Source organism: Salinarimonas ramus (assembly GCF_014645695.1).
GTDB lineage: Bacteria > Pseudomonadota > Alphaproteobacteria > Rhizobiales > Beijerinckiaceae > Salinarimonas > Salinarimonas ramus.
In genome coordinates, this window is sequence record NZ_BMMF01000002.1 from 221,857 (window position 1) to 336,077 (window position 114,221).

At 70.7% G+C, this 114,221-nt stretch carries 95 protein-coding genes and 1 tRNA gene (2 of these 96 only partly in view); 31 read left to right on the forward strand and 65 right to left on the reverse strand.

From position 1 onward, the window contains the following. Positions 1–1,114, reverse strand: partial view of an ABC transporter substrate-binding protein gene (locus tag IEX89_RS03410; protein WP_188909598.1) — the 5' portion only. The gene continues 164 nt to the left of window position 1, outside the view; 1,114 of the gene's 1,278 nt are visible here — the first part of the coding sequence; it begins with the start codon at positions 1,112–1,114; the stop codon falls past the left edge of the window. 295 nt (positions 1,115–1,409) lie between these two features. Here IEX89_RS03410 and IEX89_RS03415 point away from each other — a divergent pair, with 295 nt between their 5' ends. Continuing rightward, a complete protein-coding gene (locus IEX89_RS03415; protein ID WP_188909600.1) occupies positions 1,410–2,519 on the forward strand; it encodes a substrate-binding domain-containing protein in 1,110 nt (369 codons plus the stop codon). A 4-nt stretch (positions 2,520–2,523) separates the two neighbouring features. Here the strand turns inward: IEX89_RS03415 and IEX89_RS03420 are convergent, their stop codons facing one another. From IEX89_RS03420 to IEX89_RS03440, 5 genes are all read right to left on the reverse strand, one after another. Beyond that, entirely contained in the window at positions 2,524–7,323 is a 4,800-nt protein-coding gene (locus IEX89_RS03420) for a DUF3320 domain-containing protein (protein ID WP_188909602.1), read from the reverse strand. A gap of 120 nt (positions 7,324–7,443) precedes the next feature. Beyond that, complete coding sequence (der, locus tag IEX89_RS03425) at positions 7,444–8,871, reverse strand: ribosome biogenesis GTPase Der (protein ID WP_188909604.1); 1,428 nt, start codon at positions 8,869–8,871, stop codon at positions 7,444–7,446. A 25-nt stretch (positions 8,872–8,896) separates the two neighbouring features. Beyond that, a complete protein-coding gene (locus IEX89_RS03430; protein WP_188909606.1) occupies positions 8,897–9,556 on the reverse strand; it encodes a tetratricopeptide repeat protein in 660 nt (219 codons plus the stop codon). A gap of 104 nt (positions 9,557–9,660) precedes the next feature. Further along, positions 9,661–10,629 carry a hypothetical protein gene (locus IEX89_RS03435; protein ID WP_188909607.1) on the reverse strand — a complete coding sequence of 323 codons (969 nt, stop codon included), beginning with the start codon at positions 10,627–10,629 and terminating at the stop codon, positions 9,661–9,663. Between the two features lie 28 nt (positions 10,630–10,657). After that, positions 10,658–11,815: an MFS transporter gene (locus IEX89_RS03440; RefSeq protein WP_188909610.1), complete on the reverse strand. Its 1,158-nt coding sequence runs from the start codon at positions 11,813–11,815 to the stop codon at positions 10,658–10,660. A 266-nt stretch (positions 11,816–12,081) separates the two neighbouring features. On the opposite strand from IEX89_RS03440, the gene IEX89_RS03445 reads away from it, so the two are divergent. Beyond that, positions 12,082–13,125, forward strand: coding sequence for a hypothetical protein (locus IEX89_RS03445; RefSeq protein ID WP_188909612.1), 1,044 nt, complete (start codon positions 12,082–12,084; stop codon positions 13,123–13,125). A 27-nt stretch (positions 13,126–13,152) separates the two neighbouring features. Here IEX89_RS03445 and IEX89_RS03450 read toward each other — a convergent pair whose 3' ends face one another. The 16 genes from IEX89_RS03450 to gshB form a co-directional block, all read right to left on the reverse strand. Then, positions 13,153–14,184: a glycosyltransferase family 4 protein gene (locus IEX89_RS03450; RefSeq protein WP_280513904.1), complete on the reverse strand. Its 1,032-nt coding sequence runs from the start codon at positions 14,182–14,184 to the stop codon at positions 13,153–13,155. Then, positions 14,184–15,113: a UDP-2,3-diacylglucosamine diphosphatase gene (locus IEX89_RS03455; protein WP_188910065.1), complete on the reverse strand. Its 930-nt coding sequence runs from the start codon at positions 15,111–15,113 to the stop codon at positions 14,184–14,186. The genes IEX89_RS03450 and IEX89_RS03455 overlap by 1 nt, the downstream gene beginning before the upstream one ends. Positions 15,114–15,302: 189 nt before the next feature. Continuing rightward, entirely contained in the window at positions 15,303–15,782 is a 480-nt protein-coding gene (locus IEX89_RS03460; protein WP_188909614.1) for a GNAT family N-acetyltransferase, read from the reverse strand. After that, the gene (locus tag IEX89_RS03465) at positions 15,779–16,621 is read right to left on the reverse strand and encodes an alpha/beta hydrolase (protein WP_188909616.1); all 843 of its coding nucleotides are present in this window, start codon (positions 16,619–16,621) and stop codon (positions 15,779–15,781) included. Before IEX89_RS03465 ends, IEX89_RS03460 begins: the two co-directional genes overlap by 4 nt. A 73-nt stretch (positions 16,622–16,694) precedes the next feature. Then, positions 16,695–18,089, reverse strand: a complete 1,395-nt coding sequence (locus tag IEX89_RS03470; RefSeq protein WP_188909617.1) for an NAD(P)(+) transhydrogenase (Re/Si-specific) subunit beta — start codon at positions 18,087–18,089, stop codon at positions 16,695–16,697. A gap of 4 nt (positions 18,090–18,093) precedes the next feature. Continuing rightward, positions 18,094–18,549, reverse strand: a complete 456-nt coding sequence (locus tag IEX89_RS03475) for a proton-translocating transhydrogenase family protein (RefSeq protein WP_188909619.1) — start codon at positions 18,547–18,549, stop codon at positions 18,094–18,096. A 33-nt stretch (positions 18,550–18,582) separates the two neighbouring features. Further along, on the reverse strand, positions 18,583–19,725 hold the full coding sequence (locus tag IEX89_RS03480) for a Re/Si-specific NAD(P)(+) transhydrogenase subunit alpha (RefSeq protein WP_188909621.1): 1,143 nt from the start codon (positions 19,723–19,725) through the stop codon (positions 18,583–18,585). Between the two features lie 77 nt (positions 19,726–19,802). Then, a complete protein-coding gene (locus IEX89_RS03485) occupies positions 19,803–20,105 on the reverse strand; it encodes an aa3-type cytochrome c oxidase subunit IV (RefSeq protein WP_373290547.1) in 303 nt (100 codons plus the stop codon). A 110-nt stretch (positions 20,106–20,215) separates the two neighbouring features. Then, on the reverse strand, positions 20,216–21,070 hold the full coding sequence (locus IEX89_RS03490) for a beta-keto acid cleavage family enzyme (RefSeq protein ID WP_188909623.1): 855 nt from the start codon (positions 21,068–21,070) through the stop codon (positions 20,216–20,218). A gap of 108 nt (positions 21,071–21,178) precedes the next feature. Beyond that, positions 21,179–21,622 (reverse strand): gamma-glutamylcyclotransferase family protein, encoded by a 444-nt coding sequence (locus tag IEX89_RS03495; RefSeq protein ID WP_188909625.1) that lies wholly within the window; start codon positions 21,620–21,622, stop codon positions 21,179–21,181. Between the two features lie 16 nt (positions 21,623–21,638). Beyond that, positions 21,639–23,642, reverse strand: a complete 2,004-nt coding sequence (locus IEX89_RS03500; RefSeq protein WP_188909628.1) for an acetyl-CoA carboxylase biotin carboxylase subunit — start codon at positions 23,640–23,642, stop codon at positions 21,639–21,641. A 124-nt stretch (positions 23,643–23,766) separates the two neighbouring features. Then, positions 23,767–24,252 carry a hypothetical protein gene (locus IEX89_RS03505; RefSeq protein WP_188909630.1) on the reverse strand — a complete coding sequence of 162 codons (486 nt, stop codon included), beginning with the start codon at positions 24,250–24,252 and terminating at the stop codon, positions 23,767–23,769. A 336-nt stretch (positions 24,253–24,588) separates the two neighbouring features. Then, positions 24,589–25,359, reverse strand: a complete 771-nt coding sequence (gene truA / locus IEX89_RS03510) for a tRNA pseudouridine(38-40) synthase TruA (protein WP_188909632.1) — start codon at positions 25,357–25,359, stop codon at positions 24,589–24,591. A 4-nt stretch (positions 25,360–25,363) separates the two neighbouring features. Further along, positions 25,364–26,308 (reverse strand): methionyl-tRNA formyltransferase, encoded by a 945-nt coding sequence (fmt, locus tag IEX89_RS03515; RefSeq protein WP_188909634.1) that lies wholly within the window; start codon positions 26,306–26,308, stop codon positions 25,364–25,366. Positions 26,309–26,327: 19 nt separating this feature from the next. Next, positions 26,328–26,888, reverse strand: a complete 561-nt coding sequence (gene def / locus IEX89_RS03520; protein ID WP_188909637.1) for a peptide deformylase — start codon at positions 26,886–26,888, stop codon at positions 26,328–26,330. An 87-nt stretch (positions 26,889–26,975) separates the two neighbouring features. Next, complete coding sequence (gene gshB / locus IEX89_RS03525; protein WP_188909639.1) at positions 26,976–27,920, reverse strand: glutathione synthase; 945 nt, start codon at positions 27,918–27,920, stop codon at positions 26,976–26,978. Positions 27,921–28,129: 209 nt separating this feature from the next. On the opposite strand from gshB, the gene IEX89_RS03530 reads away from it, so the two are divergent. Together IEX89_RS03530 and IEX89_RS03535 are read left to right on the forward strand one after the other, a co-directional pair. Next, complete coding sequence (locus IEX89_RS03530; protein ID WP_188909641.1) at positions 28,130–28,642, forward strand: BA14K family protein; 513 nt, start codon at positions 28,130–28,132, stop codon at positions 28,640–28,642. Between the two features lie 156 nt (positions 28,643–28,798). After that, positions 28,799–29,671, forward strand: coding sequence for a branched-chain amino acid aminotransferase (locus IEX89_RS03535; protein ID WP_188909643.1), 873 nt, complete (start codon positions 28,799–28,801; stop codon positions 29,669–29,671). A 1,105-nt stretch (positions 29,672–30,776) separates the two neighbouring features. Here IEX89_RS03535 and IEX89_RS03545 read toward each other — a convergent pair. From IEX89_RS03545 to IEX89_RS03555, 3 genes are all read right to left on the reverse strand, one after another. Then, complete coding sequence (locus IEX89_RS03545; protein ID WP_188909647.1) at positions 30,777–31,814, reverse strand: cysteine synthase A; 1,038 nt, start codon at positions 31,812–31,814, stop codon at positions 30,777–30,779. Between the two features lie 103 nt (positions 31,815–31,917). Next, positions 31,918–33,618 carry a PAS domain S-box protein gene (locus IEX89_RS03550; RefSeq protein ID WP_188909649.1) on the reverse strand — a complete coding sequence of 567 codons (1,701 nt, stop codon included), beginning with the start codon at positions 33,616–33,618 and terminating at the stop codon, positions 31,918–31,920. 174 nt (positions 33,619–33,792) lie between these two features. Beyond that, positions 33,793–35,139 carry a TadE/TadG family type IV pilus assembly protein gene (locus tag IEX89_RS03555; RefSeq protein WP_188909651.1) on the reverse strand — a complete coding sequence of 449 codons (1,347 nt, stop codon included), beginning with the start codon at positions 35,137–35,139 and terminating at the stop codon, positions 33,793–33,795. 283 nt (positions 35,140–35,422) lie between these two features. On the opposite strand from IEX89_RS03555, the gene IEX89_RS03560 reads away from it, so the two are divergent. Together IEX89_RS03560 and IEX89_RS03565 are read left to right on the forward strand one after the other, a co-directional pair. Then, positions 35,423–39,379, forward strand: coding sequence for a sensor domain-containing protein (locus IEX89_RS03560; protein WP_188909653.1), 3,957 nt, complete (start codon positions 35,423–35,425; stop codon positions 39,377–39,379). A 170-nt stretch (positions 39,380–39,549) separates the two neighbouring features. After that, positions 39,550–40,008, forward strand: coding sequence for a hypothetical protein (locus IEX89_RS03565; RefSeq protein ID WP_188909655.1), 459 nt, complete (start codon positions 39,550–39,552; stop codon positions 40,006–40,008). An 18-nt stretch (positions 40,009–40,026) separates the two neighbouring features. Here the strand turns inward: IEX89_RS03565 and ppx are convergent, their stop codons facing one another. From ppx to IEX89_RS03590, 5 genes are all read right to left on the reverse strand, one after another. Further along, positions 40,027–41,577 (reverse strand): exopolyphosphatase, encoded by a 1,551-nt coding sequence (gene ppx / locus IEX89_RS03570; protein ID WP_188909657.1) that lies wholly within the window; start codon positions 41,575–41,577, stop codon positions 40,027–40,029. A 56-nt stretch (positions 41,578–41,633) separates the two neighbouring features. Beyond that, entirely contained in the window at positions 41,634–43,811 is a 2,178-nt protein-coding gene (locus IEX89_RS03575; protein ID WP_244645091.1) for an RNA degradosome polyphosphate kinase, read from the reverse strand. 152 nt (positions 43,812–43,963) lie between these two features. After that, positions 43,964–44,575 (reverse strand): hypothetical protein, encoded by a 612-nt coding sequence (locus IEX89_RS03580; RefSeq protein WP_188909661.1) that lies wholly within the window; start codon positions 44,573–44,575, stop codon positions 43,964–43,966. A 75-nt stretch (positions 44,576–44,650) separates the two neighbouring features. After that, positions 44,651–45,379: an HdaA/DnaA family protein gene (locus tag IEX89_RS03585; RefSeq protein ID WP_188909663.1), complete on the reverse strand. Its 729-nt coding sequence runs from the start codon at positions 45,377–45,379 to the stop codon at positions 44,651–44,653. Continuing rightward, on the reverse strand, positions 45,372–46,493 hold the full coding sequence (locus IEX89_RS03590; RefSeq protein WP_188909665.1) for an AI-2E family transporter: 1,122 nt from the start codon (positions 46,491–46,493) through the stop codon (positions 45,372–45,374). The genes IEX89_RS03585 and IEX89_RS03590 overlap by 8 nt, the downstream gene beginning before the upstream one ends. A 193-nt stretch (positions 46,494–46,686) precedes the next feature. Here IEX89_RS03590 and IEX89_RS03595 point away from each other — a divergent pair, with 193 nt between their 5' ends. After that, positions 46,687–47,880, forward strand: a complete 1,194-nt coding sequence (locus IEX89_RS03595) for an MFS transporter (RefSeq protein ID WP_188909667.1) — start codon at positions 46,687–46,689, stop codon at positions 47,878–47,880. Between the two features lie 62 nt (positions 47,881–47,942). On the opposite strand, the gene IEX89_RS03600 is transcribed toward IEX89_RS03595, so the two are convergent. Then, positions 47,943–48,290, reverse strand: a complete 348-nt coding sequence (locus IEX89_RS03600; protein WP_188909669.1) for a cupin domain-containing protein — start codon at positions 48,288–48,290, stop codon at positions 47,943–47,945. Positions 48,291–48,474: 184 nt separating this feature from the next. Next, on the reverse strand, positions 48,475–49,728 hold the full coding sequence (locus IEX89_RS03605; RefSeq protein ID WP_188909671.1) for a L,D-transpeptidase family protein: 1,254 nt from the start codon (positions 49,726–49,728) through the stop codon (positions 48,475–48,477). Positions 49,729–50,138: 410 nt separating this feature from the next. On the opposite strand from IEX89_RS03605, the gene uvrA reads away from it, so the two are divergent. Both uvrA and IEX89_RS03615 read left to right on the forward strand, forming a co-directional pair. After that, positions 50,139–53,198, forward strand: a complete 3,060-nt coding sequence (gene uvrA, locus IEX89_RS03610) for an excinuclease ABC subunit UvrA (protein WP_188909674.1) — start codon at positions 50,139–50,141, stop codon at positions 53,196–53,198. Positions 53,199–53,500: 302 nt separating this feature from the next. Then, complete coding sequence (locus tag IEX89_RS03615) at positions 53,501–53,716, forward strand: hypothetical protein (RefSeq protein WP_188909676.1); 216 nt, start codon at positions 53,501–53,503, stop codon at positions 53,714–53,716. A gap of 81 nt (positions 53,717–53,797) precedes the next feature. Here IEX89_RS03615 and IEX89_RS03620 read toward each other — a convergent pair whose 3' ends face one another. The 6 genes from IEX89_RS03620 to IEX89_RS03645 all read right to left on the reverse strand — a co-directional run bounded on the left by IEX89_RS03620 (position 53,798) and on the right by IEX89_RS03645 (position 60,698). Next, positions 53,798–55,036, reverse strand: a complete 1,239-nt coding sequence (locus IEX89_RS03620) for a Zn-dependent hydrolase (RefSeq protein WP_188909678.1) — start codon at positions 55,034–55,036, stop codon at positions 53,798–53,800. Positions 55,037–55,218: 182 nt separating this feature from the next. Further along, complete coding sequence (hydA, locus tag IEX89_RS03625; protein ID WP_188909680.1) at positions 55,219–56,679, reverse strand: dihydropyrimidinase; 1,461 nt, start codon at positions 56,677–56,679, stop codon at positions 55,219–55,221. Positions 56,680–56,781: 102 nt separating this feature from the next. After that, a complete protein-coding gene (locus tag IEX89_RS03630) occupies positions 56,782–57,741 on the reverse strand; it encodes an ABC transporter substrate-binding protein (RefSeq protein ID WP_188910069.1) in 960 nt (319 codons plus the stop codon). Between the two features lie 93 nt (positions 57,742–57,834). After that, entirely contained in the window at positions 57,835–58,749 is a 915-nt protein-coding gene (locus tag IEX89_RS03635) for an ABC transporter permease (RefSeq protein ID WP_244645092.1), read from the reverse strand. Between the two features lie 65 nt (positions 58,750–58,814). Beyond that, positions 58,815–59,741 (reverse strand): ABC transporter permease, encoded by a 927-nt coding sequence (locus IEX89_RS03640; protein ID WP_188909682.1) that lies wholly within the window; start codon positions 59,739–59,741, stop codon positions 58,815–58,817. A 105-nt stretch (positions 59,742–59,846) separates the two neighbouring features. Next, entirely contained in the window at positions 59,847–60,698 is an 852-nt protein-coding gene (locus IEX89_RS03645; protein WP_373290548.1) for an ABC transporter ATP-binding protein, read from the reverse strand. A 485-nt stretch (positions 60,699–61,183) separates the two neighbouring features. Here IEX89_RS03645 and rutR point away from each other — a divergent pair, with 485 nt between their 5' ends. Beyond that, complete coding sequence (rutR, locus tag IEX89_RS03650) at positions 61,184–61,849, forward strand: HTH-type transcriptional regulator RutR (RefSeq protein ID WP_188909684.1); 666 nt, start codon at positions 61,184–61,186, stop codon at positions 61,847–61,849. A 22-nt stretch (positions 61,850–61,871) separates the two neighbouring features. Here rutR and preA read toward each other — a convergent pair whose 3' ends face one another. Further along, positions 61,872–63,212, reverse strand: a complete 1,341-nt coding sequence (gene preA, locus IEX89_RS03655; RefSeq protein WP_188909687.1) for an NAD-dependent dihydropyrimidine dehydrogenase subunit PreA — start codon at positions 63,210–63,212, stop codon at positions 61,872–61,874. Between the two features lie 14 nt (positions 63,213–63,226). Next, positions 63,227–64,585: an NAD(P)-dependent oxidoreductase gene (locus IEX89_RS03660; RefSeq protein ID WP_188909689.1), complete on the reverse strand. Its 1,359-nt coding sequence runs from the start codon at positions 64,583–64,585 to the stop codon at positions 63,227–63,229. Between the two features lie 285 nt (positions 64,586–64,870). Between IEX89_RS03660 and IEX89_RS03665 the strand changes: the two genes are divergently transcribed. Both IEX89_RS03665 and IEX89_RS03670 read left to right on the forward strand, forming a co-directional pair. Further along, positions 64,871–66,334 carry a DegQ family serine endoprotease gene (locus IEX89_RS03665; protein ID WP_188909691.1) on the forward strand — a complete coding sequence of 488 codons (1,464 nt, stop codon included), beginning with the start codon at positions 64,871–64,873 and terminating at the stop codon, positions 66,332–66,334. Positions 66,335–66,486: 152 nt separating this feature from the next. Continuing rightward, positions 66,487–68,292 (forward strand): IlvD/Edd family dehydratase, encoded by a 1,806-nt coding sequence (locus IEX89_RS03670; RefSeq protein ID WP_188909693.1) that lies wholly within the window; start codon positions 66,487–66,489, stop codon positions 68,290–68,292. Between the two features lie 40 nt (positions 68,293–68,332). Here the strand turns inward: IEX89_RS03670 and ispG are convergent, their stop codons facing one another. Further along, positions 68,333–69,604: a flavodoxin-dependent (E)-4-hydroxy-3-methylbut-2-enyl-diphosphate synthase gene (gene ispG / locus IEX89_RS03675; protein ID WP_188909695.1), complete on the reverse strand. Its 1,272-nt coding sequence runs from the start codon at positions 69,602–69,604 to the stop codon at positions 68,333–68,335. Positions 69,605–69,834: 230 nt separating this feature from the next. Here ispG and IEX89_RS03680 point away from each other — a divergent pair, with 230 nt between their 5' ends. After that, positions 69,835–70,821: an ABC transporter substrate-binding protein gene (locus tag IEX89_RS03680; RefSeq protein WP_188909697.1), complete on the forward strand. Its 987-nt coding sequence runs from the start codon at positions 69,835–69,837 to the stop codon at positions 70,819–70,821. 6 nt (positions 70,822–70,827) lie between these two features. Next, complete coding sequence (locus IEX89_RS03685; protein ID WP_188909699.1) at positions 70,828–72,582, forward strand: ABC transporter permease; 1,755 nt, start codon at positions 70,828–70,830, stop codon at positions 72,580–72,582. Positions 72,583–72,600: 18 nt separating this feature from the next. On the opposite strand, the gene IEX89_RS03690 is transcribed toward IEX89_RS03685, so the two are convergent. Beyond that, entirely contained in the window at positions 72,601–73,869 is a 1,269-nt protein-coding gene (locus IEX89_RS03690; protein ID WP_188909701.1) for a glycoside hydrolase family 108 protein, read from the reverse strand. A 60-nt stretch (positions 73,870–73,929) separates the two neighbouring features. Continuing rightward, entirely contained in the window at positions 73,930–74,352 is a 423-nt protein-coding gene (locus tag IEX89_RS03695) for a rhodanese-like domain-containing protein (protein WP_188909703.1), read from the reverse strand. Positions 74,353–74,442: 90 nt separating this feature from the next. Here IEX89_RS03695 and ftrA point away from each other — a divergent pair, with 90 nt between their 5' ends. From ftrA to IEX89_RS03710, 3 genes are all read left to right on the forward strand, one after another. After that, positions 74,443–75,444, forward strand: a complete 1,002-nt coding sequence (gene ftrA / locus IEX89_RS03700) for a transcriptional regulator FtrA (RefSeq protein WP_188909705.1) — start codon at positions 74,443–74,445, stop codon at positions 75,442–75,444. 94 nt (positions 75,445–75,538) lie between these two features. Continuing rightward, on the forward strand, positions 75,539–76,243 hold the full coding sequence (locus IEX89_RS03705) for a DUF3047 domain-containing protein (protein ID WP_244645094.1): 705 nt from the start codon (positions 75,539–75,541) through the stop codon (positions 76,241–76,243). A gap of 68 nt (positions 76,244–76,311) precedes the next feature. After that, positions 76,312–76,548 (forward strand): type II toxin-antitoxin system ParD family antitoxin, encoded by a 237-nt coding sequence (locus IEX89_RS03710; RefSeq protein WP_188909709.1) that lies wholly within the window; start codon positions 76,312–76,314, stop codon positions 76,546–76,548. Positions 76,549–76,654: 106 nt separating this feature from the next. Here the strand turns inward: IEX89_RS03710 and rpoD are convergent, their stop codons facing one another. Beyond that, positions 76,655–78,739 (reverse strand): RNA polymerase sigma factor RpoD, encoded by a 2,085-nt coding sequence (gene rpoD / locus IEX89_RS03715; RefSeq protein ID WP_188909711.1) that lies wholly within the window; start codon positions 78,737–78,739, stop codon positions 76,655–76,657. Between the two features lie 209 nt (positions 78,740–78,948). Further along, positions 78,949–80,865, reverse strand: coding sequence for a DNA primase (gene dnaG, locus IEX89_RS03720; protein WP_188909713.1), 1,917 nt, complete (start codon positions 80,863–80,865; stop codon positions 78,949–78,951). A gap of 149 nt (positions 80,866–81,014) precedes the next feature. Between dnaG and IEX89_RS03725 the strand changes: the two genes are divergently transcribed. Further along, complete coding sequence (locus IEX89_RS03725; protein WP_188909715.1) at positions 81,015–82,910, forward strand: ABC transporter ATP-binding protein; 1,896 nt, start codon at positions 81,015–81,017, stop codon at positions 82,908–82,910. Between the two features lie 25 nt (positions 82,911–82,935). Here the strand turns inward: IEX89_RS03725 and IEX89_RS03730 are convergent, their stop codons facing one another. Together IEX89_RS03730 and IEX89_RS03735 are read right to left on the reverse strand one after the other, a co-directional pair. After that, positions 82,936–83,232 carry a DUF6522 family protein gene (locus IEX89_RS03730; protein WP_188909716.1) on the reverse strand — a complete coding sequence of 99 codons (297 nt, stop codon included), beginning with the start codon at positions 83,230–83,232 and terminating at the stop codon, positions 82,936–82,938. A 31-nt stretch (positions 83,233–83,263) separates the two neighbouring features. After that, a complete protein-coding gene (locus tag IEX89_RS03735; RefSeq protein ID WP_188909718.1) occupies positions 83,264–83,593 on the reverse strand; it encodes a hypothetical protein in 330 nt (109 codons plus the stop codon). Positions 83,594–83,651: 58 nt separating this feature from the next. Between IEX89_RS03735 and arfB the strand changes: the two genes are divergently transcribed. Both arfB and pcaF read left to right on the forward strand, forming a co-directional pair. Then, the gene (arfB, locus tag IEX89_RS03740; protein ID WP_188909720.1) at positions 83,652–84,071 is read left to right on the forward strand and encodes an alternative ribosome rescue aminoacyl-tRNA hydrolase ArfB; all 420 of its coding nucleotides are present in this window, start codon (positions 83,652–83,654) and stop codon (positions 84,069–84,071) included. A gap of 126 nt (positions 84,072–84,197) precedes the next feature. Beyond that, complete coding sequence (gene pcaF / locus IEX89_RS03745; protein WP_188909722.1) at positions 84,198–85,400, forward strand: 3-oxoadipyl-CoA thiolase; 1,203 nt, start codon at positions 84,198–84,200, stop codon at positions 85,398–85,400. A 64-nt stretch (positions 85,401–85,464) separates the two neighbouring features. On the opposite strand, the gene ssb is transcribed toward pcaF, so the two are convergent. From ssb to IEX89_RS03770, 5 genes are all read right to left on the reverse strand, one after another. Next, positions 85,465–86,007: a single-stranded DNA-binding protein gene (ssb, locus tag IEX89_RS03750; RefSeq protein ID WP_188909724.1), complete on the reverse strand. Its 543-nt coding sequence runs from the start codon at positions 86,005–86,007 to the stop codon at positions 85,465–85,467. Between the two features lie 133 nt (positions 86,008–86,140). Beyond that, complete coding sequence (locus IEX89_RS03755; protein WP_188909726.1) at positions 86,141–86,584, reverse strand: helix-turn-helix domain-containing protein; 444 nt, start codon at positions 86,582–86,584, stop codon at positions 86,141–86,143. Between the two features lie 14 nt (positions 86,585–86,598). Beyond that, positions 86,599–86,925: a DUF4258 domain-containing protein gene (locus IEX89_RS24715; protein WP_188909728.1), complete on the reverse strand. Its 327-nt coding sequence runs from the start codon at positions 86,923–86,925 to the stop codon at positions 86,599–86,601. Between the two features lie 111 nt (positions 86,926–87,036). After that, complete coding sequence (locus tag IEX89_RS03765) at positions 87,037–87,582, reverse strand: adenine phosphoribosyltransferase (RefSeq protein ID WP_188910075.1); 546 nt, start codon at positions 87,580–87,582, stop codon at positions 87,037–87,039. 34 nt (positions 87,583–87,616) lie between these two features. Beyond that, positions 87,617–88,492: an S-methyl-5'-thioadenosine phosphorylase gene (locus IEX89_RS03770; RefSeq protein WP_188909730.1), complete on the reverse strand. Its 876-nt coding sequence runs from the start codon at positions 88,490–88,492 to the stop codon at positions 87,617–87,619. Between the two features lie 180 nt (positions 88,493–88,672). On the opposite strand from IEX89_RS03770, the gene IEX89_RS03775 reads away from it, so the two are divergent. Next, positions 88,673–89,203, forward strand: a complete 531-nt coding sequence (locus tag IEX89_RS03775; RefSeq protein ID WP_188909732.1) for a P-loop nucleotide/nucleoside kinase family protein — start codon at positions 88,673–88,675, stop codon at positions 89,201–89,203. Between the two features lie 65 nt (positions 89,204–89,268). Here IEX89_RS03775 and IEX89_RS03780 read toward each other — a convergent pair whose 3' ends face one another. The 4 genes from IEX89_RS03780 to IEX89_RS03795 all read right to left on the reverse strand — a co-directional run bounded on the left by IEX89_RS03780 (position 89,269) and on the right by IEX89_RS03795 (position 93,031). Next, positions 89,269–90,153, reverse strand: a complete 885-nt coding sequence (locus tag IEX89_RS03780) for a cytochrome c1 (protein ID WP_188909734.1) — start codon at positions 90,151–90,153, stop codon at positions 89,269–89,271. Positions 90,154–90,193: 40 nt separating this feature from the next. Then, complete coding sequence (locus tag IEX89_RS03785; RefSeq protein ID WP_188909736.1) at positions 90,194–91,477, reverse strand: cytochrome b; 1,284 nt, start codon at positions 91,475–91,477, stop codon at positions 90,194–90,196. 97 nt (positions 91,478–91,574) lie between these two features. Next, positions 91,575–92,114, reverse strand: a complete 540-nt coding sequence (gene petA / locus IEX89_RS03790; RefSeq protein WP_188909738.1) for a ubiquinol-cytochrome c reductase iron-sulfur subunit — start codon at positions 92,112–92,114, stop codon at positions 91,575–91,577. 305 nt (positions 92,115–92,419) lie between these two features. Continuing rightward, entirely contained in the window at positions 92,420–93,031 is a 612-nt protein-coding gene (locus IEX89_RS03795; RefSeq protein ID WP_188909740.1) for a 2-hydroxychromene-2-carboxylate isomerase, read from the reverse strand. Positions 93,032–93,232: 201 nt separating this feature from the next. Here IEX89_RS03795 and IEX89_RS03800 point away from each other — a divergent pair, with 201 nt between their 5' ends. Then, positions 93,233–94,465 carry an argininosuccinate synthase gene (locus tag IEX89_RS03800; protein ID WP_188909742.1) on the forward strand — a complete coding sequence of 411 codons (1,233 nt, stop codon included), beginning with the start codon at positions 93,233–93,235 and terminating at the stop codon, positions 94,463–94,465. A 19-nt stretch (positions 94,466–94,484) separates the two neighbouring features. Here IEX89_RS03800 and IEX89_RS03805 read toward each other — a convergent pair whose 3' ends face one another. After that, positions 94,485–95,138, reverse strand: a complete 654-nt coding sequence (locus IEX89_RS03805; RefSeq protein WP_188909744.1) for a phosphoribosyltransferase — start codon at positions 95,136–95,138, stop codon at positions 94,485–94,487. Between the two features lie 161 nt (positions 95,139–95,299). Here IEX89_RS03805 and IEX89_RS03810 point away from each other — a divergent pair, with 161 nt between their 5' ends. After that, complete coding sequence (locus IEX89_RS03810) at positions 95,300–96,481, forward strand: efflux RND transporter periplasmic adaptor subunit (protein ID WP_188909746.1); 1,182 nt, start codon at positions 95,300–95,302, stop codon at positions 96,479–96,481. Next, positions 96,478–99,618 (forward strand): efflux RND transporter permease subunit, encoded by a 3,141-nt coding sequence (locus IEX89_RS03815; RefSeq protein ID WP_188909748.1) that lies wholly within the window; start codon positions 96,478–96,480, stop codon positions 99,616–99,618. Before IEX89_RS03810 ends, IEX89_RS03815 begins: the two co-directional genes overlap by 4 nt. A 203-nt stretch (positions 99,619–99,821) precedes the next feature. Here IEX89_RS03815 and argH read toward each other — a convergent pair whose 3' ends face one another. Further along, complete coding sequence (gene argH / locus IEX89_RS03820; protein ID WP_188909750.1) at positions 99,822–101,222, reverse strand: argininosuccinate lyase; 1,401 nt, start codon at positions 101,220–101,222, stop codon at positions 99,822–99,824. Positions 101,223–101,250: 28 nt separating this feature from the next. Between argH and tlpA the strand changes: the two genes are divergently transcribed. Together tlpA and IEX89_RS03830 are read left to right on the forward strand one after the other, a co-directional pair. Next, on the forward strand, positions 101,251–101,913 hold the full coding sequence (tlpA, locus tag IEX89_RS03825) for a thiol:disulfide interchange protein TlpA (RefSeq protein WP_188909752.1): 663 nt from the start codon (positions 101,251–101,253) through the stop codon (positions 101,911–101,913). Positions 101,914–102,034: 121 nt separating this feature from the next. Then, positions 102,035–103,777: an NAD+ synthase gene (locus IEX89_RS03830; RefSeq protein ID WP_188909754.1), complete on the forward strand. Its 1,743-nt coding sequence runs from the start codon at positions 102,035–102,037 to the stop codon at positions 103,775–103,777. 9 nt (positions 103,778–103,786) lie between these two features. On the opposite strand, the gene IEX89_RS03835 is transcribed toward IEX89_RS03830, so the two are convergent. After that, positions 103,787–104,767 carry a nucleotidyltransferase domain-containing protein gene (locus tag IEX89_RS03835; protein WP_188909756.1) on the reverse strand — a complete coding sequence of 327 codons (981 nt, stop codon included), beginning with the start codon at positions 104,765–104,767 and terminating at the stop codon, positions 103,787–103,789. After that, positions 104,745–105,341 (reverse strand): 3'-5' exonuclease family protein, encoded by a 597-nt coding sequence (locus IEX89_RS03840; protein WP_188909759.1) that lies wholly within the window; start codon positions 105,339–105,341, stop codon positions 104,745–104,747. Before IEX89_RS03840 ends, IEX89_RS03835 begins: the two co-directional genes overlap by 23 nt. Before the next feature lie 215 nt (positions 105,342–105,556). On the opposite strand from IEX89_RS03840, the gene IEX89_RS03845 reads away from it, so the two are divergent. The 4 genes from IEX89_RS03845 (at position 105,557) to IEX89_RS03860 (ending at position 110,428) form a co-directional block, all read left to right on the forward strand. Then, on the forward strand, positions 105,557–107,173 hold the full coding sequence (locus IEX89_RS03845; protein ID WP_244645080.1) for an ATP-binding protein: 1,617 nt from the start codon (positions 105,557–105,559) through the stop codon (positions 107,171–107,173). Between the two features lie 91 nt (positions 107,174–107,264). Next, a tRNA-His gene (locus IEX89_RS03850) sits at positions 107,265–107,341 on the forward strand. A 133-nt stretch (positions 107,342–107,474) separates the two neighbouring features. Then, positions 107,475–108,542, forward strand: coding sequence for a tartrate dehydrogenase (locus tag IEX89_RS03855; RefSeq protein ID WP_188909763.1), 1,068 nt, complete (start codon positions 107,475–107,477; stop codon positions 108,540–108,542). Between the two features lie 194 nt (positions 108,543–108,736). Next, a complete protein-coding gene (locus IEX89_RS03860) occupies positions 108,737–110,428 on the forward strand; it encodes a methyl-accepting chemotaxis protein (RefSeq protein ID WP_188909765.1) in 1,692 nt (563 codons plus the stop codon). A gap of 48 nt (positions 110,429–110,476) precedes the next feature. Here the strand turns inward: IEX89_RS03860 and IEX89_RS03865 are convergent, their stop codons facing one another. The 4 genes from IEX89_RS03865 to IEX89_RS03880 are packed head-to-tail and all read right to left on the reverse strand — an operon-like array spanning position 110,477 to position 113,609. Beyond that, entirely contained in the window at positions 110,477–110,836 is a 360-nt protein-coding gene (locus IEX89_RS03865) for a nitrile hydratase accessory protein (RefSeq protein ID WP_188909767.1), read from the reverse strand. After that, complete coding sequence (gene nthB, locus IEX89_RS03870) at positions 110,826–111,488, reverse strand: nitrile hydratase subunit beta (protein WP_188909769.1); 663 nt, start codon at positions 111,486–111,488, stop codon at positions 110,826–110,828. The genes IEX89_RS03865 and nthB overlap by 11 nt, the downstream gene beginning before the upstream one ends. Further along, on the reverse strand, positions 111,485–112,129 hold the full coding sequence (gene nthA / locus IEX89_RS03875) for a nitrile hydratase subunit alpha (protein WP_188909771.1): 645 nt from the start codon (positions 112,127–112,129) through the stop codon (positions 111,485–111,487). The genes nthB and nthA overlap by 4 nt, the downstream gene beginning before the upstream one ends. A gap of 46 nt (positions 112,130–112,175) precedes the next feature. Continuing rightward, entirely contained in the window at positions 112,176–113,609 is a 1,434-nt protein-coding gene (locus tag IEX89_RS03880) for a GGDEF domain-containing protein (RefSeq protein ID WP_188909777.1), read from the reverse strand. Between the two features lie 207 nt (positions 113,610–113,816). On the opposite strand from IEX89_RS03880, the gene IEX89_RS03885 reads away from it, so the two are divergent. Then, positions 113,817–114,131 carry a hypothetical protein gene (locus tag IEX89_RS03885; RefSeq protein WP_188909779.1) on the forward strand — a complete coding sequence of 105 codons (315 nt, stop codon included), beginning with the start codon at positions 113,817–113,819 and terminating at the stop codon, positions 114,129–114,131. Between the two features lie 40 nt (positions 114,132–114,171). Here IEX89_RS03885 and IEX89_RS03890 read toward each other — a convergent pair whose 3' ends face one another. Beyond that, positions 114,172–114,221, reverse strand: the final stretch of a protein-coding gene (locus tag IEX89_RS03890; RefSeq protein ID WP_188909781.1) for a YHS domain-containing (seleno)protein. Its footprint extends 424 nt past the window's final position; 50 of the gene's 474 nt are visible here — the last part of the coding sequence; the start codon falls outside the window, past its right edge — the gene reads right to left on this strand; the stop codon is at positions 114,172–114,174.

Here is a 114,221-nt window from a genome sequence, read left to right on the forward strand (position 1 = left end):
TGACGAACGTGTCGTAGAGGTCGCCGAAGAACGGCACCGCCTCGAGCACCTCGGGGTCCTCGTAGAGGCCCGCGATCGTCGGGTTGTAGGCGCCCACGATGGCGCGGCGCTTCTGCTCCTCGTAGGAGGTCAGGTAGCGCACGAGATCCGCCGCGACCTCGGGATTGGCCGAGTAGCGCGACACCGCCAGCTGCCAGCCGCCGAGCGTGCCGGTGTTCTTGCCTTCCTCGCCGCCCTTGGGCAGCGCGACGACGCCGACATTGCCGCTGATCGGGCTGTCGGGGGCGTTGGCGAGCGCCCAGACGTAGGGCCAGTTGCGCATGAACACGGCGTTGCCGGACTGGAACACGCCGCGCGCCTCCTCCTCGGCGTAGTTCAGCACGCCCTCCGGGGAGATGTCGCCGATCCAGGTGCCGGCGAGCGCCAGCGCCTCGATGGCCTGCGGGTTGTTCACCGTGACCTCGCCCTCGGGGTTCACCACGGAGCCGCCGTTGTGCGCGTCGATCCACTCGAGTGCGTTGCAGGTCAGGCCCTCGTAGGCGCGACCCTGGAAGACGTAGCCCCAGAGCTGGTCGTTGCCCTCGGCGCGCTCCGCCTCCATGACGGCGCGGGCGGTGTCGGTCATCTCCTGCCAGGTGGTCGGCGCCTCGAAGCCGTGCTTCTCCAGGAGATCGCTGCGGTAGTAGAGCAGGCCGGCATCGGTGAACCACGGCATGGCGACGAGGCGCCCGTCGATCGTGTTGTTCTCGACGATGGCGGGGAAGTGCTCGTCCTGCTGACCGTCCATATGCTCGGCCAGATCGATGAAGTGCTCGCCCAGGATGCCGGGCCAGATCACGTCGATCTGGAAGACGTCGATGTCGGCCGCACCGGCCGCGAGCAGCTGCTGGTAGAGCGCCAGACGCTCCGTCGAGGAGTTCGGCGTCGAGACGACGGTGACCGAGTTGCCGGTCTGCTCGGCCCACGCCTCCGCGCCCTCGCGGCAGATGTCGAGCTCCTGCCCGAGCGCGCCGCAGGAGATCGAGACCGAGACGCCCTGCGCCTGGGCGCCGCCGGCGGCGAGCGCCGTGGTCAGCGCGAGCGCCGAAGCGCCGATCAGAGTGCGGAAATTCATGGCTCTACGTCCTCCCTCAGGTTTCGGTCCGCGCCACGCGGCACCGAAGGTGAAGCCGACGCTCCGTGCGCTCCGTATCCGCATCGCCGGTGGTCCCGGACCTCCCCGACGCGCGCCCGTTGCGCTTCCAAAGCGCTTTGGGAAAGGCCTAGAACGACGTAGGGCGAGCTGTCAAGGAAGCATCGCGTCATTTTCCATTTTGCACTGCAACAAGACTAGGTGACGTACCGTAACACCTTGCATGATACTTCTCAATCGCGCAAAATGCCTGTTCAAAGCGCTTTGGACAGGCGGAATGAACCTCAGAGAATTAGCCGCGCATCTAGGCCTTTCGCAGACCACGGTGTCCCGCGCGCTCAACGGCTACCCGGACGTGGCCGAAGCGACGCGACGCCAGGTCATGGATGCGGCGCGGCAATTCAACTACCGACCCAACCCTGCGGCGCGGCGTCTCGCCACGGGGCGGGCGGGCACCGTCGCCATCCTCTTCCCCGTCGAGCGCAACCTCCTCGTCGATCCGCACTTCTTCGAGCTGCTCGCCGGGCTCGCGGACATGATCGCGCGTACCGAGATGGAGCTGTCGCTGCGGGCGACGCCCCCGGACCAGGAGCTCGACAATTACAGGCGCCTCGTCAACGCGGGACGGGTCGACGGGTTCGTTCTCTCCTCCCCGACGTTGCAGGATCCGCGCATTCCCGAGCTCGCCGCGCTCGGCGCGCCCTTCGTCGTGCACGGGCGCACCGAGGTCGCCCTGCCCTACGCCTATCTCGACATCGACAACGAGGACGCGTTCGCCCGCGCGACGGCGCTCCTCCTCGATCTCGGGCACGTGGACATCGCCCTCCTCAACGGAGACCCGGCGCTCGGTTTCGCCGTCGATCGCGAGCGGGGCTTCCGGGCGGCGCTGGCGGAGCGGGGCCTCGCGCCCTTCGAAGGGCGCGTACGCAACGCGCCGATGACGGAGGAGACCGGCTATCGCAGCGCCCGCGCGCTGCTGGAGCGGCCCGAGCGGCCGACCGCGATCCTCGCGTCGAGCGTCCTGCTGGCGCTCGGCGTCTATCGCGCGGCGCGCGATCTCGGGCTCGCCATCGGGCGCGACGTCTCCGTCATCGCCCACGACGACGCCCTGCCCTACCTCAAGGCGGAGACCTTCGACCCGCCGCTCGCGACGACGCTGTCTCCCATCCGACACGCGGGCTATCGCCTGGGCGAGATGCTCATCGACCGCATCGCCGGCGTCGATCCGCAGAACCTGCAGGAAATTCTCACCTGCGATCTCGTCTTCCGCGCCTCGGTCGCGCCGCTGCGCGGCGAGGACGGTCCCCGCCGCGGCCCGACGTCCGCCGCGTCGCGCTCGCGCACGAAGGACGACCCGCGCTCGAGCGACCGCCGCCCGGCTCGTTGAGCGCTCAGGCGAGCCGCACGCCGCCGCCCTCGGCGACGACCCGCCCGGCCGCGACCTCCCGCTCGACGATCTCGCCGATGCGCGCCCGAAGGTCCGCCCCGGTCCGCTGAAAGCCGAGGAGACGCGCGCTCGCCACCACGATCTCGTCGCGGCTCATCGCGCCGTTGTCGGCGAGCGCCCGCGCGAGCGCGGCGGCGATCTCGACGGGGGCGATCATGCCCGCGGCCTTCAGCCCGGCCGGCGCCTGCGAGCGGTCGCGCAAGACGGGCGCGCGGGCCTGGTCGCGCGTCATCCAGAAGCCGTCGCTCTCCACGAGCGCGTCCTCCCCGCCGCCCTGCAGCGCGAGGGTACGCGCGACGGCGTCGACGATGCGCTGGCCGGCGCGCGAGGCACCGAAGGCGGAGGCGTAGCGCCGCGTCAGCTCCTCGGCGTGGATCGGTCCCTCGACGGCGACGATCTCGCGCAGGACGCGCAGCGCCTGCGCGTGCGTCGCCTCGTGCGGCTCGCGACCGGCCGGCGCGCGCGGGCTCGCGACGCGGTAGGGCTCGCCGATGGCGGGCGGCGGCGCGAAGGCCTCCTCCTGGATCACGCCGTCGATCTCGAGCACCGGCTTGAGCATCGGCGCACGCTCGGCCTCGGCACTCTCGAGCGCGGCGCGCAGGCGCGCGAGCTCGGCCTCGCGACGATAATACCAGTCGGTGCCCCAGATCCGGTGGAAACGCCAACCCATGCCCTCCAGGATCTCCTGGCGAAGCCGGTCGCGCTCGCGCGCCCAGAGCGCGCCGTGATAGGCCGCGCCGTCGCATTCCACGGCGAGCATCCAGCGCCCCGGCCGCGCGGGGTGGCGCACCGCGAGATCGATGCGGAAGCCCGCGTGCCCCACCTGCGGATCGGCGACGTATCCCATGGCGCCGACGGCGCGCGCGACGTCCTCCTCGAAGCCGCTCTCCGGATCGAGACCGGTGGCGGACGCCGCGTCGAGCACGCCCGTCTCGGCGAAGGCGAGGAAGCGCTTGAGCGCGTCGGGCCCGCGTCCGCGCGCCCGGCCGAGATCGATGTCGCCGCTATCGAAGGAGACGAAGACCTCGCAGCGCAGCCGCGCGCGGGTGAAGAGCACGTTGAGCCGCCGCTCGCCGCCCTCGGAGGAGACCGGCCCGAAGGCCATGGAATCGAGCGGCTCGCCGGCGCGGCGAGGGCCGTAGCCGACGCTGATGAGGATCACGTCGCGCTCGTCGCCCTGGACGTTCTCCAGGTTCTTGACGAAGAGCGCCTCCTCGCCCTCCCGCTCGGCGATGTAGGCGTCGAGCGCGGGATCGGTGCGGCGCGCCTCGTCGAGGAGGAGCGAGACGAGGTCGCGCTGGGCGGTGGAGAAGGTGACGATGCCGAGCGAACGTTCCGGCCGCTCGGCGGCGTGCCGCGCCGCCGCCTCCACGACGGCGCGGGCCTCGATGGCGTTGGTGCGCGTGCCGCCGCGATCGTAGGCGCCGGCGACGCGGATCGCGACGAGCCCCTCCTCGCCCAGCGCCGCCTCCGGCGAAGGCGGCAGCACGAGATCGTTCTGGTAGAACAGCTCGTTCGAGACTGCGATCAGCGAGGGGTGGCGCGAGCGGTAGTGCCAGCGCAGCCGCGTACGCGGAAGGCCGCGGGCCTCGCAGAGCGTGAGGATCGATTCGAGCTCCGTCGCCTTCGCGGCGCCGGCGAGCGCGCCGGCGGGCTCCTCGGCGTCGTCTTCTTCCTCCCCGTCCGCGGTGCCGGCATCCGCCATCAGCCGGTCGAAGAAGCTGGTGGGCGGCAATTGCTTGGCGTCGCCCACGACGACGACGCGCGCGCCGCGGGCGAGGACGCCGAGCGCGTCCTCCGGGCGCACCTGGCTCGCCTCGTCGATGACGACGAGGTCGAAGGCGATGCGCCCGTGCGGCAGGTATTGCGCCACCGAGAGCGGGCTCATCAGGAAGATCGGCTTGATCCGCTGCAGCGCCGAGCCCGCGCGCGCGATGAGCCGGCGCAGCGCCATGTGGCCGCGCCGCTTGCCGACCTCGCCGCGGATGACACCCATCTCGCCCTGCCCGCCGCGGGGCATCGCGGCGGCATGGCGCGCGCGGATGAGCGCCGAGACCTCGCCGCGCCGCGCATGCTCGAGGCGCACGAACTCGCGCACGAGATCGCCCCGACGCAACCCCTCCAGCGCCGCGAGGCCCGGCCGCTCGGCGAGCGCACGCCGCCACAGCGCCTCCGCGCGAGCGTGGCGCAGCTCCTCCGCCGCATGCTCCGGCGCGAGACGCCCGTCCGCGAGGCGCCGCGCGAGATCGCCCGCGCCCGCCGCGGCGAGCGCGGTCTCGGCATCCGCCATCGACCGCCATTCCGAGAACCGGCTGGTCCCGTCGCGCCATGCGCCGAGGCGCTCGGCGAGGCGCGCCGCCGGGATCGCCTCGAGGCGCGCCGCGCCGAAGGCCCGCCCGAGATCGAGGCCGAGCGTCTCGACGATCGTCGTCAGCTCGGCGAGGCTGTCGCGCACGAGCGCGTCGATCTCGCGGGAGGCGCGGGCGAGCCGCTCGTCGCCCGCGAAGCCGCGCAGGCGCGGCCAGCTCCGGGCGAGATCGGCGCCGAGGATCTTCGCCGGGCCGCGCCGCCAGGCGACCAGCGCACGCAGGCTCGCCACGTCCGTGCGCCGCCCCGCCCAGAGCGGGCCGACGACGTCGCGCGCCTCCCGCCCGATCTCGTCGAGGGTCGCGAGGCGCTGACGCAAGGCGATCAGCCGATCGACGAGAGCGAGGCGCTTGCCCGGCTCGCGCGGCATCTCGCCGACGATCCAGGTCGAAAGCTCCGCAACGGACCGGCGATAGGCGCCGCCGAGCCGCGCGAAGAACGAGCCCGCACCCCGCGCGAGCGCCGCGCGGACGTCAGCCGTGCGCGCCTCCAGCGCCGCGGGCGCGAACAGCGCGATGTCCGCCTCGATGGCCGAGATCACCTCGCCGGCTTCCGCGAGGAGCGCGTCGCAGCGCGCGAGCGCAGCCTCGGGGAGGGCGACGATGCCGTCGCGCATGTCCGGGTCGCCCGGCGCCTGCGCCAGCGCCTCGAGCGCGCGGGCGAGGCCCGTCGTCTCGCCGAGCGTCCGCGGCGCCCCGGCGCCCAGCGCGGCGGCGTACGTCCCCGCGGCCTCGATCCGCTGCGGCAAGGCCTCGGCGAGCGCGGCGCAGGAGGGGACGAGCCGGTCGAGATCCAGCGGCTGGAGCGAGAGCCGCGTCGTGCCGCGCCAGGGATGGTCGTCCGCGCGGCCGTGGCGGGCGACGAGGTCCGCCAGGATCGCCGCGCGCGCGAGCATGGCCTCGTAGGCCTCGCCGGAGAGCGTCGCGAGCGTCTCGACGGCGAGGGCCGGCGGCGGCAGGCCGAGCCCGGCGGCGCGGGCGAGATCGCCGAGGACGCGGTGCGGCGTCGTCCCGGTCTCGCCGATCGGCGCGTGCAGATCGTGCGAGGCGGCGTTGAGCGCGTCCCGCACCTCCCGAAGCCGCTTTTCGCTGCGCGAGACGTCCGGCGCCGAGACGGAGCCGTCCAGCGTCTTGCCCAGCTCCTGCGCCACGAGCCGCTTGTTCGCGGCGCGCGAGTGAAGCTCCAGGCACAGAGGGCCGAGCCCCGCGCGCTCCAGACGCGCATGCACGACCTCGAGCGCCACCATCTTCTCCGCCACGAACAGAACGGTCAGCCCGTCATGGGCGGCAGCGGCGAGGATGTTGGCGATGGTCTGCGACTTGCCGGTCCCCGGCGGCCCCTGGACGACGAGGTTCCCCTCGCGCCGTGCCGCCTCGATGGCGAGGGTCTGGGAATGGTCGGCATCGACCACGTGGAGGAGGTCCGCAGGCGCGTACCGCCGATCGAGATCGCCCGGCCGGCTCTCCGTCGGCGGCAGCGCCTCGGGGAAACCGTCGACGAGGAGGCCCTGCAGCAGGGGATGGGACAGGATCGCGCGATCGGGCCAGCTGTCCGGCTCGAGATCGTGGAACATCAAGAGCTTGGCGAAGGAGAATAAACCGAGCTCGACGCCGCGGCGATCGACGCTCCAGCGCGGCTTCGCCGCGATCGCTTCCTCGACGGCGTCGAAATAATCCGACGCAACCCATTCCTCCGCTTCGGGAATCGGCGGCAGGGAGACGCCGAGCTCGCGCAGGCGCTCCGAGAGCGGGAGATTGAGCCCGATGTCCTCCTCGCGTGCCCGCAGCTCGTAGGTCGAGCGCCGCGCGTCGCGCACCAGCGAGACCGGCACGAGCAGGAGGGGCGCCTCGCGCAGCGTCTCCGAGCGCTCTTCCTCGTACCAGCGCAGGAAGCCGATCGCGAGATAGAGGATGTTGACGCCCTGCTCCTCCTCCAGCAGGCGCGCATCGCGGAAGAAGCGCAGGAGGCGCTTCTCCAGCGGCGCGGGCCCGAGCCTGGTCTGGAGCGTGTCAAGCCGCGCCGACGCCTCGTCCGAGGCGTCGAGCTCCGCCGTGACGAAGGTCATCGGCGTGCGGAAGGCGCCTCCGCCCTCCTGAGCCTTCTCCTGCTCGCCGTCGGGCTCGGGCTCGCCGGCTGCGGCGCGCGCCGCGAGCACCGGGTCCGGCGCGAAGCGATAGGGCCGCCCCTCGCGGACGAGGCGCGAGAACAGCGCGTCCGTATCCGCGACGAAGATCGCCAGCGTCGAGGGGCGCTTCGCCGCGCGGTTGACGTGGACGAGGCGGTTGCGCGTGCCGGTCTCGATGAGCCGCGTGCGCGCCTCTGCGAGCAGCGCCTCCAGCCGCCGCCCACCCGCACGTCCGCCGATCGCGTCGTCCATCCGCTCGCCCCCTCCAGCCGGCCGCATCGCTCGCACGCGTTATCGCCACCGACGCGCGAGTGTGCAAGCGCGCGCACGCCAGTGCCGCGCACAAGGATTTCTATGCAGCAGGCAGGCGGATCAACCCTTGTCGAACGGGTTCTTTCCCACGCGTAGCGAGTAGCGAATCGGCACGCCGGGAAGGTCGAAATTGTCGCGCAGGCTGTTGACCAGGTAGCGCGTGTAGCTCTTGGGCAGGGCGTGGAGCTGGTTTCCGAAGAAGGAGAAATGCGGCGGGCGGGCCTTCACCTGGGTGCAGTAGCGGATCTTGATGCGCCGGCCCGACACCGCCGGCGGCGGGTTGGCGGAGATCGCATCTCCCAGCCAACGATTGAGCTTGGCCGTCGAGATGCGCCGGTTCCAGGTGGCGTAGACCGAGAAAACGGCCTCCATCAGCTTGTCGATGCCGTTGCCGGCGAGCCCCGACAGCGGCACGACGGGGGCGTTCTTCACCTGCGGCAGGAGGCGCGTCGCCTTCTCGCGCAGCTCGCCCAGGAGCTTGGGCTGGTCGGCGACGAGGTCCCACTTGTTGAGCCCGATGACGACGGCGCGGCCCTCGCGCTCCACCAGGTCGACGATGGTGAGGTCCTGCTTCTCGAAGGGGATCGTCGCGTCCAGCAGCACCACGACCACCTCCGCGAAGCGCATGGCGCGAAGCCCGTCCGAGACGGAGAGCTTCTCGAGCTTCTCCTGCACGCGGGCGCGCCGGCGCATGCCGGCGGTGTCGATGAGCTTGACCGACTTGCCGCGCCATTCCCACGGCACGGTGATCGCGTCGCGGGTGATTCCGGCCTCCGGGCCCACCAGCAGGCGGTCCTCCCCGAGCATGCGGTTGATCAGCGTCGACTTGCCCGCGTTCGGCCGCCCGATGATGGCGATCTGCACCGGCTTGCCCACCGGCGTGGCATCCCCGTCCTCGTCGCTCTCCTCGTCCAGCGGGTCGAGCTCGACGGGCGCGGCGCCGCGGGCGAGATCGGCCTCCTCGGGATCCTCGAAGGCGTCGCCCGCCGCCTCGGGAGGCATGTGCGTGACGAGCGCGTCGTAGAGCTCGCCCAGCCCCTCGCCGTGCTCGGCGGAGAAGGCCACGGGCTCGCCGAGCCCCAGCTCCCAGGCGTCGTAGGCGCCCTGCATGCCCTCGCGGCCTTCGGCCTTGTTGGCTAGCAGGATCACGGGCTTGCCCGAGCGGCGCACCAGCTCCGCGAAGGGCTTGTCCGCCGGCAGCACGCCGGTGCGCGCGTCCATGACGAAGACGATGACGTGGGCGTCGCCGATGGCGCGCTCGGTCTGCGCGCGCATGCGCCCGGCCAGGCTGTCGGGGTCGGCCTCCTCGAGGCCGGCGGTGTCCACGATGCGAAAGCGCAGGTCCGCGAGCTTGCCCTCGGCCTCGCGCCGGTCGCGGGTCACGCCGGGGCGATCGTCGACGAGGGCGAGCCTCTTGCCGACGAGACGGTTGAACAGGGTCGACTTGCCCACGTTGGGGCGGCCGACGATGGCGACGACGAGCGACATGATCGGCCCCGCGAGAGCGGGCTCTCTAGTTCGCGCCGCCGAGCGGACCGGCGGCGACGAGGGCGGAATAGATGGCGAGACGCTGGCGCAGGGCGCCGGGCGTCTGGGGATCCACGGCGATCTGGTCGAACCACTCTCCGGCGGCATCGTAATCGCCGCGGTCGAGCGCGGCGAGGCCGAGCTGCTCGCGCGCGGTGTGCCGGAACGCGCCCTCCCCGGCCGCGAGGCTCTGCAGGACGGGGAGCGCCGTGTCCGGCGCGGAATCGATCTGGAGAAGCGCCGCGCGCAGGCGGGCCAGATCGCGCAGGACGGCGGGCGCGGAGGTGTCGGCGGCGATCGCCTCGTAGGCGGCGACGCCCGCGGCGGTATCCGTCTGCGCGGAGAGCGCCGCGAGGCGAAGGCGCGCCAGGATCGCGGTGGCGCCGGGCGCCTCCTCGACGAGCCCGTCGAGCACGGCGCGCGCCTCGTCGGTGCGGCCGTCGGCGGAGAGGCTCGAGGCCTCGTAGAGCGCGAGCGAGGCGGCCTCGGCGCGCTGGGTCTCGCGCGCCTCCCACCACGTGTAGCCGGCGACGCCCACGATCACGACGACGAGCACGCTGACGATCAGCGAGCCGAAGCGCTTCCACAGGGCCGCCATCTGTGCGCGGCGGTATTCCTCGTCGACCTCGCGGGTGAACTGATCCATCGCCTCACGGGCGCGCCCGAGCGCGCCTCCTCGCATCCATGATGAGCGGATGCGCCTATCACACGCCGCCCGGCGTGGCGAGCCTTATCGTGCCCCGACCCGCCTCACGCCGCCGCGGCGGCCAATCGCCGGAGCGGGGGCGCGAGATCCGCGCATTCGCGCACCAGGAAGGCGAGGAGCGCGCGCTCCGCCGGGGAGAGGCCGGGGCGGCGCTCGATGCGGCCGACGAGCCAGGTCAGCTCCTCGTCGTCGACGCGCTCGGGCGTGAGCCCCGAGACGCTCGCCTCGGCGCCCGCCTCCGGCGCGGCGTCGCGGCCGAAGATGCCGAAGGCGTTCGCCGCCATGGAGCCGAAGGTCGCGGCGATTCCCGAGCCGAGCGTCCGGCGCTGGTCGAGCCATTCCTCGCGGCGCATCACCTGCAACCGTGTCGGCGCATGACGTCCTGGCCCGGCGAGGAGGTGGTTGCCGATCGCGCGGGCGAAGAGGTCGGGGAAGCTCGCGTCGTTGGGCGCGTCCGCCGTCTCGTCGGCGATATCGAAGAGCACGTCCGCCTCCGTGCGGGTGACGTGGCCGAAGCCCTCCGAGGAGGCGACGAAGAGGACGCGGCGCAGCGCGTCGACGTCTGCGCGAGTCACGCGGCCGGGCTCGTGGCGCTGGCCCGTGATCGCCTCGCCCTCGCCGGTGAGAACGACGTCCTTGACGAGGTTGAGCGCGAAGCCGGCGAGCCGGTCGGGCACGCTACGGGAGAACTCCATCACCTTCAGCAGCGCCGCGAACTCGGTGGAGAGCGCCGGGCGCCCGTCGAGGCGGGCGATCAGCCAGGCGGCCTCGGCCTCGCCGAGATAGCCGCGCGGCTCGATCTGGTGGACGAGCAGGTCCGCCGCCGCCTCGCAGAAGAAGTCGCGCCATTCGCGGCAGCCGCGCTCGCCCACCGCGCGGGCGAGATCGAACAGCATCTCGCCCTCGGCGAGCGAGATCGCGTCGTCGTCGCCGTAGACGCGGCGGCGCAAGGCGCGCACGCCGTCGGGCGTGAGGGGGAGGTCGGCGAGATCGGTGAAGCCTGCCGCGGCCATGGGAGCGCTCCTGTCTTCGGGCAGGAGCCTACGACGGCGCGCTTACGCTTCCCTTAAGCGCGGCGCGCCGCGAGAGCGCGAGGCAGGCGAGGCCCGCGAGCGGCAGCGGCACCATGGCGAGGAAGACGAGCCCGCCGGCGTGCTCGTAGATCATCCCGCCCGCCACGGTGGCGCAGGCCATGCCGACGGCCTGCGCGGCCGCGAACAGCCCCTGCGCCTTGCCGCGTGCGCCGGGCGGCGCCATCGCGGTGAGGATCGCCATGGCGCCGAGATGCGTCGCGCCGAAGGAGAGGCCGTGCAGGCTCTGCAACGCGAAGGTCGCGAGCGGGCCGGGTTCGAGCGCCAGCCCGCCGAAGCGCACGATCGCGGCGAGCGCGCCGATCACCACGAGCGGCAGGCCTCGCCCGCGCCCGACGAAGCGCCCCGCCACGACGAAGAGCGCCACCTCCGCGACGACGCCGATCGCCCACAGCCAGCCGACCGTCGAGCCCGAGAACCCGATGGCGCGCCAATGGATCGAGCCGAAGGCGTAGACGCCCGCATGGCTCGCCTGCACGCAGGCGGCGCCGACGATGGCCAGCAGCAGCGCCGGCGGCAGGCGCGGGCGCGGGCCCTCGCGCGGGGGGAGGTCGCGCTCGCTGGCCAGCGGCGGGGTCGTCGTGGCGACGAGCGCGCCGAGGAAGCCGGCCGCGACGAGGCCGTAGACGACGAAATCGAGCGGCGCCACCTCGAGCACGTAGCCCATGGCGACCGAGCTCGCGAGGAAGGCGAGCGAGCCGAACACCCGCAGGCGGCCGTAGTCGAGGGCGCGGTTCTCGCGCACGGCGTCGGTGAGGACGAGGTCCGTCGCCGGCACGATGGAGGACTGGGCGAGCGCCGCCAGCACGACGACGCCCGCGATCGCCCAGGCGTTCGGCGCGGCGAGGAGGAGCGCGAAGGCGAGCCCCAGCGCCAGATGCGCGCTCGCGAGCAGCGCGCGCGGCGTGACGCCGCGATCCGTCGTCGCGACGAGCGGCGTCGAGGCGAGGACGCGCACGCACACCGGCAGGGCGACGACGAGGCCGATCGTGGTGGCGTCGAGTCCCCTGCCCTCCAGCCACACCGGCAGGAACGGCGCCTGGATGCCGACGCCGGCGAAGGCGACGGCGCTGAGCGCGCTCAGGCGGAGGCGGAGGGAAGCCTTCATGCGGGTATCGCGTGGCGAGTCGGAGCGACGGGAGATCGACCGGGGCGTGATAGCACGGCCTCGACGGGCGCGACCGCCCGCATTCGAGCGACCGGCATGAGGTTTCGTTCACCGCGAGAGGACGTCGCCCTCCCCACGCGCGACGACGGTAACGCGCTCCTAACTCGCGTCGGTCCATGAATGACCCAAACGAGCGCGCTTGCCGCAACGGACGCTTGGCATGCATGCTCCACCAAGACGATTCGAGCCCTCGAGGTGCGCTGCGCATGAGCTCGTCCAAAGCCCTCACGCCGATCGCCGAGGAAGATTACGAGGCGATCGAGCAGGCCGTGATGGAGACCCAGCGCGGCCGCTGGTTCCTCGCCGAGTACGCGCGGCGCAACCGTAACGCCGACACCACCGTGCTGCTCGGCGCCATCGAGCGGTTGGAGAAGGTCGTCTCCCGCGAGCGGGAGGCCGAGCGCATGGACCGCCTGCGCTTCGACCTCGTCGAGATGGCGCGCGCGATCACCTCGACGAAGCGCGAGATCGCCTCGATCCGCCCGAGCGAGGGCGCGCCCTCCGATCTCAACGTCGCCTCCGAGGCGCTCGACGGGATCGTGCGCACCACGGAGCGTGCCACCTCCGACATCCTCGAATCCGCCGAGCAGGTGCAGGAAGCCGCCTGGACCCTGCGCGAGGACGGGGCGCGCGAGGACCTCTGCGACCAGCTCGACCGCCGCGCGACGGACATCTACACCGCCTGCTCCTTCCAGGACCTCACCGCCCAGCGCACGAAGCGCATCATCGAGACGCTGCGCTTCCTGGAAGGCCGCATCAACGCGATGATGGACATCTGGGGGGCGACGCTCGACGACGAGGAGCCGGGCGACGCCGACGGCGCGCGCCACGAGGGGCTCGGCGCCAAGCTCGAGGTCTTCGACGGGCTCGGCCAGAGCGAGATCGACGACGTCATCGTCGCGAGTCGATTCGGCGCGCCGATGCCGGCGGAGATCGTCGATGCGACCCTGATCGAGGCGGAGCGCGAGGACGACGAAGACGCCGAGGAGGAGGCCGAGGCCGCGTTCGAGATCGACGTGGTCGCCGACCTCGATCCGGCGGAGCCCGCTCTCGCGGACGTCGCGGATCAGGCGGACGTCGCCTTCGTGGAAACGGAGACGACGCTCGACGTCGCGCTCGACATCGAGCCGCTGGAGGAAGACGAGGACCTCGAGCACGAGCCCGACGACGAGCCCGCACTCCTCACGGCGGACGCGTTCGCAGAGATCGACGCCCTTTCCACCCGCGAGAAGCTCGCCCGCTTCAGCTGAGGCGCGAACGACGCCGTTCGGCCGGCCTCACAGCCGATCGAGATCCACGACGGGATCGTCTCCCGCGGCGCTGCGGACGTTACCGAAGAATTGCCGGGCGCTCTCGTGCCAGGTGAAGGTCTCGCCGTAAGCCCTGCAGCGCGCACGGGGAATTTCGAGCGCGGCGAGAGCCGCCTCGCGCAGGTCGCGCGAGAGCACGCCGCAGCCGCTGTCGCCGACGACGTCGAGCGGCCCCGTCACCGGATAGGCCGCGATCGGCAGGCCGGAGGCCAGCGCCTCGAGCAGCACGATGCCGAACGTGTCGGTGAGGCTCGGGAAGACGAAGACGTCCGCCGAGGCGTAGACCTCCGCCAGCGCCTCCCCCGTCCGTGCGCCGAGGAAGCGCGCCTGCGGAAACCGGCGCTCCAGATCGGCCCGCGCCGGGCCGTCGCCGACGATCACCTTCGTGCCGGGAAGGTCTAGCTTCAAAAAGGCTTCGAGGTTCTTCTCCACGGCGACGCGGCCGACATAGAGGAAGATCGGCCCCGGCGCATCGAGGACGCGCGTGTCGCGCGGGCGGAAGAGCGTCGTGTCGACGCCGCGGCCCCAGCGCAGCACGTTGTTGAAGCCGCGCTTGACGAGCTCGGCCTCCAACGAATCCGTCGCCACCATGATGCCGCGCCCCGTATTGTGGAAGCGCCGGATCGCCCGATAGACCCAGCGCTCCGGCACCGGCGCGCGGGCGGAGACGTATTCCGGGAAGCGCGTGTGGTAGCTCGTCGTGTAGGCGAAATCGTTGGCGAGGCAGATCTTGCGCGTGGCGATGCCGATCGGCCCCTCGGTGGCGATGTGGATATGGGTCGGCGCCAGCTCCCGGATCTTGCGCGCCACGGCGCGCGGCCGGGCCAAAGCCAGACGGATCTCGGGATAGGTGGGCATCGGCAGCGAGCGGAAGTCGAGCGGTGTGAGCAGCACGATCTCGGCGTCGAAGGCGGAGGCGTGGGCGATCATCTGCTCGATGGACCGCACCACGCCGTTGATCTGCGGACGCCACGCGTCCGTCGCGACGAGGAGACGCATCAGGCGACGGCTCGCGATCCCGAGCTCACGGGGCCCGGTCTGGCGCTGCCCGGCATGACGGGGCTCGGCATGACGGGGCTGGGATTGGCGTCGCCGAGACGCGCGAGGCGCGCCGCGCGGGCGGCGTCGGGTACGGGGAGCGGCTCGGGCGCCTCGCTCGCGTCGAGCACCGCCATCTCCTCGACCCAGCGCACGAGCTCGAGCCGGCCGTCGTAATGCTCGACGATGGCCGTGCAGCTCTCCACCCAGTCGCCGCAATTGAGGTAGCGCATGCCGTCGATGTCGCGCTCCGCGGCGTGGTGGATGTGGCCGCACACGACGCCCGTGGCGCCCTGGCCGCGGGCCTCCTCGACGAGGAACTCCTCGAACTTGGAGATGAAGTTCACGGCGTTCTTCACCTTGAGCTTGGCCCAGGCGGAGAGCGACCAGTAGGTCAGCCCCAGCCGGCGGCGCACCATGTTCACGTAGGTGTTCGAGACCAGCGCCAGAGAATAGGCCCAGTCGCCCAGATGCGCCAGCCACTTGGCGTGCTTCATCACCATGTCGAACTGGTCGCCGTGGATGACGAGCAGCCGCTCGCCGGCGGCGGTCTCGTGGAGCGCCTTGTCGCAGACCTCGATGCCACCGAAATTGGCGCCGATATAGTCCCGCAGGAACTCGTCGTGGTTGCCCGGCACGTAGATCAGCCGCGCACCCTTGCGCACCTTGCGCAGGAGCTTCTGGACCACGTCGTTGTGGGATTGCGGCCAGAACCAGCCGTTCTTCAGCTTCCACCCGTCGATGATGTCGCCGACGAGATAGATCACGTCCGCATCGTAGCGGCGCAGGAAGCCGAGCAGCAGATCGGCCTGGCAATCGCGCGTGCCGAGGTGGAAATCCGACAGGAACAAGGTCCGGACGCGGATCGATTGATCGTCATCAGTCACTATTCCAGCTCCGCTCCAGCGGGTTTCGCCGACAAGAACCGATTCTCCATTGCACTTTGATGACGCCGGGCGGAAGAACAGCGGGATCGGGGGAATTCCTCCCCGCGCCCGCGCGGTTTCGACGCGCCGGGGCGGTGCCCGGCGCGGTCCGCGCGGCACGATCTCGACTGTACGACCCCGGCGCGTGCCGGCTCAGTCGAGCGACTTGACGAAGATCCGCAGGTAGTCGGAGAAGCCCGCCTTCAGGTAGGCGGCGCAGGCGCCCTCGTTGGCGGCGAGCGCGCCGATCGAGAGCCGCACGAGCCCCGCCTCACGGGTGAGGCGCTCGGCCTCGGCGAGAAGCGCGCGCCCCACGCCGCGCCCGCGCGCGTCCTCGACGACGATCAGGTCGGCCACCATGCCGTAGCGACGCACGTCCTCGCGGACGTAGGGATGCTCCTCGTCGATGACGAAGACGAGGAGGCCCACCGCGATGCCGTCCTCCTCGGCGAGGAGCATGCGGCCCTTGGTCCGCGCCACCCGATCGAGCGCCGCCGCATAGGCCGCCTCGGCGGCTTCGCGGGTGGTGAGCCGGTCGTCGACGAGTGTCGCCTCGAAGGCGTTGAGCTGGTCCACGAGACCGATGCAGGTCTCCCGATCGGCGGGACCGGCGGTGCGGATGGCGAGGGTCACGAGCGGTCCTCCTCCAGCAGCGCCGCCGCGCGGCCCGCTTCCACTGCGTCGAGCAGCGCGCGGACCTCCGCGAGTCCGCCGTTCTCGAGCAGACGCGTGTGGCCCTCGGCCTCGAAACCGCGGAACCGCTTGGGCTCGCCCGCGGCCTCGTAGAGCGCGCGGCCCTGCGCGAAGGGCGTCACGCGGTCCTGGGTGCCGTGCATGACGAGGAGCGGCTCGTCCACGGCGCCGATGCGCGCGGCGCTGTCGAACTGGTCGCGCATGAGGAGGCCGACGGGCACGAAGGGGTAGCGCAGGCGCGCCACGTCCGCCGCGGAGGTGAAGGGCGCGTCGAGCACCACGGCGCCGGCCTCGACCTCGGTGGCCAGCGCCACGGCGACGCCGGTGCCGAGCGATTCGCCGTAGAGCACGATGCGCTCCGCCGGCGCATGACGGGACGCGAAGGCATAGGCCGCGCGGGCATCCTCGATCAGGCCCTCCTCGGTCGGTGAGCCGGTCGAGCCCGAATAGCCGCGATAGGACGTGATCAGCACGCCCCGACCACCCTCGGCGAGCGCCGCCGCGCGGGGCGCGCGCTGGCGGATCGAGCCGGCATTGCCGTGGAAGTAGACGACGAGCGCGCGGCCGGGCTCCGGCGGGCGGAAATAGGCGCGGATGCGCTCGTCGTCGGCGGTCTCGAGCGTCACGTCCTCGAAGCCGGCGAGCCCCGCCTCGGCGGCGCTGGCGACGTTGTCGGGCGCCGGGTAGAGGAGCGAGCGCTGGGCGACGAACAGCACGCCGACGAAGGCGAGATAGGCGCCGCCGGCGAGGACGAGACCACGCGCGAGACGTCCGAGCACGGCGACGACCCTCTCGTCCTCGAGTCGCTCCGGGAACCGGGGAGGGACCGCTCTCCTCGGCTCCCGTCGCGCGTCACATCGACTTGACGATTTCGTCGACCATCTTCTTGGCGTCGCCGAAGAGCATCATCGTGTTGTCGCGGAAGAACAGCTCGTTCTCGACGCCGGCATAGCCCGAGCCCATGCCGCGCTTGAGGAAGAGCACCGTGCCCGCCTTCTCCACGTCGAGGATCGGCATGCCGTAGATGGGCGAGGCCTTGTCCGTCTTCGCGGCGGGGTTCGTCACGTCGTTGGCGCCGATGACGAAGGCCACGTCCGCCTGCGCGAACTCGCCGTTGATGTCCTCGAGCTCGAAGACCTCGTCGTAGGGCACCTGCGCCTCGGCCAGCAGCACGTTCATGTGCCCCGGCATGCGGCCCGCGACCGGGTGGATCGCGTACTTCACCTCCACGCCCTCCTTCTTGAGGAGGTCGGCCATCTCGCGCAGCGTGTGCTGGGCCTGGGCCACCGCCATGCCGTAGCCCGGCACGATGATGACCTTGGACGAGTTCTTCATGATGAAGGCCGCGTCCTCGGCCGAGCCCTGCTTCACCGGCCGGCTCTCGGCCTCGCCGACGGGCCCGCCCGACGTCTCGCCGCCGAAGCCGCCGAGGATGACGGAGACGAAGCTCCGGTTCATCCCCTTGCACATGATGTAGGACAGGATCGCGCCCGACGAGCCGACGAGCGCGCCCGTGATGATGAGCGCGAGGTTGCCCAGCGTGAAGCCGATGCCCGCGGCCGCCCAACCGGAATAGGAGTTGAGCATCGACACGACGACGGGCATGTCCGCGCCGCCGATGGGGATGATCAAGAGGACGCCGAGCGCCAGCGCGATCAGGCAGACGAGCCAGAAGGCGAGCGTCGACTCGGTGGCCATGAACACGCCGAGCAGGATCACGAGGGCGGCGGCGAGCGCGATGTTGATCATGTGCCGGGAGGGCAGCATGATCGGCTTGCCGGACATGCGCCCGTCGAGCTTCAGGAACGCGATGATCGAGCCCGTGAAGGTGATCGCGCCGATGGCGGCGCCGAGCCCCATCTCGAACAGGCTCGCGCCCTTGATCGCGCCCGGCGCGCCGATGGCGAAGGCCTGCGGCGCGTAGAGCGCGGCGGCCGCCACCAGCACGGCGGCGAGGCCGACGAGCGAGTGGAAGGCCGCGACGAGCTGCGGCATGGCCGTCATCGGCACGCGCTTGGCGATCAGCGCGCCGATGCCGCCGCCGATGGCGATGCCGAGGATCACCAGCAGCCAGCCGCCGAGCGCCGGCGGCGACGACACGAGCGTCGTGCCCACGGCGATGGCCATGCCGACCATGCCGTAGATGTTGCCCTGTCGCGACGTCGTCGGGTGCGAGAGGCCGCGCAGCGCCAGGATGAAGAGGACGCCGGAGACGAGGTAGAGCAGGTTCGCGAGATTGTCGCCCATCGCCTCAGCCCTTCTTCTTGTACATGGCGAGCATCCGCGCCGTGACGAGGAAGCCGCCGAAGATGTTCACGGAGGCGAGGACGAGGGCGATGAAGCCGAGCACGGTCGCCCCCCAGGCGGCCCCGGAACTCGCGACGTCCGCCACCTGCACGCCCACGGCGAGGAGCGCGCCCACCACGATCACGGACGAGATCGCGTTCGTCACGGACATCAGCGGCGTATGCAGCGCCGGCGTGACCGACCAGACCACGTAATAGCCGACGAAGATCGCGAGCACGAAGATCGCGAAGCGGAACACGGTGGGATCCACCGCTCCGCCCGTCGCGACGGACACGCCCGTCGCGACCATGTCGGTGGAGATCATGTCGGCATAGGACTGCGCCGCGTTCGCGGCCTCGCGCGCGGCCTCTGCGGCGGCCTGCGCCCGCTCGAGAGCCTGCTCGGGAGTGAGAGTGGCCATGGCTGTCCCCAATCTGTCGCGTCGCGCACGCCGTCAGGCGGCGGGCTGCGCCTGGAAGTTCGGATGGACGATCGCGCCGTCCTTGGTCAGAAGCGTCGCCTTGACGAGCTCGTCGTCCCAGTTCGGCGCCAGAGCCTTCTTCTCCTTGTCGATCATCGTCTCGAGGAAGGCGAGGAGGTTCTTCGCGTAGAGGCTCGACGCCGTCGCCGCGAGGCGGCCCGGGACGTTGAGGTAGCCGACGATCTTCACGCCGCCGTGGTCGGCGATCTCGCCGGGCTCGGAGACCTCGCAATTCCCGCCGCGCTCCACCGCGAGATCGACGACCACGGAGCCGGGCCGCATCGATTCGACCATCGCCTTCGTCACGAGCTTCGGCGCGGGCCGGCCCGGGATCAGGGCGGTCGTGATCACGATGTCCTGCTTGGCGATGTGGGCGGCGACGAGCTCGGCCTGCTTGGCCTTGTATTCCGCCGACATCTCCTTGGCGTAGCCGCCGGCGGTCTCGGCCTGCTTGAACTCCTCGTCCTCCACCGCGACGAACTTCGCGCCGAGCGATTCGACCTGCTCCTTGGCGGCGGGGCGGACGTCGGTGGCAGAGACGACGGCGCCCAGGCGCCGCGCCGTGGCGATGGCCTGGAGGCCGGCGACGCCGGCGCCCATGACGAAGACCTTGGCGGCCGGCACGGTGCCCGCCGCCGTCATCATCATCGGCATGGCGCGGCCGTAGACGGCGGCGCCGTCGATCACGGCGCGGTAGCCCGCGAGGTTCGCCTGGGAGGACAGCACGTCCATCACCTGCGCGCGGGTGATGCGGGGCATCAGCTCCATGGAAAAGGCGGCGAGCTTGCGCTCCGCCATGGCCTGGAGCGCGGCCTCGTTGCCGTAGGGGTCCATTGTCGCGATGACGATGGCGCCCTCCTTGACGGCCGCGAGGCGATCGCCCTCGGGACGGCGCACGAGGAGCACGACGTCGGCGTCTCCCGCCGCCGCGGCGGCGTCCGGCGCGATGGAGGCGCCGGCGGCCTCGAAATCGGCGTCCGGCAGGCCCGATTGCGCGCCCGCGCCCGATTGCACCACCACGGTCGCGCCGAACCCGACGAGCTTCTTGACCGTGTCCGGCGTGGCGGCCACGCGGGCCTCGTTGGCGTCCGTTTCCGTGAGGACGGCGATGCGCATGCCCCTCTCCCCCAAGTTTCGCTGACGTTCGTCGCTTCTGTTCGGGAGGGCGCGACCGTCGCGCCCGCGCGGCGTCCTCAGGCGAGGACGAAGGCCACGATCATCAGGCCGAAGACCACGGCCGGCGCCCGCCAGCCCACCTTCGGGAACAGCGCGCCGATCGCGCCGGCGACCATCGAGGCGACGACGCCGACGATCCCCGTGAACCAGGCTTCCTTCACGCCGCCGAGCGCCAGCGCCATGACCCAGCACCCGACGACGATCGACGTCAGCGTCGTGAAGACGATGAAGCCGTCGTAGGTCTGCTCGTGGGTCTTGCCGTCCATATCGGGGCTGTAGCCTTCGTCCGGCCTACGCTCGCTGTGCACCATGGTCGCCATGTTCCTGGTCATCCTTCCACGCAAACGACCTCGGCTTTAGCCGATGCGGAGGCGGGCCGCAATGCGTGAATGGCGAGCGTTCGCACGGGCATCACGCCTGCGACGTCGCGTCAGCGCCCCTCGATGCCCCACAGCGATCGCAGCGCGATGGCGTCGCCCAGCGTCAGCCCCGCGGCCGAGAGCGCGCGGGCCTGCGCGGCGACGACGGCGGCGTTGTCCTGCGCCGGCGAGCCGTCCGGCAGCGCGAGATTGTTCTCGAAGCCGCAGCGGACGTGCCCGCCGAGCAACCCCGCCAGCACGCCGCAGCCCGCCTCGCGCGGGCCGAAGGCGCAGACCATGAAGTCCCGGTACACGTCCGCGCAGCTCTCGATCATCGGCACGAGATCGGCCGGCCGCGCCTGCGTCGGCGGGTCGTAGCGCCCGCCCACGAACAGGACGGAGACCTGCCGCCCGTCCACCACGCGCGCGTGCGCCCAACGTGCGAGGCGGTCGGCGTCGGTGCGGTCGTAGGCGATGATCTGCGGCGCGATGCGCTCGTCCTCGCAGAAGGCGAGGAGGTCGGAGAGGCGCTTGGCGTCCGATTCGTTGGGCGCGATCTCGCGCAGGGCCACGGAGACGGCCTCGGGCTTCACCGCCTTGACCACGGCCACCTGCTCGTCGGGCGCGTACATGCCGATGGATTCGGTGGTGATCTGCACCACCATGCGAGGGCCCACCGCGTCGCGCACGGCGGCGATGGCCTCGCGGTAGCGGCCGGGATCGAGGCTGTGGCGCCCCTGCGCGTCGCGCACGTGCAGATGGATCATGGCCGCGCCGGCGCTCTGCGCCTCGCGCGCGACCTGGGCGCATTCCTCGGCGGTGATGGGGAGAGCGGGATGCTGGGCCTTCGTGCGCCGGCCGCCATTGGGAGCGACGGCGATGAAGGTCGGCGGATAGAGCCGTCCGCGTTGCTCGATGTCGCTCATGAAGCCTCCCGCATCCGTGTTTTTCCCGATTATGCGCGAAGCGGCGCCGCTCCGATAGGGCCGGCCGTGACGTTTCTCAGGATTTGTCCGCACAGAAGGGTGAGCAGGTCACCCACGTCGCCCAGGCGCGACGTCCGGGTGGAGCGCGCGGAGCGTCGCGATCCAGGCCGGCGGCAGAGCCGCCGCCTCGGCGGCCGCGACCACGGCTTCGAGGTAGCCCGGCGGCGGCGTGCCGCCCTCCCCCGCGCGCCCGACATAGACGATGGCGCGGCGCGCGCCCGCCTCGGTCACCACCGGCTGGACGACCTTGGAATAGAGGCCCGTGTGGACGCTCTCGTACCGATCGAGCGCGGCGACGTCGCGCAGCGCGAGATCCCAGAGCACGCCCCACACGGCGCCCCGCGGCGCGCGGGCGACGTTCGCCCAGCCCTCGCGCATGATCACGATGCGGTGGCGCATCAGGCGCGCTGGGCCGATGGGGCGCGAGGACGGGCAGCGCGCGGCCATCTGGGCGCGGTCCATGTTGGACCCGTAGGCGAAGTAGAGCGGCATGCGTTCGCCGATGCGCTCAGGCGAACTCGAGGATGACGGCGTCCACCGCCAGGCTGTCGCCCTCCTTGGCGTGCAACGCCTTGACCGTGCCGTCGCGCTCGGCGCGCAGCACGTTCTCCATCTTCATCGCCTCGACGATGGCGAGCGGCTCGCCCGCCTTCACCTCCTGGCCGACGGCCGCCATGAGCGCCTTGACGAGCCCCGGCATCGGGCACAGCAGCTGCTTGGAGGTGTCCGCGACCTTCTTCTCGGGCATCAGCTCGACGAACCGCGCCTCGGCCGCGGTGAAGGCCTTGGCGGCGGCGGAGGCGCCCTGGTGCTGCATGAAGACGCCGTTGACGATGGGGCGCACCTGCACGGCGATGGCGACGTCTCCCACGGTCCCTTCCCAGACCGGCCGGCCGGGGCGCCAGCCGCTCGCGACCGGATAGGACGCCCCGTCGGAAAAGCCGATGACGACCACGCCGTCGCGCCCCTCGTCGACGGTGACGTCGAAGCGCTGCTTGTCGAGCATGACGACGCGCTCGCGGGAGACGTGGAGCGTGCGGCCCATCATCTGGCCGGTCAGCGTGCGCTTGCGCTTGGCCTCGAGGTAGTCGATCCACGCCGCCACCGCCGCCATGCGCGTGGCCACGGCGCCGTCGGGCGCGGGCGCCACGAAGCCGTCGGGGAATTCCTCGGCGATGAAGGCCGTGGACAGCCGCCCCTCGCGCCAGCGCGGGTTCTGCATGATGGCGGTGAGGAAGGGAATGTTGTGGCGGATGCCGTCGATGGCGAAGGCGTCGAGCGCCCGCGCCTGGGCGTCGATCGCCGCCTCGCGGGTGGGGGCGTGGGTCACGAGCTTGGCGATCATCGGATCGTAATAGATCGAGATCTCGCCGCCCGCCTCGACGCCGGTGTCGTTGCGCACGGTGATCCCGTCGACGCTCCCCTCCTCCGGCGGACGGTAGATCGTCAGGCGGCCCGTGGAGGGCAGGAAGTTGCGCGTCGGGTCCTCGGCGTAGATGCGGCTCTCGATGGACCAGCCGTCGAGCTTCACGTCGTCCTGCGCGTAACGGAGCGTCTCGCCCGCCGCGACGCGGATCATCTCCTCGACGAGGTCGATGCCGGTGATCATCTCGGTGACCGGGTGCTCGACCTGGAGGCGGGTGTTCATCTCGAGGAAGTAGAAGGACTTGTCCTGCCCGGCCACGAACTCCACCGTGCCGGCCGAATCGTAGCCCACGGCCTTCGCGAGCGCGACCGCCTGCTCGCCCATGAGCCGGCGCGTCTCGGCATCGAGCAGCGGCGAGGGCGCCTCCTCGACGACCTTCTGGTTGCGGCGCTGGATGGAGCATTCGCGCTCGGACACCCAGATGCAATTGCCGTGCTTGTCGCCGAGCACCTGGATCTCGATGTGGCGCGGCTGGGTGATGAACTTCTCGACGAAGACGCGATCGTCGCCGAAGGAGCTCGCCGCCTCCGATTTCGCCCGCGCGAAGCCCTCCGCCACCTCGTCCTTGGAATGGGCGATGCGCATGCCCTTGCCGCCGCCGCCGGCGGAGGCCTTGAGCATCACGGGAAAGCCGATCTCCTCGGCGATGGCGACCGCGTGCTCGGGGCTCTCGATCACGCCGAGGAAGCCCGGCACCGTCGACACCTTAGCCGCCGCCGCCGCCTTCTTCGATTCGATCTTGTCGCCCATGGCGGCGATGGCGCCGGGATTGGGGCCGATGAAGACGATGCCCGCTTCCGCCAGCGCCTTGGGGAAGGCCTCGCGCTCGGAGAGGAAGCCGTAGCCCGGATGCACCGCCTGCGCGCCCGTGCGCTTGCAGGCCTCGACGATCTTCTCGATGACGAGATAGCTCTCCGCCGCAGCGGCGGGGCCGATGTGCACCGCCTCGTCCGCCATGTCGACGTGGACCGCGTCGCGATCGGCGTCGGAATAGACGGCGACCGTCTTGATGCCCATGCGCCGCGCCGTCTTGATCACGCGGCAGGCGATCTCGCCGCGATTGGCGATGAGGATCTTGTCGAACATGAACGCGGGCCCCGCTGATCGGCGATGAGACGCCTCAGCTTCTAGCGACCCGCGGCGGGTCTCGTCCACGCCCTCTTTCGACTGAGACGCGATCCGCCCGCCCTTCGGATGCCGCGAGGGCGCCTCAGGCGGCGCGGCTCGCGTTGCGCACCGCGTCCTTGATGCATTGCGGCGTCTCGGGCGCGTCGAGCACGTCGCGCATGCGCATGACGCCACCGCGCATAACGAAGACGAGGAGCGTCTCGTCCACGCGCTGGGCCTCGCGCACCATCTGCGCCACGGCGCGGCGCGCGTTCTCGGTGGGCCCGCCGCAGGCGTTCACCGCCGTGACGAGCCAGCGTGCGAGGCTCTGGTCGACGAAGCCGGTGGGGCGCGCGCCCCAGACGACGAAGTCGACGAGAAGGGATGCGAACAGCTCCGACCAGGCCTGCGCCGCCGCCTCGTCCGGCCGCTTCACCGCGCGATCGAGCGCGATGAGGACGTCGGCCTCCTCGCGGGTCGAGATGCCGGTCTCGAGGGCGAATTCACGCAGCCGCGCCACGTCCTCGAGGGTCATCACCTTGTTTTCGCAAACATTGTCCGCGAATTCGCGCAAAGCTTGATCGATCATGTTCGACGCCTCCCCGGTCTTTTCGCGTGCGACCGGTGTGTTGTTTCGTGCGAGGACTGTGATCGATTCCCGTGTTCGGAGTGTTAAGCCGAAACCGTCAACACGCGTTCAGGTTAAAGGCTCGTGGGCGGGCATGGTTTCGAGGACGTTGCCGGGTGGGAGCATGTTCGAGCACGACGCGGCTCCCCTCTCCCTCGCGGAGAGGGGTCGGGGGTGTGGGGCGCACAGAAAAAGGCTCGCCGTCGATGCCGTCCGAGGAGCCCCTGGCGAACCGTCCGAGAGCCTCCGACGCCCCACACCCTCTCCACCAGGGAGAGGGGAGACCCTCGGCGACCTTTATTCCACCTCGGGAGGAACGTCCGACCCCTCCGCGTAATCCACGCCGACGAAATACAGCCCGTGCGGCGGGGCCAGCGCGCCGCAGCGGGTGCGGTCGCGGGCGGCCAGGGCGGCGGCGACGTCTTCGGTGGTCCAGCGGCCGATGCCGGCGAGGACGATCGTGCCGACCATGGAGCGCACCTGGTTGTGCAGGAAGGAGCGGGAGGAGGCGCGCACCTGCACCTCGTCGCCCCGGCGCTCCACGCAGAGCCGCTCCAGCGTCTTCCAGGGGGTGCGGCCCTGGCACTGGCTCGCGCGGAAGGTCGTGAAGTCGTGGTGCCCGACGAGGGTGTCGGCCGCCTCCTGCATGCGCGCGACGTCGATGGGCTGGCGCACGTGCCAAACGCGCTCGCGGTCGAAGGTGGGCGGGGCCATGCGGTTGAGGATGCGGTAGGTGTAGTGGCGCTTGCGGGCGGAGAGGCGCGCGTGGAACGCCTCGGTCACCGGCTGGGCCGAGACCACCGCCACCGCCTCGTCGCGCATGTGGGCGTTGGCCGCGTCGCGGATCGTGTCGGTGCGATAGGCGCGCTCGAGGTCGACGTGCACGACCTGATGCGTGGCGTGCACCCCGGCATCCGTGCGCCCGGCGCAATGGAGCCGCACGGGGTGCCCGCAGAAGCCGGTGATGGCCCGCTCCACCACCTCCTGAACGGAGCGGGCGTTGTCCTGGAACTGCCAGCCGGAATAGGGCGTGCCGTCGTACTCGACGACGAGCTTGTAGCGGGGCATCGCCTCAGGCGCCGCTGCTGCCGAGCACAGTGCCGGGCTCGAGCCGCGCGCCGCGCAGCCAGTCGCCCGCCGGCATCGCGGCCTTGCCCTGGCGCTGGACGGTGAGGAGGCGCACCGCGCCCTCCGCGCAGGCGACGATCCCGTCGGCCGAGAGCAGCGTGCCCGGCGCGCCGTCACCCTCCGCGAGCTCGGTCTGGAGGAGCTTCACGCGCTCGGGGCCGCGGCCGAGATCGGCCATGAAGAAGGCGCCCGGGAAGGGCGAGAGGCCGCGCACCTGGTCGTGCACCCGGCGCGCCGGCAGGGTCCAGGCGATCTCGGCGTCGCCGTTCGTGATCTTGGCGGCGTAGGTGACGCCCTCGTCGGGCTGGGGCGTGAAGGCGAGCGAGCCCCGCGAGAGCGCGGCCAGCGCCCGCGCCATCAGGTCGGCGCCGAGGATGGAGAGGCGGTCGTGCAGCTCGCCGGCATTCGTGTCGGGGCCGATCGCGACCTTCTCGACCATGGCGACGGGCCCGGTGTCGAGGCCGGCCTCCATGCGCATGACGGCGATGCCGGTCTCGGCGTCGCCGGCCATGATCGAGCGCTGGATCGGGGCCGCGCCGCGCCAGCGCGGCAGCAGCGAGGCGTGGAGGTTGAGGCAGCCCATGTCCGGCGCGTCGAGGATCGCCTGCGGCAGGATCATGCCGTAGGCCACGACGACCGCGACGTCCGCCCCGTGCGAGCGGAAGATCTCGGCGGCCTCCTCGGTCCGCAGCGATTTCGGCGTGAAGACCGGGATGCCGAAGCCCTCGGCCATCTTGTGGACGGGAGAGGGCCGCTCCGCCATGCCGCGCCCGGCGGGCGCGGGCGCGCGGGTGTAGCAAGCGACGACCTCGTGCCCCTGGCCGACGATCTCGGAGAGGGTGGGCACCGCGAAATCGGGCGTGCCCATGAAGACGACGCGCAAGCTCATGAGGTCGGGCCCGATCCGGTCACGCCGTCTCCGACTCGCGTCGTGCGGCCTTGGAGAACTTCTTCACCACGCGGTCGCGCTTGAGGCGCGAGAGGTAGTCGATGAACAGCTTGCCGTCGAGGTGATCCACCTCGTGCTGGATGCAGGTGGCGAGGAGCCCCTCCGCCTCGCGCTCCACCACGGAGCCGTCGAGCGCCTGCCAGCGCACGCGGATGCGTGCGGGGCGCTCCACCTCCTCGGTGTAGTCCGGGATGGAGAGGCAGCCCTCCTCGTAGACCCGCGTCTCCTCCGAGCGCCAGAGGATCTCCGGGTTGACGAGCACCATCGGGTCCGCCTCGTATTTCGGCACTTCCTCGCCGTCCTCGTCGAGCTCCGTCTCGCCTTCGATCTCGCGGCCGATGTCGACCGTGACGACACGCTTGGGCACGCCGATCTGGATCGCCGCGAGCCCGATGCCGCGGGCGGCGTACATCGCCTCGAGCATCTCCTCGCCGAGCGCCTTCACGGCGTCGTCGATGGCGGCGACGGGCTCGGAGACGAGGCGCAGGCGCGGGTCGGGAAGCTTGACGATCTTGCTCACGGGGTCGGACTCGTGGAGTGCGGGACGATGTCGAGATAAGGGCCGGCGCCGCGCGGGTCAACGGCGGGCGAGCCGACCGCCGCTCCCTCAGCCGCGCTTGGCCTCGATCGCGTCCCACACGTCCACGGCGACGTCCGGCCCGCCGAGCTTCTTCACCGCGCGCACGCCGGTCGGCGAGGTGACGTTGATCTCGGTGAGGAGCCCGTCGATGACGTCGATGCCCACAAGCACGAGGCCCATGCGCTTCAGGTGCGGCCCGATCGTCTCGCAGATCTCGCGCTCCTTGTCGGTGAGCTGCGTCGCAACGGCCCCTCCCCCGCGCACCATGTTGGAGCGGATGTCGCCCGCCGCCGGCACCCGGTTGATCGCGCCGCGCGCCTCGCCGTCGACGAGGAGGATGCGCTTGTCGCCCTCGGTGATGCGGGGCAGGAACTTCTGGATCACCCAGGGCTCGCGGAAGGTCACCGAGAACAGGTCGAAGAGCGAGCCGAAATTGGGGTCATCCGGCATCAGCCGAACGACGGCGGCGCCGCCGTGGCCGTGCAGCGGCTTCATCACCACCGCGCCGTGCTCGCGCCGGAAGTCCTGGATCTCCTCCTTGTCGCGGGAGATCAGGGTGGGCGGCATCAGATGCGGGAATTCGGTGACGAAGATCTTCTCGGGCGCGTTGCGCACGTGCGCGGGATCGTTGATCACGAGCACCTTCGGGTGCACGCGCTCGAGCAGATGCGAAGCCGTGATGTAGGCGAGGTCGAAGGGCGGGTCCTGGCGCATCAGCACCACGTCGACCTCGTCCGCGAGCACGATCCGGCGCGGCGTGCCGAGCGTCGCGTGCGCGCCCTCCACGTCCTGGACCGTCAGATCCTGCGCCCTCGCCACCACCGCGCCGTCGCGCATGGAGAGCCGATCGGGCGTCCAGTAGACGAGCGCGTGCCCGCGCTTCTTCGCCTCGAGCAGGAGGGCGAAGGTGGTGTCGCCTGCGATCTTGATGTGCTCGATGGGGTCCATCTGGACGGCGACGGTGAGGGGCATGGGATCTCGTCCTCGTGTTCGACGGCGCGGACCATAGCGGCGGCGCGCGCGCACGGGAAGCGGGCCGGCGCGCGCGGCGCGCGGAACGGGCATGTGCCCCGGACGGTTGCCGGCTTGGGGAGCGCGGGCATCGCTGCTATGCTCCCGCCACCAGAACGCGCGCCGCCGGCGGGGGCGAGGCTCGCGCGCCCAAGAAGAGGCGTCAGACGATGCGAAACCTCCTCCTCACCCTCATCGCGGCGGCGACGCTCGGGCTCGTCGCGATCGGCGGGGCCGCGCCGGCCGCCGCCGACGGGCGCGGCGTCTACTACGCGAGCCCGAATTACGACGGCGGGCACCCCGGCATCTCCTTCCACGTCGAGGCCGGGCGCGCGCCCGTCTATTACGACCGGCGCCGCTATTACGATGGCTACGACTACCGCCCGGCGCCGGTGCGCCCGCGTACCGTGTATCGCTACCGCTACCCGCGCGACGCCTACCCGCCCTATTACGGCCGCCGGCACGACAACGGCGCCGCGGTGGCGGCGGGGATCATCGGGCTCGCGACCGGTGCGATCCTGGGGCAGGCGCTCGCCGCACCGCCTCCGGTCGTGCGCGCGCCGCGGGTGCGCTACGATGCGGACGCGATCGCCTATTGCGCGCGCAAGTACCGCTCGTTCGACCCGCACAGCTTCACGTTCCTGGGCTACGACGGGCGCCGGCACTATTGCCGCATTCCGTGATTCATCAGCGGCGTTGACGGAACTCATCAGGCATCGTCATCGCCCCTTCGCGCTTTTCCGAGTTGACGCGGCGCGGGTCGCGGGCTTCGATCGGACAGCAGCACTGACCGATCTCGCGGCCCGCGACGCCGCGGCGACGCACCCCTGGAGGCCGCCTTGGCGACGTTCTCGCGCACCTGGACCTGGTTCGACGGCGATTGGCACGAGGGCAATCCCGGCATCATGGGGCCGCGCACCCATGCCGCCTGGCTCGCCTCCATGGTGTTCGACGGCGCCCGGATCTTCGAGGGCACCGCGCCGGATCTCGATCGCCACGCGGCGCGCGTGAACGAATCGGCCCGGAAGATGGGGCTCAACCCGACGAAGACGCCGGACGAGATCGTCGGCCTCACCCACGAGGGCGCCAAGCGCTTCGACGGCGCGACGCCGCTCTACGTGAAGCCGATGTACTGGGGCGAGGGCGAGGGTGCCGGCGCGATCCTGCCGGACCCCGACGACATCGGCTTCTGCCTGTGCCTGTTCGAGGCGCCCATGGCGCCCCCCGGCAAGGGCGTGCGGCTGACGAAGAGCCGCTTCCGCCGCCCCTCGCTCGAGACGATGCCGACGGACGCCAAGGCCGGCTGCCTCTATCCCAACAACGCCCGCGCGCTACGCGAGGCGCTGGGCCGTGGCTTCGACAACGCGCTCGTGCTCGACATGCTGGGCAACGTCGCCGAGACGGCGACGTCCAACATCTTCATGGTCCGTGGCGGCGAGGTGCTCACGCCGGTTCCCAACGGCACCTTCCTCAACGGAATCACCCGCCAGCGCACCATCGACCTCCTGGGCCGCACCGGCGCGAGCGTGCGCGAATGCGCGCTCACCTACGAGGACTTCCTCGCCGCCGACGAGATCTTCATGTCGGGCAATTATTCCAAGATCACGCCGGTGGTGAAGATCGACGATCGCGAGCTGCAGCCGGGCCCTGTGGCCCGCCGGGCGCGGGAGCTCTACTGGGAATTCGCGCACGACACGTCACGCGCGGCCTGATCCACGCCCCTCATCGAGACGCTTTCGCGGCGCTCCGGGACATCCCGGGGCGCCGTTCTCGTTGGCGTGCCGGGAACTCGAGGGCGATCGTGCGAACGCCACGCGGACAACCTTTGTTGCTTCGCATTTGAGAGACCCAGAGGAACAACCGATTTCCGCCGCATTTGTTTCAAGGTCTCGACATTTTTCCCGGAGCACGCATCATGCGTCGCAGCCTTCCCTTCCTGGCGGCCGCCTTCACGGCGCTGTCGCCCTTGCCGAGCCCAGCGCAGGAAACGCCCGACCTGTGCCTAGGGCATCTCCAGAGCGGGCTCTATTCCAGCTGCAGGCTCGTCCTGCGCGACACGGGCGAGCAGCGCTGCCTGTGCACGTTCGGCCCAGCACCGGACGTGATCGTCACCGGCACCGTACGCCCGGGCGCCGGCGGCGGGTCTCTCGGCACGATCTATGGCGACGTGGACAGCGCCTCCGGCGGCGGCAGCGTCGCGGGCGGCGGCTCGGGCGGTGGCGGCTCGGGCGGTGGTGGCTCCGGCGGTGGTGGCTCCAGCGGTGGCGGAGGCAGCGGGGGCGGTGAAGGACCGGGCGGATTCGGCCCCGGCGACGGCGGCGGCTCAGGCGACGGCGGCGGCTCAGGCGACGGCGGCGGCTCCGGCGGCGGTGGCGGCTTCGGCGGCGGTGGAGGCTCCGGCGGCGGTGGAGGCTCCGGCGGCGGTGGCGGCTCCGGCGGCGGCGGTGGCGGCGGCGGTGGCGGCTCCGGCGGCGGNTGGCTCCGGCGGCGGGGGTGGCTCCGGCGGCGGGGGTGGCTCCGGCGGCGGAGGCCATGGCGGGGGTGGCCACGGCGGAGGCCATGGCGGGGGTGGCCACGGCGGTGGTCATGGCGGCGGCCATGGCGGCGGCGGCTTCGGCGGCGGCGGCTTCGGCGGCGGCGGCTTCGGCGGCGGGATCGGCGTCAACGTCGACGTGAGCGCCGGCGCCGGCGGCGTCGGGGTCGACGTCGGAGTCGGCGGATCGGGTCCCTCCGGCGTCAACGTCGGTGTGGGCGGCGGCTTCGGCTTCGGCAACTGATCGCCGCGCCGGCTCGGAGGCGCCGCCCCACGGCGGCGCCTCACTCCACGGGAACGAGGCCCGGGTCGATCCGGCTCGTGCGTTCGAGCCAAGCGGGCACGGGCAGGCCCTTCTCGCGCAGGAAGGCGGGCTCGAACAGCTTCGACTGGTAGCGCGTGCCGTAGTCGCACAGGATCGTCACGATCCGGTGCCCCGGCCCGAGGTGACGTGCGAGGCGCATCGCCCCGGCGACGTTCACGCCGGACGAGCCGCCGAGGACGAGCCCCTCGTGCTCCAGGAGGTCGAAGACGATCGGGATCGCCTCCTCGTCGGGGATCTGGAACGCGACGTCGACCGGCGCGCCTTCGAGGTTCGCGGTGATGCGCCCCTGCCCGATCCCCTCCGTGATCGAGGAGCCCGACGAGGCGAGCTGCCCCGTCGTATAGTAGGAATAGAGCGCAGCCCCCATCGGGTCCGCGAGGCCGATCGTCACCGTGCGGTCGCGCTCCTTGAGCGCCATGCCGACCCCGGCGAGCGTGCCGCCGGTGCCCACGGCGCAGATGAAGCCGTCGATCTCGCCCCCGGTCTGCTCCCAGATCTCGGGACCGGTGGTGCGGTAATGCCCCTCGCGATTGGCGACGTTGTCGAACTGGTTCGCCCAGATCGCGCCGTTCGGCTCCTCCGCCGCCAGCCGCTCGGCCAAGCGCCCGGAGACCTTCACGTAATTGTTCGGGTTCCTGTAGGGGACCGCCGGCACCTCCACGAGCTCCGCGCCGGCCAGGCGCAGCATGTCCTTCTTCTCGCGGCTCTGCGTCTCGGGGATCACGATGACCGTGCGATAGCCGAGCGCGGCCCCCACGAGCGCGAGCCCGATGCCGGTATTGCCGGCCGTGCCCTCGACGATGACGCCGCCCGGGCGCAGCGCGCCGCGCGCCTCCGCGTCGCGGATGATCGCGAGGGCCGCACGGTCCTTCACGGATTGCCCGGGATTGAGGAACTCGGCCTTGCCCAGGATCTCGCAGCCGGTCGCCTCGGAGGGGCCCTTCAGGCGGATGAGAGGCGTGTTGCCGATGGCGTCGACGATACCGGATCCGATCATGCGCGTGCCCCGAGGCTGTTCTGGCGGGCGACGGTGATAGCGCATTCCACGCATGCGCGCGAGCGATATCGCAAAACACGTTCAGAAATGCGCAATACGCGGGTCACCCCTCGCCCAGCACCCGCTCGGCGGGCAGCTCCAGGCGATAGCGGAAGCCGTCGGGCTCCCAGGCGGTCTCCACCCGCGCGCCGAGGAAGCGCTCGGCCATGCGTACCGTGACCGTGGTGCCGAAGCCGGCATGGGTCGGCGGCGAGACCGCCGGCCCGCCCTGCTCGTGCCAATCGAGCACGATCCCCTTTTTCGCCCCCTCCCCTCTTCCCTCGGCCGTGCGCGCGCAGGTGACGCGCACGTGGCCCTCCGGCGTGCCGAGCGCGCCGTGCTTCGCGGCGTTGGTGGCGAGCTCGTGGGCGATCATGGCCAGCACTTGCGCCGCGTGCCCGTCGACGAGAATCTCGCAACCCTCGACCTCGTTGGCGACCCGCCGCTCGCGGAAGGGCTCGAGCTCGCGCGACACGATGTCGGCGAGGCGGGACGCCTTCCAGCCGGATTCCGCGAGACGCGTCTGCGTCGCCTCCAGCGCGGAGAGGCGGCTCTCGACGGCGCGCTTGTAGTCAGCAGCCCCCTCGTGCCCGCGGGCGGAGAGGTTGAGGATGGCTCCCACCATGGTGAACAGGTTCTTGATGCGGTGGCGCATCTCGCCGATGACGTAGCGGTCGCGCTCCTCGCGCAGGCGATCCGCCTCCGCGCGCCGCCGCTCGGTGATGTCCGCGACGACGCCCACGACGTGATCGACGCCTTCGCGGCGCATCAGCCGGCCGCGCACCGCCACGTGGCGCTCGCTCCCGTCCGGCAGCGCGACGCGCGTCTCGGCGTCGAGCCGCCCGCCCGCCACGGCGTGGCTCAGCGCATCCGAGAGCCGCAGCACGTCCTCGCGCGCGAGCCGCGTCGCGACGTCGGCGCAGCACAGGGGCCGGTCGGGATCGAGGCCGAAGGCCTCGCGCGCCCGCCGGTCGGCGCTGACGCCGCGGGTCGCGACGTCGATGTCGAACGAGCCGAGATTGCCCGCCTCCAGCGCCAGCTCGTAGCCGAGCATGGAGCGATCGAGCGCCTCGCGCTGGCGGCGCGCCTCGCTGACGTCGCGAAGGAGGCCGACGAAGAGCCGCTCGCCGTTGGCATGCGCCTCGCGCACGGTCAGGCGCACCGGCACGAGGACGCCGTCGCGCCGGCGCGCCTCGACGATGCGCTCGCGCCCGATGACGTGCGCCTCGCCGGTGCGCAGGAAGGCGGAGATCCAGCGATCGTGCGCCGCCGCCTCGCGCACGGGCATGAGCAGGGCGACGTTGCGCCCGACGATCTCCTCCGCCTCGTAGCCGAAGAGCGTCGTCACGGCGCGGTTCACCTCGCGTACGGTACCGCTCGCGTCGATGGTGAGGGTCGCGTCGGCGCAGGCGTCGAGGAGCGCGGAGAGTCGCGCCGCCAGGCTCTCGCGGCGTTCCGTGGCGCGGCGCTCGCGGGTGGTCTCGATGCGCCGGACGAGCACCGCCTCCGCTCCCGCGATGCGCGAGGCCTCGAGCCGGAAGTCGCGCCGCCCCTCCCCATCGCCCGCCGAATAGGTGTCGATCGCCCGCGCCTCGCCGCCGACGAGCGCCGCGCGCAGGCGCGCCAGCATGGCCGCCGCCGCCGGGGCGGCGAGACAGGGAGCGCAGGTCCAGGCGGCGTTCGCGGCGATGATCGCACCGGTGCCGTCGAGGAGCGCGGCGGGCTCCTCGGAAGCATCGAGCAGATCCTGAGCGCGAACGTCCATTGCGGTCCGCCAATTTCTGCTAAGAGGCGCGAGCGAAATTACATCGACCCTGCGGTATGGCTCAGTATTCCGCCTCGACCGGCCGTGCTTGTCAACATGAAGAACCGCGCGAGCGGCGGACGCTCGCGCGGCTGGGCGGTTTCTTCGGGTCGTAACGCTGCGTCGGAACGAGGCTCAGCGCACCAGGCGCACGGGGCCCTCGCCCGCCTCGATGTCCGCGAAGGCGGTGGAGAGGCTCGTCGTCTCCGAGATCAGGAAGTAATCCTCCGGCCCCGACGCGCAGGCCCGCGCGTACTTGTTGAAATTCTCGTTGCCTTCCAGCTGGACCATGACGATGCGGATGCCCGTGGCCTTCATGCGCCCGCACAGGTCGGCGAGATGCGAAAAGCCGTTGGGCGTGCCGTTGTTGTTGCCGTAATCCGTCTCGGCCTTGCCGCTCTCGGGCAGGACCTCGTAATCGTAGGCGACGGTATGCCCGTCGGTCACGACGATGGCGACCTTGGAGCTCGCACCGTAGGCGGCGGGGTAGCTCGCCACGCCCCAATGGCCCTGCCAGCGCGGCGAGAGCAGGCGCCAGGCCCAGGCGAGACCGATGTCGATGCGGCCGGTGCCGAAATATCCGTAATCCTCGATCTCCGCGCGGATCGTGTCGATGCTCTCCGTGGGCCCGACGAGGCGATGGCGCGAGCAGGCGGGGAGATCGTTGCGATAGCGCTCGCCCACATTGGGCGAGGACAGGTTCGCCTCGATGGACGGCAGGAAGCGCCCGTCGCCCGTGGGCGGGGCGTCGTCCAGAGCTTCCGGGAACGTGCGCTCGACGCCCGCGAGATCGCGTCCCTCGATCTCCACGGGACGCGGCTCGACGCAGCCGTTCCAGCGCCCGTTCGGCACCCTGCCCGCGAGCCAGGCGTGCTCTCCGCCGCGCAGCGAGACGACGCCCCTCAGGTTGACGCGATCAGAGGCCGGGACGAGCGAGACGCGGAGGCTGTCGCTCTCGCCGTCGCCACGCATGCGCTCGAGCGTGTTGCCGAGGGTGAGCATCGCGGTCACGTAGTTGTTGTCGTAGGTCATCGAGCGCGTGACGTCGAAGACGATGGAGACCTCGGTCGGGCCGCCGGCGCCGCCCATGGTGGCCGCCGCGTGGACGCCGAGCGCCTGGTCCCCGAAGCCCATGACCTTCGAGAGCACGTTCGCGCGCGTGGCCTCGATCTCGACGATGTGCAGCCCGTTCTCCTCGCGATGGGCGACGTCGTCGATGCGCAGGCTCGGATCGGCGATGACGTTCGCCGCGACGATGTCGTCGGCGAGCGTCTCGAGATCCGCGCCCGGCGAGGCGGCGGCACGGGCCGTGGCGATGGCGGCCGCATCCGCGGCGCGCTGCAGCTCGGCCCGGTCGGCGCTCAGGCGCGTGTAGTCGACCGCCGCTCCCGCGACGCCGATCACGGGCACGAGGACGAGGCCGAGCGCGATGGCGACGGCTCCGCTGCGATCCTCCGTGAAACGGCGGAGGCGGGACGTCACCGTCTTCCGAGGCGTTGAGGCTTGCATTCGTATGCTCACAGGTATGTCGTCGGATAAGCAACCTGTGCGGCACGCTCCGTCAACAAGTGCTGAATGCAATTTGAGAACGTCCATTCTGGTATGCGCAATTCTGTCGCGGAGGATCGCCGACGTTGTCGAATGCTTAACAACGCGTTGACGATCCTGCCCTCCGGGCTTGATGCACGTTTTAGTATTTAGAACGCTTCCTTTACTTGTTCTCGTCAGCATCGGCAGACCGAGGGGTCCGAACGAGAGCCGATCCGTGACCGAGCACAACCCTGCGACTGCGCTGCCCTCCGAGATGCGGCTCGTCGCGCGTCTCGTCGGCCTCGCGAGGGCCGTCACCGGGGCGGCCGGGGTGCTCGTCCGCGATGCCGACGGGCGGATCGTCGCGCAGGACGGCGACATCGATCACGACGATGCATACGACGTCATCGCGGGGAACGGCGCCGACGCCGTGACGCTGCAGGTCTTCGCCCCGCGCCCGCTCGACGACGCGACGCGCGCACAGCTCGACGACATCGCCGTCTCCCTCGCCGACGCGCTCGAAGCCTCGCGCGCCCGCTCCGCCGCCGCGGCGGCGCACGCGGGCTGGCGCGCGCGTACGCTCGCCGCCCTCGACAGCCTGCCGCATCCCTTCTGGACCATGGACGCCGAGGGGCGCTACGAGCTGCAGAACCGCCTCGACCGCGAGGCCTTCGGAGACCTCGTCGGCAAGCGGCCCGCCGAGACCGGGCTCGATCCGGAGATGGCCGAGATCTGGCGGGAATGGCATCGGCGCACGCTGTGCGGCGAGACGGTCTCCTTCGCCATGACGAAGGCGCGCGAGGACGGCCGGCGCATCGCGACCGAGACCACGATGGCGCCGATCATCGTCGACGGGCTGCCCCGCGGCCTCGTGGGCATCTCGCTCGACCAGACGGAGCGCGTCGAGGCGGAGACGGCGCTCCTCGACACCGAGCAGCGGCTGCGCGACTTCCTCGCCACGAGCTCGGACTGGGTCTGGGAGACCGACGGCGAGCATCGCTTCACCATGATGCGTGACGAAGGCGGCAAGGCCGGTCTCGCGTCGGCGCGCGTCCTCGGCCGCACGCGCTGGGACATCGCGGATTCGAGCCTCGACGACCCCCTCTGGCGCGCGCACAAGGCCGACCTCGATGCGCACCGGCCCTTTCGCCATCTCGTCTACCGTCGCCCCCGCATGGACGGGGTCGTCGGCTACACCGAGGTGAACGGCGATCCCGTCTTCGATGCCGGCGGGACCTTCCTCGGCTATCGCGGCACGGCGCGCGAGGTGACCGAGCGCGAGATCGTGCGCGAGCGCCTGCGCCGCCTCACCCTCGTCGCCGAGCTGACCAAGAACGCCGTCATCCTCGTCGGCTCGGACCATCGCATCCACTGGGTGAACCCCGCCTTCGAGGAGATGACGGGCTACACGCTGGCGGAGGCGATCGGCCACCGTCCGGGCGACCTCCTCAAGACCGAGGAAGGCACGCCCGGCGCGATGAAGGCCATGCACGCCGCGCTCGACGCCGGTCGCGGCGTGCGCATGCAGATCCTCAACCGCACCAAGTCCGGGCGGCAATACTGGGTCGACGCGGACGTGCAGCCCGTGCGGGGCGAGACCGGCGAGATCGAAGGCTTCGTCGGCATCGAGACCGACGTGACCGACGAGATCGCCAGCCGCAAGCGTTTGGAGAGCCTCGTCGAGAACGTGGCCTGCGCCATCGTGATGCAGGACGAGCAGGGCCATGTCGTCGATTGCAACGCCGAGGCCGAGGCGCTGCTCGGCCTCTCGCGCGACGAGATGCTGGGGCGCACCTCGCGGGATCCGCGCTGGCGCGCCATCCGGGAGGACGGTTCCGACCTGCCCGGCGACGAGCATCCCTCGATGGTCGCGCTCGCCACGAACACGAGCGTGCGCGACCAGGTGATCGGCGTCCACCGGCCCGACGGGACGCTGCGCTGGATCAAGGTCAATGCACGCGTGCTCGAGCCGCTCGGCGACGAGGGTCGCACGGTCGTCTCGAGCTTCGCCGACGTCACCGCCGAGCGGGATCACCACGCGCGCATCACCGAGGCGCACGAGGAGACGATGCGGGCGCTGGCCGAGCTCGGCGCCTACAAGGCCGCGCTCGACCAGCATTCGATCGTGGCAGTGACCGACCGCGAGGGCCGCATCACGTACGTCAACGACCTGTTCTGCCGCATCAGCGGCTACGAGCGCGACGAGCTCGTCGGCATGACGGACCGCGTGCTCAAGTCGGACGCGCACGACCGTGCGTTCTTCGCCGGCATGTGGCGCACGATCTCGGACGGCCGCTCTTGGCGCGGCGAGATCTGCAACCGGGCGAAGGACGGCTCGCTGTTCTGGGTGGACACGACGATCGTTCCCATGCGCGACGCGGACGGCGCCATCGAGAGTTTCGTCTCGATCCGCTACGACATCACCGAGCGCAAGCGCGCGGAGGCGGCGGCGCTGGAGGAGATGATCAAGCGCGCCGAGGCGGAAGGGCTCCTGCGCGACATCCTGGATTCGATCCCCGACGCGGTCGCCGCGTTCGACGAGAGCGACCGGCTCGTCCTGTTCAACCAGGCCTTCAAGCATTTCTACGCCATCTCCGCGCCGGCGATCCGTGTCGGTGCGCGCTTCGAGGAGCTCCTGCGCTACGGCGTCGAGCACGGCCAATGGCGCGACATCGGCGAGACGCCAGAGCAGCGTGCGGCCTGGGTCGACGAGCGCCTGCGCCTGCATCGCGAGCGGCCGGACCAGCGCGTCGTCCAGGCGCTGGGGGACGGTCGCTGGCTGCAGGTGAGCGAACGCCGCTCCGACAGCGGCTACACGGTGGGCGTGCGCACGGACATCACGAGCCTCAAGGAGGCCGAGGCCGTCATCAAGCGCCACGCCGAGCAGGACGCGCTCACGGGCCTCGCCAACCGCGCCGTCGTCACCCAGCGCCTGCGCGAGCTCATCGACAGCCGGCGCGGCTGCGACGGGATGGGCGCGGTGGTGCTGCTCGACCTCGATCACTTCAAGGACATCAACGACACGCTCGGACACGACGCCGGCGACGCGCTCCTGCGCGAGGTGGCGCGGCGGCTCTCCGGCGCGGTGCGCGCGAGCGACGTCGTCGCGCGGCTGGGCGGCGACGAGTTCGCCCTCGTCCTGCCGGGCTTCACGGACGAGAACGACGCGCACCGCGTGATCGCCGCGATCCATCGCGGGCTTCGCCAGGAGATCACCATAGCCGGGCGTCAGTTCCGGCCGAGCGCCTCGATCGGCGTGACCCTCTACCCGCAGGACGGCGAGACGCCGGCCGACCTCTTCAAGAACGCCGACATCGCGCTCTACCAGGCCAAGGCGCGCGGGCGCGACACCTGGTGCTTCTTCGATCCCGCACTGCGCAACCGGCTCGAGCGGCGCCAGGAGATCGCGCACGCGCTGCGCACTGCGATCGCCGATGGCGATCTCGAGATCGCCCTCCAGCCGCAATCGCGCACCCGCGACGGGCAGCATGCCGGCTTCGAAGCCCTGGTGCGCTGGCGGCGCGACGGCGAGATGGTCTCGCCCGCGGAATTCGTGCAGGTGGCCGAGGAGACCGGGCTGATCCAGCCGCTCGGGCGTTGCGTCCTCGGCAAGGCGCTGGAGACCGTACGCGTCCTCCTCGACCGCGGGCTGGAGCCGGGCCAGGTCGCCGTCAACGTCGCGGCCGCGCAGCTCAAGGACGAGAGCTTCGTCGGCGAGGTGGAGCGCCTGCTCGCCCGATGGGACCTCCCGCCGTCGCGCCTCGAGATCGAGGTGACGGAGAACGTCCTCCTCGACCGCGGCAGCGACAAGGTGGCGGAGACGCTGGCCGGCCTGCACGCGCTCGGCGTCACCATCGCCCTCGACGATTTCGGCACCGGCTACGCCTCGCTGAGCCACCTCAAGCGCTTCCCCGTCGACCGGCTGAAGATCGACCAGTCCTTCGTGCGCGACATCGGCTCGGACCCCGAGGACGCGGCCATCGCGCGCACCATCGTCAATCTCGCTCACTCGCTCGGCATGGACGTGGTGGCCGAGGGCATCGAGACCCGCGCCCAGCTCGACTTCCTGCGCCTGCACGGCTGCGACATCGCCCAGGGCTACTTCATCAGCCGCCCGCTTCTCGGGCTGGAGGCGGTGGCGGGGTATCTGGCGGCCGCTCCGGGTGCGAGGCTGCGCACGGCCGAGGCATGAGCCTGACAACTTATGGATGTTCGCATCCGCTATTGCAATAGGGATCCGATGCTGCTTAGGTGCGTGTGGCGGGGTTCCTCAGGCGGACCTCGTCTGCGCCTGCTCGCGTTGCCCCGCGACGGGCTCGTATAACCGAGCCGCCGGAGGTCAGAGTGCGCGGAGCAGTGGGCATGGAAGGTGGGCACAGCGAGCGCATCACGCGGCTCGAGTCACACTTCGAGTACATTCGCCGTGATCTCGACCGCCTGGCGGATGGTCAGGCGGCGATCCACACCCGGCTGGACGAGAAGTTCTCGGAGACCGCAGCGCGCTTCGACGCGGTGGGAGATCGCTTCGATGCCTTCGCAGCGAGGATCGATGCCAGGTTCGATGCGGCCGCGGCTCGAATCGACGCCGGATCCAGCATTCTCCACGCGCGCCTCGACGCGAACAACAGCCGCCTCGACGCCAACAACGCACGCCTCGACTCGATCAACGAGAAGATGGAGGTCGTGCTCCGCAAGCTGGAGACCTTGCCCACGAAGGCGGACCTCTGGGAGTGGCGCGTGCACTGGACCGCGATCTGCGTCGCCGTCATTGCGATCATCGTGGGCGGGATCGTCGGAGGGCTCTCCGCTCTCCTGCCCTGATCAACCGATCGGCTCCCCTCACCCCACTTGTATCCGCGGCTCGCGCTCGAGCACCTTGCCGAGCTGGCGCAGGCGGCCCATCAGGCGCTCGCCGGAGAGATCTGCCATGTCGTCGGGCAGGTTGAGCACGATGCGCGGGCCCTTGGCCGTGTCCTTGGCGATGAGCGCGGTCTTCGGCAGAACGCCCTCCATCGCCACCGAAATCGGGTAGGCGACGCGGAAGGCGCCGCCGAGGATGCGCGCGAGCGTGATCAGCCGCGGCGTCGCGAGGCCCTTGAGCTGCCCGCTCGCCTTCTCCAGCGACAGGCCCTCGTGGCGGAAATAGTTCGACAGAGCGAGATAGGCGCGGCCGGGATGGTCGATGCCGATGAAGGCGCCGTTGGCGATGATGTTGAGGCTCTGCTCGCCGCGATAATCCGGATGCGCCCGCCAGCCGATGTCGGCCAGCAGGCAGGCGGCGTGCCGCAGGCGCCGCTCCTGCGGCGTCTCGTCGAGATCGAGCGTCTCGAACAGCGTGTCCGTCCACGCAATGAGCTCGACGCCGTGACCCGGCGAGCGCGCGCGCAGGACGTTGAAGTCGGCCGCCGCCGTGATCAAGGGGTCGCGCCCCTTCAGCTCGTCGTCGAGCCGCTCGAACAGGATGCCCTCGCGCACGCCCAGCGCCGAGACCGCGATGCTCGCTGGCCGGCCGAGCTTGATGATCTCCTCGAGCACGATGGCGCCGTAGGCGAGGAGCGGGCGCCGCGCGTCCGACACGGCGTCGATCTCCTTCAACGCCGTCGCGGGCGTGCGCTCCACCATCTCGAGGAAGGCGAGGCCGTCGGCGGGGTCGATGCGGTAATCGTGCATGACGCGCAGCGGATAGCCGCGCTCGGCCATGTGCAGGCGCGCGAGGTTTCGCCACGTTCCGCCCACGGCGTAGAAGGTGCGGCCCTTGAGCCGCGCGAGCTGCGGCGCGCGCGGCAGCGCCTCGCGCACGAGGCGGCGCGCCTTCTTGGGACTGTCGTCCGAAAGGTCCTGCAGCGTCAGGCCGCCCAGGGGGAGCGTGACGCCCTGCCCCGCGACGAGGCCCGCCACGTCCACGAGCTCGAGCGAGCCGCCGCCGAGATCGCCGACGACGCCGTCCGCCTCGTGGAAGCCGGAGATCACGCCGAGCGAGGAGAGCTCCGCCTCGCGCGCGCCCGAGAGCAGCTCCACGCGGCGCCCGACGATCTCCTCGGCCCGTCCGAGGAAGTCCGGCCCGTTCTGCGCGTCGCGCGCGGCGGCGGTGGCGAGGACGAGGATCTCGCCGACGCGAATCGTCTGGCAGAGCACCTTGAAACGGGCGAGCGCCTTGAGCGCACGGTTCACCGCCTCCTCGTCGAGCCGGCCCGTTGAGACCACGTGCCGGCCGAGCCCGCACAGGACCTTCTCGTTGTAGATCGGCATCGGCGCGCGGGTGAGGCCCTCGTAAACGACGAGGCGCACCGAGTTCGAGCCGATGTCGATGATGGCGATGGGCCGCCCGACCTTCAGCCGGCCCGGGGCTTCCCCGCCGCGCGAGAGGAGCTTGTCGGTGGGAGTTTCCAAGGGGTCCGCCTCTCCTGCCGCCCGTTTCCGTTGCGCGGGCGGTTCGCCCGCCGCGCTCAGCTCCGTGCCCGCCGTCGCCGCGAGAGCTCCCGCGGGCTCGACGTCTTCAACGACTTGCCGCGACCGGACAGGCTCGGGTTCGTCATGAAGAACTTGTGCGCGTTGAAAGGTTCCTCGTCCGCCTCCGGAACGATGCGTTCGCTCGTCCCGTCGGGCAGGACGCGCCAGCTCTGCTGGTTGTCGAGCAGATTCGCAAGCATGATCTGGTCGAGCACCTGCTGGTGGACCGTCGTGTTGAGGATCGGCAGGAGCGCCTCCACCCGCCGGTCGAGATTGCGCTGCATGAGGTCCGCCGACGAGATGTAGACGTGCGCCTTCTGGTGGGGCAAGCCGTGGCCGTTGCCGAACGCGTAGATGCGCGAGTGCTCCAGGAAGCGCCCGACGATGGACTTCACCCGGATGTTCTCGGACAGGCCGGGGATGCCCGGGCGCAGGCAGCAGATCCCGCGCACCACGCAATCCACCTGCACGCCGGCGGCGGAGGCCTCGTAGAGCGCGTCGATGATCTGGGCGTCCACGAGCGCGTTGCACTTCAGCCAGATCGCCGCCGGCCGCCCGGCCTTGGCGTGGGCGATCTCCTCCTCGATGTGCTGGAGGAGGCGCTTCTTCGCCGTCACCGGCGAGACCGCCATGCGCTCGAGCTCCGCGGGCTCGGCATAGCCGGTGATGTAGTTGAAGATGCGCGAGACGTCGCGGGCGATCACCGGGTCGGCGGTGAAGAACGAGAGATCGGTGTAGATGCGCGCCGTGATCGGGTGGTAATTGCCCGTGCCCACGTGGCAATAGGTGACGAGGTTGCCGCCCTCGCGGCGCACCACCATCGACAATTTGGCGTGCGTCTTCAGCTCGATGAAGCCGAACACGACTTGGGCGGAGGCGCGCTCGAGGTCGCGCGCCCAGCGGATGTTCGCCTCCTCGTCGAAGCGCGCCTTCAGCTCGACGAGCGCGGTCACGGATTTGCCCGCCTCCGCCGCCTCGGCGAGCGCGGCGACGATGGGAGATTGGTTGGACGTCCGGTAGAGCGTCTGCTTCACCGCCACGACGTTGGGGTCCCGCGCCGCCTGCTCCAGGAAGCCGACGACGGCATCGAAGCTCTCGTAGGGGTGGTGGACGACGATGTCCTTCTCGCGGATCGCCGCGAAGGCGTCCCCGCCCTTCTCGCGGATGCGCTCGGGAAAGCGCGGCGTGTAGGGCTTGAACTTGAGGTCCGGCCGCTCGAGCCCGACGATCTGCGAGAGGTCGTTGAGCGCGAGCATGCCCTCGACCTGGAAGACCTCGTCGGGGGCGACGTCGAGCTCGTCGGCGACGAACTGCGCGAGGTCGTCGGCGGTGGACGCCTCGATCTCGAGCCGGATCACGCTGCCGCGCCGGCGCTGCTTCAGCGCCGTCTCGAACACGCGCACCAGGTCCTCCGCCTCCTCCTCGATCTCGAGATCGCTGTCGCGGATGACGCGGAAGCTCCCCTGCCCGATCCGCTCGTAGCCCGGGAAGAGCCGCGAGGCGTGCATCTCGATCACCTGCTCCAGCGCCACGAAGCGTTGCGCCGAGCCGCCGTCCGGGAGCTTGATGAAGCGGTCGATCTTGAGAGGCAGGCGGATCAGCGCGTTGAGGAGCCGGCCGTCGCTCTGGCGCCGCAGCTTCAGCGCGATGGACATGCCGAGATTGGGGATGAAGGGGAAGGGATGCGCGGGGTCGATCGCGAGCGGCGTCAGGATGGGGAAGACGTGGTGGAGGAAGTGGTCCTCCAGCCAGTCCCGCTCCGCCTTGTCGAGGTCCGCCTCGCCGACGATGGCGATGCCCTCCTCGAGCAGCTCCGGCACGAGCGCCCGCCAGCGCGCCTGCTGGTCGCTGGCGAGGCTGGAGACGCCCTGCGCGATCCGCGAGAGCTGCTCGGAGGGGGTGAGCCCGTCCTGGCTCACGGCCGTCACGCCGGAGCGCACCTGCCCCTTGAGGCCGGCGACGCGGACCATGAAGAACTCGTCGAGGTTGTTCGCCGAGATCGAGAGGAAGCGCAGCCGCTCGAGCAACGGATGATTCGGGTTCTGCGCCTCTTCCAGCACGCGCCGATTGAACTGCAGCCAGGAGAGCTCGCGATTGACGAAGCGATGCGGCGTGCCGCGCAGGTCGGCGCCCTCGGGCGCCTCGCCCTTCTGCACCGCCGGCGGGTTCTCCACCTCGGCGATCGCCTGTGCTTCCTCGCGGGTGATGTTGGCGCGCAAAGACCCCTCCCCTCCGTCGCCCTCGGGAACCCGCACTTAGACGACCCCTTCGTGACAGAGCGATGATAGAGGCACGCGCCGCCTCTCGAAAGGGGCGATGCTCCGGATCAGCAGGGAACGAGCCGCTCGCGCAGGCCGCGCGCCGCCTCCTCGCCGAGGAGCGCGAAGAGGTCGGGGCTGCGGGTGAGCGTGGCGAAGCCGGCATCGGGGCTCGTGCGCAGGAAGGTGCGGGTGGGAAGCGTATCCGGGACTTCGCCGGTGCGGCAGCCGGCGCGCACGGTGACCGTGAGGCTCCCCGATCCCCGCACGCCCTGAGCCCGCAGGGCGCGGATACGCGCCTGCGCGGCGCGAAAGCGCGCGGCGTCGTCCGCCGCGACGCCGGCGAGGAAGATGCGCTCGCCCGGCTCCGCCCGCGGCGCGTCGGCCCGGCTCGCGCCCTCCGCGACGGCGAGCGGCACCGCCTCGTCGACCACCGCCTCGTCGGCGCCCTCACGGGTGAAGGCGATGCGAAGGATCGCGTCCCCGTCGCGCAGCCGGATCGTCTCCGGCAGGCCGACGCCCACCGTGATGGCGCCGGGATCGCTGTTGAGCGGATCGAGCCGCGCCGCCGCGACGAGCCCCGACGGGCTGATGCCCGCGCAGGCCGCGAGCAGAGCGGGCAGAAAGAGGACGACGAGAAGCGCGCGCGCGAACCGCGCACGGGAGGTGACGGGAGACATGGCAGATCCTTCGAGAACGGCGTTGCGGCCGGCGTCTCGATTATCGCCTCACAATAATTTTTTCAAGCGCGACGCTCAAAGATTCTCGTCGAGCGGCTCCTCGTCGGTATCCTCAGCCGCGCGGCCGGTCGCCCGCAGCCACGCCGCGGCCATGGGCCTCGTGATGCGTCGCTTCTGCGCGAGCGCCTCCGCGTCGAGCCCCGCCACCGCCTCCGCCGCGGCGGCGAGCGAGCGTTCGAGTCGCATGGCGAGGTAGTCGACGACGCTGGTGTCGACGACGAGCTGGCGCTCCAGGAAGAGCTTCACCAGCACCGCCTTGAAGAGCCCGTCGTCGGGCGCCGCGAGGCGCGTCGCCGGCGCGAGGCGCAGGCGCGAGAGGAGATCGCGCGTGGCGATGCCCCAGGCGTCGGGCGGGGTCTCTCCCGTGATCAGGAGGAAGGTGCCGCGCTCGCGCGCGAGGTTGAGGAGGTGGAAGAGAGCGGGCTCGTCGAGCGCACCGCGATCGGCGTCCTCGACGAGGATGGCGGGCGCCGCCGCGAGGCGCGGCACCGCATCGTCGCGCACGTCGCGGGCGGCGATGCGCTCCGCGCCGGTGCGTCCGGCCCAGATCGCGCCGAGATGGCTCTTGCCCGAGCCCCGCGGGCCCTCGAGCCGCAGCACCGTGTGGCTCCAGGCGGGCCACGCCTCGATGGCGGCGTAGGCGGCCTCGTTGGAGGGGGCGACGAGGAAATCCTCCTCCGCGTGGCTCGGCGCACCGGCGAGATCGAGGGGCAGTTGGCGCATGCGCTCGCCGCGCTCAGGCATCGCGATCCTCCGGCGTGCGCGCCGGCGCCGCGTCGCGCTTCTGCAGCCGGCCGATGGCGGGATCGTAGAAGGGGCTCTGCAGGTAGCGCGCGAGCGCGAAGCGGGTGAGCACGCCCACCATCGCCGCGAGCGGCACGGCGAGGAGCAACCCCACGAAGCCGAACAGCGAGCCGAAGGCGAAGAGCGCGAACATCAGCCAGACGGGATGGATGCCCACCGCCCCGCCGAGCAGCTTCGGGGAGAGGAAGTTGCCCTCCACGAACTGCCCGAACAGGAAGATCGCGAGCGCGGCGAGGACCCAGGGCCAATCCGGCCAGAACTGGACGATGGCGACGCCCACCGAGAGCAGCAGCCCCGTGATCGAGCCGACATAGGGAATGACCGACAGGAGCCCCGCGAGGAGCCCGATCAGCGCGCCGAAATTCAGCCCGATCACCGTCAGCGCCAGCGCGTAGAAGCCGCCCAGGATCAGGCAGAGCGTCGCCTGCCCGCGGATGAAGCGCGACAGCACGTCGTCGATCTCGCGCGCGAGCCGGCGAACCGTATCGCGGTTGCGCAGCGGCAGCCAGCCGTCGACGGTCGCGACCATCCGGTCCCAGTCGACGAGAAGATAGAATGCGATGATCGGCGTGAGCACGAGGAGCGAGAACACGGACAGCACCGTCTGCCCGCTCGCGAGCAGCGTGCCGAGCACGGTGCCGAGATAGCCTGCGCCCTGCGAGACGATGTCGCCGATATTGCGCTGGAGCTCGGGCCCGGCGACCTCGATGCCGAGATAGTCGAGGAGCGGCGCCCCGCGCTCGACGAGGAGGCTCTGCAGCCGGGCGACGTATTCGGGCATCAGCTCGAGGAAGGCCGTGAGCTCGCGCACGACGAGGGGCAGGATCAGGACCAGCACGAGGACGAGGACGAGCACGAACGCGAGCAGGATGACGAGCGTCGCCCCCAGCCGACCGAGCCCCAGCTTCTCGAGCCTGTCCGCCACCGGATCGAGCAGGTAGGCGAGCGCCAGCGCCGCCACGAAGGGCAGCAGGATGCCCGAGAACAGCCACAGGAAGAACGCCGTGGCGAGGAGGGCCGCGAACCAGAACCCGGCCTGCTTCTGGATGGTCATGGCACACGCCCCGATCGCGCCCGCCGGACGTTCCCGGCAGCGTCCCGTCAGGGCTAAGCCGAGACGCGGCGGGAGGCAAGGCGCAGGTGCAAACCGGCGTTGCGAACGGTCGCTATGCGTGCAATCTTTCGCGCGTCACTATCATGGAAAGCGAGCGGGTTGCAGCAGCCGCGCTCGGGAGCCTCCGGCATTCATGCGAGATCGCGCCATCGTCCCCGCCGGCATCGCCATCGTCGGTGCGACCTACGGGCTCGCCCGCTATACCTACGGCTTGTTCGTGCCGGAGATCGGCGCCGATTTCGCGCTCGACGCCTTCGCGCTGGGGCTCGTGGCGAGCGGGTCCTATGCGGCCTACCTGATCGCCACGCTCTTCGGCTCGACGGTCTCCGCGACGCTCGGCCCGCGGCTGCCGGTGGTTCTCGGCGGGGTCGCGGCCGCGGGCGGGATGGCGGCGATCGCGCTCGCGCCCAACGTCTGGGTGCTCGCGGCCGGCGTCGTGCTGGCCGGCGCGAGCCCGGGGCTCGCCTATCCTCCGATGTCGGACGCGGTCATGCGGCTCGTGCCGGAGCGCGGCCAGAACCGCGCCTATGCCTGGATCAATTCCGGCACGAGCTTCGGCGTGCTCGTCTCCGGCCCGGTGGCGATCCTCGCGGGCACCGAGTGGCGGACGGCCTGGCTCGTGTTCGCGGGCGTCGCGCTGGCCGCGACGCTCTGGAACGCGTGGCTGCTGCCGGGGCGTGCGACGACCGCCGGCGAGGTGCGCGAGCCGGCACCAAGGCTGACGCGCGCCTTCCTGGCCCGGGCCGAGGCGCGCCCGCTCTTCGCGGGAGCCCTCGCCTTCGGGCTCGTCACCTCCGTCTTCTGGACCTTCGCGGTGGAGCTCGTCGTCGCGCAGGGCGGCCTCGCGCCGGATGCGGGGCGGACGTTCTGGATCCTCATCGGCATCGCAGGGGTGCTCGGCGGGCTCGCCGGGGATCTGGTGCGACGCTTCGGCCTCTCCGGCGTGCTCGCCGCGGGCACGGCGACGATCGCGCTCGCCACCGGCGTTCTGGCACTCGCACCCGGCAACGCGCCGCTGGTGCTCGCCGCGGGGGCGCTCTACGGGGCGGCGTTCATCCTGGTGACGGGGCTCTACGGCATCTGGAGCGTCAACGTCTTCAACGATCGCCCGTCGGCCGGCTTCGGCGCCACGTTCTTCCTGATCTCGGCGGGCCAGCTCGTCGGCCCCGCGCTGGCCGGCGCGATGGCGCAGGCGATGGGGCTCGGGCGCGTCTTCCTCGTCTGCGCCCTTCTCGCGCTGGCGCTCTCGGCGCTGCGCCCCGCGCACGACGTGCGCGCCATGTCGCGCGACGCGAACCCGCAGGGCGAGGCGCCCTGCGGAGGGTGAGCACGGATCGACGGCGTGCGCGCGTCAGCTCGGGCGCTCATGCACCTCAACGATCGCGCACCTCAACGATCGTGCACGTGTCGGTCGTGCACCTGGAAGGGCGGCGCCGTGGTCTCGACGCAGGTGAAGGTCTCCAGGATGCGATAGGTGTGCTCGGCGTCGGCGGGCACGAGCCAGCTGTCGCCGGGCTCGAGCGTGAGGGTCTGGCCCTCGATCTCGAGCTCGGCACGGCCGGCGATGCAGAAGCCCAGCACCTCGTATTCGTGCTTGTGGGCGGGCTTGTCGTCCCGCGGCGGCTCCTCGCGCCACATGCGCATGGCCATGCGCTTGCCGCTGGCGAGGTAGACGAGGCCGTTCTCGCCGCGCGGGGAATGCGCGCTCGCGACCTTCTTCACGGTGGTGTCGTTCATCGGATCGTCTCCGTCGGGATGCGTCTCGCGGCCCAACGGGCGGGTGCGGTCGTCGTTCCGCCCGCGGCGGTGGCGGCGCGTACCGACCCTCGAACGCGAACGGCGCGCCCGTGGTGACGGGCGCGCCGTGGCGACGTTTCTCCATGGAGCCCGACCGCGCGCAGGGACGCGGTCGCGTCCGGCCTCAGCCGTCCTCGGAGCCCGGCGCGCGGGCGACCGGCACGCCGGCGATGCCGTCGCGCTCGTAGATGTCGTCGCGGAACTGCACCGTGCCGTCGGGCGTCGCCCAGGCGGTGATGTAGGTCCAGTAATTGTTGACGTTCTGCGACAGGCGCACGTCGATCCGCTCGCCGGAGCGGAAGGTCTCGTCGATGCGCGCGCGGTCCCAGCCCTGCTCCTGCGCCAGCAGCCACACGACGAGCTCGCGGACGCTCTGGATGCGCACGCATCCCGAGGAGACGAAGCGGAAATCGTCGCCGAAGATGCCGCGCGCCGGCGTGTCGTGCATGTAGACCTGCTCGGTGTTGGGCATGTTGATGCGCACGAAGCCGAGCGAGTTGAACTCGCCGCCGGGATCCTGGCGGAAGACGTAGCGCGTCGCCTCGTCCGAGAACCAGTCCACCGCCTCCGGCGCGATCTCCTGGCCCTGGTGGGTCAGGATGCGGATGCGGTTGTCCGCGAGGTAGGAGGGGTTCTGCTGCATCAGCGGGATGAGGTCGCGGCGGATGATCGAGGCCGGGACCGTCCAGGTCGGGTTGAAGTTGATCTCGGTGATGCGCGAGTTGAAGATCGGCGAGGGCCGGTCGATCTTGCCGACGCCGGCGGCGTGACGGCTGACGACGGTCCCGGCCTCCACCGCCTCGACGGTGGCGGCGGGGATGTTCACGATGACGTAGCGGTCGCCGAGATTGCCGGAATAGGCGCGCAGCCGCACCACGTTCAGCTCGAGCTGCTGGAGCCTCACGTCCGCCGGCACGTTCAGGGAGACGATGGTCGAGGTGTTGAGCGCGCCCGTCGGCGTCAGGCCGTGGCGGTTCTGGACGCGACGCACGGCCGCCTCGACGAAGGAATCGTACACGTCGGACGCGCCCGCCGCCGGCTCGAGGTCGCCCGACATGATGAGGCGGCGGCGCAGCGCCACCACGCTCGGCGAGCGCGAGCCGAGGCCCAGCCGCTCGTCGGGCACGCGCCCCCAGCCGCCCCGCGCGACGACGTCGGCGTAGCGGGAGATCATCTCCTCCGTCGCGGCGAGCGTCTGCGGGGAGAGGATCGGCGTGTCGATGCGCTCGATGCGGGTGCGCGTCGCGGCGTCGTAATTCTGCGCCCATTCCGCCTGGTACTGAGCGTACTGGACCGCTTGCGCGAGCGCTCCCTTCGAGGCGACGAGCGAGGCGAGGGCGAACGAACCGTTGGCGAGGAGGGCGCGGCGGGTGATCATGTCGAGGGATCGTCTCTCGTGCGGAACGGGGCGCCGCCGGATCGACGGATACGATCGGCATCGGCCCCGGAAGGGTGCTGCAAACCTAGTTTACGAACGATGAGCAGCGGGCCGAAATAAGGCAAGCCACGAGCGGGAGAGGCCAAGAGCGGCACCATGTCGCCGCTGTTGCGCGCGAGCCACAGCGCGGGTCGCCTCGCCAGGGGAAGCCGACCGGCGAGCCCCTTGTCGACGTACCCTTTTCGTTCTATCCAGGAGACGGGCCGCGCGAGGGTGCGGCGTCGCGTGCGCGATTCGCATGGCCGCCGGCCGGCGGGGGCGATGGCGCACGCGCGCAGGCGCACTATATCGACGCGGTCCGCGGGCCTCTCGCGCCCGCCCGCTCCCTCGACCGACGAGCCCGTCCACGCATGTCCGATCTCGACGATCTGTTCGACCGCGCCCGCGCCGGCGATCCCACCGCCCGCGTCATCTCCGTTCGCGGGGCGCGCGAGCACAATCTCAAGAACGTCGACCTGATGATCCCGCGCGACAAGCTCGTCGTGCTCACGGGGCTGTCGGGCTCGGGAAAGAGCTCGCTCGCCTTCGACACGATCTACGCGGAAGGGCAGCGCCGCTACGTCGAGAGCCTCTCGGCCTATGCCCGCCAGTTCCTCGAGATGATGCAGAAGCCCGACGTCGACCAGATCGACGGGCTCTCGCCGGCGATCTCCATCGAGCAGAAGACCACCTCGAAGAACCCGCGCTCGACGGTGGGCACCGTCACCGAGATCTACGACTACATGCGCCTGCTCTGGGCGCGCGTCGGCATCCCCTACTCGCCGGCCACGGGCCTGCCCATCGAGAGCCAGACCGTCTCGCAGATGGTCGATCGGACGCTGGCGCTCCCGGAGAAGACGCGCCTCTACCTGCTCGCGCCGGTCGTCCGCGGGCGCAAGGGCGAGTACCGCAAGGAGCTCGCCGAGTGGCAGAAGAAGGGCTTCCAGCGCGTCAAGATCGACGGGTCGTACTACGAGATCCCCGACGCGCCGGCGCTCGACAAGAAGTTCAAGCACGACATCGACGTGGTGGTGGACCGCCTCGTGGTGCGCGACGACATCGGCGCGCGCCTCTCGGAGAGCCTGGAGACCGCGCTCGAGCTCGCCGACGGCATCGCCGTGATCGAGTGGGCCGACGAGAAGGACGAGACGGGCGCGCCCAAGCGCATGACCTTCTCGCAGAAATTCGCCTGCCCCGTCTCGGGCTTCACCATTCCCGAGATCGAGCCCAGGCTCTTCTCCTTCAACAACCCCTTCGGCGCCTGCCCCACCTGCGACGGCATCGGCCACGAGATGCGCATCGACCCGGACCTGATCGTCCCCGACGAGAGCGCGACCTTGAAGAAGGGCGCGATCGCGCCCTGGGCGAAGTCGACCTCGCCCTATTACGGCCAGACGCTCGATGCGCTCGCGAAGCATTACGGCTTCAAGACGAGCGTCGCGTGGCGGGACCTGCCCGAGACGGCTCGCTCGGTGATCCTCTACGGCTCGGGCGGCGACGCCGTGCGCATGGCCTACGACGACGGCTTGCGCGCCTACGAGGTGAAGAAGCCCTTCGAGGGCGTGATCCCCAACCTCGAGCGACGCTACAAGGAGACGGAGAGCGACTGGGCGCGCGAGGAGATCTCGCGCTACATGTCCGAGACGCCCTGCGCCGCCTGCGGCGGCAAGCGCCTCAAGCCCGAGGCGCTCGCGGTCAAGATCGCCGGCTGCGACATCGGCGACGTCACGCGCCTGTCGGTGAAGGACGCAGGCGCCTGGTTCGGCGAGCTGCCGCCCAAGCTCGACGCGAAGCAGAGCGAGATCGCCGGGCGCATCCTCAAGGAGATCCGCGACCGGCTCACCTTCCTCCTCGACGTGGGGCTCGAGTACCTCACCCTCTCGCGGGCGTCGGGCACGCTGTCGGGCGGCGAGAGCCAGCGCATCCGCCTCGCCTCGCAGATCGGCTCGGGCCTCACGGGCGTGCTCTACGTGCTCGACGAGCCCTCGATCGGGCTGCACCAACGCGACAACGAGCGGCTGCTCGGCACGTTGAAGCGCCTGCGCGACCTCGGCAACACCGTCATCGTCGTCGAGCACGACGAGGACGCGATCCTGCAGGCGGACTACGTCGTCGACGTCGGCCCGGGCGCCGGCATCCATGGCGGGCAGATCATCGCCAAGGGCACGCCGCCGCAGATCATGGCGCATCCCGCCTCGCTCACGGGCAAGTACCTCACCGGCGAGATGGCGGTGAAGACGCCCAAGATGCGCCGCAAGGGCACCAAGGGCCGCTCGCTCGCCGTGATCGGCGCGCGGGGCAACAACCTCAAGAACGTCGACGTGGAGATCCCGCTCGGCACCTTCACCTGCATCACCGGCGTGTCCGGCGGCGGCAAGTCGACGCTCGTCGTCGACACGCTCTACAAGGCGGTGGCGCGCAAGCTCAACGGCGCCATGGAGCATCCCGCCCCGCACGACCGGCTGGAGGGGCTCGAGCATCTCGACAAGGTCATCGACATCGACCAGTCCCCCATCGGCCGCACGCCGCGCTCCAACCCCGCGACCTACACGGGCGCCTTCACGCCCATCCGCGAATGGTTCGCGCAATTGCCGGACGCGAAGGCCCGCGGCTACCAGCCGGGGCGCTTCTCCTTCAACGTCAAGGGCGGGCGCTGCGAGGCCTGCCAGGGCGACGGTGTCATCAAGATCGAGATGCACTTCCTGCCCGACGTCTACGTCACCTGCGACGTCTGCAAGGGCAAGCGCTACGACCGCGAGACGCTGGAGGTGAAGTATCGCGGCAAGTCCATCGCCGACGTGCTCGACATGACGGTCGAGGAGGCGCGCGAGCTGTTCAAGGCGGTGCCCTCCATTCGCGAGAAGATGGAGACGCTGGCGCGCGTCGGGCTGGGCTACGTCAAGGTCGGCCAGCAGGCCACCACGCTGTCGGGCGGCGAGGCGCAGCGCGTGAAGCTGTCGAAGGAGCTCTCGAAGCGCGCCACCGGCCGCACGCTCTACATCCTCGACGAGCCGACGACGGGCCTGCACTTCCACGACGTGGCGAAGCTGCTGGAGGTTCTCCACGAGCTCGCCGACCAGGGCAACACGGTCGTCGTCATCGAGCACAATCTCGAGGTGATCAAGACCGCGGACTGGGTGATCGACATGGGCCCCGAAGGCGGCGACGGCGGCGGCCGCATCGTCGCCCAGGGCACGCCCGAGGACATCGCCGCAGCGAAAGGCAGCCATACGGGCCGCTTCCTGGCGGAGGTTCTGGCGCGCCGGCCGATGAAGAATGTGGCCGTGACGGAGGACGCGGCCGGCACGGCGGGGAAGACGGCGACGAAGGCGGTGGGGAAGAAGGGGGCGAAGGCCGTCGAGGCGAAGGCGGCGGCCCCGGCGGAGAAGAAGCCGGCGAGGAAGCGCGCGACGCGGCAGGCGGCGGAGTAGCGGGGGGCGTCTCGCCCCCACCGGTCCTCGCTCTGCTCGGCCCACCTCCCCTGCGGGGAGGTTTCGACGTCGCGCACTGCATCGTCTTTCGTCGCGCAGGCGGGACGTTCATGAAGAGCGCCGCCCCGGCACCTCCCCGCAGGGGAGGTCGACGAGCGAAGCGAGACGGGTGGGGGCGAAAGGACGACCACCGAGCCTCGGCCAGGATTGCTTCTATTCCCATAATCAGGAATCTTCCCGCCACGCTCCGAACTTCCCCGAAGCTCAGGCGTTGTCTCCTCAGAATTCGAGGAGACACGACAATGTTGGACCAAGCGCGGTTTTCGCTGGGTGATCGGGTGAAGCTGGTTGCGGACGAGCGGCAGATGATCCGCATCCACCCCAACCAGATGGCCCTCACCTACGAGATCATCCGCATCGTCCCGGGCGAGCGCGACGGCGAAGCCATCTACCACATCAAGAGCGACCGCGAGCCGCACATGCGCGCCGTGGACGAGAAGCACCTCGCGCAGGCGTGACCGCCACGCACCGACGGCATCGTCGCTCGAAAGGCAGGGGACCTCCCGACCGGAGGTCCCTTTCTTTTTGCGTCGTACCCCTCACGCGAACCGCGCATCGTACTCCAGCAGCGCGTTGAGCAGCACCTGCGCCCCCGCAGCACATTCCTCCATCGACGTCGATTCAGCCTCGTTGTGGGAGAGGCCGCCCTCGCAGGGGACGAAGACCATGGTGGTGGGCGCGACGCGGGCGGTGTAGGCGGCGTCGTGGCCGGCGCCGGAGATGATGTCGCGGTGCGAGAGGCCGGCCTTCTCGGCGCCGTTGCGAACGGCGGCGATGAGATCCGGGTCGAACTTCACGGGCGGCGAATCCCACACCTTCTTGTGCTCAAAATCGAGATCGATCTCGACCGCGACCGCCTCGATGGCGGCGTCGAGCTCGGCCTCCATCTGGGCGAGGACGGCATTCTCCGGGTGGCGGAAGTCCACGGTGAAGAACACCTGCCCGGGGATGACGTTGCGCGAGTTCGGCGTCACCTCGAGGAGCCCCACCGTGCCCACCGCGTCTGGCGCGTGCGCGTGCGCGATGGCGTCGACCAGATCGACGAGGCGCGCGGCGCCCACGAGCGCATTCTTGCGCAGGCGCATCGGCGTCGAGCCGGTATGCGCCTCGCGGCCGGTGAGCGTCACCTCGTACCAGCGCATGCCCTGCACGCCCTGCACGACTCCGATCGTCTTGCCCTCGGACTCGAGGATCGGACCCTGCTCGATGTGGAGCTCGAGCATGGCGGAGAACTTCACCTCGCCGGGCTTCTTGTCGCCGCGATAGCCGATGGCGCCGATGGCCTCCTTGAAGGTCACGCCCTGGCGATCCGTGCGGCTGTCCGCGAAGGCGGTGTCGAACACGCCGGCATAGACGCCCGAGCCCAGCATGGCGGGGGCGAAGCGCGAGCCTTCCTCGTTCGTCCAGTTCACGAGCATGAGCGGCGCGTTGGTCTCGTAGTTCAGCGCGTGCAGCGTGCGCATCACCTCGAGCCCGCCGAGCACGCCCAGCACCCCGTCGAACTTGCCGCCGGTGGGCTGCGTGTCGAGATGCGAGCCGATGGCGATGGGCGCCACGTCCGTGCGCTTGCCGGGGCGCGTCGCGAACATGTTGCCGACCTCGTCCACCTCGACGGTGCAGCCGAGCGTTTCGCATTCGGCCTTGAACCAGTCGCGGATCGTCTTGTCGAGGTCGGTGAGGGTGAGGCGCTTGATGCCGCCCTTCGCGGTCCCGCCCACCTTAGCGGTCTCCATCAGGGTGTCCCAGAGGCGCTGTGCGTCGATCGTGAGGTTCTGCATGAAAATTCTGCCTTCTTCTTCCTTCCCTGCAGGGGAAGGTGGATCGGCGCGTCGCGCCGAGACGGATGGAGCGCGCCTGCAGGCGTACTCGGCGAAGCCGAAAATGGCGGGTCACCGGCAGGCGACGCACCCCACCCCTGATCCGCTACGCGGATCGTCCCCTCCCCTACAGGGAGGGAGGATTACGGCACCACCGTCCCGTGCTCGCGCGCGATCGGGCGTGGCGCGGTCAGCGCCTTGAAGGTGGCGAGCGCGCGGGCGGGGGCGGGGAAGGGCTTTCTCGCGACGAAGGTGCCCCAGCCGCGCTCGGCGAGCACCCGGCCGTTCTCCGCGGCGAGGCGCCCGCGGGAGAAGACCTTCGCCGGCAGCCCCTTCAGCTCCACGCCCTCGAAGACGTTGTAGTCGATGCGCGAGACCTGCGAGGACGCCGAGATCGTCTTCGTCGCCTCCGGATCCCAGATCACGATGTCGGCGTCCGCGCCCTTCCGGATCACGCCTTTACGCGGATAGCAGTTGAGGATCCGCGCCGAGTTCGTGGACGTCACGGCCACGAACTCGTTGGGCGTGAGGATGCCCGTGTTCACGCCCTTCGACCAGAGCACCGGCATGCGGTCCTCGAGCCCGCCGGTGCCGTTGGGGATCTTGCGGAAATCGTCGAGACCCATGCGTTTCTGCTCGCTCGTGAACGAGCAATGGTCGGTCGCGACCACCTGCAGCGAGCCCGCCTGCAGCCCGGTCCAGAGGCTCTCCTGGTGCTTCTTGGGGCGGAAGGGCGGGGACATGACGCGGCGCGCCGCGTAGTCCCAATCGACGTTGTGGTAGTCGGTTTCGTCGAGCGTCAGGTGCTGGATCAGCGGCTCGCCGTAGACGCGCTTGCCGGCGGCGCGGGCGCGACTGATAGCCTCGTGCGCCTCCTTGCAGGACACGTGCACGATGTAGAGCTGGCAGCCGGCCATGTCGGCGATCATGATCGCGCGGTTCGCCGCCTCGCCCTCGACCTCGGGCGGGCGCGAATAGGCGTGGAACTCGGGGCCGGACATGCCGCGGCCCATGTAGTCCTCCTGCAATTGCGCGACGACCTCGCCGTTCTCGGCATGCACCATCGCCATGGCGCCGAGATCGGCGCAGCGCTTGAAGGAGTGGAAGAGCACGTCGTCCTCCACCATCAGCGCGCCCTTGTAGGCCATGAAGTGCTTGAAGGTGTTCACCCCGTGCTCGTTGACGATGGCGGCCATGTCGTCGAACACGCCCTCGTCCCAATGGGTCACGGCGAGGTGGTAGGAATAGTCGGCCGCCGCCTTCTCCGACTTGGCGCGCCAGTCTTTGTAGGCCTCGACCATGCTCTGGCCGGGGCCGGGAATGCAGAAATCGACGATCATGGTCGTGCCGCCCGAGAGCGCGGCCTTCGTGCCCCACTCGAAATCGTCGGCGGACACGGTGCCCATGAACTGGAATTCCATGTGGGTGTGCGGATCGATGCCGCCCGGCATGACGTAGGCGCCGGCGGCGTCGATCACCTCGGCGCCCGCGGGCACCTCGAGGTCCGCGCCCACCGCGACGATGGTCTCGCCGTCCACGAGCACGTCCGCGCGCTCGGAGATGTCGGCGTTGACGACGGTTCCGCCCTTGATGACGAAGGCCATGCTCGTTCCTTCCCTGTTCTTTCCTTGCCGCGCGCTTCTCGCCTGCTCCGACGGTGGCGGGACCGGCCGCCGAGGACCGGTCCCGCGTTCTCGGCTCGCCGATCAGAGGCCGGCGGCGTCGACGACCGCATGCGTCCAGGCACCCTCGGGAGCCTGCGAGATCACCGGGCTGTCGCCGCCCGAGGAGAGCAGCGTCTCCACCGTCTGCTCGTAGGCGGCCGGGTCGAGACGGCCCGCGCCCTCGCCGGTGGCGAGCAGCTTGGCGATCTCGCCCATCATGCGCACCTGGTGCTCCTCGGTCTGAGCGCCGCTGGCGTCGTTCTCGAGAACGATCATCGCGGCGTCCTCCGGGTTCTCGCGGGCCCATTCCCAGCCCTTCATCGACGCGCGCACGAAGCGGGCCATGGCGTCGACGAACTCGGGATCCGAGAGCCGGTTCTCGTCGACGTAGAGGCCGTCCTCCAGCGTCGCGACGCCCTGATCCGAATAGGGGAAGACGACGAGCTGCTCGGGCGTGAAGCCCGCGTCGATGACCTGCCAATACTCGTTGTAGGTCATGGTCGAGACGCAGTCCGCCTGGCCCTGGATCAGCGGGTCGACGTTGAAGCCCTGGCGCAGCACGGTGACGCCGGCGTCCGAGCCGTCCGTCGGCAGGCCCAGCCGCGCCATCCAGGCGAGGAAGGGATACTCGTTGCCGGCGAACCAGACGCCCAGCGTCTTGCCGGGGAAGTCCTCCGGCGAGGCGATGCCGGTATCCTCGCGGCAGGTCAGCATCATGCCCGAGAGCTCGAAGGGCTGGGCGATGTTGACGAGCGGCACGCCGCGCTCGCGGGCGGCCAATGCCGCGGGCATCCACTCGACGATGACGTCGGCGCCGCCGCCGGCGATCAGCTGCGGAGGCGCGATGTCCGGGCCGCCGGGATTGATCGTGACGTCGAGGTTCTCCTCCTCGTAGAAGCCCTGGTCCTTGGCCACGTAATAGCCCGCGAACTGGGCCTGGGTGACCCATTTCAGCTGGAGCGTGATCTCGTCCATCTCCTGGGCTTGCACTCCGGCGCCCATGCCGACGAGGAGCCCGAGCCCCACCGCCCCTGACAGTACCGTCTTCTTGGTCAGCATCGTCCTCTCTCCTCCACTGCCGTCGCCGCGCCCCTCTTATTTGCGGATCGACGGATGCCAGAAGGTCGCGGCGCGCTCCACGAGCGCGACGAGACCGTAGAAGGCGGAGCCTGCGACCGCGGCCATCGCGATCACGGCCCAGACCATGTCCAGGCCGAGGCGCGCCGCCTCGGCCGAGATGCGAAAGCCCATGCCCACGATCGGCGTGCCGAAGAACTCGGCCACGATGGCGCCGATCAGCGCGAGGGTGGAATTGATCTTGAGCGCATTGAAGACGAAGGGCAGCGCGGCCGGAAGGCGCAGCTTGATCAGCGTCTCCCAATAGCCCGCCGCGTAGGAGCGCATCAGGTCGCGCTCCATGCGCGAGGCCTCCTCGAGGCCGGCGACGACGTTCACCAGCATGGGGAAGAACGTCATCACGACGACGACCGCGGCCTTCGACTGCCAGTCGAAGCCGAACCACATCACCATGATCGGCGCGATGCCGATGATGGGTAGAGCCGCCACGAAATTGCCCACGGGCAGCAGGCCGCGGCGCAGGAACGGCACGCGGTCGGCGAGGATCGCCACCGCGAAGCCCGACAGGCAGCCGATGGCGTAGCCGGCGAGCACGCCCTTGAGGAAGGTCTGCCGGAAGTCCGCCCAGAGCAGGTCCGTCGAGACGAGGATGCGCTCCCAGATGGCGGAGGGCGGCGGCATCAGCGCCGGCGGCACGCCGAAGCCGACGACGATGACCTCCCACAGGAAGAACAGGAAGGCGCCGAACAGGAAGGGCGTGAGCAGGTCCACCGCGAGCCGGCCCGGCTTCGAGCGCAGCTTCAGGCCAGCGAGGCCGGCGACCGACAGCGTCGCCACGACCCACAGCGCGATGACGAGCGCCCAGAAGCCGCCGCTCGCATCGCCCGCGACGTCCGGCTGGTGGACGAGGCCCAAAGCGTAGACGCAGCCCACCCAGGTGAGCGCGACGAGCCAGGCGACCTTGACGGGGCTCGACAGCCGGCGTTCGACGAAGGAGCTCACGGCCGCCCTCCCATCGCCTTCATCACCGCCTTCTCGAGCAGGCCCACCGCCACGACGAGGAGCGCCGCGCAGGCGGCGGCGACGACGAGCGCAGACCAGATCTGGATCGTCTGGCCGTAATACGAGCCCGCCAGAAGCCGCGCGCCGAGGCCCGCCTGCGCGCCCGTTGGCAATTCGGCCACGATGGCGCCGACGAGCGAGATCGCGATGGCGACCTTGAGGCTCGCGAACAGGTACGGCAGCGACGCCGGCAGCCGCAGCTTCCAGAAGATCTCCGCGGTGCTCGCCGAATAGGTGCGCATCAGGTCGCGCTGCATGCGATCGGGCGCCTCGAGCCCCTTCACCATGCCGATCGTGACGGGGAAGAAGCACAGATAGGCCGAGATGATGGCCTTGGGGATGAGCCCGCGCAGGCCGATGGAGCCGAGCACGACGACGATGATCGGGGCGATGGCGAGGATCGGCACCGTCTGCGAGGAGATCACCCACGGCATGAGGCTCTTCTGGAGCGTGCGCAGATGGACGATGCCGACCGCCAGCAGCACGCCGAGCGCCGAGCCCATGAGGAAGCCCACCAGAGTCGCGGAGATGGTCTCGGTGGCGTGATAGACGAGCGAGCGGCGCGAGGTCGGCGCCACGTCCAGCACCGTCTTGTGGAGCTCCACGAGGATCTGGTGGGGCACCGGCAGCATCGGCCGGTCTTCCGCCATGGTCTGCCAGAACACGGCGCCCGCGGACGCGTCCTGCCCCATGCGCGCGAAGCGCTCGGACACGCCCTGCCAGTTCATCGCGACGGCCGCGACGTACCACACGACCATGATCGCCGCGACGACGACGAGCACGGGCCCGACATTGCCGCGCCAAAGCTTGCCGAGGAGGCCCGGGCGGGCGGCGCCGACGAGGGGGATCGAGGTGGTGCTCATAGGCCGCTTCCCCGTGATGCGGGGCCGCTTTCGCGAGACGATGCCGCCGACCTCCTTCCCTGTAGGGGAAGGTGGCGCGCGGAGCGAATCATCGAACCCATCGCCTCAATCATCGTACGAATGCCCCGCGCGAAGGCCCTCGCGGACGCGGAGGGCGATCTTCAGGAATTCGGGGGTCTCGCGGATGTCGAGGGGCCGCTCCGGGCCGAGGTCGCAGTCGATGACGTCGATGATGCGCCCCGGGCGCGGGGACATGACGACGATCTTCGTCGACAGGAACACCGCCTCCGGGATCGAGTGCGTGACGAACACCACCGTCTTGCCGGTCTTCGCCCAGAGCTGCAGCAGCTGCTCGTTCAAGTGATCGCGCACGATCTCGTCCAGCGCGCCGAAGGGTTCGTCCATCAACAGGAGCTTGGGGTCGAAGGACAGAGCGCGCGCGATGGAGGCGCGCTGCTGCATGCCGCCCGAGAGCTGCCAGGGGTATTTCTTCTCGAAGCCGGAGAGGTTGACGAGCTCCAGCATCGCCGCGCGGCGCTTGCGGCGCTCCTCCTTGGAGAGGCCGAAGATCTCGAGCGGAAGGTCGATGTTGCGCCCCACCGTTCGCCACGGATAGAGCGCCGGCGCCTGGAAGACGAAGCCGTAGGCGCGCTTCAGGCGCGCCTCCTCCGGCGTCATCCCGTTGACGGAGATCGAGCCGCCCGTGGCGCGCTCGAGATCGGCGATGACGCGAAGCAGCGTCGTCTTCCCGCAGCCGGACGGGCCGATGAAGGAGACGAACTCCCCGTCGGCGATCTGGAGATCGACGTCGGAGAGCGCGTAGACCGGCCCGTCCGCGGTCTGGAACGTCAGCGAGAGGCCGCGGACGTCGATCACGGGCGCGCTCGCGCCCTGCGGCACGGCGTGCGTCCTCTCGAGCGGTGCGGCGGACCCTGCCATGTACTCCTCCAGACGCATGTCGCTCTTCTCGCCCCTCAGCTTCGTCCGCGCGCGCCGGCCGCGCAAGGGCGCGCATCCCACCGTCCGGCGGTCCTCGCGGCGCACTCTCCCCGGCAAGACGCGTGCCGCATCGCTCCGCAAACCCCCTCCTTCCCTGTAGGGGAAGGTGGCGCGCCGCGCAGCGGCGTGACGGATGGGGCGCGGCGCGCCAGCGATGCGTTCCGCGAAGCGGAAATCTCGGCGTCAGATCTCACACGTCGATTTCGGCTGCGCCGAACGCTGCGCGCCCCATCCGTCTCGGCTTCGCCGAGCCACCTTCCCCTACAGGGAAGGAGGAGGCCGCGCGCTCGTATCTCAGCACCCTCCCCCTGCCCACCACGTCGGCAACGCGCCGATGCGGGCGGCAGAGAGACGACGTCGCCGGGGCGCGCCTCTTCGCTTGCCTCGCGCCGTCCGACCGCCATACGGTCGCGGCAGGCCCGCAGGCGGGTTCGGAGGGCGGGATGGACGAGGGTATCCGGGTGACGCGCGAGGGAGCGAAGCGGCGCGCCGCGCCCCGCACCAAGGCGGGCGAGGCGAACGAGGAGCGCATCCTCGACGCTGCCCTCGACGCGTTCGCAGCTTCCGGCTTCCACGGCGCGCGGATCGACGCGATCGCAGCCACTGCAGGGCTTTCGAAGCCCAACCTCCTCTATTACTTCAAGACGAAGGAGGCGCTCTACCTCGCCGTCCTGCGCCGCACGCTGGACATGTGGCTCGAGCCCCTGCGCGAGCTCGACGAGGCGCGCGACCCGCGAACGGCCCTCGCCGCCTACGTCGTGCGCAAGCTCGACTATTCCCGAGACATGCCCGCGGCCTCGAAGCTGTTCGCGCTGGAGATCCTCCGGGGCGCGCCGCTGCTCGGCCGCGTCCTCGACGGGCCGCTGAAGGCGCTCGTCGACGAGAAGGTCGCGATCCTCGAGCGCTGGATCGCGGCGGGGCGGCTCGCCCCGGTCGATCCGCACACGCTCATCTTCGCGATCTGGGCGACGACGCAGCATTATGCCGACTTCTCCTCGCAGGTCGCGGCCGTGACGGGCCGCACGCTCGCGGACGAGACGTTCTTCGCGGAGACGCGCGAGGGCCTCGTGCGCCTCCTCCTCGACGGGGCCGTGCCGCGCGCGCGGTGAGCCCCGCGCGCCTTGCTGTCCCCTACTCCGCCGGCTCGAGCGCGGCGTCCGTGTCGTAGGCCACCGGCTCCTTGGCCATCGGGTTGTTGGGGTGCTGGGTCCAGTTCCGGTAGGAGCCGTCGACCATGCGGCCGGTGCGCTTGTCGACCTCGTTCTCCAGCGGCACCATGGTGATGCAGTTCTCCACCGGGCAGACGACGGCGCACAGGTTGCAGCCGACGCACTCCTCCTCGATCACCTCGAACTTGCGCACCCCGTCGACCATGTTGGTGATCGCCTGGTGGGACGTGTCCTCGCAGGCGATGTGGCAGCGCCCGCACTTGATGCAGGCGTCCTGGTCGATGGAGGCCTTAACCGCGTAGTCGAGGTTCAGGTACTGCCAGTCGGTGACGTTGGGCACCGCGCGACCGACGAAGTCGGAGACGCGGGAATAGCCCTTCTGGTCCATCCAGTCGGAGAGGCCGGACTTCATCTCCTCGACGATCTTGAAGCCGTAGACCATCGCCGCCGTACAGACCTGCACCGTGCCGGCACCCAGCGCCATGAACTCGGCGGCGTCCTTCCAGGTCTCGATGCCGCCGATGCCGGAGATCGGCATCCCGCGGGTGACCTCCGAGCGGGCGATCTCGGCAGTCATGTTGAGCGCGATCGGCTTCACCGCCGGCCCGCACATACCGCCGTGCGTACCCTTGCCGCCGGTATGCGGCCAGGGGGACATGGCGTCGAGGTCGACGTGCATGATGGAATTGACGGTGTTGATCAGCGACACCGCGTCCGCCCCGCCGCGCTTGGCGGCTTCCGCGGGCTTGCGGATGTCGCCGACATTGGGCGTGAGCTTCACGATGACGGGCATGCGCGTGTGCTGCTTGCACCAGCGCGCGACCATCTCGACGTATTCCGGCACCTGGCCGACCGCAGAGCCCATGCCGCGCTCGGACATGCCGTGCGGGCAGCCGAAATTCAGCTCGACCCCGTCCGCCTCGGTCTCCTCGACGCGCGCGAGGATCGCCTTCCAGCTCTCCTCGGTGCACGGCACCATCAGCGAGACCACCATGGCGCGGTCGCGCCACTTGCGCTTGACCTCCTTGATCTCGCGCAGGTTCACCTCGAGCGGGCGATCGGTGATCAGCTCGATGTTGTTGAAGCCGATGACGCGCCGGTCCGGCCCGTGAATCGCGCCGTAGCGCGGGCCGGACACGTTGACGACCGGCGGGTCCTCGCCGAGCGTCTTCCAGACGACGCCGCCCCAGCCGGCGCGGAAGGCGCGCTCGACGTTGTAGGCCTTGTCGGTGGGCGGCGCGGAGGCGAGCCAGAAGGGATTGGGCGCCTTGATGCCCACGAAGTCGACGGACAGGTCTGCCATGGTCTCGTCCTCCCTCATTCCGCCGCGACGGGCATGCGGGCGGCGAGCGCCCGATCGATGGAGAGGGCGGCCTGCTTGCCGTCCTCCACCGCCACCACGGTGAGATCCTTGCCGCGGGTGCAATCGCCGCCGGCCCACACCTTGGGCAGCGAGGTGCGGCCCTCCGCGTCGACCTTTATCTTGCCGCCCTCGAGCTCGAGCACCGCGCTCTCGTCGGCGACGTCGGTGGGCAGGAAGACCTGGCCGATCGCCTTGAAGAGCTGGTCCGCCGGCAATTCGAAGGTCTCGCCGGTGTCGACGAGCTTGCCGGCCTCGATCGCGGTGCGCATGAACAGCACGGAGGCGAGCACGCCGCCCTCGCCCTTCACCGCGTAGGGCCGCGCGAAATGGCGGATGACGACGCCATTGGTGAGCGCCACCTCCTGCTCGTATTTCGAGGCCGGCATGGCGTCGGCGCCGCGGCGATAGACGAGGGTGACCTCCTCCGCACCGAGCTTCTTCGCCTGCACGGCGGCGTCCACCGCCGTCATGCCGCCGCCGACCACGATCACCTTGCGCCCGACGGGCAGGCTCGCGAGATCCGACGTCTGGCGCAGCCGCTCGATGAAGGCGACGGCGTCCTCGATGTTGGCGAGCCCGTTCTCCTCGATGCCGAGCGCGTTCACCGCCTGGAGCCCGACGCCGAGGAAGACCGCGTCGTACTCCGCCGCGAGGCCCGCGAGCGTGACGTCGCGCCCGAGCCGCTTGCCGGCATGCAGCGTGATGCCGCCCACGCCCATGACGAAGTCGACCTCCGCCTGGGCGAAGCCATCGGTCGTCTTGTAGGCCGCGATGCCGTGCTCGTTGAGCCCGCCCGCCTTCGCGCGCGCCTCGTAGACGTCGACCGTGTGCCCGAGCGTCGCGAGCTTGTGGGCGCACGACAGGCCCGCGGGCCCCGCGCCGACGACGGCGACCCGCGCACCCGTCGCGGCGCCCTGCCGGTAGAGCTGGCGGCCCGTCGAGAACAGCGCGTCCGTCGCGTAGCGCTGGAGGCGCCCGATCTCCACGGGCTTGCCCTCGGCCATGCGCACGCAGGCCTCCTCGCACAACGTCTCGGTGGGACACACGCGTGCGCACATGCCCCCGAAGATGTTGGCGTCGAGGATCGTCTTCGCCGCGCCCTCGGCATTTCCCGTCGAGATCTGGCGGATGAAGAGCGGGATGTCGATCGACGTCGGGCAGGCCTGGATGCAGGGCGCATCGTAGCAGAACAGGCAGCGCTCGGAGGCGACGCGCGCCTCGTTCCGGTCGAGCGCGGGATGGAGATCGCCGAAACCGGCCTCGATGTCGGCTGCCGGGAGGCGCCCGGCGCTGATGTCAGGATGCGTGCTCACGGCATGAGCCTCCCCGTTCCGCGAAGCGGCGGCGCCGCGCGGATGCTTGACGATGATCGGACACGTTCACCCTCGGCCGGTCTCTTTCGGAACGGCTCTAGTTTTGACCATGTGATCAAATCAGCGATGCACTGTCAATTTCGAGGCAGGGTGAAAAGGAAGGCAGGGCCTGCCGAGGGGATGGGCAGCGCGGGGCGGTTCCGCGCAGCGCGGATGACATCCACGCGCCCCCCGCGCTAAACCGGGCGCGGCGGGGCGCTCCCGTCCGAATCGGAGGCTCGATCCATGGCGCGCATCATGTCTCGCGCGACGCTCCTCGCCGGCTTCGCCGCGCTCGCCGCCGCAGCGGCGGCGCTCGCCTGGTCCGGGCCTGGGTCGCAGGCGCAAGATCGGCCCGCGCAGGATCGCCCGGAGGCGGTGCGAGCGGTCCCCGAGAGCGCCGCGCACATCCAGCTGACCTTCGCGCCCCTCGTGCGCGACGCGGCGCCCGCCGTCGTCAACGTCTACGGCGAGAGCCGGCAGCGGGCGCAGAGCGACCCGCGCGAGGACTTCTTCCGCCGCTTCTTCGGCGACGACGCCTTCGGCGGCATGCCGCGCGAGCGGGTGCAGCGCTCGCTCGGCTCCGGCGTCATCGTCGACGCGAGCGGTCTCGTCGTCACCAACAACCACGTCGTGGAGGGCATGGACGAGGTCCGCGTCGCCCTCGTCGACCGGCGCGAGCTCGACGCCGAGATCGTGCTGCGCGATCCGCGCACGGATCTCGCGGTGCTGCGCATCGACGCGGACGAGACCTTCCCCGCCGTGCCGCTCGGCGACGACGCGACGCTCGAGGTGGGCGACCTCGTGCTCGCCATCGGCAACCCGTTCGGCGTCGGCCAGACGGTGACGCAGGGCATCGTCTCGGCGCTGGCACGCACCCAGGTCGGCATCTCCGACTACCAGTTCTTCATCCAGACGGACGCCGCCATCAATCCCGGCAATTCCGGCGGCGCGCTGCTCGACATGGCCGGGCGGCTGGTGGGCATCAACACCGCGATTTTCTCCCGCTCCGGCGGCTCGCATGGCATCGGCTTCGCCATTCCCGCCACGATGGTGCGCGCCGTCGTCGCGAGCGCGGAAGCGGGCTCCGAGCGCGTCCAGCGCCCCTGGCTCGGCGCGAGCCTGCAGGCGCTCACGCCCGATCTCGCCGAGGGCGTGGGCCTGCTGCGCCCCGTCGGCGCCCTCGTCACCGACGTCGACCCGCGCGGCCCCGCGGCCGAGGCCGGCCTCGCCCGCGGCGACGTGATCCTCGCCGTCGACGGCCAGGAGATCTCCGACACGGAGGCCTTCGGCTACCGCTTCGCCCTCGCCGGCGTGTCCGGAGAGAGCGTGCTGCGCGTGCTCGGCCGCGGGGGCGAGCGCGAGCTGCGCGTGCGCCTCGTCCCGCCGCCGGAGGACCCGCCGCGCGAGGCCGTGCGTGTCGACGCGCGCTCGCCGCTCGACGGCGCCGTGGTCGTCAACGTCTCGCCCGCCGTCGCCGACGAGATGCGCATCCTCCAGATCGTCGGCGCGGTCGTCGTCCAGGAGGTGCCGCCCCGCTCGCTCGCCGCGCGCTACGGCTTCCGACCCGGGGACGCGCTCCTCGAGATCAACCGCATGCGCATCGAGGCCACGAGCGACGTCGAACGCGCCCTCTCCCGCGGCCGCGGCGTCTGGGAGCTGACCATCCACCGCGACGGCCGCACGATCACGACGGTGCTGCGGGGGTAGTTCAAAGGCCGCGACATCGATACCTCCCCGTAGAGGCCCCGCAGGGGAGGTATCGCCCCCCTCCCCCGCCCCGTCTTCCCCCGTCGACACGCGCGCCGCGGCGCGTATGATCCCGCGCCGAACACGACGACGAACGACGAAGAGGAAACGCCATGTCCGCGCGCCGCCGCATCTCTCCCGCCGAGCTGCGCTCGCGCCTGTGGTTCGACAATCCCGACAACCCGGGCATGACGGCGCTCTATCTCGAGCGCTACCTCAATTACGGGCTCACCGGCGAGGAGCTGCGCTCGGGCAAGCCGATCATCGGCATCGCGCAGACCGGCTCGGACCTCGCGCCCTGCAACCGCCACCACATCGACCTCGCCGAGCGCGTGCGCGACGGGATCACGGCGGCGGGCGGGCTCGCGCTGGAATTCCCCTGCCACCCGATCCAGGAGACCGGCAAGCGGCCCACCGCGGCGCTCGACCGCAACCTCGCCTATCTCTCCCTCGTCGAGGTGCTCTACGGCTACCCGCTCGACGGCGTCGTGCTGCTGACGGGCTGCGACAAGACCACGCCCGCCTGCCTGATGGCGGCGGCCACCGTCGACATTCCGGCGATCGCGCTCAACGTCGGCCCGATGCTCAACGGCTGGATGGACGGCACCCGCACGGGCTCCGGCACCATCATCTGGTCGGCGCGCGAGCGCCATGCGGCCGGCGACATCGACTTCCAGCAATTCATGGACATCGTCGGCTCGTCGGCGCCCTCGAACGGCCATTGCAACACGATGGGCACGGCCTCCACCATGAATGCGCTCGCCGAGGCGCTCGGCATGTCGCTGCCGGGCCAGGCGGCGATCCCCGCGCCCTATCGCGAGCGCGGGCAGATGGCGTATCTCACGGGCAAGAGCATCGTCGAGATGGTGTGGGAGGACATCAAGCCCTCCGACATCCTCACCCGCGAGGCCTTCGAGAACGCCATCGTCGCCTGCTCGGCGATCGGCGGCTCCACCAACGCACCGATCCACCTCAACGCCATCGCCAAGCACGTCGGCGTCCCGCTCGATTGCGACGATTGGGAGCGCGTGGGCTTCGACGTGCCCCTCCTCGTCAACATGCAGCCGGCGGGGGAATATCTCGGCGAGGAATATTTCCGCGCCGGCGGCCTGCCGGCGGTGATGGCCGAGCTGATCGCGGCCGGCCGCATCCACGAGAACGCGCTCACCGCCAACGGCGCCACGATGGGCGAGAATTGCCGCGGCAAGCATTCCTGGGACCGCGACGTGATCCGCCCCTATGCCGAGCCGCTGCGCGAACGGGCGGGCTTCCTCCACCTGAAGGGCACGCTCTTCGACAGCGCCATCATGAAGACGAGCGTGATCTCGAACGAGTTCGCGCAGCGCTATCTCCAGAACCCGGACGACCCGATGGCCTTCGAGGGCCGCGCCGTCGTCTTCGACGGGCCGGAGGACTACCACCACCGCATCGACGATCCGGCGCTGGGCATCGACGAGGAGTCCATCCTGATCATGCGCGGCGCCGGCCCGCTCGGCTATCCCGGCGCGGCGGAGGTCGTGAACATGCAGCCGCCCGGCGCGCTCATCCGGCGGGGCGTGCGCGCGCTCCCCTGCATCGGCGACGGGCGCCAGTCCGGCACCTCGGCCTCGCCCTCGATCCTCAACGCCTCGCCGGAGGCCGCGGCCGGCGGCGGGCTCGCCCTGCTCGAATCGGGCGACCGGATCCGCATCGACCTGAACAAGCGTTCCGCCGACATCCTGCTGGCGCCCGAAGAGCTGGCGCGCCGACGCGAGGCGCTCGCGGCCAAGGGCGGCTTTCCCTACCCGCCGAGCCAGACGCCCTGGCAGGAGATCCAGCGCGGCATCGTCGATCAGCTCTCGGAAGGGATGGTGCTGAAGCCGGCGACGAAGTACCAGCGCATCGCCACGACCTTCGGCGTGCCGCGCGACAACCATTGAGGCGGGGCGAGCCGGGCGCCTGCCTGCCGCCCGTCGTCGTTCACTCGGCGGCGGAGCGGTCCCCTGCGCCGTAGCGGCGCTCGATGTAGTCGACGACGAGCGCCTTGAAGTCGTCGGCGATGGAGGCGCCGCGCAGGGTCACGGCCTTCTTCCCGTCGATGAAGACGGGCGCCGCCGGCGCCTCGCCGGTGCCGGGCAGCGAGATGCCGATGTCGGCGTGCTTCGATTCGCCCGGTCCGTTCACGATGCAGCCCATGACGGCCACGTTGAGCGCCTCGACGCCGGGATGCGTCGTGCGCCAGCCGGGCATGGACGCGTCGATCCAGTGCTGGATGTCGCGGGCGAGCTCCTGGAACACCGTCGAGGTCGTGCGCCCGCAGCCCGGGCAGGCGGCGACGAGCGGCACGAAGGTGCGAAAGCCCATCGTCTGCAGGAGCTCCTGCGCCGCCTTCACCTCGAGCGTGCGGTCGCCGCCGGGCTCCGGCGTCAGCGAGAAGCGGATCGTGTCGCCGATCCCCTCCTGCAGGAGCACGCCCAGCGCCGCCGAGGACGCGACGATGCCCTTCGAGCCCATGCCGGCCTCGGTGAGCCCGAGATGGAGCGCGTAGTCCGAGCGCCGCGCGAGCTCGCGATAGACGGCGACGAGATCCTGGACGTTGGAGACCTTGGCGGAGAGAACGATGCGGTCCTTGGGAAGCCCGATCTCCTCGGCGCGCTCAGCCGAGAGCAGGGCGGACTGCACCATCGCCTCGCGGGTGATGGCGCCCGCCGGCAGCGGCGCGGGCTCGGCGGCGTTCAGATCCATGAGATGCGTGAGCAGCTCCTGGTCGAGCGAGCCCCAGTTTGCGCCGATGCGCACGGCCTTGCCGTGCTCGATCGCCTTCTCGACGATCATCGAGAATTGCCGGTCCTTCTTGTCCTTGAAGCCGACATTGCCCGGGTTGATGCGGTACTTCGCCAGCGCCTCGGCACAAGCTGGGTGATCGGCCAGCAGCTTGTGGCCGATATAGTGGAAATCGCCCACGAGCGGGACGTCGCAGCCGATGCGGTCGAGCCGCTCGCGTATCTTCGGCACGGCCGCCGCCGCCTCGTCGCGATCGACCGTGATGCGCACGATCTCGGAGCCCGCGAGCGCGAGCTTGGCCACCTGCGCCACCGTGGCGTCGACGTCCGCCGTGTCGGTGTTCGTCATGGACTGCACGACGATCGGCGCGCCGCCGCCCACCTGGACGTGACCGATTCTGACGCCCACCGTCATGTGCCGGGAGGCAGGGCCGGAATTCGTGCGATCGGCGAGGGCGAGGAGGCTCATGGACGCGTCCGGATCGTGCGGCGGGAGATGGTGCCGGCAGGCACCAGAGAGGTGACGCGTGCGGAGCGCCGCGTCAAGGCGTGGTCCCCGCGCTGCGACGACGGGGGCTTTCCCCATGACCGAAGGGCATGTACGTACATTTCCTGTCACCCGAGCGTCACAGGCGCTTGCTACCGCCAGCGTCGATGCGCGTCACCGCGCGCTCCAACACCAGCTCGACGAGGTTCCCCATGAAGACGATCCTGCGTCCCGTGATCGCCGGCCTCGCGCTCGCGTCGGTCTCGACGTTCGCGCTCGCCCAATCCGGCCCGCTGACCATCTACACCTCGCAGCCGACGGAGCAGATGGACACGATCGTGAGCGCCTTCAACGAGGCGTATCCGGACATCGAGGTCGAGGTCTTCCGCTCGGGCACGACCGAGGTGGTGAACCGCCTCCAGGCGGAATTCGCCGCCGGCTCCACGCCCGCCGACGTGCTGCTGATCGCCGACGCCGTCGCCATGACGCGGCTGAAGGCCGACGGCCGCCTCGCCGCCTACGCGGACGCGCCGGTCGAGGGCCTGCCCTCCGCCGTCATCGACCCCGACATGACCTTCTTCGGCACGAAGCTGATCACGACCGGCATCGTCTACAACACCGAGCTCGTCGACACGCCGCCGACCTCGTGGATGGACCTGACCGCGCCCGAGGCCGCCGCCTCGCTGACCATGCCGAGCCCGCTCTATTCGGGCGCCGCCGTCTATCACGTCGGCACCATGGTGCAGCAGCCCGAGTTCGGCTGGGATTATTACGAGACGCTGGCCGAGAACGGCGCCATCGCCGGGCGCGGCAACGGCGGCGTGCTCGAGGCGGTCGCCCGCGGCGAGAAGGCCTACGGCATCATCGTCGACTTCATGCCGCTCAACGCCAAGGCCGACGGCTCGCCGGTGGACTTCGTCTTCCCGTCCGAGGGCGTCTCCGCCATCACCGAGCCGGTCGCCATCGTCGAGGGCACGGACAACATGGAGGCCGCGCAGGCCTTCGTCGACTGGACGCTGTCGGAGGCCGGCCAGCGCCTCTCCGCCGCGCAGGGCTACATCCCGCTCATCGACGGCGTCGAGCTGCCCGAGGGCCGTCCGGCTCCCTCGCAGCTGACGATCCTCGAGGCCGACCTCGACCAGATGATCGCGGACGACGAGGCCAACAAGCGCGCCTTCGCCGACCTGTTCGGCGGCTGAGCCGTCATGCGCGCGCAGGCGACCGACACCGCACGCCTGCGCGCGCCCCTCCCGGCGCGCCTGCGCCCTCCCTCCGGCGAGACGATCCTCCTCGTCCTCGTCGCCATCTACCTCGGGATCTTCACGCTCTGGCCGCTGGGGCGGCTCCTCGTCGAGGGGATGGGCGCCAACGCGGCCGGCGAGACGCTCGGCATCCTGCGCGACCAATGGGCCTCGCGCTCGACCTCCCGCGCGCTGTGGAACACGCTCGAGGCCGGCAGCCTCGCGACCCTCGTCTCGATCCTGCTCGGCGGGTCGATGGCGTTCCTGGTCGCGCTCACCAACGTGCGGGCCAAGACGGCGCTGACCTTCGCGCTGCTGCTACCGCTCCTCGTGCCCTCGCAGATCACGGCGCTCGCCTGGATCGAGCTGATCGGCCCCACCTCCCCCATCCTGCGCCCGCTCGGCCTCGCGAGCCCGCCGGGCACGACGAACCCGCTCTATTCGCTCGGCGGCATCGTCCTCGTCATGGGCGTCGAGCATGCCGCTCTCGTCTTCCTCGCCGTGCGCGCGGGCCTGCGCGCGATCCCGCGCGACCTCGTGGAGGCGGCGCGCATCTCGGGCGCGCGCCCGCTCGTCGCGACGCTGAGGATCGTCGTGCCGCTCGCCATGCCCTCGCTGATCGCGGGCGCGGCGCTCGCCTTCGTCTCGGCCATCGGCAATTTCGGCGTCCCCGCGCTCCTCGGCATTCCCGGGCGCTACACGATGCTGACCACGCTGATCTACCAGCGGCTCAACGGCTTCGGGCCCTCGGTTCTCGGCGAGGTCGCGGCCATCGCGCTGATCCTCGTCCTCGTCGCGGTGGCGGGGCTTGTGCTGCGCGCCCTCGTCGCGGCGCGGATGCATGCGCGCGTCGAGCGCGCGAGCGCCATGCTCGCCCCCTTCCCGCTCGGGCGCGCGCGCGTGCCGGTGGAGAGCGCGATCTGGGCGGTGCTCGTGCTCGTGTCCTTCCTGCCGCTCGCCGCCCTTCTCGCCGCCTCGTTCACGCCGGCCGTGGGCGTGCGCCTGTCGCTCGAGACGCTCACGCTCGACCACTACCGCTTCGCCGTGATCGGCAACGAGACGACGCGGCGCGCCTTCGCGAACTCGTTCCTCCTCGCGGGCGCCACCGCGCTGGCGGCCGGGCTCGTCGCGGTGCCGCTCGCCTATCTCGCGGTGATGCGCCGGATGGCGGCGGCGCGCGCGCTCGATCTCGTGGCGGACACGCCCTACGCCATCCCCGGCACCGTGCTCGCCATCGGCGCGATCCTCGTCTTCCTGCCGCCGCTGCCGATCCTCGGCGTGTCGGTGTACAACTCGCTCTGGATCATCCTCTTCGCCTATTTCGCGCGCTTCATGACGCTGGCGCTCAGGCCCGTGACGGCGAGCCTGGAGACGATCGAGCCCGCCCTCGACGAGGCCGCGCGCATCGCCGGCGCGCGCGCCTTCCGGCGGCTGTTCTCGATCATCCTGCCCGTCGCGGCGCCGGCGGCGGTGGCAGGCGGCCTCCTCATCTTCATGACCGCCTTCAACGAGCTCACGGTCTCCGCCCTGCTCTGGTCGTCGGGCGCGGAGACGCTGGGCGTCGTCGTCTTCTCGCTGCAATACGAAGGCAACTCCCCCGCCGCCGCGGCGCTCGCCACGGCGACGGTGGTGGTGACGCTCCTCCTCGCCTACGTGCTCGACGTCCTCGGCCGGCGCCTGCCGGGCGACGTCGTGCCCTGGCGCGACGCGTCGGCGTGAGGACGGACGCGGCGAACGTCAGCCTGCGCCGGCCATGGCGAGCGCGTCCTTCTCGATCGTGTTCGTCCGGTTCGTCCAGCCCGCGCCGAAATGGTCCCAGGTGGACAGCGACCGGTAGTAGGACAGGCGGCCGTCGGCGAAGCGGCGGATGAGGTCGGGCGCGTTCTGCGCGGCCGTCGCGGCGCGCGTCTGCGGGCCCATGATCCCGTCCTGCGTCGTGCCGACGAGGCTTTCCAGCAGCTTCACAGAGCGGCTCGGCCCGGCATTGACGCCGAAATCGAAGACGCTGAGATCGACGCCCGCCGGCAGGCCGTCGCACTGCATCACGTCCCAGTAATTCGCCTTGTAGATGGCCTTGGCCTCCTCGACGCCGAGCGCCTTCACGTCGGCGGGGCCGAGGCTCGGATCGTGACGCCAGTCGCGTAGCGTATTGAGGGTGATGCCCATGTTCGTGGCGCCGCCGGGGTCCGCCGGATCGTCGACATAGCCGCCCTCCATCTGCAGGACGATGGTGACGCAGGCGTCGAAGCGCGCGTCCGCATCGGAGGGGGTGGGGGGTTGCGTCGGGGCGGGAGCGTGAGCCGGCGCCGCGGGAGCGGACGGCGCGGGCGGTGGAGCCGCAGGAGCCGCCGGCGGCGGAGGCGGGTTGCGGAAGGCCTGCACCGCCGTGTCAATCTTGGCGGAATGGCCGGCGAGCGCCGCCGCGATCCGCTGCGAGCCGCCAGACGTCGCCTGCGCCTGGAGCGTCGCCGAGATCTGGTCCTTGATGCGCGAGCCGTGCGAGGAGCCGAGCCAGAAGTTCACCACCGTGGCGAAGGCAGCGGTGAGCGCACCGATGGTGATGTTGATGAGCTGCAGCACCGCCGAATCCGTCGTCAGCGTCGGCTCGCGCACCAAGAGCCAGATCAGCATGACGAAGAAGCCGACCGTGACGATGACCGAGATGACCACCGGCGCGAAGCCCACGGCGTTGCCCGCCTTGGCGAGCTCGGCGAAGGTGGCGCGCGCGCTCTCGGTATCGGCGATCTGCGCCTTGAGCTCGTCGAGGTCGTTCGCCCGCCGCGCGGTCTCCGCGTCGGCCGCGATCTGCGCGAGCTTGATGCGCAGGTCCGCGAGCTTGGCCGGGTCCTGCGCCAACGCGATCTGCGCGGCTTGGGCGTCGGACGTGCCCGCCGCCTCCGCGACGGCAGTGCCGACGGAGGCGGCGACCTGCCCGGCTCGGTCGCCGGCGAAGGCCTTGGCGACGTCCGGCACGAGCTGGAGCGCGAGCGCGATCAGTGGATTCATGAATCAGCCCCTGGAATACGATCCAGAGTAAGCTGACCAGGAATAGCTTTAGAAGTGGTATCACACCACCGGGAGCGATCCGGGCTGCGGGCCGTCGACCAGCGGAAATCCCTCGTCGAGCCAGCCGGTGACGCCTCCGATCATGATCTTCACCGGTCGCTCCAGGCGCGCGAGCGCGAGCGCGGCCTTGTCCGCTCCGTTGCAATGCGGGCCGGCGCAATAGACGACGATCGGCGTCTCGGCGGGGATCGCCGCCAGCCGCTCGGCCGTAATCTCCTTGCGCGGCAGGTTCGCCGCGCCCGGCAGGTGGCCGCGGCCATAGGCGTTCGGCCCGCGTACGTCGAAGAGGACGAAGCCGGGAGCACCGGCGGCGAGCGCGGTGTGGACGTCGTCGCAATCCGTCTCGAAGGCGAGCTTCGCCCCGAAATGCGCCGCCGCCTCGGTCGGGGGCGCGGCGGGGATGCGGGTGACTTCGTTCGTCATGGGGTAGGTCTCCGGTGGGATCGATGCCCACACCCTGCCCGGCGCGCTCGCCGCTTGCGAGCGGCGCGATCGCCGACTAGCGTCGAAATCATGCCAAACGCGCCGATCCCGCCCGCTTCCTCCTCGCCACCGGCGAACCCGCTCGTCGTCGCGCTCGCCTATGACGGGCTGTGCACCTTCGAGTTCGGCGTCGCCGTGGAGATATTCGGCCTGCCGCGACCGGAGATGGGGGAGCGCTGGTACCGCTTCGCCGTCGCCGCCGCGGAGCCCGGCCCGCTTCGGGCGACGGGCGGCATCACCATCTCTTGCGACGGCGGGCCGGAGCTCCTGGAGGCGGCGGGCACCATCGTCGTGCCCGGCTGGCGCGGCATCGACGCGCCGGTGCCCGCGGCCATCACCGAGGCGCTGGTGCGCGCCCACGCCCGCGGTGCGCGGGTGATGTCGCTCTGCTCGGGCGTGTTCGTGCTCGCCGCCGCGGGGCTGCTCACCGGGCGCACCTGCACCACCCATTGGCGCTACGCCGATGCGCTGGCCGCCGCCCATCCGGACCTGACGGTGCGCCCCGACGTGCTCTACGTCGACGAGGGCTCGGTCCTCACCGCCGCCGGCAGCGCGGCCGGCATCGACCTGTGCCTCCACCTGATCCGCCGGGACTACGGCGCCGAGGCCGCGAACAGGGTGGCGCGCCGGCTCGTCGTGCCGCCCCATCGCGAGGGCGGGCAGGCGCAATTCGTCGAGGCACCCGTGCCGCGGGCGCGCGAGGGGGCGCGGCTCGGCCCGCTCCTCGATCGCCTGCGGACGGCGCTCGACCGGCCGCACACGATCGCCTCCATGACGCGGGAGGCGGGCATGAGCGAGCGCACCTTCCTGCGCCGCTTCGAGGCCGCGACGGGGCTTTCGCCCGGCGAATGGCTCGCGGCGGAACGGCTCGCGCGGGCGCGCACGCTGCTCGAGACCACCGAGGCGACGCTCGAGGACGTGGCCGCCGCGACCGGCTTCGGCAGCCTCGCCACCATGCGCCATCATTTCCGCACCCGCCTCGGCACCAGCCCCGGCGCCTACCGCCGCCGCTTCCGCGGCCTCGCCGCGTGAGCGCGCTCGCGGCTTCGTGAGGAGATGTCATGAGCCCGCGGGCGGGTGCGCGCCGTAGCTTCGGGCTCGTACGACGACGACCCACGGAGTGAGCATGCCCACCGCCCGCACCCACCGTGCCCTTCTGGGCCCTGGTCTCCTCGCCCTGAGCCTCGCCCTCGCCGCCCCGGCGGCGGCGCAGACGGCGATCCCCTTCGGCCCCGACCTCGAGAGCGCCGGCTGGGACGCGATCACCTTCCGCGGCATTCCCGCGACGACCTATGCCGCCCGCGACGCGGACACGCTCGACGTCGTCGCCGAGGGCAGCTCGTCGGTCATCGCCAAGCGCCTGCCGCCCTCGGCCTTCGACGCCACCGCCGCCTCCTGGCGCTGGCGCGTCGAGGAGGGCCCGCCCGCCACCGATCTCGCGCGGCGCGGTGGCGACGACCGGGCGCTCGCCCTCTACTTCGCCTTCGCGCCGGAGGGCGACCGCGCCTCCGCGGAAGCCGGCCGCTCGAGCCTTCGCTCGCTGCTGCTCTCGGGCCGCGGCCGGCTCCTGGTCTACGTCTTCGGCGGCGTCGGCACGCGCGGGCAGATCGTGGAGAACCCCTACGCCCGCGGCCGCGGCGTCTACGTCATCCGCCGCCCGGCGGACGCCGCCCTCGGCACCTGGCACAGCGAGGAGGTCGACCTCGCCGCCGACCACCGCGCCGCCTTCGGCGAGGCCCCCGGCATCCTCGTCGGCCTCGCGGTCGCGTCCGATTCGGACGACACGGGCGGGCGGAACGTGGGGGTGATCGAGGGGGTGCAGGTGCGGTGAGGCGACACAGCGCGGTTGCCGCCTTCGCCGATGCGAGGCACTATCGGCGCGGTGCGGAGACCCCTGCCATGACCGTTCACAAGACGATCGAGTTCTCCGAGGACGACGCCGCCTTCGTCGACGCCGCCGTCGCCGAGGGCCGCTACGCCTCCCCCTCGGACGCCGTGCGCGAAGCGCTGGCGCTTCTCGTCTATGAAGAGCGCGTCCGCGCACTGCGCGCCGCGATCGCGGAGGGCGAGGCGAGCGGCTTCGCAGAGCCGTTCGACTTCGATGCGTTCCTCGACGAGTTGCGCGGCAGCCAATGATGCAGGCGATCAGTCTCTCGCGCCTCCCGACACCCTGGCCGCAAATGTAAAACGCCCGCGGCTCCCACCGCGGGCGTTCCCCTTCCATCCGGGCCGGAGCCCGACCTCAATTGTCCAGGAAGCTCCGCAGCTTCCGGCTCCGCGACGGATGCTTCAGCTTCCTGAGCGCCTTCGCCTCGATCTGGCGGATGCGCTCGCGGGTCACCGAGAATTGCTGGCCGACCTCTTCGAGCGTGTGATCGGTGTTCATGCCGATGCCGAAGCGCATGCGCAGCACGCGCTCCTCGCGGGGCGTGAGCGAGGCCAGTACGCGGGTGGTCGTCTCGCGCAGGTTCGACTGGATCGCGGCGTCGATCGGGAGGATCGCGTTCTTGTCCTCGATGAAGTCGCCCAGATGCGAATCCTCCTCGTCGCCGATCGGCGTCTCGAGGGAGATGGGCTCCTTGGCGATCTTGAGGACCTTGCGCACCTTCTCGAGCGGCATGGCGAGCTTCTCGGCCAGCTCCTCGGGCGTCGGCTCGCGGCCGATCTCGTGGAGCATCTGGCGCGAGGTGCGCACGATCTTGTTGATCGTCTCGATCATGTGCACGGGGATGCGGATCGTGCGGGCCTGATCGGCGATCGAGCGCGTGATCGCCTGCCGGATCCACCACGTGGCGTAGGTCGAGAACTTGTAGCCGCGCCGGTACTCGAACTTGTCCACCGCCTTCATCAGGCCGATGTTGCCCTCCTGGATCAGGTCCAGGAATTGCAGGCCGCGGTTCGTGTACTTCTTGGCGATGGAGATCACGAGACGCAGGTTCGCCTCGATCATCTCCTTCTTCGCCTGCCGGGCCTCGCGCTCGCCCTTCTGCACCATGTGCACGATCTTGCGGAATTCGGAGATCTCGAGCCCGGTCTCGGAGGCGAGCGACTGGATCGAGTCCCGAAGGGCGTGGATGTTGTCCTTGCCGTTGGCGGCGAAGTCGCGCCAGCCGCGCCCGCCGAGCTTGGAGACGCGAAGCAGCCACTTCGGGTCGAGCTCGTAGCCCTGGTAGTTGCGCAGGAAGTCCTCGCGGCCGACGCCGTAGCTCTCGGCGAGGCGCATCAGGCGCCCCTCGAAGGAGAGGAGCCGCTTGTTGATGTCGTAGAGCTGCTCGACCAGCGCATCGATGCGGTTCTGGTTGAGCGACAGCGACTTCACGTCGACGACGATCTCCTCCTTGAGCTTCTTGTACTTGCGCTCCTGGGAGGGGGTCAGCTGCGAGTTCTGCATACGCTGCTCGACGTGCTCGAGCTGGAGGCGGCGCAGCTTCTTGTAATTGTCCGCGATGCGGTCGAACGTCTCGAGCACGCGCGGCTTGAGCTCGCTCTCCATGGCGGAGAGCGAGACGTTGTTCTCCATGTCGTCGTCGTCGAGGTCGCCCTCGGCGGCGCCCGGCTGGACCTCCTCGCCCTCGGCGGAGCCGTTGGGACGGGCGGCGGCGGCGCCGTTCGCGTTCGCCGCGGCGGCACCGTTGGTCGCGCCGTTGCCGAGCGGACGCGCGGCGCCGTCGGCACCCTCGCCCTCGGCCTCGTCGCCCTCCTCGCCGCGATTGGCGCCGCGGCCTTCCGGATCGGCGTAGGTCGCCTCGAGGTCGATGATGTCACGCAGGAGCACCCGGCCCTCGACGAGCTCGTCGCGCCAGATGATGATCGCCTGGAAGGTGAGCGGGCTCTCGCACAGCCCCGCGATCATCGCCTCGCGCCCGGCCTCGATGCGCTTGGCGATGGCGATCTCGCCCTCGCGCGAGAGCAGCTCGACGGAGCCCATCTCGCGCAGGTACATGCGCACGGGATCGTCCGTGCGATCGGTGGGCTCCTTGGCGGTGGTCTCGGGGCGCGTCGCGACGGCGCGCGTCTGCGCGGTCTCGACGAGGTCGCTGCCCTCGGCCTCCTCCTCGCCGTCCTCGCCCTGCGCCTCGCCTTCAGCCTCGTCGCTCTCGACGACGTTGATTCCCATCTCCGAGAGCTGGCCGAGGACGTCCTCGATCTGCTCGGAGGAGAATTCGTCGGGGGGCAGGACCGAGTTGAGCTCGTCGTAGGTGACCCAGCCGCGCTTGCGCGCGGCCTTGATCATCCGCTTGACGGCCGCATCCGTGAGGTCGAGGAGCGGACCGTCCGACTGCTGCTCGGGAGCCGTATCCGTGGTTTCAGTCGTCTTCGTCGCCATTCTTGATCCTACGCGTCCCGCTCACGCGTCACGGCCTCGCGTGCCGCGCCGAGCGCCCTCGCCGGGGCATCGGCCATCCAACACGCATCGCCTTGTCGAACCGTTAACCATGCGATCCGCGCAGCGCGTGCACGAACGCTTCGTCAGTCACCCGTCGCTTCCGTCCGCCTCGGCCCGCCGCGCCGGGGGATCTCTTCGTTCGTCGGCTCTCACGCGTCGTCGCGCTGAGCCTCGGCCCCCTCCAGCGAGGAGAGTTGCGCACGTATCTCGCGCAACCACGCCAGATTCGCCTCGCTGTCGTCTTCCGCGAGGGCGCGCTCTGCCGCCCGAAGCTCGGTATGTAGCGTGTGGGCACGGCGATGCAAGTGGATGGCCTGCCGCACGGCGTCTTCCACGCGCAAGGGGTCGGCGTGCGGGTCGCTGATCCAGCGCAGACCCGGCACGATGCGCTCGTACACCGTTTCGAGCGCGCGCGAAAGCCCCGCCCGCTCCAGTCGCGCCTCGACCACCTCCGGAGACAGTCCCTCGTGGCGCACCGCGCAATCGACGAGGCAGCGCTGGAGCGCCGTCGCGTCCGGGCTCGCGAAATCGAGCTCGGCCAGCGTGTCCGCCTGTTCCTCGAGAATACCGGGATGCGTGGCGAAGGCGGCGAGAATCGCGGCCTCGCGGGGATGAGGCCCCTCCTCCGCCGGTGCCGGCGCGAACAGCCGCGTGCGCAGGAGATGCGGGCTCGGGCGAAAGCCGGTGGGCAGGCGCGCGCCGGGGCGCTCGTCGAAGCGCCCGCCGCGAAAGCCGCCCCCTCCCCTCCCCGTGCCACGACCGCGGCCCGGCTCGTAGCCGCCGCGCCCGCGCTTTACCGCACCGAAGGCGGCGGCGAGCCTGGTCTCCACGTCCTCGCGGAAATAGCGCTGGAGCGTCTCGTCCTTGATGGTCCGCACGGCCGCGAAGAGCCGCCGCTCCAGCGCCGCGCGGTGCTCCGGCGTCTCGGTGGGTCCCGCCTCGAGCTCGCGCGCCCAGAGCACGTCGACGAGGGGGAGCGCGGCGGAAAGCACGCGCTCGATCGCCGCCGCGCCGCCCGAGCGGGCGAGGTCGTCCGGGTCTTGCCCCTCGGGCAGGATCGCGAAGCGCAGCGACTTGCCCACCGGCAGCGTCGGCAGCGCCACGTCGAGCGCGCGGAAGGCGGCCCGGCGCCCGGCCTTGTCGCCGTCGAAGCACAGGATCGGCTCGTCCGCCATGCGCCACAGGAGGGCGAGCTGCTCCTCGGTGAGCGCCGTGCCGAGCGGGGCGACGGCGTTGGGGATGCCCACGGCCGAGAGGGCGATGACGTCGACATAGCCCTCCACCGCGACGACGGTGCCGCGATCGTGTGCCGCCTTGCGGGCCGTGTGCGCATTGTAGAGCATCGCGCCCTTGTGGAAGAGCGGCGTCTCGGGGGAGTTGAGGTACTTCGCCGGCACGTCCGCCTGCAGCGCTCGCCCGCCGAAGGCGACGACGCGCCCGCGCAGGTCCGTGATCGGGAACATCACCCGGTCGCGGAAGCGGTCGTAGGGGACGTTCACGTCCTCGCCGGTGACGAGGAGGCCGGCCTCCACCATCGTGTCCAAGGGCACGTCCTTGCCCGCGAGATGATCGCGCAACGCGAATCGATCCGACGGCGCGTAGCCCAGGCGAAAGCGCGCCTGCAGGTCCTCGCCGAGCCCGCGCCGCGCCAGGTAGTCCCGCGCCTTGCCGCCGCGCCGACCCTTCAGCTCCCCCTCGAAGAAGGCGGCGGCCATCTCCATCACCTCGACGAGCCCCGCACGCTTCGTCTCGCGCTCGCGGGCGCCCGGATCGGGGGTGGGTAGCTGCACGCCCGCCTGCTGGGCGAGCCGCTCCACCGCCTCGGGGAAGCTCAGCCCCTCCGTCTCCATCAGGAAGCGGAAGATGTCCCCGTGCTTGCCCGAGGAGAAGCAGTGATAGAAGCCCTTCTGGTCGTTGACGTAGAACGAGGGCGTCTTCTCGGAATTGAACGGCGAGAGCGCCTTCCACTCGCGCCCGGCCTTCTTGAGCTGCACGCGCCGCCCCACGACCTCCGAAACGGGAAGCCTCGCACGGATCTCGTCGAGCAGGTCGGGCGGGTAGCGCATGGGGGAGTTACAGCACGAAAGCGGGCCGCGGGAAACGGGCGCGCACGCCGCGCGGCCGCCGACGGACGACCGTGGGGCGCATGGCCGCGTGAACCGGCATGCGCGCGCCCTAGTTGACCCTCGAGACACGAAGGAAGACGCTCTCGCCCATGCCGAACTCCCCCGCCTCGCTCCGCGCCCGGCTCTTCGCCTGGGCCGAGAGCCGCATCGACCCCTTCTCCCCCTTCGACCGCGACGAGACGCCGCCGGGCGGGGGCGTCCTGCCCTTCGCCTGGCACTATCTCGCGCCCGTGAAGGGCTGGTTCGTCGTCCTGACCCTCGTGGCGATCCTGGTGGGGGCGCTGGAGAGTGCGATCTACCTGCTCATCGGCTGGTTCGTGGACATGCTCTCGAACGGCGACCCCGCGACGATCATCGAGACCGAGGGCGCGCTCCTCGCAGGCGTGGGGCTCTTCGTCCTCGTCATGCGACCGGCGCTCAACTTCGCACACGACATGGTGAAGAACCAGATCCTCGTCGCGAACTCGACGAACATGATCCGCTGGCGCGCGCACGCCTACACGCTCGGCCACGACATCAGCTATTTCCAGGGCGACTTCGCCGGGCGGCTCTCCACGCGCATCCTGCAATCGGGCCAGGCGGTGCGCGAGATCGCGGTGACGCTGCTGGACACGCTGCTCTACGTGGCGATCTTCGCCGTCACCGCCGTGGTGCTGTTCTCCTCGATCAGCATCTGGCTGGCGCTGCCGATGATCGCCTGGGTCCTCGCCTACGGGGCGCTCCTTCGCTATTTCGTGCCGCGCGCCCGCGATCGGTCGCTGACCGTGGCGGAGAGCCGCTCGGCCATGACGGGCCGCGTCGTCGACAGCTACACCAACGTCATGACGGTCAAGCTCTTCGCCCGCACGGAGGCCGAGCGCTCGGCCGTGCGGGACGCCATCGCCCGCAATACCCGCGCCTTCCTCGACATGATGCGCCTCGTCACAGGCACGACGGCGACGCTGCAGGTGATGAACGCCGCGCTCATCGTCGCGACGGCGACGCTCTCGCTCTACCTGTGGCGCGACGGGGCGCTCTCCTCGGGCGTCGCCGCTGCGGGGCTCGCGCTCGTCATGCGCATCGTCACGATGTCGGGCTGGGTCATGCAGACGGTGCGCGGCGTCTTCGAGAACGTGGGCGTGCTGCAGGAGGCGATGCGCACCATCGCGCGCCCCCACGGGCTGGTCGACGCGCCGGACGCGGCGGCGCTCGAGGTGAGCGACGGCGAGATCCGGTTCGAGCGCGTGCGCTTCCAGTACGGCGCGGAGGCCGGGCGCGTGCTCGACGATCTGTCGCTTCGCATCGCGCCGGGCGAGAAGGTCGGCCTCGTCGGCCCGTCGGGCGCCGGCAAGTCCACGATCGTCTCCCTCCTGCTTCGCCTCCACGACGTGGAGAGCGGCGCGATCCTCATCGACGGCCAGGACGTCTCGCGGGTGACGCAGGACACGCTGCGCGCCCAGATCGGCGTCGTGACCCAGGACACCTCGCTCCTCCACCGCTCGATCCGCGACAACATCGCCTATGGCCGCCTCGACGCCACCGACGCCGAGGTCGAGCGCGCCGCGCGCCTCGCCCATGCGCACGAGTTCATCGAGGAGCTCGTCGACCATGCCGGGCGGCGCGGCTATGCCGCCCATACCGGCGAACGGGGCGTGAAGCTCTCGGGCGGCCAGCGCCAGCGCGTCGCCATCGCCCGCGTCATCCTCAAGAACGCGCCGATCCTCGTTCTCGACGAGGCGACGTCCGCCCTCGATTCGGAGACGGAGGCGGCGATCCAGGATTCGCTCACGGGGCTGATGGAGGGGCGCACCGTCATCGCCATCGCCCACAGGCTCTCGACCATTGCGGCGCTCGATCGGCTGATCGTGCTGGAGGACGGGCGGATCGTGGAGGAAGGCACGCACGACGAGCTGCTGGCGCGCGATGGCGCCTATGCGCGGCTGTGGGCGCGCCAGTCCGGCGGGTTCATCGGGCGCGACGAGCCGGGGCTGATGAAGGCCGGGTGAGCCGGCGGGCGCGGGGCGCGGCGCCTCAGCCGCGGCGCAGGACGTCCGGCGAGAGCGGGCCGTCGCCGAGATCCACCCGCGAGCGCGTGAGCACGCGGCCGGTCTCGTCCTCGACGACGATCCGGAAGCGCGCGCTCTCGTGGTAGAAGGTCAGCCGCCAACGCCCGGCATCCTCGCCCTCGCCGCGCTCGACGCGGCTCGTGATCGCGCCCTCGCGCAGAAGCGCGACGACGCGCTCGGCGGGCAGGCCGAGGCCGTCGCCGATCAGCTCGGCATCGACGTCGAACCCGTCCGCATCACGTCGGACGAAGGCGTGCTTCATGGGGCGCTCGCGACCGTGCCGGCGAGCCTGCTCACGGCTTCTCGTCGCGATCGACGATGCGGTACTCGACGTCGATGACGTCGCGCTCGCCCCGCGGGCGCGGACGGAGCGGGTCGGCGTCGGCGCCGTCCTCGGCGCGCGCGACGTCGCGCTTGCCGGCGAGCGACTTGCCGCGGCCGATCCAGGCGGCGACGCCGCCGGCGACGAGCAGGACCGGCACGGCCACGAGGGCGATGCCGAAGGCGAGCGTCAGCACGAGGAGGCCGACGAGGAAGGCGGCGACGAGGCCCAGCCCGATCGCCCAGCGCGGCACGGTCACCAGGCGCGGTTGACGACCGTCGTACTTGATGAAACGGATCATCCCTTCACATCTCCCTCTCGTCTCGCCCCTATATCGGGATCCTCGCCGCGAGTTTCAAATGATCGAGGTCACGCCGTCGATCGCCCTCGAGGAGGGCGAGATCGAGCTCGTCGCGATCCGCGCCTCCGGGCCCGGCGGGCAGAACGTCAACAAGGTGTCTAGCGCGGTGCAGCTGCGCTTCGATGCGCTCGGCTCGCCCTCGCTGCCCGACGGCGTGAAGGCGCGCCTGCCCGGCGTCGCCGGCTCGCGCATGACGAAGGACGGTGTGATCGTCATCACGGCGCAGGTCCATCGCGACCAGGAGCGCAACCGCGCGGACGCGATCGAGCGCCTCGTCGACATCATCCGCCGCGCCGCCTACCGCCCGCCGCCGCGCCGGCCGACGCGCCCCACCCTCGCCTCCAAGCGCCGCCGGCTCGATTCGAAGACGAAGCACGCGCGCACCAAGAGCCTGCGCGGCAAGCCGGTCTCCGACTGAGCGCGCCCCCACTTTCGCGCACCGAGCCCCATCCGGCATGCCGCCGCACGTCGCTTGACCGCGGCGCGCCAGCCGGGCGACATCCTTCGCGACACCCACCGTCCCCGAGCCTCGCGAGGAGCCGCCATGCGCGACGTCTACATCTGCGACTACGTGCGCACCCCCATCGGCCGCTACGGCGGCGCCCTCGCCAAGGTGCGCGCCGACGATCTCGCGGCGATCCCGATCAAGGCGCTCGTCGCGCGCACGCCCGCCCTCGCGGAGGCGCTCGACGAGGTCTATCTCGGCTGCGCCAACCAGGCGGGCGAGGACAACCGCAACGTCGCGCGCATGGCGCTCCTGCTGGCGGGCCTGCCCGAGACCCTGCCCGGCGTGACGCTCAACCGGCTCTGCGCCTCGGGCATGGATGCGGTCGGCGCCGCCGCGCGCGCCATCCGCGCGGGCGAGATCGACTGCGCGCTGGCCGGCGGCGTCGAATCCATGACCCGCGCGCCCCTCGTCATGGGCAAGGCCGAGAGCGCCTTCCAACGCTCCGCCGAGATCCACGACACGACGATCGGCTGGCGCTTCGTCAACCCTTTGATGAAGGCGCAGTACGGCATCGAGTCGATGCCCGAGACGGGCGAGAACGTCGCGGCCGAGTGCGATGTCTCCCGCGCCGACCAGGACGCCTTCGCGCTGCGCTCGCAGCAGCGCTGCGGGGCGGCGATCGAGGCGGGCTATTTCGCCGGCGAGATCGTCCCCGTCGAGATCCCGGGACGCAAGGGCGCCGTGGAGATCGTCGATCGCGACGAGCACCCCCGCCCGGAGACGACGCTCGACGCGCTCGCCAAGCTGAAGACGCCGTTTCGCGAGAACGGCACGGTGACCGCGGGCAACGCGTCGGGCGTCAACGACGGCGCCGCCGCCCTCGTGCTCGCCACGAAGGAGAAGGCCGCCGAGCTCGGCCTGACGCCCATCGCCAAGGTGCTCGGCATGGCCTCGGCGGGCGTCGCGCCGCGGGTGATGGGCGTGGGCCCCGTGCCGGCGACGCGCAAGCTCTGCGAGCGTCTCGGCCTCTCGGTCTCGGACTTCGCTGTGATGGAGCTCAACGAGGCCTTCGCCTCGCAGGTGCTCGCGGCCCTGCGCGACCTCGGCGTCGCCGACGATGCCGAGCACGTCAACCCGCACGGCGGCGCCATCGCGCTCGGCCACCCGCTCGGCATGTCGGGCGCCCGCCTCGTCGGCACCGCCGCCCGCGCGCTGCACGCCCGCGACGGAAGTCTCGCGCTCGCCACCATGTGCGTCGGCGTCGGCCAGGGCGTGGCGATGGCGCTCGAGCGGGTGTGAGGCGAGACGACCGCGAAGGCGCGGAGCCCGGGCGACCTCGACCGCACGGGCTCCGTTTGCGGGATCAGAACGGGATGTCGTCGTCGAGATCGTCGTAGCGCGATCCGCCGCCGCCACCGCCGGCTCCACCGCCACCGCCGCCGCCCGGGCTCGCGGGGCGGCGCTCCATCGGCGAGGAGCGGCCGAAATCGCCACCGCCGCCGCCGTAATCGTCGCCACCGCCCTCGTAGTCGCCGCCGCCACCGCCGCCGCCGCCGCCGCGACCGCCGAGCAGGGTCAGCTCGCCGCGATAGCGCTGGAGCACGACTTCGGTCGTGTATTTCTCGACGCCCTCGCGGTCCGTCCACTTGCGGGTCTGGAGCTGGCCCTCGATGTAGACCGTGGAGCCCTTCTTCAGGTATTGCTCCGCGATGCGCCCGAGCGCCTCGTTGAAGATGACCACGGAGTGCCACTCCGTGCGCTCCTTGCGCTCGCCCGTCGCCTTGTCGCGCCATTGCTCCGACGTCGCGAGCCGCAGGTTGACGATGGGATCGCCGTTGTTGGTGCGCCGCACCTCGGGATCACGCCCGAGATTGCCCACCAGGATGACCTTGTTCACACCGGCCATGCTCGCCTCCGCTGTCCTTCGCTCGTCGGGTCTTTGTGCGCTCCCTGCGCCGCCTCGCGCAAGGCTCCCTCCGCTCCGTCCACCGAATTGTAGTTCTTTGTTTGTTCTTTCGCAACACGGCGTGCAGGCACCGCTACCGAGCAGCTTCCGGCTCGAGGACCCGATAATTCATCGGGTCCGAGCCATCGATCAGGATTGGAGCCTCGTCGGCCCTGCGCGCCTGCGGGGCGATGTCGACGACAGGCAGATCGAGCGCGTCCGTGACGAGCCGCCGCACGAGAACATCGGTCTCCTCGGGAATGGCGGCGGCGCTCGCCTCCCATCGGGTCACCTCGCGCTCGGAGACGCCGAGACGTGAGGCGATATCCGCCGGCGTGAGCCCCACCTCGGTTCGCAGGAATCTCAGCTCTCGTCCGGCGAGGGGGCCAGGTCGGGCCAGGAGCGCCGCGGCGATCACCCGGTGTAGCCGCCCGATCCGCGGGAACCCGATGCCGCGCTCCCCATCGACGAACCTCTCCGGATCGAGGCCGTAGATCAGGACGTCATCGAGCCCGCATTCGCTGTACCGGTATGGCATGGGGGTGCTCCCGCTCAGCCTTCATCTATCCACATGACGGTCACGACGAAAAGCATACACCGATCCTCGTCCGGGATCACGACGACGCGGATCGACCGTCGGCCGGTGTTCGGCGCCGGCCCGTCGATCCGGTACCTGAACCGCCCGACCGACCTGACTTGCTGCGGCGGGGAGGTCACGAAACCCGTCTTGAGAACCCAGAGAACATCCGCCGTCGTGAGGTCCCGCTGACCGAGCCGGTCACGAGCGTGGGAGGAGAGCGCAAGCTCGCAATCCGGATCGCGAGCGAGTGCCCGAAGACGGTCCGTCGCATCGGCCGGCGCCCAAGGCTGCTCTCCCATCTGCCCCCGAGCTCGGCTTCTACGACAGCACGCTCACGAGAACAGCACGAACCACAGATCGACAGCAACTATAAAAATACTGTTCTCAACATATACATCTTCAAAGCGAAATCAATGCCCCTCGAACGCCACCAGGGAGCGCACCTCAACACCCAGGCCGCGCAGGCGCTCGGCGCCGCCGAGCTCGGGGAGGTCGACGATGAAGCAGCAGGCGACGACGTCCGCGCCGAGCTTGCGCAAGAGCTCCACCGCCGCCGTCGCCGTGCCGCCGGTGGCGATGAGGTCGTCGACGAGGACGACGCGCTCGCCCGCGACCAGCGCGTCGGCGTGGATCTCGATCTCGTCCGAGCCGTATTCCAGCGCGTAGGCGACGCTCACCACCTGGTGGGGCAGCTTGCCCTTCTTGCGGATGGGCACGAAGCCGGCGGAGAGCTGGTGGGCCATGGCGCCGCCGACGATGAAGCCGCGCGCCTCGATGCCGGCGATCTTGTCGACCTTCGACCCGGCATAGGGGTTCACGAGCTCGTCCACCGTGCGGCGGAAGGCGCGGGTGTCGCCGAGCAGCGTGGTGATGTCCCGGAACATGATCCCGGGCTTGGGATAATCCGGGATCGTGCGGATCGCGGCCTTGATGTCGGAGATGACGGGCGATTCCATCGTGCTGGTGGTGGTGCTCATGCGTCTCGTCTCGTCAGCGGGAGAGGACACGGCCGGCGACCGCGTCGAGCTTGGCCATGAGGGCGGGATCGCGCATCTCGGGCGCCGTCATGATGGCGACCTCCAGCGCCGTGTCCGAACCCACGGGGCACGACTCGTGCTCGGCGGGGAAGTCCCGCGCCACGCGCGCCACGAGCCGCGCGGCGTTCGATGCGTTCGCCTTCACCACCGCGATGACGGAGGCCACGTCCACCGCCGCGTGGCCGGGGTGCCAGCAATCGTAGTCCGTCACCATGGCGACGGTGGCGTAGGTGATCTCCGCCTCGCGGGCGAGCTTGGCCTCGGGCATGTTGGTCATGCCGATGACGTCGTAGCCGAGCTGCTTGTAGGTGACGCTCTCGGCGAGGCTCGAGAATTGCGGACCCTCCATGCAGACGTAGGTGCCGTCCTTGCGCACGTCGATGCCTTCGGCCTGGCCCGCCGCGAGGAGCCGCTCCTGCAGGCGCGGGCCGACGGGATGCGCCATGGAGACGTGGGCGACACAGCCCTTGCCGAAGAAGGAGCTCTCGCGCTTGTGCGTGCGATCGACGAACTGATCGACGAGCACGAAGCAGCCGGGCGCCAGCTCCTCCTTGAACGAGCCGCAGGCGGAGAGCGAGACGATGTCGGTGACGCCCGCGCGCTTCATCGCGTCGATGTTGGCGCGGTAATTGATGTCGGAGGGCGACATCCGGTGCCCGCGACCGTGGCGCGGCAGGAAGACCACCTCAGTCTGCCCGATGCGCCCGATCCGCAGCGCGTCGGACGGCTCGCCCCAGGGCGAGACGACGCGCTCCTCGCGCACGTCCTCCATGCCGGGCAGGTCGTAGACCCCCGAGCCGCCGATCACGCCGAGTACCGCGCGCGCCATCTATCGTCTCCCTCCGGTTGCTCCGGGCCGGATGCTAGCGCGAAGTTTTCGCGTCGTCGCCCCCGTTCTCGCACCATGACTGCAAAAGACCGTGCCGGTCGTAGCGCTCGCGAGCACGGACGTTCGTGCGGGCGCCGCCGCCGGCTTGCGGGGGCGAGCGGCGTGGGGTGCAATGCGCGCATGAATGCTCACCGCCCCCTCCTCGTCGCCCTGTCGGACCTGCCGGGAACCGGCAAGACGACGCTCGCCCGCGCACTGGCCGCGAGGCTCGGTGCGGTTTTTCTGCGTATCGACTCGATCGAGACCGCCCTCGCCCGCTCCGCCCTGCGCATCCGCCCCGCCGAGGATGCGGGCTACGTCGTCGCCTACGCGCTGGCCGAGGACAATCTGCGCGGCGGCCTCCCGGTCGTCGCCGACGGCGTCAACCCGATCGCCCTGACGCGCGACGCCTTCGCGGAAATCGCCCGACGGACCGGCGTGCCGCTCGTCGTGATCGAGACCGTCTGCACGGACGCCGGCGAGCATGAGCGGCGAATCGAGGCGCGGCGCCCCGATCTCGAGGGACAGAGGCTGCCGAGCTGGGAAGACGTGCTCGCGCGGGAGTGGGAGCCGCTCGCCTGCGAGCGGCTCGTGGTGGACACCGGAACGCTGTCCGAGGAGGAGGCGCTCGCCCGCGCCCTGGCATACGTCCGGTCGGTAGCCGCGGCCTGAACGCGAAAAGGGCGCCCCGACAGGCGCCCTTCGCGTTTCGATCATCGAGCCGAGCGGGCTGGCCGTCAGCCGGCCGCGTGACCTTCGGTCTCGCCGCCGACGCGGGCCCAGATGCGCTTCTTGGTGAAGTACAGGAGGCCGGCGAAGACGAGGAGGAACACCATCACCTGCAGGCCCATGGCCTTGCGGGATTCGAGGTGCGGCTCCGCCGTCCACATCAGGAAGGCGGTGACGTCCTTGGCGTACTGCTCCACCGTCTCGGGAACGACGGGGCGGTCCTGGTCGTCGCGGGGATATTCGATGCCGCCGTCGAAGAGGACGTTCGGCATCGCAACGACGTGGCCGGGATAATAGAGGTTGTAGTTGCCCAGCGCCGGATCGAAATCCTCCGGCGGATCGACGTAGCCCTTCAGGAACGCCGCGACGTAGTCGACGCCGTTCTCGTTGTACTGGGTGAACACGTCGGTGATCCACCAGGGGAAGCCGCGCTCGTAGGTGCGGGCCTTGGCCATCACCGAGAGATCCGGCGGGGCCTTGCCGCCGTTCGCCGAGGCCGCCTGCTGCGGGTTGGCGAACGGCGAGGGCCAGAAGTCGGCCGGCGTAGCCGGACGCGTCCGGGGATCGCCGAACTCGTCGAAGCCGCCGTCGACGATGAACTCCGCCGCGAAGGCCTCGACCTGCGCCTCGGAATATTCCGGCCCGCCGGGCTCGGCGAGGTTCCGGAAAGCCACCTTCTCCAGACCGTGGCAGGAGGCGCACACGGTCTTGAAGACGAGGAAGCCGCGCTGCAGCTGCGCCCGGTCGTAGGTGCCGAACGGGCCGGCGAAGCTCCATTCCTGCTTGGGCGGGGTGACGCCGGCGCCCGCCGCCTGGGCGCTCCCGAAGGGGAACGTCGCTGAGGCGACGAGGGAAGCCGCCACGGCGCCGGCGATGATGAGGGTCTTCTTCATGGTCAACGAACCCTTGTCCTGATCTCGCGGGAGCCTCGCCTCAGCCCTTGGACTGAGGCTCGGCGGCGGCGCCGACCGGCATGCCGGACCCGCTCGCGGCCTTCTTGCCGAGCACGGCCTCCGTGATGGAGTTCGGCAGCGGCAGCGGCTTCTCGAGCAGGCCGAGGAGCGGCATCGCGATCAGGAAGTAGGCGAAGTAGAGGAAGGTGAAGATCTGCGACAGGATCACGTAGATGCCTTCCGCAGGGCGCGAGCCTAGCCAGCCGAGCATCAGGCAGGTGACCACGAAGCCCCAGAACAGCACCTTGAACACCGGCCGGTACGAGCCCGAGCGGACACGCGACGTGTCGAGCCAGGGCAGGAAGGCCAGCACCGCGATCGACGCGAACATCAGGATGACGCCCAAGAGCGCATCCGGGACGGCGCGCAGGATCGCGTAGAACGGCAGGAAGTACCATTCCGGAACGATGTGCGCCGGCGTCGCCGAGGGGTTCGCGGGGACGTAGTTGTCCGCGTGGCCGAGATAGTTCGGCAGGTAGAACACGAACCAGGCGTAGACGGCGAGGAAGCACACGATCGAGAACGTGTCCTTGACCGTCATGTAGGGGTGGAACGGCACCGCGTCCTTGCCGGACTTGATCGGCACGCCGGTCGGGTTGTTGTTGCCCGGGACGTGCAGGGCCCAGACGTGGAGCATGGCCACGCCGAGGATCATGAAGGGCAGGAGATAGTGCAGCGAGAAGAAGCGGTTGAGCGTCGGGTTGCCCACCGAGTAGCCGCCCCAGAGGAACGACACGATGGTGTCGCCCACGAGCGGGATCACCGAGAACAGGTTGGTGATCACGGTGGCGCCCCAGAAGGACATCTGGCCCCAGGGCAGCACGTAGCCCATGAAGGCGGTGGCCATCATCAGGAGCAGGATGATCACGCCCAGGATCCAGAGCACCTCGCGCGGGGCCTTGTAGGAGCCGTAGAACAGGCCGCGGAAGATGTGGATGTAGACGGCGATGAAGAAGAACGACGCGCCGTTGGCGTGCATGTAGCGCAAGAGCCAGCCGTACTCGACGTTACGCATGATGTGCTCGACCGACGTGAAGGCGTGGTCGGCATGCGGCGTGTAGTGCATCGCCAGCACGATGCCGGTGACGAGCTGGATGACCAGCATCACCATCAGGATCGCGCCGAAGGTCCAGAAATAGGTGAGGTTGCGCGGCACCGGGAAGGCGACGAAGGAGGAGTGCACGAGGCCGATGATCGGCAGACGGCTCTCCAGCCACTTCGCGGCGGCGTTCTTGGGAACGTAGGTCGTGGAATGTGAGCTCATGATTCTGGCCTGCTTCAATCTCGCCGGATCGGCTCTCGTTCGGATGTCCGTCGGGGGCGGCACCGCGAGGCGCCGCCGCCGCGAGGCTCGGTCGGCCTCAGGCCGCCTCGCCGATCACGATCGACGTGTCGGTGGCGAAGCGGTAGGGCGGAACCGGCAGGTTGATGGGCGCCGGGCCCTGGCGGATGCGGCCGGACGTGTCGAACACCGAGCCGTGGCACGGGCAGAACCAGCCGCCGTACTGACCCTGGAAGTCGAGCGGGACGCAGCCGAGATGGGTGCAGTTGCCGTAGATGACGAGCCAGTTCTCGCGGCCCTCCATCACGCGCGCCTGATCCGCCTCCGGATCCTTCAGATCGTCGAGCGGCACGGCGCGCGCCGCCTCGATCTCGGCCGGCGTGCGATTGCGCACGAAGATGAGCTTGCCGCGCCAGAACATCTTCACGATCTGGCCCTCGGCGATCGGGGCCAGATCGACCTCGATCGGGGCACCCGCGGCGACGGTCTGGGCGTCGGGCGCGAGCTGCGCGACGAAGGGCCAGGCGGCCGCGGCGACGCCGACGGCGCCAACGGCACCGGTCGCCAGGAAAAGGAAGTCGCGCCGGGTGGGCTCTTGCGCTGTGGTGGTCTCGGCCACGTCGGTCTCCCGAGCAGGGTTTCGAAAACGGTCTTCGTGCTCGCGCCGTGAACGGACACGAGAAACGGATCAACCGCGCGGATCTTGCCGGGGGAAGTGCATGACCAGCCGCGCGCACGCAATGCGACCGGGCGTCGCCCGCGCGGCGAAGCCTTTGGCACGGCGCCGCTCGTCTGTCCATAGCTGGAACGGTTCCAGGGGGCGCGATCGGGTTTTCCAAGCCGCGCACCGGATCGGAACGTGACGCTGGGCCGCAGGCTCGGCCGTAGCGATTCGCGGGGGCGGCCCGCCCCCGGCTGTCTGTCTCAGGCGTCCTCGCCCGCCGCCCAGGCGAGCGCGCGCTCGAGCCGGTCGTCGCCCCAGAACATCTCGCCGTCCTCCGCGAAGAAGGTCGGCGCGCCGAAGACGCCCTTGGTGCGAGCCTCCTCGGTGATGGCGCGAAGCCGCATCTTGTTCGGCTCGGCGCTCGCCGCCTTCATCGTCTGGTCGGGGTCGAGCCCGACCGAGCCCGCCAGCCCCGCGACGGCGGAAGGCTCCTCGATGGAGCGCCCCTCGCCGAACTCAGCGTGGAAAACGGCGCGCACGAAGGCGCCGCACCAGGGCTTGTCGGCGCCCGAAAGCGCCACGCGCGTCGCGGCGAGGCCGTTCTGCGGGAACGGGTCCGGCCGACGGAAGGGCAGCCCGCGCCGCTCGGCCTCGCGCGCCACGTCGCGCCACATGTAGCGGCCCTTGGCGGGGTAGAGATTGAACGGCGAGGTGTTCCAGCCCTGCGCCTGGAAGATCGGCCCGAGCAGGAAGGGCCGATAGCGCACGTCGACGCCGGCCGCCTCCGCGAGCGGCTCGATGCGCATCGCGGACAGGTAGGCGTAGGTCGATGCGAAATCGAACCAGAATTCCAGGACGGGGCGACGGGTCATGCGGGCCTCGATCTCGCGCGCGGCGTGTCAGGGGGAGGATGCGCGATCCAGTGCGGAGGCGGGAGCTGTTGCGCGCGCCGTCCACCGCATTATAAACGCGCCCGATCCACCCTCGGCACGATGGCGGCGAAAAAAAGTCCGGCCGCGCGTCCGAGGCATCCCGACCGTCGCGTCCGCAGCCGCCGTCAGAAAGCCGAACCCATGACCGACAAGCGCGTCAACAAGGTCGTCCTCGCCTATTCCGGCGGGCTCGACACCTCGATCATCTTGAAGTGGCTGCAGACGACCTACGGCTGCGAGGTCGTGACCTTCACCGCCGATCTCGGCCAGGGCGAGGAGCTCGAGCCCGCGCGCAAGAAGGCGGAGCTGCTCGGCATCAAGCCGCAGAACATCTTCATCGAGGACCTGCGCGAGGAATTCGTGCGGGATTACGTCTTCCCGATGTTCCGGGCCAACGCGGTCTACGAAGGCGTGTACCTGCTCGGCACCTCCATCGCCCGCCCGCTCATCGCCAAGCGCCAGATCGAGATCGCCGAGATGACCGGCGCCGACGCCGTCTGCCACGGCGCCACCGGCAAGGGCAACGACCAGGTTCGCTTCGAGCTCGGCTACTACGCCTTGAAGCCCGACGTCACCGTGATCGCGCCCTGGCGCGAGTGGGACCTGCGCTCGCGCGAGCAGCTCATCGCCTTCGCCGAGCAGCACCAGATCCCCATCGCCAAGGACAAGCGCGGCGAGGCACCCTTCTCGGTTGACGCGAACCTGCTGCACACCTCCTCCGAGGGCAAGGTGCTCGAGGACCCGGCGCAGGAGGTGCCCGACTACGTCTTCTCGCGCACGCTCTCCCCGGAGGAGGCCCCCGACACCCCGACCGTGATCACGATCGGCTTCGAGCGTGGCGACGCGGTCTCCATCGACGGCGAGGCGCTCTCCCCCGCGGGCCTGCTGACGAAGCTCAACGATCTCGGCCGCGACAACGGCATCGGCCGGCTCGACCTCGTCGAGAATCGCTTCGTGGGCATGAAGAGCCGCGGCATGTACGAGACGCCCGGCGGCACCATCCTCGGCGTCGCCCACCGCGCGATCGAATCGATCACGCTCGACCGCGGCGCGGCGCACCTCAAGGACGAGCTCGCCCCCCGCTACGCCGAGCTGATCTACAACGGCTTCTGGTTCTCGCCCGAGCGCGAGATGCTCCAAGCGCTCGTCGACAAGAGCCAGGAGACCGTCACCGGCACGGTGCGGCTCAAGCTCTACAAGGGCGGCGTCCACGTGATCGGCCGCGAGAGCCCCTATTCGCTCTACGACCAGGACCTCGTCACCTTCGAGGAGGGCGCCGTCGCCTACGACCACCGCGACGCGGCGGGCTTCATCAAGCTCAACGCGCTGCGCCTGCGCACGCTCGCCCAGCGCAAGAAGAAGCTGGGGATGTGAGGACCCGCCGGCGCGGAGCTCACCCCCGCGCCTCGTCCCGCGCCGCCTCCAGCGCGGCGACGACGTCCTCGTCGCTCGTCTGGTCGAAGTCCTCGTAGTAGAGCCCCACCGCGTGGAACGGATAGGGCGTGGTGAGCGCGACGACCTCGTCCGCTTCCTCGCGCAGGGCCTCGACGGTCTCGATCGGCGCCACCGGCACGGCGAGGATGCGGCGGGCGGCGCCGGCCTTCTTCAGGGCCCGCAGAGCCGCCTTGGCGGTGGAGCCGGTGGCGACGCCGTCGTCGACGACGATCACGGTGCGGCCGGCGACGTCGAGGGGGCGGCGGTCGCCGAGATAGGCGTGCCGCCGCCGCTCGATCTCGGCGAGCTCGCGCCTCTTCGTGTCGTCGAGGTAGGCGGCGTCGGCGCCGGCCATGCGGGCGGTCTTCTCGTCGATGACGATCTGCGGATCCGCCCCGTCGACCACGGCGCCGATGCCGTATTCGGGATGGCCGGGCGCGCCGATCTTGCGCACCATCACGAGGTCGAGAGGGGCGTGCAGCGCGCGGGCCACCTGCGCCGCCACCGGCACGCCGCCCCGCGGCAGAGCCAGGACGATCGTCCCCTCGCCCCCGTGCGAGGCCAGTGCGCCGGCGAGGCGTCGCCCGGCGTCGGTGCGATCCTTGAACATCATCGAGCGCTCTCCCCTCGTCTCTCGTCCGCGGCATCACGGACGCCCGCGCCCGTCTGCCGCGCGGCGGATATGTCGCGAGAACGCACGGCCAGCCTTCGCGTTCGACCTCCTGCAAGCGCGGCCGCTCCGGCCGCGCAATGGGTCGCGCGAGGGAGGAGCACATGCAGCGCAGGACGAAGCGGCGCGTCGGCGTCACCGCGGGCGTCGCCTGCGCCTTCGTGCTCGGGCTCCTCGCGGCGATCGTCGCCGGCGATCCCCTCGCCTCGCGCGTCGAGAGCGCGGCAGCCGCCATCGGCGGCGCCGTCGGCCTGCAGGAGGACGACGGCGCGAGCGACGGCGAGAGCCAGGAGCGCCCGCCGACGCGCGTCACGCTCGCCCCCGTCGAGACCGGAACCGCGCGCGCGTTCTACGGCGCGGTGGGCGAGATCGCCGCCGAGCGGCGGGTGCGGGTGACGAGCTCGGTCCCCGGTATCGTCGAGACCATCGCGGTCGACGACGGCGCGCGGGTCGCCGCCGGCGAGGTCCTGGTGCGGCTCGACCAGGACCAGCAGCAATCCACGCTCCGCGCCGCCGAATCGGCCTTCGTCCAGGCGCGCGAGGCGCTCGAGCGTACGCAGACCCTCATCGAGGACGGCTTCGCCACCGAGGCCGAGATCGAGCGCGACCGCGCCGCGTTCACCGAGGCCCGCGCCGCCGTGGAGCGCGCCCGCGAGGCGCTCGACGACCGCACGGTGCGTGCGCCCTTCGACGGCGAGATCGGCATCGTCGCCGTCGACGTCGGCGCCTACGTGCGCCCCGGCGACATGCTGGCGAACCTCGCCTCGACGGACGCGCTCGTGGTGCGCGTCTCGGTCCCGCCCGCGATCGCGAGCGGTCTCGCGCCCGGCGATCCGGTGACGGTCACCGGCCCGGCCGGGGAGGTCGTGGACGCGCGCGTCACGTCCATCTCGCCGCTCGCCGATCCGGCGACGCGTACGGTCGCGGTCGAGGCGTCGATCGCCGAGCCCGGAGACCTGCGCCCGGGCAGCTTCGCCTCGGTCGACGTAGTGGAGGCCACGCGCGAGGACGCGCTCTTCGTGCCCGCGGAGGCGGTGGTGCTGGAGGGCCAGCTCGCCTTCGTGTTCGTGCCCGGGCAGGACATGGCCGCCGAGCGGCGGCGCGTCGAGATCGGCGTGCGCCGCGACGGGCGTGTCGAGGTGCGCGAGGGGCTCGCGCGCGACGAGCGCGTCGTCCTCGAGGGCAAGCAGAAGCTCGCCACGGGCATGCCCATCGCCGTCGCGGAGGAAAGCGCGGGCGCGGGCGCGAGCGAGGGTGCGGGCGACAGCGCGGGAGAGAGCGGATGACGCTGCCCGGCCTATCCGTCCGTCGCCCGGTCCTCGCCGCGACGCTGGCGCTCCTCGTCGTCGTGCTCGGCGTCTCCGCGCTGCTGCGGATGCCCGTGCGCGAATACCCGAACATCGAACGCCCCGTCGTCTCCGTGACGACGGCGTATCCCGGCGCCGCGCCCGAGATCGTCGAGCGCGACGTCACCCGCATCGTCGAGGACGCGCTCTCCGGCGTCACCGGCATCGAGCTGATCCAATCGACCTCGACCGCGGGAAGCTCGACCGTCGACGTCACCTTCGTGCTCGACCGAGACATCGACGCCGCCGCGTCCGACGTGCGCGAGAACGTGTCCGCCGTGCGCAACGACCTGCCGGACCGCGTCGAGGCGCCGGTCGTCGCGAAGGCGGCGGCGGACGCGCAGGCGATGATGTGGCTGACGCTCACGAGCGACGCCCGCGACACGCTCGCCCTCACCGATCTCGCCGAGCGCCGGCTACGCGACCCGCTCTCCGTCGTGCCCGGCGTCTCGCGCGTCATCGTCGGCGGCGCGCAGCGCTACGCCATGCGCGTGCGCCTCGACGTCGCCCGCATGGCGGCGCGGGACGTCACCGCCGCCGACGTGACCCGCGCCTTGCGCACGGAGAACGTCGAGGTCCCCGCCGGCCGCCTCGTCGGCGAGGCGCGCGAGTTCACCGTGCGCACCGATACGCGCCTGCGAGCGCGGACCGACTTCGCCGATCTCGTCCTGCGCGAAGGCGGTGCGGGCGCCGCGCGTGTGACGCTGGGCGATGTCGCAGACATCGAGATCGGCCCGCAGGACCGGCGCTCGGCGGTGTTCTCCGACGGCGAGCCCGCCGTGGGGCTCGGCATCGTGCGCGCCACGGGCGGCAACACGATCGACGTCGCCGATCGCGTGCTCGCCGAGGTGGATCGCTTGCGCGAGAGCCTGCCCGAGGACGTGACGATCACCACCTCCTACAGCCAGGCGGTCTTCGTGCGCCAATCCGTCGAGGAGGTGATCTCGACGCTCGGCATCACGGCGCTCCTCGTCGTGGCGGTGATCTTCCTCTTCCTCGGCTCGGCCAAGGGCACGCTGGTGCCGGCGGTGACGATCCCCGTCTCGCTGGTGGGCACCTTCGCGGTGCTCTCGGCCTTCGGCTTCTCGATCAACGTGCTCACCCTCCTCGCGCTGGTGCTCGCCGTCGGCCTCGTCGTCGACGACGCCATCGTCGTGCTCGAGAACGTCACGCGGCGTCGCGAGAACGGTGAGCCGAAGCTCGCCGCGGCCGTCAACGGCGCGAGCGAGGTCTTCCTGCCCGTCGTCGCGACGACCCTCGTCCTCCTCGCCGTGCTCGCGCCGATCGCGACGCTCACCGGCACGATCGGCCGCCTTTTCACCGAGTTCGCCGTGGCGCTGATGGCGGCGATCGTGATCTCGTCGGCGCTCGCGCTGACGGCCGGCGCGGCCATCGCCTCCTCTGTCGCCGAGCCGAGGCGCTCGACGCAGGAGACGCGCGGCTGGCGGCGAGCCGTGCGCAAGCCGCTCGACTGGTTCGCGGCCGGGCTCGAAGGCCTCGAGCGCGGCTACGCGCACGTGGCCGGCTTCGTCGTGCGCCATGCCTGGATCGCGCTCGCCGCCTGCCTCGTGCTGGGCGCGAGCGGCTGGGCCATGCTCCAGAGCCTGCCCTCGACGCTCGCGCCCGACGAGGATCGCGGCTTCGTCATCGTGCCCGTCACCACCGCGCCGGGCTCCACCATCGAGGAGACGATCGGCGCCCTCGACGCCGTGCGCGCCGTGGTGATGCGGCATGCCGGCGAGGACGGCCCCGTCGACGGCACCACCACGCTCGTGGGCGTGGGCGGCGGCGGCTCGTCGGACGTGACGAGCGGGCTCATGATCGTGCGGCTGAAGCCGTGGGGCGAGCGCGAGACGACGCAGATGGCCTTCGTCGAGGAAGTGCGCGGCGCCATCGCGTCGCTGCCGCAGGCGCAGGCCATCGCCATCAACCCGTCGGGCCTCGTGCCCCAGGGCTTCGGCAAGCCCGTGCAGATCGTCCTGCTCGGGCCGGATTACGAGACGACGGAGGGCTGGGCGCGCGATCTCGTCTCGTGGGCGCGTGCGGAGGCGCCTGTCCAGGCGCTGGAGCTCGACTTCGACCGCGCCACCCCGCAGGTCGAGGTCGACATCGACCGCGCGCTCGCCGCGGAGCTCGGCCTCGACGTCGCCGAGATCGGCGAGGCGCTGCGCGTCGTGCTCGGCGGCGACGACGTCACGGACTGGGTCTACGACGGCGAGACCTACGAGGTGATCGTGCGCGCCGCACCCGACGACCGCGCGGCGCCCGGCGATCTCGGGCGCGTCCAGGTGCGTGCCGAGAACGGCACGCTGGTGCCGCTCTCCATCGTCGCCGAGACGCGCGTCATCGGCGCGCCGGACGCCTATCGCCGGGTGAACCGCAGGCCCGCCATGGTGATCAGCGCCGTGCCGGACGGCGCCTCGCTCGGCGCCGTGATCGAGCGCTTCGAGACGCGCGCGGCGGAGATCGTGCCCGAGCGCGGCGACACGACGACGCTCGGCCTCTCGCGGGAATTCGCGAAGTCGACGAGCGGCATCTGGAGCGTCTTCGCGCTCGCGCTCGTCGTCGTGTTCCTGACGCTGGCGGCGCTGTTCGAGAGCGTCGCCTTCCCCGTCGTGATCCTGCTGGCCGTGCCGCTCGCCATTGCCGGCGGGCTCCTCGCGCTCCTGCTCGCGGGGCTGTCGTTCAACATCTACTCGCAGATCGCGCTCCTGCTCCTCGTCGGGCTGCTCGCCAAGAACGCGATCCTCGTCGTCGATTTCGCCAATTCCCGCAGGGCGGAGGGCGCGGGCGTGCGCGACGCGGCGCTCGAGGCCGCCCGCACGCGCTTTCGCCCGGTGCTGATGACCTCCATCGCCACCGCCTTCGGCGCCGTGCCGCTGGCGCTCGCCACCGGCGCCGGCGCGGAGGCGCGCGGCACGATCGGCATCGTCATCCTGGTGGGCATCGCGGTCGCGACCGCGATCACGCTCCTCGTCGTGCCCGGGCTCTACGTCCTGCTCGGCCGGATCGCGAAAGTCCCCGGGCGGCGGCAGAAGCGGGTGGCGGAGGAGCTTCAGCAGGTGGCGGGTTCGTGACATTGATGTCATCCCGGGCGCCGAACGGCGACCCGGGACCCATGAACACCGGTGCTCGCTGTAGCGTGCGCGATAGCGCGCGCGGCCACGAACGGCCTGCATCGGCGGCACGTGGACGGACGCGCTTCCGCGCGCCCTGAGGCTGGCCATGCGTGATCTGGGTCCCGGATCGGCTTCGCCGTCCGGGATGACATCCAACGCCCTCACCCCCGCGCGGCGGCTTCCTTCGCCAGCTGCCCGAGCCAGCGCTTCGCCTGACGCTTCACGTTGGCGGGCGCCGTGCCGCCGTAGCTGGTGCGGCTCTTGACCGACTTCTCGACGCCCAGCACGTCGAAGATCTCCTGCGTGATCCGCGGCTCGGCCTCCTGCATCTCCGCGAGCGTCAGCTTCTCCAGCCCCACGCCCCGCTTCGCCGCGGCACCGACGAGGCGGCCGGTGACGTGGTGCGCGTCGCGGAAGGGGAGGTTCAGCACCCGCACCAGCCAGTCGGCGAGGTCGGTCGCCGTGGAGAAGCCCGCGCCGGCCCACTTCTTCATGGCCTTGGTGTCGGGCTCGAGGTCGCGGACCATGCCGGTCATGGCGGCGATGCAGAGCGACAGGGTCTGGAGCGCGTCGAAGACGCCCTCCTTGTCCTCCTGCATGTCCTTCGAATAGGTCAGCGGCAGGCCCTTCATCACCACGAGGAGCCCCTGCAGCGCGCCGAGCACGCGCCCGGTCTTGCCGCGCACGAGCTCGGCGGCGTCGGGGTTACGCTTCTGCGGCATGATCGAGGAGCCGGTGGTGAAGGCGTCCGACAGCTTGATGAAGGCGAATTGGGGCGTCATCCACAAGGTGATCTCCTCGGCGAGCCGGGAGAGATGGACCGCGCAGATCGCCGCGGCCGAGAGCGTCTCCAGCGCGAAGTCGCGATCCGACACCGAATCGAGGGAGTTCGCCGTCGGCCGGTCGAAGCCCAGCGCCTTCGCCGTCATGGCGCGGTCGATGGGGAAGGAGGTGCCGGCGAGCGCGGCGGCGCCGAGCGGGCATTCGTTGAGGCGCGCGCGCGCATCCCGCAGCCGGCCGCGATCGCGCGCCAGCATCTCGACATAGGCCAGGCAATGGTGCCCGAACGTCACCGGCTGGGCGGATTGCAGATGGGTGAAGCCCGGCATCACCGCGCCCGCGAAGGCTTGAGCCTTCTCGGCCAGCGCCTGCTGCAGGCCGGCGAGCTGGAGGTCGAGCGCGTCCGCCGTGTCGCGCACCCACAGCCGCATGTCGGTGGCGACCTGGTCGTTGCGCGAGCGCGCGGTGTGGAGCCGCCCGGCCGTGGGGCCGACGATCTCGCGCAGCCGCGACTCGACGTTCATGTGAATGTCCTCGAGCGCCCGCGAGAACGTGAACGTCCCGGCCTCGATCTCGGCGAGAATCGACTTGAGCCCGTCGGAGATCGCGCCCACATCCTCCCTCGACAGGATGCCGGTCTCCGCGAGCATGGCCGCATGCGCGAGGGAGCCCCGGATGTCCTGGGCCGCGAGACGCTTGTCGAAGTCGATGGAGGCGTTGATCTCCTCCATGATCTCGGCCGGGCCGGTCTCGAACCGGCCGCCCCACATCCGATTGCTCACGCGTGACCTCTGAAGCTCGAGTATGCCGATGACCGACGAGACGACCTCCCGCCCCCCTCGTGGACCCCGCCGCGGCCTGATCCTGGGTGCGGGCGCGCTCGTCGTCGCGGCACTCGTAGCTTTCGCGCTCGCCTCCCGCAACAGCGAAGCCGTCGCCCAGGCCTGCATTCCGGCACAGGAGACCCTCGCGCGCGTCGCGCCGACGGCGACCGGCGAGGTCGCGGCGGTGTCGGTGCATTCCGCGCCCCGGCTCGCGCCCGAGATCGCCTTCACCGGCCCCGAGGGCGAGCCGCTGACGCTCGCGGACTTCGCGGGCAAGACGGTGCTCGTGAACCTGTGGGCCACCTGGTGCGCGCCCTGCCGCGAGGAGATGCCCGCCCTCGACGCGCTGCAGGAGGAACTCGGCGGGGAGGAGTTCGAGGTCGTCGCCATCAACGTCGACACCCGCAACGTCGACCGCCCCCGCGCCTGGCTCGAGGAGCACGGCATCGACGACCTCGCCTATTACGCCGAGAACGAGGGCACGCTGATGCAGACGCTCCAGCGCTCGGGCCACGTGGTCGGCCTGCCGACGACGATCCTCGTCGGGGAGGAGAATTGCGAGCTCGCGGTCCTCAAGGGCCCCGCCCACTGGTCGGGCGAGGACGCGCTGGCCATGATCCGCGCCGCGCTCGGCCGAGACGAAGGCTGACGCCTCTTCCTCCTTCCCTGTAGGGGAAGGAGGGAACTGCGTCCGCTCCACGCCGGTTGGTCGTCGTCGACCCTCCGCGGCCCCTTTGCCTCGCGCCCACGCTGACGTAGATTGCCGCCCCATGACGACCACCACCTTCCGCATCGCGCTCGCGCAGCTCAATCCCACCCTCGGCGACGTCGACGGCAACCTCGAGCTCGCCCGCAAGGCGCGTGCGGAGGCGGCGGCGCAGGGGGCGGATCTCGTCCTCTATACGGAGCTGTTCCTCGCCGGCTATCCGGCCGAGGACCTCGTGCTGAAGCCGGCCTTCCAGGACGCCTGCCGCGCCGCGCTCGAGCGCCTCGCCCGCGAGACCGCCGACGGCGGCCCGGCGGTGCTGATCGGCCTGCCCTTCGTGGAGAACGGCCGGCTGCACAATTCCTACGCCTGCCTCGACGGCGGGCGGATCACCGCCGTGCGGCACAAGGTGGACCTGCCCAATTACGGCCCCTTCGACGAGAAGCGCGTCTTCGAGCCGGGCCCCCTCCCCGGCCCGATCATGATCCGCGGCGTGCGCATCGGCGCGCCGGTCTGCGAGGACATCTGGGGCGAGGAGGTCGTCGAGTGCCTCGCCGAGACGGGCGCCGAGATCCTCGTCGTGCCCAACGGCTCGCCCTATTGGCGCGGCAAGACCGACGAGCGCTTCTCGGTGGCCGCCGCACGGGTGACCGAGAGCGGCCTGCCGATGATCTACGTGAACCAGGTCTGCGGCCAGGACGAGCTCGTCTTCGACGGCGCCTCCTTCGCGCTCCAGGCCGATTGCGCGCTCGCCTGCATGCTGCCGAGCTTCCAGGAATGCGTGGTGACGACCACCTGGGAGCGCGGCCCCGATGGCTGGCGCTGCGCGGAGGCGCCCAGGCACGTGGCGCCCGAGGGCGGCGAGGCGGATTACGCCGCCTGCGTCCTGGGGCTTCGCGACTATGTCGAGAAGAACCGCTTCCCCGGCGTGGTGCTCGGCCTCTCGGGCGGCATCGATTCGGCCCTGTGCGCCGCCATGGCGGTGGACGCGCTCGGCGCCGAGCGCGTGCATTGCGTGATGCTGCCCTATCGCTACACGGCCTCCACCTCGCTCGAGGACGCGGCCGCCTGCGCGAAGGCGCTCGGCGTGCGCTACGACATCCTTCCGATCGCGGACGCGGTGGAGGGCGCGGGCCGCGTCCTGGAGCCGCTGTTCGCAGGCACCGAGCCCGGCATCACGGAGGAGAACATCCAGAGCCGCACCCGCGGCACGCTCCTCATGGCGATCTCGAACAAGTTCGGCGCCATGGTCGTGACCACCGGCAACAAGTCCGAGATGTCGGTGGGCTATTCCACGCTCTACGGCGACATGAACGGCGGCTTCAACCCGGTGAAGGACCTCTATAAGACCGAGGTCTTCGCGCTGTCGCACCTGCGCAACCGCTGGAAGCCCGCCGTCGCGCTGGGGCCGGACGGCATCGTCATCCCCGAGCGCATCATCACGAAGCCGCCCACCGCCGAATTGCGTGAGAACCAGACCGACCAGGATTCGCTGCCGCCCTACGAGGCGCTCGACGACATCCTCTCCATGCTCGTGGAGGGCGAGACCCGCGTCTCCGACATCGTCGCCCGCGGCCACGATCCCGAGATCGTGCGCAAGGTCGAGCGCCTCCTCTACATCGCCGAATACAAGCGCCGCCAGGCCGCGCCGGGCGTCAAGGTCACCCGCCGCAGCTTCGGCCGCGACCGCCGCTACCCGATCGTGAACCGCTTCCGCGACACGGGCGGGACGGCGTTTCAGGGTGATGAGGGGCTCTACGCGGACGGCGCGGGGACCGGGGGGAGCCGGGTGGATCTGGATTTTTGACGGTGATGCTCAAACGGTCATGATTCGATGGAGACGAGTGCCGTCGCCGATCTTGCGCAGCGCGGCGGCGATCTGGTCGCCGAAGCGTTCCGCGTCGGCCATTAGGCGCACCGCTTCTTCCTTGTCCTCGAAGCGAGCGGCGACGTCCGCTTCCGATCCTGCAGAAATTTGCAAGAATTCGTCATAGATTGCGACGAGGGTCTGGAGCTCGTGCTCTGCTACCTTTGCTGCTGGGCGCGCTTGCAAGCGCTCGAGCCGCTCAGTCGGCGAGGTGCGCGTGATGTCGACTGCGATATCGAGCGTCACCGTACCCCGCTCTCGAAATTCGGTGAGCAGGCACAGAAGCGTCGAGTAGCACGTTAGCATGCGGCTATGTTTCAGCTTGAAGTTCTTCACCCGCCGCTTGGCACGCTTCGGACCAGAATAGTCGCGCGTACGCGCCTCGAAGTTCACGCAGAACGTCCGCCAGAGCCGCAGCACGTCGTTGACGAAGAATGCGGGCTCGAACTGGTCTGCGTGATCCTCGAAGTCTCGCCAGTAGGCGGCGAGTACGCCCCTCATCGCGGCGTCGTAGCTCTCCTCGCCGAGCAACGGCTTGCCTTCGAGAACGAGCAGCAACCGCGCCGTCAGCGTGTTGTCCGCATCGTCTTCCGGTTTTCCGAGAGACTCGACGAGCCCATGCACGGTGTGGCCGACGAGGTATCGACCGTCACCGTCGAAATCCGGAATTCCGAGAGCGCGTGTCGCTTCGATGAGGTTCGCCTTGACCAGGGTCTCGTCCAGCCGGGACAAGCGAGGTTCCTCGGCACTGTTCCCGTGAGACAGAATGAAGAGATCGAGATCGCTGTCGGGACCGGCTTCCATGCGTCCGTATGAGCCCGTCGCGTAGACGCATGCCGTTCCCGCGATGAGTTCAGACGCCCGCTCCAGCTTGTCACGCAGCTTCAGAAACTGCGCGGCGGAGAACTCACGGCGCTGATGCAACTTCATGGCGGCGAACGTCCCACTCCATCACGTTCGCAAATATCTCCGCCTGCTCGGCTGCATCGTCAAGCGCGTTGTGCGTGTGGGCACGATCCGGCAGCAGCGCACGGGGCATCCGCGATCGGCCGGCACCGGAGATCGGAATGCCCGCTTTCACGGCGTAGGCGGTCTTGATGTCGAGGCAGCGCGAGTGGCCGAAGGGCGAGCCGGTGAGGGAATAGCGGACGAAGTACCAGTAGAGCCAGGTCCAGTCGAAGCTCAGCGGAAAGGCGACGACCACCGGGCTGCCTGTTCCCGCCACCTCGCGCACGAAGCGGGCGGCATCCGTCATGGCGCGCTCGGGGCTCGTGCCTTCGCGAACGAGCTGGTCCCGATCGAGCCCGTTCACGGCGAGCGCCTCCGCCTCGAACTGGTCCGAGATCGGCGCGAGCTCGGCATAGAAGGCGCGCTCGTATCGCGCCGGCCGCTCGAAATGCCGGCCGTCGAATCGCCCGGCATAGACGAGCGCGAAGGAGAGCATCGAGAACGGCCCGGGAATCGGGCCGTCGGTCTCCACGTCGGCCGAGAAATAGACGTCCAAGGCGTTCTCCGAAGGTGGCCGTTCGTATGCACCGAGGCAGCATGCCGCTGCACGATCCCGGCATGAAGCCATGAGCTGGTCACAGGGCGTGATGCCCCGTCACACTACAGGATCGCACCGTCCCCACCAACCATCGCCGCGCGCCCTTTGCCCGCCATCCTCCCCGGCCTATGGTCGCGCATCGCGCCGCGACCCTGCGGCCAGCGGAGGCCGCCTTGATCGAGTTCATGCGTCAGCTCTTCTCCGTCGAGAGCCTCGCACCGCACGGGATGTGCCTGACCTGGCGCCCGGAGCTGATCTGGACGCACGTCGTCTCGGACGCGCTCATCGGCGTCGCCTACCTTTCGATCCCGCTCGCGCTCGCCGCCTTCGTGGTCAAGCGCAAGGATCTGCGATTCGGCTGGATGTTCTGGTGCTTCGCCACCTTCATCACCGCCTGCGGGGTGACGCATCTCTTCGGCATCAGGACGCTGTGGGTACCGGATTACGGGACGGAGGCGGTGCTCAAGGTCTTCACCGCAGCGATCTCGCTCGCAACCGCCGCCGCCCTGTGGCCGCTCCTGCCGGTGGCTCTCGCCGTGCCCTCGCCGAGCCAGCTGGAAGCCGCGAACGCGAGCCTGCGCGCGCGCATCCTCGAGCGCGACGCCGCGCTCGACGCGCTCCGGCGTGAGATCGCCGAGCGCGAGAAGGCGGAAGAGACGCTGCGCCAGGTGCAGAAGATGGAGGCCATCGGCCAGCTCACCGGCGGCGTGGCGCACGATTTCAACAACCTGCTCTCGGCCACGCTGTCGAGCCTCCAGCTCCTCGCCAAGCGCCTGCCGGAGGGGGATGCGAAGGCGCGGCGCTATCTCGACAACGCCGTTGCCGCCTCCGAGCGCGGCGCGGCGCTCACCCACCGCCTCCTCGCCTTCGCGCGTCGCCAGACGCTGGCGCCGGCGACGATCGACGTGCCCGGGCTCGTGGGCGGCATGATGGACCTCCTGCAGCGCTCGCTCGGCCCCATGATCGACGTCGAGACCCGCTTCCCCGAGAGGCTCGCCCCCGTGGAGGTCGACGCCAACCAGCTCGAGCTCGCGCTGCTCAACCTCGCCGTGAATGCCCGCGACGCCATGCCGGAGGGCGGGCGGCTCGTGATCTCGGCGCGCGAAGAGACGCTCGGTGCTGGCGATCCAGACGGGCTCGCGCCGGGTCGCTACGTGCGCATATCCGTGCGCGACACCGGCGTCGGCATGGATACGCAGACGCTCGCGCGCGCGGCCGAGCCGTTCTACACGACGAAGGAGATCGGCAAGGGCACCGGGCTCGGCCTGTCCATGGTCCACGGCCTCGCCGCCCAATCCGGCGGTGCCCTGCGGCTCGCGAGCGAGCCGGGCTTCGGCACCGAGGCCGTGATCCTGCTGCCGGCGGCGAGCGCCGCCGCGCCCGCGGCGTCCCCCGATCCGGAGCCCGCCGCCGAGGACCTGCCGGCTCTGCGCGTGCTCCTCGTCGACGACGACCCGCTCGTCCTCGCCGGCACCCGCGATCTCCTCGTCGAGCTCGGTCATTCCGTCGTGGCGCTGCCGGCCGCGGCGGAGGCGCTGGCACGGCTCGAGAGCGAGCCCGACATCGACGTCGTGCTGACCGACCTCGCCATGCCCGGCATGACCGGCGTCGCTCTCGCGCAGGCCCTGCGCGAGCGCCGGCCGGAACTGCCGGTCCTCCTCCTCACCGGCTTCGGGGACGCGGCGGGCGACTGGCCCCGCCTCGCCAAGCCGCTGCGGGAGGAGGATCTCGCGCGCGCCCTCGCCCCGGTGGCCCGCTCGGTCGCGGCACGCCGCGCCGAGCACGCGTGACCCGAACGGGCGTCGGCGGGGGCTTGCGTCGCTGCGCGTTTTGGGTCATATGCCGGGTCCGGCCCGCGCTTCGGCGCGCGGCATCGGCCATGCAGCTGTAGCTCAGTTGGTTAGAGCGTCGGATTGTGGCTCCGAAGGTCGGCGGTTCGAGTCCGCCCAGCTGTACCATCGCCACGAAAATCGCATCTCTTTCAATCACTTGCCGCCCGTCCAAAGCCGCATTGGCTCCCCGCCACGCGCGCGCCGCTTCCGCTCGCCTCGCGCGCCTCTATGATCGCGCGAACGAAAGCGGGAGGATGCCATGGCACGCACGTACAGGATCGCGGTGATCCCCGGCGACGGGATCGGCAAGGAGGTGGTGCCAGAAGGCGTGCGCGTGCTCGAGGAAGCCGCCAAGCGCCACGGCTTCACGCTCGAGCAGGACTGGTTCGACTTCGCCTCCTGCGACTATTTCGCCAAGCACGGGCGCATGATGCCCGAAGACTGGAAGGCGCGGATCGGCGGGCACGACGCCATCTTCTTCGGCGCCGTGGGCTGGCCCGACACGGTTCCGGACCATGTCTCCCTGTGGGGCTCGCTGCTGCTGTTTCGCCGCGAGTTCGACCAGTACGTCAACCTGCGCCCCGTCAAGCTGATGCCGGGCGTCCCCTCCCCGCTCGCGGGCCGCGCGCCCGGCGACATCGACTTCTTCGTCGTGCGCGAGAACACCGAGGGCGAATATTCCTCGGTCGGCGGGCGCATGTTCGCCGGCACCGATCGCGAAGTGGTGATCCAGGAGACGGTTATGACGCGCGTCGGCGTCGACCGGGTGCTGCGCTACGCCTTCGAGCTCGCCCAGCGCCGCCCGCGCAAGAAGCTCACCTCCGCCACGAAGTCGAACGGCATCTCGATCACCATGCCCTATTGGGACGAGCGGGTCGCGGAGATGGCGAAGGACTATCCGGAGATCGCGGTCGACAAGTTCCACATCGACATCCTCACCGCGCATTTCGTGCTGCATCCGGACTGGTTCGACGTCGTCGTCGCCTCGAACCTGTTCGGCGACATCCTCTCCGACCTCGGCCCCGCCTGCACCGGCACGATCGGCATCGCGCCGTCGGGCAACATCAACCCGGAGGGCGACCATCCCTCGCTGTTCGAGCCCGTCCACGGCTCGGCGCCGGACATCGCGGGCCAAGGCATCGCCAACCCGATCGGGCAGATCTGGTCGGGCGCCATGATGCTCGACCATCTCGGCGAGCGCGACGCCGCGGCCGAGATCGTCGCGGCGATCGAGCGCACGCTGGCCGAACGTACGCTGCGCACCCGCGATCTCGGCGGCAATGCCGGCACGCAGGAATGCGGCAAGGCGGTCGCCGAAGGGCTCTGACAAACGCCCGCGACTCGCGCGAGCCGCCGTTACGCGGCTCGCTCCGGCACATTTGCGGAATTTTACGGTTGCGTCTGCCCCGTCGTTAATAACCTCCGCTTAATGCGCCTTCATGCACCGTCCCGCTCGATTGCAATCCCCTCGCGGTCCAACTCTCGAATGACCGCATCCCAGTCGAGCGAGGTCGGGAACACATGGGCAAGCTCATCGATCGGTGGAGCATCGCGACGAAGATCTACAGCCTCGTCGGGCTCTTCGCCGCCGTCGTCGTCGCGGTCGCCCTGGCGAGCGCCTTCGTCATGACCACCTACCGCGACCAGGTCGCGCTGGCGCAGAACGCCGCCGAGCGCGCTATCCTGTCGGAGCGCGCCAACGCGCTCATCAACGGCGCCGTCAACGAGACCCGCGGCATCTACATGGCGGAGAGCGACCGCGAGGTGGAGGCCTATGCGACCTCGCTCATCGCCGTGCTCGATCGCATGGAGGCGATGCTCGACGCCTGGCAGCCGCTGGTGTCGCAGGACCGCATGCATCTCTTCCTCGGCTTCCGCGAGGACGTCGCCGCCTTCTCCGACGTCCGCCGCGAGATCGTGCGCCTCGCCCGCACGCAGGGCGTCGAGGCCGCGCGCGCCTACGGCGACAACGCCACGAACCGCGAGGCGCAGGACGCGCTCAACGAGATCATGGACAGCACGGCGCAGGTGCAGGTGGCCAATCTCGAGCGCTTCGTCGCCGAGCTCGAGGCGCTCTTCGGCCGCAGCCTCTCGACGATCGCGGCCCTGGGCGGGATCGGGCTCCTGGTCGGCGTCGGCTTCGCCGCCTACGTGGCGCGCCGTCAGCTGACGCAGCCCATCCGTGCCATCTCGGGTGCGATGGTCGCTCTGGCTCAGGGCAAGCTGGAGACCGACGTACCCTACACCACGCGAGTGGACGAGATCGGCGGCATGGCTCGCGCCGTCGAGATCTTCAAGCGCAACGCCGTGGAGCGCGAGGAGCTGACCCGCGCACGCGCCGCCGACGCCTCCAGCCAGGAGCAGCGCACGGCGCGCGTCTCCGAGCTGATCGTCGATTTCGAGGGGCGCATCGCGAGCCTCGTCCAGACCTTCGGCGCCTCCGCCGCCGAGATGGAGAAGACCGCCGTGGCCATGCGCGCCACGGCCGAGCAGGGCCGCGACCGCTCGGAGAACGGCGCCGTGACCGCGCAGCAGACGTCCTCGGCCATGCGCAGCGTCGCGGTCGCCGCCGAGGAGCTCGCCGCCTCCGCCCGCGAGATCAGCACCCAGGTCTCGCAGGCCACCAAGATCGCCTCCCAGGCCGTGGAGGACGCGCGCTCGACGGATACGACCATGCGCGACCTCTCGTCGAACGCCCAGCGCATCGGCGAGGTCGTGGCGCTGATCTCCGAGATCGCCTCGCAGACGAATCTGCTCGCGCTCAACGCCACCATCGAGGCGGCGCGGGCCGGAGAGGCCGGAAAGGGCTTCGCGGTGGTCGCAGCCGAGGTCAAGACGCTCGCCGACCAGACCGCGAAGGCGACCGACGAGATCTCGGCCCAGGTGGGCCGCATCCAGGCCGCCTCCGGCGGCGCGGTCCAGGCGATCGAATCGATCGGCGCCACGATCCAGCGCATGCACGAGATCTCGGGCGCCATCGCCGCCGCGGCGGAGGAGCAGCAAGCGGCGACGCAGGAGATCGCCTCCACCGTCTCCGATGCCGCCAACGGCACGGACACGGTCAACGCCTTCGTCGGCGAGTTCCGCCAGTCGGCGGCGCAGACCGGCACGGCCGCCGACCAGGTGCTCGAAGCCGCCCGCCGCCTCGCCGGCTCGGCCTCCGACGTCACCCGCCAGGTCGAGACCTTTACGAAGGGCATCCGCGCCGCGTGAGGCGCGCGATCGATCCACGGCCGCAGCTCGAGGCCGTGGATCGCAGATCTATTGCCCTGCGGGCGTGGCGAGGGGATCGTTGTCGAGCGTGATCGCTTTCCCGTGCGGCGTCGCCGCCGCCGCGCGCTCCCAGGAGGCGGCGCGGGCGGCGAGAAGGTCGGGCGCGGCGAGACCCTTCTCGGCGATGAGCGTCTCCAAGGCGGCGACCCAGGCGGTCCAATAGCCGCCGGCGCCGTCGTCGGCTCCGGGCACCGTCCGCAGCGCCCGCGAGAGAGCCTCGGCCCACTCCTTCCAGGTGAAGGCGCCGCGCGCATTGAGCGCGACCGCGAGGGCGAAGGCGCTCGCCTGCCAAGGTTCTTCGAAGGGGCGCTCCTCGATGGGGCGCTCCGCTCCCGCCTCAGGCGCCATGGAGGTACCTCTCCCAGGCATCGATGGAGACGCTCAGCGTCGGGTCCGCGCCCTCGCCCCAGAGCTCGCTCCCGGTGAAGCGCACCGTGTAGAGATGCTGCGGCGCCTCGCCGCCGCCATGAGCGTTGGTGTCGGGGAAGACGTGGGCGCCGTGGGCGATCTCGATCGTGCCCGTCTTGCCGCGGGCGTAGCGCGGGAGCCGCGTGTGGCCGGCGGGGTTCGTCACGATCGTGCGCACGCGATCGCCGACGGCGAAGCGCGGCGGCGCGCTCGTCTCGCGCTCGGTCGGGCCGCCCCGGGCGAGGGCCGCGGGCACCGCCTCTGCGGACAGCATCCGCGACAGCCGCGCGCCCGGGCGCAGCGAACGCCCGGCGGCGAGCTCGTCCGCACCCACCAGCCCGGCGGCGAGCACGAGGCGCTCCAGACCCTTCGTCCAGATCTCGTAATAGCTGGAGGCGAGGTATTCCGCCGGCGGCAGGCTCTCGCGGGCGTGGCGCGAGGCGTCGAGCGTCCACGAGCCCGTGGCGCCCATGGCCAGCGTGACGCCGAAGGCACGCCGCTCCCAGGGCGCGTGGAAATTCGGCTCGGTCTCCGGCTCCGGGACGACGGGGCCGAAGCCGTGCATGCCGCCGAGGTCCTGCGCGCCGTTCATGGCGCCGCCTCCTCGGGCGATCGTGCCAGCCCCGCGCCGATCATCGAATCGCGCGTGACGAGGTCGGCGAGCCGCGCCTCGTCCCAGCCCTCCGTGCCCTCGGGGCGCATGGGCACCACGAGGTAGCGGATCTCGGCGGTGGAATCCCACACGCGGATCGCGGTCGTCTCGGGCAGCGAGACGCCGAAATCCGTGAGCACCGCGCGCGGCTCCATCACCGCGCGGGAGCGGTAGGGCGCGGACTTGTACCAGGTCGGCGGCAGGCCGAGCACGGGCCATGGGTAGCAGGAGCACAGCGTGCAGACGACGAGGTGATGCTCTTCCGGCGTATTGAACACCGCCACCATGTGCTCGCCCTGGCGGCCGACGAAGCCCATGGAGGCGATGGCGGCGGTGGCGTCCGTCTCCAGCGCGGCGCGGAAGGCGGGATCGTTCCAGGCGCGGGCGACGACGCGCGCGCCGTTGCGCGGCCCGACCTTGGTCTCGTAGGTGTCGATGAGCGCATCGATCGCCGCCGGCTCGACGTAGCCCTTCTCGACGAGGATCGATTCGAGCGCCTTCACCCGCGCCTCGATGGGCGTCAGGTGGCTGTGGCCGGCATGATCGTGATCATGATCGTGGTGTTCGTGCTGGTGCGCCATGGCGCGAGACTAGGCGAGCGCGCCGACGCTGTCACGCGGGCGCGCGTCAGCTCGCCACCGCGCGCGGGCGCACGACCTCCGCCGGCGGGCGGGCGAGGCAGACGCGATTGCGGCCCGAGCGCTTGGCGGCGTAGAGCGCCGCGTCGGCGGCGCGCATGACGTCGTCCTCCTCTGCGCCGATCTCCGCCTCGGCGACGCCGAAGCTCGCCGACACGCCGATGCGTTCGCCGGCGACCTCGAAGATCTCGGAGGCGAGCCGCTCACGGATGCGCTCGGCGAGCGCCATGGCGCCCTCCTTGCGGGTGGAGGGCAGGAGGAGCACGAATTCCTCGCCGCCGATGCGCCCGATGACGTCCGCATCAGCCCGCACCGCCGCGCGCAGGAGCTCCGCCACGGCGGTGAGCACGCGGTCGCCAGCGGCGTGGCCGTGCACGTCGTTGATGCGCTTGAAATGGTCGATGTCGACGGCGATCAGCGAGAACGGGCGCTGGTAGCGACCCGCGAGCGCGATCTCGCGGCGCATGGCGGCGTCGAAGCCGCGGCGGTTGAGGGTCTGCGTCAGCTCGTCGGTATGCGAGAGCCGTCGCAGCTCCTCCTCCAGCGCGAGGCGCTGCTCGATCTCGGCGGCGAGCTCCTCGCGGGAGCATTCAGCCTCGATCAGCGCGTACTTGAGATCCGTGACGTCGCAGAACGAGATCACGAACCCGTCCTCCAGCGGCACGATGGTGACGCGCAGCCAGGTGTCGAGGCGCCGGTGCGAGATGTTGATCTCGAAGCGCTCGGTCACGCGCTCCTCGACGACCCGCACGCAGCGATCCCACACGCGCCGCGCCACGAGGCCGGGAAAGAGGGCCTTGAAGGAGCCGTGGACGAGCCGCCAGACGGGGTGGCCGGAATATTCGGACGCCTGCTGGTTCGCCGTGACGATCACCGCGTCGACGACGCGCCCCTGCGGGTCGCGCACGGCGCGAACGCTCATGATGCCGTCCTGCGAGGCCTCCAGGACGGCGGTGAGGAGGTCCTCGCGCGAGCGCCGCGCGGTGACGAAGGTGGCGATGCGGTCGCTCCCGCAGGGCGCCTTGCAGGGGAGGATGAGCTTCTCCCAGGTGCGCACGCGGCGCACGGCGACCGATTCGAGGACGGCGAGGAGCGGCGTGCGCTCGCGCCGCACCCGGTTGAGGAGCTCGAGATACGCGCGGGCGGCGGGCTCGGACATCTCGGAGACGAGGCGTCCCGCCATGTCGATGCCGTAGGTCGCCGTCACAGCCGGGCCGTAGCGCAGGTAGAACCAGTCGTCCTCGCCCCAGGGCTCCAGCAGCTCGACGCTCGCGGCGATGGTCTCGTCGAGACGCTCGAAGAGCGCCTCGACGGGCGCGCGCCCGTCGGCCTCCGCGAGCGCCGCGTGGACGTCGAGGATCTCGCCGGCCTCGGGGGCGGCGGCGTGGTCGCGAATGTCGCTCGTGTGGACGGTGGAATTCATCGAACGAAATCAGCCCTCGTTGACGCGGGGAACCCTAGGCCCGCGCCCCATGCGGGGCCGTGAAGTCGATCCGTCGAATTGTTCCGGTTTCGCGGGTTTTTCCCGTCCGGCGGCTTCCCATCGTGTACGAAATGACGGGCATGGGCCTTGCGAAGCGCGGGGCACGGCGTGATGCACCGCGAAATCGTGCCGTTATGGGACGGATGAATGAGAACGCGCGTTAATCCTCTTGCACGCCTCGCCTGCTTCGGGGCGGCTCTCGTCGTGGGTGGCGAATCAGCCCGCGCGGACCAGGTCGCCACCGACGAGCGTGCCTGCGGCGGCGATGCGTGGAGCTACGCCATCGTCGTGCCGCGCTCGGCGCCGGACGGGCGCTACGCGGTGGGGCCCCAGACCTTCTGCGCCGAGGTGGCGCGCGAGAGCCCCTCCCCGCTCGGGCCGATCGGCATCGTCATCGACCCGTTCGCCGCGGGCGGCGCGCCCGAGCCGCCCGAATTCGTTCCGCCCCCGCGGCGCCGCTGACGGGCACGACGCCCGCCGCGGCGGCGCGACCCCTCGCCGATCAGTCGGCGAGGATGCGCGGCCAGTTCGCGTCCGCGCGGGCGATGAAGC

Coding starts and splice junctions, on each gene's coding strand:
- IEX89_RS03415 (WP_188909600.1), top strand. CDS start 1,410: ATGAACCTCAGAGAATTAGCCGCGCATCTAGGCCTTTCGCAGACCACG.
- IEX89_RS03420 (WP_188909602.1), bottom strand. CDS start 7,323: ATGGACGACGCGATCGGCGGACGTGCGGGTGGGCGGCGGCTGGAGGCG.
- der (WP_188909604.1), bottom strand. CDS start 8,871: ATGTCGCTCGTCGTCGCCATCGTCGGCCGCCCCAACGTGGGCAAGTCG.
- IEX89_RS03430 (WP_188909606.1), bottom strand. CDS start 9,556: ATGGATCAGTTCACCCGCGAGGTCGACGAGGAATACCGCCGCGCACAG.
- IEX89_RS03435 (WP_188909607.1), bottom strand. CDS start 10,629: ATGGCCGCGGCAGGCTTCACCGATCTCGCCGACCTCCCCCTCACGCCC.
- IEX89_RS03440 (WP_188909610.1), bottom strand. CDS start 11,815: ATGAAGGCTTCCCTCCGCCTCCGCCTGAGCGCGCTCAGCGCCGTCGCC.
- IEX89_RS03445 (WP_188909612.1), top strand. CDS start 12,082: ATGAGCTCGTCCAAAGCCCTCACGCCGATCGCCGAGGAAGATTACGAG.
- IEX89_RS03450 (WP_280513904.1), bottom strand. CDS start 14,184: ATGCGTCTCCTCGTCGCGACGGACGCGTGGCGTCCGCAGATCAACGGC.
- IEX89_RS03470 (WP_188909617.1), bottom strand. CDS start 18,089: ATGGGCGACAATCTCGCGAACCTGCTCTACCTCGTCTCCGGCGTCCTC.
- IEX89_RS03475 (WP_188909619.1), bottom strand. CDS start 18,549: ATGGCCACTCTCACTCCCGAGCAGGCTCTCGAGCGGGCGCAGGCCGCC.
- IEX89_RS03480 (WP_188909621.1), bottom strand. CDS start 19,725: ATGCGCATCGCCGTCCTCACGGAAACGGACGCCAACGAGGCCCGCGTG.
- IEX89_RS03485 (WP_373290547.1), bottom strand. CDS start 20,105: ATGGCGACCATGGTGCACAGCGAGCGTAGGCCGGACGAAGGCTACAGC.
- IEX89_RS03490 (WP_188909623.1), bottom strand. CDS start 21,070: ATGAGCGACATCGAGCAACGCGGACGGCTCTATCCGCCGACCTTCATC.
- IEX89_RS03495 (WP_188909625.1), bottom strand. CDS start 21,622: ATGCCGCTCTACTTCGCCTACGGGTCCAACATGGACCGCGCCCAGATG.
- IEX89_RS03500 (WP_188909628.1), bottom strand. CDS start 23,642: ATGTTCGACAAGATCCTCATCGCCAATCGCGGCGAGATCGCCTGCCGC.
- IEX89_RS03505 (WP_188909630.1), bottom strand. CDS start 24,252: ATGATCGATCAAGCTTTGCGCGAATTCGCGGACAATGTTTGCGAAAAC.
- truA (WP_188909632.1), bottom strand. CDS start 25,359: ATGCCCCGCTACAAGCTCGTCGTCGAGTACGACGGCACGCCCTATTCC.
- fmt (WP_188909634.1), bottom strand. CDS start 26,308: ATGAGCTTGCGCGTCGTCTTCATGGGCACGCCCGATTTCGCGGTGCCC.
- gshB (WP_188909639.1), bottom strand. CDS start 27,920: ATGCCCCTCACCGTCGCCGTCCAGATGGACCCCATCGAGCACATCAAG.
- IEX89_RS03530 (WP_188909641.1), top strand. CDS start 28,130: ATGCGAAACCTCCTCCTCACCCTCATCGCGGCGGCGACGCTCGGGCTC.
- IEX89_RS03545 (WP_188909647.1), bottom strand. CDS start 31,814: ATGATCGGATCCGGTATCGTCGACGCCATCGGCAACACGCCTCTCATC.
- IEX89_RS03550 (WP_188909649.1), bottom strand. CDS start 33,618: ATGGACGTTCGCGCTCAGGATCTGCTCGATGCTTCCGAGGAGCCCGCC.
- IEX89_RS03565 (WP_188909655.1), top strand. CDS start 39,550: ATGGAAGGTGGGCACAGCGAGCGCATCACGCGGCTCGAGTCACACTTC.
- IEX89_RS03580 (WP_188909661.1), bottom strand. CDS start 44,575: ATGTCTCCCGTCACCTCCCGTGCGCGGTTCGCGCGCGCGCTTCTCGTC.
- IEX89_RS03585 (WP_188909663.1), bottom strand. CDS start 45,379: ATGCCTGAGCGCGGCGAGCGCATGCGCCAACTGCCCCTCGATCTCGCC.
- IEX89_RS03590 (WP_188909665.1), bottom strand. CDS start 46,493: ATGACCATCCAGAAGCAGGCCGGGTTCTGGTTCGCGGCCCTCCTCGCC.
- IEX89_RS03595 (WP_188909667.1), top strand. CDS start 46,687: ATGCGAGATCGCGCCATCGTCCCCGCCGGCATCGCCATCGTCGGTGCG.
- IEX89_RS03600 (WP_188909669.1), bottom strand. CDS start 48,290: ATGAACGACACCACCGTGAAGAAGGTCGCGAGCGCGCATTCCCCGCGC.
- IEX89_RS03605 (WP_188909671.1), bottom strand. CDS start 49,728: ATGATCACCCGCCGCGCCCTCCTCGCCAACGGTTCGTTCGCCCTCGCC.
- uvrA (WP_188909674.1), top strand. CDS start 50,139: ATGTCCGATCTCGACGATCTGTTCGACCGCGCCCGCGCCGGCGATCCC.
- IEX89_RS03615 (WP_188909676.1), top strand. CDS start 53,501: ATGTTGGACCAAGCGCGGTTTTCGCTGGGTGATCGGGTGAAGCTGGTT.
- IEX89_RS03620 (WP_188909678.1), bottom strand. CDS start 55,036: ATGCAGAACCTCACGATCGACGCACAGCGCCTCTGGGACACCCTGATG.
- hydA (WP_188909680.1), bottom strand. CDS start 56,679: ATGGCCTTCGTCATCAAGGGCGGAACCGTCGTCAACGCCGACATCTCC.
- IEX89_RS03630 (WP_188910069.1), bottom strand. CDS start 57,741: ATGGGCGCCGGAGTGCAAGCCCAGGAGATGGACGAGATCACGCTCCAG.
- IEX89_RS03640 (WP_188909682.1), bottom strand. CDS start 59,741: ATGAGCACCACCTCGATCCCCCTCGTCGGCGCCGCCCGCCCGGGCCTC.
- IEX89_RS03645 (WP_373290548.1), bottom strand. CDS start 60,698: ATGCGTCTGGAGGAGTACATGGCAGGGTCCGCCGCACCGCTCGAGAGG.
- rutR (WP_188909684.1), top strand. CDS start 61,184: ATGGACGAGGGTATCCGGGTGACGCGCGAGGGAGCGAAGCGGCGCGCC.
- preA (WP_188909687.1), bottom strand. CDS start 63,212: ATGGCAGACCTGTCCGTCGACTTCGTGGGCATCAAGGCGCCCAATCCC.
- IEX89_RS03665 (WP_188909691.1), top strand. CDS start 64,871: ATGGCGCGCATCATGTCTCGCGCGACGCTCCTCGCCGGCTTCGCCGCG.
- IEX89_RS03670 (WP_188909693.1), top strand. CDS start 66,487: ATGTCCGCGCGCCGCCGCATCTCTCCCGCCGAGCTGCGCTCGCGCCTG.
- ispG (WP_188909695.1), bottom strand. CDS start 69,604: ATGAGCCTCCTCGCCCTCGCCGATCGCACGAATTCCGGCCCTGCCTCC.
- IEX89_RS03680 (WP_188909697.1), top strand. CDS start 69,835: ATGAAGACGATCCTGCGTCCCGTGATCGCCGGCCTCGCGCTCGCGTCG.
- IEX89_RS03685 (WP_188909699.1), top strand. CDS start 70,828: ATGCGCGCGCAGGCGACCGACACCGCACGCCTGCGCGCGCCCCTCCCG.
- IEX89_RS03690 (WP_188909701.1), bottom strand. CDS start 73,869: ATGAATCCACTGATCGCGCTCGCGCTCCAGCTCGTGCCGGACGTCGCC.
- IEX89_RS03695 (WP_188909703.1), bottom strand. CDS start 74,352: ATGACGAACGAAGTCACCCGCATCCCCGCCGCGCCCCCGACCGAGGCG.
- ftrA (WP_188909705.1), top strand. CDS start 74,443: ATGCCAAACGCGCCGATCCCGCCCGCTTCCTCCTCGCCACCGGCGAAC.
- IEX89_RS03705 (WP_244645094.1), top strand. CDS start 75,539: ATGCCCACCGCCCGCACCCACCGTGCCCTTCTGGGCCCTGGTCTCCTC.
- IEX89_RS03710 (WP_188909709.1), top strand. CDS start 76,312: ATGACCGTTCACAAGACGATCGAGTTCTCCGAGGACGACGCCGCCTTC.
- rpoD (WP_188909711.1), bottom strand. CDS start 78,739: ATGGCGACGAAGACGACTGAAACCACGGATACGGCTCCCGAGCAGCAG.
- dnaG (WP_188909713.1), bottom strand. CDS start 80,865: ATGCGCTACCCGCCCGACCTGCTCGACGAGATCCGTGCGAGGCTTCCC.
- IEX89_RS03725 (WP_188909715.1), top strand. CDS start 81,015: ATGCCGAACTCCCCCGCCTCGCTCCGCGCCCGGCTCTTCGCCTGGGCC.
- IEX89_RS03730 (WP_188909716.1), bottom strand. CDS start 83,232: ATGAAGCACGCCTTCGTCCGACGTGATGCGGACGGGTTCGACGTCGAT.
- IEX89_RS03735 (WP_188909718.1), bottom strand. CDS start 83,593: ATGATCCGTTTCATCAAGTACGACGGTCGTCAACCGCGCCTGGTGACC.
- arfB (WP_188909720.1), top strand. CDS start 83,652: ATGATCGAGGTCACGCCGTCGATCGCCCTCGAGGAGGGCGAGATCGAG.
- pcaF (WP_188909722.1), top strand. CDS start 84,198: ATGCGCGACGTCTACATCTGCGACTACGTGCGCACCCCCATCGGCCGC.
- ssb (WP_188909724.1), bottom strand. CDS start 86,007: ATGGCCGGTGTGAACAAGGTCATCCTGGTGGGCAATCTCGGGCGTGAT.
- IEX89_RS03755 (WP_188909726.1), bottom strand. CDS start 86,584: ATGCCATACCGGTACAGCGAATGCGGGCTCGATGACGTCCTGATCTAC.
- IEX89_RS24715 (WP_188909728.1), bottom strand. CDS start 86,925: ATGGGAGAGCAGCCTTGGGCGCCGGCCGATGCGACGGACCGTCTTCGG.
- IEX89_RS03765 (WP_188910075.1), bottom strand. CDS start 87,582: ATGGAATCGCCCGTCATCTCCGACATCAAGGCCGCGATCCGCACGATC.
- IEX89_RS03770 (WP_188909730.1), bottom strand. CDS start 88,492: ATGGCGCGCGCGGTACTCGGCGTGATCGGCGGCTCGGGGGTCTACGAC.
- IEX89_RS03775 (WP_188909732.1), top strand. CDS start 88,673: ATGAATGCTCACCGCCCCCTCCTCGTCGCCCTGTCGGACCTGCCGGGA.
- IEX89_RS03780 (WP_188909734.1), bottom strand. CDS start 90,153: ATGAAGAAGACCCTCATCATCGCCGGCGCCGTGGCGGCTTCCCTCGTC.
- IEX89_RS03785 (WP_188909736.1), bottom strand. CDS start 91,477: ATGAGCTCACATTCCACGACCTACGTTCCCAAGAACGCCGCCGCGAAG.
- IEX89_RS03795 (WP_188909740.1), bottom strand. CDS start 93,031: ATGACCCGTCGCCCCGTCCTGGAATTCTGGTTCGATTTCGCATCGACC.
- IEX89_RS03800 (WP_188909742.1), top strand. CDS start 93,233: ATGACCGACAAGCGCGTCAACAAGGTCGTCCTCGCCTATTCCGGCGGG.
- IEX89_RS03805 (WP_188909744.1), bottom strand. CDS start 95,138: ATGATGTTCAAGGATCGCACCGACGCCGGGCGACGCCTCGCCGGCGCA.
- IEX89_RS03810 (WP_188909746.1), top strand. CDS start 95,300: ATGCAGCGCAGGACGAAGCGGCGCGTCGGCGTCACCGCGGGCGTCGCC.
- IEX89_RS03815 (WP_188909748.1), top strand. CDS start 96,478: ATGACGCTGCCCGGCCTATCCGTCCGTCGCCCGGTCCTCGCCGCGACG.
- tlpA (WP_188909752.1), top strand. CDS start 101,251: ATGACCGACGAGACGACCTCCCGCCCCCCTCGTGGACCCCGCCGCGGC.
- IEX89_RS03830 (WP_188909754.1), top strand. CDS start 102,035: ATGACGACCACCACCTTCCGCATCGCGCTCGCGCAGCTCAATCCCACC.
- IEX89_RS03835 (WP_188909756.1), bottom strand. CDS start 104,767: ATGAAGTTGCATCAGCGCCGTGAGTTCTCCGCCGCGCAGTTTCTGAAG.
- IEX89_RS03855 (WP_188909763.1), top strand. CDS start 107,475: ATGGCACGCACGTACAGGATCGCGGTGATCCCCGGCGACGGGATCGGC.
- IEX89_RS03860 (WP_188909765.1), top strand. CDS start 108,737: ATGGGCAAGCTCATCGATCGGTGGAGCATCGCGACGAAGATCTACAGC.
- IEX89_RS03865 (WP_188909767.1), bottom strand. CDS start 110,836: ATGGCGCCTGAGGCGGGAGCGGAGCGCCCCATCGAGGAGCGCCCCTTC.
- nthB (WP_188909769.1), bottom strand. CDS start 111,488: ATGAACGGCGCGCAGGACCTCGGCGGCATGCACGGCTTCGGCCCCGTC.
- nthA (WP_188909771.1), bottom strand. CDS start 112,129: ATGGCGCACCAGCACGAACACCACGATCATGATCACGATCATGCCGGC.
- IEX89_RS03880 (WP_188909777.1), bottom strand. CDS start 113,609: ATGAATTCCACCGTCCACACGAGCGACATTCGCGACCACGCCGCCGCC.
- IEX89_RS03885 (WP_188909779.1), top strand. CDS start 113,817: ATGAGAACGCGCGTTAATCCTCTTGCACGCCTCGCCTGCTTCGGGGCG.